The sequence below is a fragment of the Clostridium sp. 1001275B_160808_H3 genome, assembly GCF_015550425.1.
Taxonomy (GTDB): Bacteria; Bacillota; Clostridia; order Clostridiales; family Clostridiaceae; genus Clostridium.
In genome coordinates this window covers 1-115,343 of the sequence record NZ_JADNAT010000011.1, presented here as the reverse complement: position 1 = coordinate 115,343, position 115,343 = coordinate 1, and the positions used below count along the sequence as shown (strand labels likewise).

Below are 115,343 nucleotides of genomic sequence, written 5' to 3'. Positions count from 1 at the left end.
TTCCATCTTTATAAATTTCTCTATTAATGTCTACATATGCTCCAGCCTCGTCTATTATATCAATTGCCTTATCTGGTAAAAATCTATCGTTAATATACTTAGCACTTAAATCAACCGCTGCCTTTAGAGATTCATTTGTAAACTTTACTTTATGGTATTCTTCAAAATTTTCTCTAATACCTTCTAATATTTTAACAGTTTCTTTTATACTAGTTTCTTTCACTTCAATTACTTGAAATCTTCTTATAAGTGCTTTATCTTTTTCAAAGTATTTCTTGTAATCATCAAATGTAGTTGCTCCAATAAATCTTATTTTACCTTCTAATAAATAACCTTTAATTAAGCTTCCACCATCTAATGAACTTCCATTTAGTGCTCCTGCTCCAACTATATTATGAATTTCATCAATATAAACTATAGGATTTTCATAAGTTTTTATTTCATCTAATATTTGTTTTATTCTTTCTTCAAAATCTCCCCTATACTTTGTTCCTGCAAGTATAGTTCCTATATCTAAGGAAAATATTTGTGCATTCTTAAGTTTATCTGGAACATTTCCTTCCTTTATTAATTTTGCAAGTCCTAATGTTATAGCAGTTTTCCCAACTCCAGGCTCTCCTATATGAACAGGGTTATTCTTAGTTCTTCTACAAAGTATTTGTATTGTCCTATCTATTATATCTTTTCTACCTATTAGAGGATCGCCTTCTTCTTGTGAAACAGCATCTATTAAATTTGTACAATAACTGTTTATTATACTTTTATTTTGCTTTTCATGAGCTTTATCTGCTCTTATTATTCTTATTGCATCTTTAGATACATTTTCTTCTTCTGATTTATTATGTGAAAGTTCAAATAATAATTCTTGCTTATTTATCCCCTGCTTTTCTAGAAAGAATACTGCATAACTATCTTTGAGTGCATAAATTGCTGCAATTATATGCTCTAGTGCAACAACATTTTTCTCACTAAAAGCAGCCTGCTGAGTAGCAACAATTAATATATTTCTAATACCAAAGCTTTCTTCTGGCTCTCCATCTTCTATCTTGTCAACATACTCATCTATATAGCTTATCAAATCACTTTTTAGTTCTTCTACATCTCCATTTAACTTTTTTATTATCTCAACAAAATAATCTTCTTCTAGTGCACTTAATAATAGATGCTCTGGTGTTACATATTCATTTTTATTTTCTTTTGCATTACTATATGATCTAAGCAAAATATCTCTAACTACTTTACTAATATCCATTTTACTCCTCCTCTACTGTAAGCTTAAATGGAAATCCCTCTTCCTTAGCAAGGGTCATTGCCTTAGTTGCTTTTGATATAGCTATATCATATGGATATATTCCTGCTACCCCCTTACCATTTTTATGGACTTCCATCATTATTTTGTTAGCTTCTTCCATATTCTTATTAAAAATATCATTTAAAATTGCAACTACAAATTCCATAGTTGTAAAATCATCATTATGCATAATAACTATAAATTTTTTAGGCTTTTTTATCTTTAAATCTACCTTTTCTACTATATTAGCATTAGTTTCCAAATTGATTCCTCCATAAATATAGTTGTATAAAAATTAATACACTTTTTTCTTAAGATATCATATTTCAGACTATATACTATTATACAATAAATTAAGTTCTATTTTAATAGCAGTGATTATTTAAGCACTCAAACTTATTTATCATATATATTATTTATATTATTAAAGATTGAAAAATATAAATAATTATAAACTAGTAATTAATACATATTTAAACCATCATTTTGACTTTTTTTATTTTGTATGTACCTAATATATTTAAAAGCATATATTATAAAGAGGTGATAAATGTTGGAAGATCAAATTTTAAATTTAGGAAGTATAACATCTCACATAAAAGATAATACTGATTTTACATTACAAGAGACAAATGAAATGCTTAAGCAATTACCTAAAATATTAAACCAAATGAAAAATATTATCTTAAACACTAGTCACAACTTAGCCTTACTTCAAACTGAAGTTCAAGTTATGAAATCTGAGCAAGATAAATTTAAAAATGATATTACTCATGTATTAAATATAATATCTGAGAAATTTAATGTAATTGATAAACTTCAAGACGATTTATCTGTATTAGATCAAGTCCTAGGAAAGAGGATGACTGAACTTGAAGATGAACTAGTGTTAACTCAACAAATGTCTACTAAAAGTTTAAATGAAGTTCTAAAATTTAAAGAGCACTGGAAAATCTAGTAGGACTGTAACTTCATATACAGTCCTACTAGATTTTTTATAAAAAAAGCGCAATCTCAAAAATCTATTTAATATAAAATTTATCCAATTTGGAGCAAGCTTTATTGACTTAAAAAGTTAATCTCTTGTTTTTATAAAGGGGCTAACGAAACGCGAGCCCCTTTTAAAGCATTTATTTTACTTACTTTAAAGATGGTTTTAAACTTAAGTGGAAACTTTTGTCTATTATTTATATATGCGACAAAAAGGAAGTTCGAATTAGAACTTCCCTTTTTATCAGCTAATATAAAATTTATTTTGATATTGCTTCTTAATATATTTATTTAACTTCCATAGTTCCTGCTACTTTTGATTTTTCATCCATATGGAATGTATTTTTTGCTTCTTCATTTTTAAAGTAAACATTTCCATCTATTGTTGCATCTTCTAACGTTACTCCATTAGCTTCAATATATACATCTCCTTTAACTACTCCACCTTCTATTTTTGCATTTTCATCTTTAATTGTTAATTTAGGTGTAGTTAAAGTATATGATGCTTCTTTTACTTTATTTTCTCCATTTTTATATAAAGCTAATACACGTGATGATGGTACCATCTTACTTGAATCATCTTTATCAGCCTTTTTAAAACCTGTATCTAATACTACTTCTTTTGTAGTATTTACATCGTTTTCTAGTATTACAATCCAACTTTCTCCAATGGCTCTAAATAAATTTGCTTCATCAGTAACACGTGATGGAGATGTTACCATATCTGCCTTATTTTCACCAGTACCATTATTAGTATTTGTACCGTTATTATTAGTTGCACCACCATTATTTTCAGTTACAGATGGTGTATTTTCGTTAGTATTACCACTCTTATCATTTTTACTACATCCTACAGATAACAATGCTACCATAGTTAAAGGAATTATTAATGATTTAAACTTCATAGCAATGACCTCCTTAAGTTTTCTCAATAATAATTTTCCCTTATTTAAATAAATTATTTATATTATTAAATTCAATAATTATTAATTTAACCCTGTTAATAAATATAAGAATAATAAAATACTTATTATTGCGCAAATATTTGTAACTGCTTGCGATTTTCTTTTTTTAACACTTGCATCATTTCTATCTTCTTTTGCATAAGTAAATAAATGTGTAACTTTATATAAAATTTCTCTCATAATACCAACTCCTAAAATTTGTGCAAAAAGGATAGTAATAAAACTATCCCTTTTACTTTTTATTTTATATTTTTTATTTATAGGGCGCTTGATTGATCACAAGCAATTTCTGCTTGTTCCATTTCTAAGTTCTTCTTATCAGCATAAGCAACGAATGGTAAGTAAATTAATACTGAAACTGCAATGTTAATTAATGCTACAACTGCTCCTTGCCATTGTCCAGTTGCTAAGAAAGCAGATATTACTGGTGGACAAGTCCATGGAACTACTGCTGATGCTGGAGCTACGAATCCTACTTTACTTAATACATAAGCTATGATAGCTGAAGCAATCGGTGCTGCTATAAATGGTATAATATATATTGGATTTAATACTATTGGTAAGCCAAAGATAACTGGCTCATTTATGTTAAAGAATGCTGGACCTGTTGCAACGTTTCTAATTGATTTATTTATAGCACTCTTTGATTTAATTATCATAGCTATCATTAATGCTGCTGTTAATCCTGAACCTCCAAGATTTACATATGAATCTAAGAATTGGCTATTTATAATATTAATTCCTTCTGTATTACCAGCTGCTATAGCTGCCATATTTTCAGCTGTTAAAGCAAGGAATATAGAATTTATAACTGGTGCTAATATATTTGATCCATGTAATCCAAAGAACCATAAAAGTTGTTGTATTAATATTAATACTAATAATACTGGTAAAGAATTTGCAAGTCCCATTAATGGCTTTGAAATTAAGTTATATACATGTAGATAAACTTCTGCATATCCAAATGCTTCACAAATAGCAAATACTATTCCTACTAAAGTTAAAGTTATCATAGTTGGTAATAATGCTGAGAATGATCTTGATACTGCTGGTGGTACTCCATCTGGTAATTTGATAACTAATTTTTTATTTTGAGATAACTTAGCAAAGATTGTACCTGTAATTAAAGTAACAATTAATATAGTAATTAATCCTGATGGTCCAAGCCATTTTGTAAATATACCTGGTTCCCATCCAAGTGTTCCTGCATCAAATCCACCCCAAGTAACTGGAGCTTTATAAGCAAACATATTTGTAAATACTAAACTTGATGCTAGTGTAACTAATCCTGTTGCAAATCCATCAACATCATATGATTTACCTAATGCATATCCTATAGATATTGCAGCAAATAGTCCCATTAAGAACATTGATCCACCATACACATTTAGTGCAATTACATCTAGCCAATGTAGAGGTTGTCCTTCTACAAACAAATCTTTAACTGATTGAATCGGAAAATTGTGAATTAAAAGTCCGAAAGAACCAATAATCATAAGTGGCATTATTGTAGCAAAACCATCACGTATAGCTACTAAGTGTCTTTGAGCACCTATTTTAGATGCTATTGGAACCATATAACGTTCCATCCAGTTCATGAATCTTTCCATTTAAATTCCCCCTTAAAATTTTTGTTTATATTTACTGATTTTCTCTTAGAATATTCTTTATGCATAATTTCATTATAAAGAGTTAATCAGTTAATAACATTATTTAAAATCCTTTACATTGAATTTTATTTGATATTGTTTTCTTGACTATATATAAAGCAATTTGTGTGCCAAGTTTTTAAAATCCTTATTTTTCTTGAAAACCTTGATATATCTAGCTTTCAAGCTCTATTTTTTTACACACTTATTTTTCCCAGTCTGTGTAATTCCATTACACAAATTTATAAATAATTTATTTGTGTAATAATATGTTAATATTATTAATTATTTTTTTATTTTAATTTTAAATAGATATAAAAAAAATTCTGGTTTCGCCAGAATTTTTTTAATCACTAGATAATTTTACATTTACTATTTAATTTAAATGAGAATTTACTCCAAGGTTTTATATAGTCTAATAGAAATATTTCATCCTCAACTATCTTAGCAACTACATTAGTTTTTCCTGTGTTTTTCATATCTTTTAAAGCTACTTGTAACTCTCCTGCATATCTAGTGTATAAATCCGTATCAATTAAAATGTCCCCTCTTTTTATATCTACCAAATTGTATGGTGGGAAGCTTTCTCCCTTGTATTTTACTCTACTTTGAGTGCTTCTTGCCATATATTCTGAAGAATCTCCTCTATTAAAATGGAATTCTTCTAAAACTATTTTCTTATCTAAATCCCTTATCCCCTCTACTAATTCAACATTAAATTCTAGCATTTCTTTATCCAACTCACTTAATGCTTTAAGCTCATCCTCAGATGCAAAAGCATTTGCTATGATTATATCATCAATTAATCCAGTTGCAAATAAATGCTTAGCTTGTATATCTATTGGTAAACCTCTATGCATTTCCAAAGTACATAGTCCTTCTGATACCGGCCAAGGTCCATGTTCTGCTGAAGGAGAATTCACAAAGGCAGCAGTTCTTATCCCTAACTCTTTAAATTGTTTACTTGAAGTTATAAAGTTTTCATAAGATAAACCTGTATAAATATGTGGATAGAAATTGTGACAACCATAAAGATTATTTAAATTTGCTTTATAAGAAAGTATGTTGTCAACATATTTTGTTCCATTACTAATATTTAATTCTATTTTTAACCCATACTCATTAAAAGTCATAACAGATTCTTCATATCCACTAAACCCCATGTCAAGCCTTATACCTGATAGTCCCATTTCTTTAAATACTTTTAAATCAAATATAGATGCCTTTAATTTATTAAATACATTCGGATCTATATCAGCAATAACTTCCATATCATTTTCATTAGCTACACTTAATATATCTTTAAATTCATTTAAAACAACATCAATATTCTTATCACTTGCAGATATTAAACATGTAAATATTCTCTTAAAACCATATTTCGCAGCAAGTCTTATATAATCTTTTATTTCGTTAACTGAGGCATTGCTAGGGTATATTGAAATTCCTAAATTATTCATTTCTACATTCCACCTTATTTAACTTTTCATGAAGATCTATAATTTCTTCTGCTAAATCTTTTACAACTATTGATGTCATTAAGTGATCTTGTGCATGTACTAATAATAATGATACTTCACATCTATCTCCTGCTGCTTCTCCTTGAATTAAACTAGTTTGTGTTGCATGGGCATCACCTAGAGTTTCCTTTGATTTTTCTAGTAATTCTCTTGCTTCATCTATTTGTCCATTTTTCGCTAATTGCATTGCTTCCATTGCATAGCTTCTAGCTTCACCACTAAAGATTATTAGATCCATTATAATTTTTTCCATTGGTTACACCCCTTTTACGATTATTGCTACTTACTGCTCATTGATAGCGCTTGTTTTAAAACTTTTTCCCCATTCATTGTTCCATAATCTACTGTATTGATTACCTCTACTGGAACTCCTATTGGCTCGAATTTAGCTTTCATTTTGCTTAATAAAAATCTAACTTGTGGTCCTAATAATAATACATCTATTTCATTTTCATGTTTCTTTAATTCTGCCTCACCAACAGCATTTATTGTGCAATCGATTCCTTGAGCTTTAGCTGCTGCTTGCATCTTACTAACTAATAGAGATGTTGACATCCCTGCTGAACAAACAAGTAATATTCTTTTCATTTAAATTACCTCCTCATATATATAAATCCTTACACTATATCTATTAGCAATTTTAATGCCAAATTTAATCTAATAAAAATTTCACTTATTATCCATCTTGAAACCGCATATTTACTCACTTCCAAAATTACAAGCAAAATTCTTCAGTGTGTAACAATTGATTACACACATAACAATAACAATATATATTCATCTTTGTTTTTACACAGATGTCTTATTATTAACTACCATTTTAACTATATGAGCCAATTCATTTTCTCCAATATTTACACTGTAGTTCTCTTCAAGAAGTTTTAAACATTGTTTTATAAGTATAAACTCTCTATTGTTTGAATGCCTAAATTCATTTAACATTACGAAAGGTGTTTCTTTTCCGCCTTTATTTAGCTTATCTATTAAGAAACAAATATGAATTAATATACCTATCTTCACTTCATGTATTAGTTTAATATTTAAATGTTCTTCTATATTAATCAAAGTTTTCCTTATATCTCTTATAAGCTTGTATGAATCAATATTATTTATCTGTTTCTCCATACTCTCTACTATCTTATAGTACTCTTCTTCTTGTGATATAAGCTTTTCTAAATCATCTATCCCTTCTCCAGATAAAATATCTGCTGCTGATATAAATGGTATATTAGGGACAAAGGTATTCAAAACACCAACAATAGCAAGTATATTATATTTTTGACTTAGTGACTCTATATTGCTATAAAAATCATCTTTATCTAATATATTAAGAGCATGAATTTTAATATTAATTTTGCTATTTATATTATTTTCTATTATTTCTTTTAATCTTTGTGCTGAACCATCCCCAGTAAAGCATGAAGTAATTATTATACTTTCCTTTTGATCTATTTTTGATGCAGCCCCTTGAATTCCATATCTCTTAATTTCAAGGCAAGATTCATATATCTCTTTTAAACCTCTTCCATTTAATGCTTTTCTTCCTGCTTCTATAACTAGCAAGGTTGTAACCATATCAATAGTTTTTACTTTAATATCAGTTTCATCTTTTATCATATCTCCAAAGTTAGTTAAAGAGCCCATATCTACTAAAAGAAAAACTCCCTTTCCAGTGTGAATTTCTTTTACTTTTTCCATAGCAATCTTATACATATCCTCAGCCTTCATACTTAAAGGCATATCTAAAGCTTGCACGTATTCTTCACCTATTAAAGAATTTGCAACCTCTACCATAGATGAAGCAGTAGAATGTCCATGCATTATGACTAGCACAGCTACTCTTTCATCTTTTGCTTTATCTTGTTCATATGGATTAGTTGCTAAAAACATTGTTATATATCCTATTTCATCTAATGGTACTTCTATATTAAATTTTTTATCTATAATGCTAGCAACTTCCATTGATACAATAAACTCCCTAGCATATTCCCCTCTAATAAAGTTTAATTTAGGATGAAATATTTTTATACCTTGTCTTATTCTCTCTAAACTTCCTTGAATATGCAGAGCTAACCCAAAGTAAACTTTTTCATCATAGTCTCTATTTAACTTTTTAGACGCAAATAAAAGAATTTCTTCTACCAAATCTACTATCTCAACATCAACAACTTTTGATATTTCATCTTTTCTAAATTTTTCTGGTAAGTCTCTTATATATTTTCTAAAATATTTTTCTATATCTATATTTAAAATTTCATCAATTTCTTTTTCTTCTATTCCATCATTTTTTAACTCTTCTATTTTTTGTTCAATTCTGTCATAAAACATAGCTCTTTCTTTAAATTCTTCTAAGTTTTGGCTATCTTCTATTAATGCAATTTTATCTCTATATGAAAATTTAAGAACATCTCCCATATTGTTTAATATCTCATCAACTTCATCTCTATACTCTTGTAACTTCATAAGGCCCATTTTTACTCTCTGATGTAAATCTTCCTGATCAACTAATATATAGTCCTTATTTTTAGCTTTATATTTTAAAAATGCTCTTGCACAAGAAAGTTGAAGATCACTTTTTAATTGACCTATATTATTAGGACAATCATATAATAAAAATGATATTAATGCATTTTTATTAAAATAAATACTCTTTGAAACTCTTTGAGATTCATTTTCTATAAACTCTCTAAGCAAATAATATCTTTCTTTTATATTCTTCTCCTTTAATGATGGCAAGGTTATCACCATTGGTATTCTTCTGCTAAAAGTTTTAAGTAAGAATGATTGAGGATCTTCTGTGGTTGCTGCAATAATTTGTGCTTCCACATTAACAAGTTTTTCAGTATCTCCTAGCACTCTGAAATGTCCTTTATCTATATATGTAAATAACATTTCCTGACCTTGTGGAGATAACCTATGAATTTCATCTAAAAATAATATTCCACCATGAGCCTTTTTTAGCAGGCCATCTCTATCAGAATCAGCACCTGTATAAGCACCCTTCTTTACTCCAAATATTTGAGCCATAACTAGTTGTGGGTTATCTGCATAATCTGCACAATTGAATCTAACAAAAGGTGCTTCTTCTCCTATAACCTTTGACTCTATTGCAAAGTTATACATAGCTTCTGCAAACATAGATTTACCGACACCAGTTTCACCTAAAATTAAAGTGTGCAATCCTCTCGGAGGATATAATATTGCAGCTTTTGCTTGTTGAATTGGCATTTGTAAACTTAATTTAGCCCCAACTAATGTATCAAGAGTATTTCGCTTTATCTCTTTATAAGCTTTCTTAATTTCTTTTGACTTTTTATCTTCATTTTTAGTAACGCAGCTGTACTTAACTGGATGGCCTTCTATTTTGTTAAGAACTCCATCTTTATAAAGCTGATTTAAATATCTACTTACATTAGCCCTGTCTAACTTCATAAAAATACTAAGTTCACTTGCTGTTACTCCTTGATTATTTTTTACTTCTAACTCTTTTAAAGCATTATAAATCTCATCTATTTTGCTCATATTTACCTCCCATCACCTTTATGTAAACTTTTATATCTTATTAATTCTAACATATAATTATTTTTTTTACAGTAGCAAAATTTTTTGAAGATAAAAATAAAGCTTATCCTTATTTTTTATAAGAATAAGCTTATTTTTACTATTTTTAGTTTTGTTTATAATGTTTTTTTATTTTTATGATGATTGTATATGTAAAATGGAACCCCAAGTAACATAAGTATAAATCCCCACATTACTATTTCAGCTCCTGAACCATATATAGTCCACATTGTATATATAAATGCTAATAAAGGAACAAAAGATTTCTTCAAGAAAATTTTTAACGTTATATCTTTTTCACCTTTAAACATAAGCATAATTTCTGCACATGCAGTTAAAAGATATACTGGCAAAAATGCTAATGTAGCAAGTATAGTTATAAAAGTAAATGCTGAAACCATACTTTTTTGATAATTCATTATAAGTAATATATTTACAAGTACTGAGCCTATTATTAAAGCATTTGAAGGTGTTGAATATTTAGGATGTAGTTTCCCCAATCCCTTAGGAAATACGCCATCTTCTCCTGCAGCATAGGCAACTCTTGCAGTTGATAATAACCAACCAATAGTTGTACCTAAAATACATATAACTACTGATATCGCTAGAGGTTTTCCTATTGCAGAACCTAAAATCTTAGTTAATATATCAGTAAGAGGTGCAGAACTTGTAGATAGCTCTCCATTAGGCATTGCTCCCATACTAGCTACACTTATTAAAATATATATTATTGCTGAAATTATCATTCCATAAATTGTACTTTTTCTTACATTCTTTTCTGGGTTACTAATTTCACCTGCAGTTACAGTTGCACTTTCTAATCCAACAAAAGCCCACAAAGTAGAAGTGGCAGCAAGAGGAACTGATTCAAGACCTTTCCCATCCGGCATCAATGGTAAGAAATTAGCACTATCAAAATTTAAAAAGGCTACTACTACAAATAATCCAAAAAATACAATTTTAAATACTGTTACAAATGACTGTATCTTTCCAGCTTTCTTAACACCCACTATATTTATAATTGTAAATATCCATAATATTGAGCTAGTATATATTATTGAAGCTAATGGATTGTTAAGAGCCGGAATTATTGCTGCACTATAACTAGCTAATGCTACTATTATAGCTGCATTACCAATCCATGAACCATTCCAATATAACCAAGCACTTAAAAAGCCTGCAAATTCTCCAAAAGCTTCTTTTGTATATTGATAAGCTCCACCTGTAGATGGATATTTAGATCCTAAATTAGCAAAGGATATAGCTATCAATATTGATCCAATTGTCGTTATTATCCAAGCAATCATTGTTGCTAGTGGGCCAGATACATCTGCTAATGTTGCTGGTAACATAAATACACCTGAGCCTATCATATTTCCACACACAAGCATAGTAGCCATAAATAAAGTAATTTCCTTTTTCATATGCTTCTTTTCCATACTTTTCTCCTAAAAAAATAAGCCCAAAGATTTCTCTTTGGGCTCGTATTTATTGCAAACTTTAAACAAACACAAAGATAGCTCTCCACAAATTATTGTGACAGCTTTGCATATATTTTATACAAAACCAGTTTAAAATCCTTAAGCAAAATTATAAACTTCGGCAATAATTCCTTTCATATTAAATCATCGTGCTTACCTCATTAATATTACTATTAATTATTGCAACCTCTATCTACAAATATTTAATTTACATCTTAATTTTATCAAAATTTCAACATATGTCAAGGACATTCGACACAAACTAAATGTTTGCTTTAAATTTTCTAAGTCTTAATGCATTTAATAATACTGATACAGAACTTAAGCTCATGGCACCAGCTGCTATCATAGGATTTAATAATGGACCTCCGAAAATATGAAGTACTCCCATTGCTACTGGTATTCCTAACACGTTATATGCAAATGCCCAGAATAAATTTTGTTTTATATTATTTATAGTCGCTTTACTCAACTGAATTGCTTTTATAACGTCTACTAAATCACTCTTCATTAATACAATATCTGCAGATTCTATAGCTACATCTGTTCCTGATCCTATTGCTATTCCTACATCAGCTTGAACTAATGCTGGAGCATCATTTATTCCATCTCCAACCATTGCTACTTTTTTATTTTCGCTTTGTAATTTTTTAACTTCACTCGCCTTATCTTCAGGTAACACTTCTGCTAAGACAATGTCTATTCCTACTTCTTTTGCAATGGCTCTTGCTGTTTTTTCATTATCACCAGTTATCATTGCTACTTTTATCCCCATATTATGGATAGCTTCTATAGCTTTTTTACTATTTTCTTTAACTGTATCTGCAACTGCTACAATTCCTTTTATTTGATTATCTATAGCTAAAAACATAGGAGTTTTTCCTTCTTCTGCTAACTTATTAGATTTATCATGTAAGTCACCTAATTCTATTCCTCTTTCTGTCATTAGCTTCTTATTACCTAAGGCAATAATACTGCCTTCTATTTTTACTTCTATCCCATGACCTGGTATAGCTTTAAATTCTTCAATCTTCTTCAACATAATATTTTTTTCTTCTGCAGCTCTTACTATAGCTTCTCCTAATGGATGCTCTGAACCTTTTTCTGCACTGGCTGCTAATGCTAAAATATCTATTTCACTTATATCTTTGCTAATTATATTTGTTACCTTTGGCTTTCCTTCTGTTATAGTTCCAGTTTTATCAAAAACAATAGTTTCTATTTTATATGCAGTTTCTAGAGCTTCTCCACCTTTTATAAGAACTCCATTTTCAGCACCTTTCCCTGTTCCTACCATAATTGCCGTAGGTGTTGCTAATCCTAAAGCGCAAGGACATGCTATAACTAAAACTGCTATAAATATAGTTAGAGAAAATACAGCTGACTCACCAGATATATACCAAGCTAAGGCTGCTATAATAGCTAATCCTATTACTGTTGGTACAAAATAAGCTGCTATTACATCAGCAAGTTTTGCTATTGGTGCTTTTGTTCCTTGAGCATCTTCGACTAATTTAATTATTTGAGCAAGTGCTGTATCATCTCCAACTTTAGTAGCTCTATATTTTATAAATCCTGTTTTATTAATACTTGCACCAATTACCTTACTTCCTACACTCTTTTCAACTGGAATACTTTCTCCTGTAAGCATAGATTCATCTATTGATGTATTTCCTTCTATAACTTCTCCATCAACAGGCAACTTTTCACCTGGCTTTACAATTACAATATCTGAAACTTTTACCTCTTCAATAGGAATAGTAAGTTCTTTGCCATCTCTAATAATATTTGCAGTCTTAGGAGCTAATCCCATGAGTTTCTTAATAGCATCTGAAGTTTTTCCCTTTGATACAGCTTCTAAATACTTGCCTAAAGTTATTAATGCAAGTATTACTGCTGCTGATTCAAAATATAAATGCATTGCATATTCATGATCACCAATATTTATTTTATATATAGCAAATAAACCATAAATAACTGCCGCTGATGTCCCTATAGCTATTAATGAATCCATATTAGGACTTAATTTAAATAAATTCTTAAATCCTATTAAATAAAACTTATATCCTACTATCATAACTGGTAAGGTTAATACAAGTTGAATTATTGCAAAATTTAATGGATTCATCATAGGATCTATAATATTAGGTAAATGCATTCCTACCATATGACCCATGGATATTATTAATAAAGGTATCGTAAATACTATTGATAAAATAAATCTATACCAAAGCTTTTTATGCGCTGGAATTTTATTTACTTCACTTTCTTTCTTTTCTTCTACTATTAATTTATATCCTGCTTTTTCTACGATATTTTTTAAATCATTAATAGATATTTTATTTTCATCAAAAGTTATATTTAATTTTTCTGTAGCAAAATTTACTGACGAGTTTATAACTCCATCTGCCTTTTTAGTCACCCTTTCAACTCTATTTGCACAAGCTGAACAAGTCATTCCTTCAACCTTAAAACTATAATTCTTAGTATTTTTTTCAACTCCATAGCCTGCTTTTTCTATAGCTTTTTCAATGTCCGAGCTATTTACTTTCTCATTGTCATATTTAACACTCAAAGTTTCGGTAGCAAAATTTACACTTGCATTATCTACTCCTTCAAGCTTATTTATTACTCTTTCAACTCTGCTTGCACATGCAGTACATGTCATACCTGATATCTTAACTTTTTCTTCTTTCATATTAATCCCTCCTATAACCACCCCCCAGGGGTGTGGTATAATGTTATTATACTATTTTTATTTGTAATGTCAATAATAATTCTCATTAAAAATGCAAATTTATGTTATTTTGTAAATAATATAATATTGATGCGTCTTATAAAAAGAATACTAATATTTATTGTTATCACCATTTATTATTAAAATAAAAAGACATATATATACCTTTTAGTATACATATGTCTATCATTTAACTTCCAGCACTTTCATATACGCTAATACCTTTTAACCATATTTTATATGATAATGTTATAGCTACCAAACTAACAATAAACGGTAAAATAATTCCAGTTAATTCATTTCCTTTTCCAATAAAATATGCACCTGGATAATATCCTGTAAAAGCAAAGGGGATAATAAATGTTAATATAAATTTTATCGCACTTGGATAAATGCTTATAGGATATTTTGCAAAGGTACTTATTGAATATGCCATAGACATATATGATTGTGAAAATTTAACCCAAAATGCTATAGATGATGTTGCAAGTTTTATTGAAGTATATATTAAAGTTGCACACATGGTTACAAAAATAAATTCTAGTATTTTCATTGGATTATAAGAAATATTTAAATTTATTGATGCTGTTACTAGTAAAATAAACCCTATTATAACTTCTCCTAAACCATCTAGCTGAACACTTTCTGATATAACTTGAAATAATGGATTTATAGGTCTCAATAAATATTTATCGAATTCGCCTTTAACTATGGTTTTCCAACTGAATATCCATAAATAATCGGTAAATATATGATCTATTCCCCTAGGTATTTGTGCAAATCCATAAATAAATAAAATTTCATAAAAACCCCATCCATCTAATGTTGGAATAACGCTAAAAATTAATTTAATAAATACAACACCAGCTAGTTGAATCAAAATAAACCCAATCAACCCTAATACAAAATCAATCCTATATTCCATTAGGGTCTTTATATATTGCTTAAGAAATTTCGAATATAATTTTATATATTTAACCATTTTATCCTCCTAATATAGTTAATTCTTTTATTAATGCCTTCCACATCTGCCTACCAATAATCATAAGTATTATTACCCACAAAAATTGAATAGATATTGCCTTAATAATTTCAATATTAGTTAGTTTTCCTAGATATATCATACTAGGTGTATATATCATAGAGCTAAAAGGAAGAAAATTAAAAATTCCTTGCATCCAGCTTGGGAAAAATACTATTGGTATTAATGCTCCAGATAGCAATTGTGATATAGCATTCATAATTTGTGTTAATCCCCACATATTTGTTATTTTAAAAGATAATAATCCAAACATATAACTATAACAAAAATTAATAAGAAATCCTGCAAAAATACTGATTAAATATAAAATTGTATTTACCATAGAAATTTTTCCACTATAGCTAAACTGTAATATAGTAACTACTACAAAACCTATAAAAAATACTACTATAAAGTTATACATTAAATTTCCTAGTGATTCAAAAAACATTCTTTTTCTGAAGTTTATTGGTCTAATTAAATTTATAGCTATTGACCCATCCTTAACTTCTCCACTTATTAGATAAACTATATCCGCATTTACAATTATAGCTGTTATAAATGAAATAAGTACATAAACTATCATCTCATTTAAGCTAAATCCTTTTATAATCATACTGTCAGAGCTTCTATATATAGCCTTCCACAAATAAAAAGTTACAAATAATAACATTAGTTCTCCTATAAAGAATATTATAGCATTTGCTCTATATGACAGATTTTTTTGAAATGTATTCTTTGTAAAGGTTAAATATGATTTTATGTCAAAAAAAGACTTCAATATTTACACCTCTTTTCTATATATCTTCTTTATAATGTCTTCAATACTTGTCTCAAAAATTGAAAAATCTAAAACATTAAATTTAGATATTATTTTAGATATTATTTCCGCTTGGTTTGTAAAGTTTCTATTAAATCTAACAATAATTTTATTGTCTAAAGCCTTCATTTCTAAATTTTCTTTACTAATATTCATTTCATTATTAATATCAAAGTTTTCATATCCCTTTAAACTCTTAACTTGAGCCTCTATAGTTGTTATGTATCCATAGTTATCTTTAATATCTTTTAAGCTCCCATCATATATCTTTGTTCCATTATCTATTATAATGATTCTATTACATAATTCTTCTATATCATTTAAATCATGAGTTGTAAGAATGACTGTAGTCCCATATTTCTTGTTAATTTCTTTTATTGCACTTCTAACTTTTTCTTTTACAACTACATCTAATCCTATTGTTGGCTCATCTAGATATATAATTCTAGGATTATGTAATAATGCTGCTGCTAAATCAGCCCTCATCCTTTGACCAAGAGATAATGTTCTTACTGGACTAAGGATAAACTCATTTATTTCTAAAACTTCATTTAAAAATTCCATCCTTTCTTTAAAATCGTTATCATTTACATCATAAATATCTTTTAATAAAGAAAAGGTTTCAGAAAGAGGCAAATCCCACCACAATTGTGTCCTTTGTCCAAAAACAACTCCTATATCCTTAGCGTTTTTTTCTCTATTTTCATATGGAATTAACCCATTTATAGAAATAGTTCCAGATGATGGAGTTAAAATTCCTGTCATCATTTTTATAGTCGTAGACTTACCTGCACCATTTGCCCCTATATATCCAACAATTTCCCCATCTTCTATTTCAAAACTAATATTATCAACAGCTTTCTTGACTATATATTCCCTAGAAAAAAATGATTTTATAGCACCTTTAAATCCTGGATACTTTTTATTACTTTTAAATTCCTTACTTAAATTTTCAACTTTTATCATATACTCACCTACCTTTATTAATAAAGAAAATATTTCCAGATCATTCTACTATGACTATACTATTCAGTCAACAAATATATTCATTTAGTTTACATATATTTAATATTTTGTATTTTGATACAATTTATATATTATTAATTTGTGTTATAACTTAATATCTTTCATTTAAATGTTTTATAATTACATCTATATAAACTTAAATGTAATTTATATTTAACTCCCCCAAGTTTAATTGATAGTATTTTAGTAAATTTAAAACTCTATTATAATAAAAAATTTATACTATAAAACAAAAAAGCCACCCAAAATAGGTGGCTAAAAATTTTTACTTAACTGAATCTAAAACATCTTGTACAGCTTTTACATAAGTTCCAACCTTAATTGAAACTCCTGATACTGCATCTGTATTTCCATCATCATTAGTTAATTTTATTTTTGAAAGATCGAAATTATTCTCAACCATGAACTTTTCTAATAATCCCATTTGTTCATGCCAGTGTTTAGCTTCGCCTTCCTTCATTACATATTTACCTTCTTCAGAAGCTTTTTTCTTCATTGAACCGTCTTCTTGTTTAACATCTATATTAACTCCAACTGGTTTTCCATGGTTAAATACAACTTTTGTAACTACCATATCTTTTTTCTCTCCAGTTGAATCATATGGAGTTTCAGCTATTTTAGCTCCAGTGAATCCAGTTTCTAATTCCTTACCTTCTTTAACTGCATCTATAACTTCTTTAACTGCATTTACATAAGCTCCAACCTTAATTGATACTCCTGATACTGCGTCTGTATTTCCAGCATCATTAGTTAATTTTACTTTAGATACATCAACTTTGTTTTCGTTCAAGAAAGCTTCTAATAACTCCATTTGTTCTCCCCAGTTTTTAGCTTCGCCTTCTTTCATTACATAATTACCTTTTTTAGCTTCTTCTTTTTTCATTGTTCCATCTTCTTGACGAACATCTAGTGAAACCTTTACCGGTTCCCCCTCTTTAAATTCAACTTCAGTTACTATAACGTCACCTTTTGCTCCAGTTGCGTCATATAATGTTTCATATTTTTTTGTTCCTGTGAATTTCTCACTTTTTTCTGTTGAGCTTGAGCTATTATTATTTGAAGTTGAAGCCTCTTTACTTCCACATCCAACTAATAATGCAGTTGATAATAAACATACAGCAATTAATTTTTTTGATATCATAAAATTTATCCCCCTAAAATGATATTTACAAGATAATTCTATACTGACTTTGTTTTTTTTTCAACAATACTGTTAAATTATTATCCTTTATTTATATGATAAATTCATTTATTTATATAACATAAATTAACGTTTTATTACATATCGTCATATTTTTTTACATATATATTTAATATCGGTTTATTTTATTAATAAAATAGCATATTTTATTAATCAGCAACACATTATTTATAATATCTACTTATTATTGAACTTCCTTTTGAAAACGTAAACCAAATATCATTTTTCGTCATTTTTTTAACATTTTATTTTCATTATTTAATTTATCATTGTAAAAATCTGCCACATTATTCCTTAAAGCATATATAGTAGCTTGGACTCTATCTTCTACTTCAATTTTTTTAAATATGCTTGTAATATAATTTTTCACTGTCTTTTCTGATAAAAATAACTTCTCTGCAATTTCCTTATTTTTTAACCCTTTCGAAATCTCATATAGTATATTTAATTCTCTATTTGTTAGTAATTTCAAAGATTCTATTTCTTTATTTTTCCACATAACATCATTTTTAATATCTAAAAACATAGCTTTTATTAGAGACTTGTCTATATACTTTTCATCTAAATACACATTTCTTATAGCATTTACAATTTCACTTCCTGCTGATTCTTTTAATATATATGCATCTGCACCAATATCTATTGACTCCATTATAGTCTTTCTATCATTTTCTACAGTTAGCATAACTATTTTAATATTAGGATATAATATCTTTAATATTTTTAAAGTTTCTATTCCATTTTTTCCAGGCATATTTATGTCTAACAATATAACATCTGGATCATACTCTTTTATGTTATTAAGTAGCTCTTCACCATTTCTAAACTCTCCACATATTATTAAATCTTCTTCAAAACTTATTATTCTATTTAATCCTTCTCTTATCAAATCATGATCATCTACTACTATAACCCTAATTTTATCATTAATCATTTTTTATTACCTTTCTGTTTATTGGAAGTTTTATTTTATATATAGTTCCTTCACCTTTTGAAGATTTTACTTCTATTTTCCCTCTTAATTGTTCTACCCTTTCAAATATACCAATCAATCCATAACGATTTCCTTTTTGTTTAGTATTTATTAAAGTTTCTTGCACATCAAAACCTATACCATCATCTTGAAGATAAATATATATATAATCTTTAATATAATTAATTCTTAAGTAAACATATTTTGCTTTGGAATGTTTTTTAATATTATTTAATATTTCCTGTATAATCCTATATATAGCAATCTGCATTATTTTTTCTACTTCATAGTTTGACTCATCAACATTAATATCTATTTTTATGTTAGCTTCTGCTGATATAATATTTATCATATCTTTTATAGCTTCCATTAACCCAAGTTCTTCTAAGTGTAGAGGCCTTAAATCATAAATTATACCTCTTACTTCTTTTAATGCCATTCTTATATTGGATTTCAAATCATCTAATTCATTTATTCCTTTTTCAAGGTCTTTTTTAACTACTACTTTACAAAAATCCACGCGCATCAATACATTTGCAATGTATTGAGCTGGTCCATCATGTATTTCTCTTGCTATTCTTTGCCTTTCTAACTCCTGATTTTCCAATATCTTTATTCCAGTTATCATTTGAGACTTTTCATCTTGGTCTTTTATTATATCTAAAACATTACCTTCTAGATATCCTAATGCTATATTAATTTGATTAACCGCTCCTTGTGCCTCTTCTATACTTAAGCTATAATTTTTCAAGGTTCTTTCTAAAATATCTCTTTTTAAAATTAGCTCTTTTTCTTCATTTTGTTTTGTTATATATCTTACTCTAATATCTAACGCTTCTTCATATATATCTTTAAACAAATCAGAATCAACCTGAGATAATTTTTTTGATTCCTCTACTAATTTATTTCTCATTGCTTTATCAATTTTTTCTAAATAATCTACTTCATCAATAACTTTAGAAAGTCCACTCTTAACAGCCTTAAGTTCTTTCTTTTTAATTTCTAATTCATCTCTCATAGTATCTGCTATATGAAAGATTTTAGATTTCCCTATATTAATCTCTTCTATTACGCCATCAATAATTTCTTTTACATTCTCAGAAGAATATTTCTCAGTTACCATTATACCCTCACCGACTTTTCCTTAGATAAAATTATAAATATACTTTTAAAATACCATATTTTTATTAATTAGTAAAATATTTATACAAAAAACTACCCTAGATAAATTCTAGGGTAGTTTTTATATAGCCCATTTTTTATTTTTAGTAAATGATACATTCATCCACTTTTTCAAATCAAAATGGTTTGTATTTTTATCTATTATTTCTCTTACTTTATCCATATCATCTATAGACTTTATTTTCGAATCTTTAGATACTATAAAATCAATTTCTATTCTAAGTTCTCTTCCTACTTTTGCTACTCTTGCTATAGACTCTTCTAAGTTATATTCCTCTTCAATTTCTTTTACTAATAAACTTATGTCATAGTTTATTTGATCATCAGCTGTAGAGTTTGTTATTTCTCTGAAAGCTTCTATTATAGAAGTTATAGGCATTTTCAAGAATATTATTGAACTTAAAATAACCATTCCTGGATCAACATAACTTGCTAAATTTTCTAATCCAATATACTTTAAAATAATTGTAATTAAAAATCCTACCAACACTCCTATACTTAACATAGAATCCATAAGCCATTGGCTACTTTCAACTTTAACTATCTCGGAATTAAGATTCTTTGATGATTTTCTCATGTATAAATAAACTACAGTACATCCAACGGATGAAATTAATGCATATCCTAACGCAAAACCTGCCTCAACATCATTTCCACCATTTAAAACTTGCTTTATCGAAGAAAACATAGTTATTACACACATTATTAAAAGTACTAATGATTTAATAATAACTAGAATTGGCTCTAATGTTGCCTTTCCAAAAGGATAATTTTTAAAATCACTTTTATTAATAAAATTAGTAGTAATAATTGCAAATACTGCTAGTCCTAGACTTACAAATGAGTATAATCCATCAAAAGCTATCATTTCCGAGTGTATAGCTCATCCCCATGCAATACCTAAGACAGCGAAGAACAATCCACCAATTGCTGAAAACTTAAGAATTTTGTTTTCCGCCTTCATAATATCACTCCTTCAATCTGAAATCTTATAATATTATTTTATCCTTTTATATTGCATATCTAAATCCATTAAAATGTTATTTATGTTTTATTAATATGAGTATTCTAAATTTCTTACTTTCTAATAAAAAGCATAAAAGTACATAATATACATTGCATATATCCCTAAAACTTAATTTAATTTATCCTAAACTTATTGATTTCAATATTTTTTTCATTAGAATTATTATTTAACTCTTCACCGACTTCTGCAACTCCTTGAGCCATAATACTTAATTCTCTTGAAAAAGTTTTTATTTCTTCTGAAGAATGTGATATTTCATCTAATAATATCCTTGATTTCTCTATTGAATCTATAATAGTATTTTTCTCTGATGATACTTTATCCATTTTATTATTTACATCTGTCATTTTAGGAACTATTTCAATGATTTTATCTACTATATCTTTAAAAGATAATATAGAGCTATCTATTACACCATATTGCTTTTCTAACTTAAAATTCATAACATTTGAAGTTTCTTTTACCTCATTACCTTCTTTTATTACATCTGTTAGTAGCTTATCAATATCAAGAGATGAACTTTTAACCTCTTCTGCAAGTTTTCTTATTTCATTTGCTACAACTGCAAATCCCTTTCCAGCTTCACCAACCCTTGCTGCTTCAATGGATGCATTTAATGCTAATAAATTAGTTTGATCTGCTATTGAATCTATAAAAATAGCTATATTCTTTATTTTTTCTAATGAATAATATAACTTTTTTAATTCATCATTCATATATGATGAAGAATTTTGTATATCAATCTTTGAATTCTGTAGCATTATTAAATCTTCTTTATTCCCACTTAATTGATTATTTACATTAGTTAGTAAATAATTAGTTTCATTAATTAATTCTTTAACTTCTTGAATTGATATTCCAAATCCATTGAGTAAGCTGCTTATTTCTTTGGTATCTTCGTTTTGAATATAAATATTTGAATCAACTTCTTGAATTGTAGCTGTAACTTCTTCTGAAGCTGCTGCCATTTCCTTACTTGAGTTAGATAACTTTTCTATATTAATAATTTCTTTATTTGATAAAATTATTATTTGGTTTATCATTTTAGAAATTTTTTCTTTCAATATATTTATATACTCAGCTATTAACTTAATTTCATCATTACTATTGACTTCTACTACTTTAGTTAAATCTCCCTCAGAAATTGTCACAAGTCCATCTATGACTTTTTTTACATTTCTATTAATACTCCTTGATAAAGCATATGATACTATACTGTAAACAATAATTAATATTATTGCTAATATACCAAGTTGAATAAGTATTACTTTTTTTACATTTATAATTTGTGTAATATCGTCACTTACCTCTAATATAGCATCAACACTCCCACTAATCCCCTTAATTGGATAATATGATTTTATTAGAGTGTTTTTTTTCTCTTTTACTTCAATTGATATAACCTCTCCATCAAAAACTTTATGTAATTCATCATTTAATATTATTTTCTTACCAAAATTAAGCATATTATTTTCTGTATCTACCATAATTTCAGCATTTTCGTTGTTAACTTTAGTTAAAATAGCTGCATATGTAATATTTTCATTGCTTTTTGCATTGGATAAATCGTTTTTTAACTTTTTATAGTCATAACTTCCTGTTATTTTATCTTGCATTACAGCACTAATATCCCCTGTAGATATACTTCCTTTAATATTTTTCCCCCTAGCTAATATATCTTTTTCAATTGAATTCAGCAATCTACTAAACATTAGTATATTAATAGTTAACAGTATTATCATCGCTATTACTGTTACAGTTACTGTAATACTAAAAATCTTTTTACCTATAGTACTTGTCCTTTTCTTAATTTTTTTTGACTTTCCTTTCTTATAATGCTTATTACTTTTTCTTAACCTTCTCTTTTTCATTGTTTGCCCCCTAATTATTATTTTACATTAGCTATGTTATAATTTTAATCATTTAGTAACTTTTTGTAAATATATATACTTTTTATAATAATTTCAAAATTTATACTATCCCCATTTTATTTAAAATTAATTTTTATAAGCCAATAAAATACAAACTTAATTATAAAATAATAATCACTAAAGGCTCTATTAATCTTATAATTATTTATTGAAATTTATATGAAAAATTTATCATTACTATTTAATATTATTTAATATTAACTTATTAACATATAATTTACTTTCGATCATTTTAGTTAAATCTTTATTTATATTATTAAATAATATAAAATCCATAATTTTTAGTAATTTTTTCCACAAATTCTTGAAATTATTATTTCTTCGCGGTAAACTATATATATCATGAAAATGATAAAGTAACTATATAGAAAGTTGGTATTTATGAGCAATAATAATCTTAATACTGAAACACCTAAGGAAGTGGTACAAACTGATAAAAAAAGTATAGTTTCTATTTTAAAATCATGGAAATTCATACTTCTAGTATTTTTGATTCTAGTTTCCATTCTTGGTTATTGGATTATCTCAAGTACTAAATTAATAAATAACTATGCAGATAAAGTTTATCCTGGTGCTTATATACTAAATAAAGATTTAGCAGGGTTAAATAATAACGATTTACACACTACACTTATTTCTTTAGTTGAAGATATAAGTAACAAAAAAGTAAATGTTGAAGCGAAGGAACAAAGTTTTGAGATTTCTTATAAAGATCTAGAAGCAACTATTAACTATGAAGAACTTGAAAATGAAATTTTAAGTTTTGGAAAAAATGAAGGTTTCTTTGAAAAAATAAAATTATTAAGAAAACCAGAAAATAGAGAATATGAATTTGAGGTTCTTTTTAATGATGAAAAATTAACTTCATTTGTATCTAGTATATCTACAGCTGTAGATGTTAGTCCTATAAATGCTTCTATAGATATTTCTGGAGGAGCAATAAATATATCAAATGATTCAACTGGACTTAAATTAAATTCTGCTGACTTAATAGATAAAATTAAATCTCAAATAAAAGACATGAAAGCTCCAAATGTAGTAGAAGTAACTGGAAACGTTGATGTTGTTGAAGCTAATATTAAAGCTAGTGCTTTAAGTAATGTAAACAATAAAATTTCAGCTTTTTCAACAAGTTATTCAGCTGGCCCTAGTGGTACAAACCTTCAACTTGCTGCAAGGAATATTGATAATATTATAGTAATGCCTGGTGAAACTTTTTCTACAGAAAAAGCAATAGGTCCAACTACTATAGAAAATGGCTTCGTAGCTGCTAATACTTATGTTAATGGACAAGTAGTTCCTGGTATAGGCGGCGGTGTATGTCAAGTTGCTTCAACTCTTTACAATACTATGTTAAGAGCAGGAATAATACCTTCTGAAAGACTTAACCATATGATGAAAGTTTCATATGTTCCTATAGGCCTTGACGCTACATTAGCTGATAATCTAATTGATTTAAAATTTGTTAACAATTTTGAATATCCAGTAGTAGTAAATACTTATGCTGGAAATGGTAATTTAACTATTGAATTTTGGTCAAATGAATCAGTAAAGGGCGGTATAACATATGAACCAGTATCAGTACCTTTAGGACCACTAAGTGCTGACACTTATCTATATGGATATAATTCAAATGGTGAATTAGTTATTAATGAATATCTAGACAGGAGCACATATCAACCACTTCCAAACTAAAAAAAGCTGAGTTTCTCAGCTTTTTTTAATTTAAACAATACTTTATTAATGATAAAACTTCTTTAAATTTGAAGTTTTTTTAATTATCAATACTAGTTCCTGCTAAATATCCAGTTGAAAATGCCATTTGAAGATTATATCCTCCTGTTTCCGCATCTATATCTATAACTTCACCAGCAAAGAATAAATTTTTAATTTTTTTAGATTCCATAGTAGATGAATTTATTTCTTTTACACTAACGCCTCCACTAGTAACCATAGCAGCTTTTATTGTGATAGTATCCTCAACAGTTAAAGGCATTTCTTTTATATATTCTATAAGCTTTAATTCATCCTCTTTTTTCATTTCATGAATATTTACTTCATTTAAATTTAAAATATTAAGTACTTCTTTTATAAAGTTTTGAGGTAAATATACTTTTAAATTATTTAGTAAACTTTTATTTGGATTAGATCTAATTATTTTTGATAACTCATCCTTAGATATTTCAGGTAAAAAATCTAGTTTTATTTCAACTTCTTTTTCCTTTAAAATTTTATTTATGTACGATGAGAATTTTAAAACACCTGGTCCAGATATTCCAAAATGAGTGAATATCATATCTCCTTGTCGTTGTATTTTTTTCTTTTTTATAGTAGTACTTATAACTACTTCTTTCATTGATACACCTTGAAGATTTTTAACAAACCCTTCTTTTGTTACAAGTGGAATTAACGCTGGATATAATGGATTTATTGTATGTCCATACTTTTCTAATATATCATACATACTACCATCAGATCCTGTAGTTGGATGACTTTTCCCACCAGTAGTTACAATAACACTATCTGCATATATTCTTTTTCCCTCTTCTGTGATTACACCTTTAATAATTTCATCTTCAACAATAAAATCATTTACTTTAGTGTTATATAAAACTTTAACATCGCTTTTCATAAGATCTCTCTTAAATATTTCTATAACTTCATCAGCTTTATCACTTTTTGTAAATACCTTTTGATCGTATTCAACCTTATATTCTAAATTATTATTAGAAAAGTATTCTAATAAAGTAGTATTAGGAAAAGTATAAAGTGCACTATATAAAAACTTCTTATTTGTAACTATTTTATCGAAAAATTCTTCTATATCTCTATTATTTGTTATATTACATCTTCCACCACCAGTAAGCTTTAACTTCTTACCTATTTCACTATTTCTTTCAATTAGAATAACTTCATTATTTTTTGAAGCTGATAATGATGCCATTATCCCTGCAGGTCCAGCTCCAACAACTATAACTTTTGCCATAATTTATCTCCTTAAAATTTTCATTTATCTTTGAAATATATTATATACTAAAAACAAAATAAAATCACTTAGAGTTATCTAAATGATTTTATTTATATCTTTTATCCCCTTAATTTCTTTTTCGAAACATTAAATGAAACTTTCCATAGGCAAATATCCAAAAGCAAAAAAATCACTCCATAAATTAGTATTCCTATATTAAAAAGACTTGCTACATAATGTATACCTATAGCTAAAAGTATTAACATAATCGAAAGAAAAACTGCTATTAAACTTTCTCCAGTATTATTAGCTCCCTCAAACTTTGTTGAAAATGGGTACTCCTTTTTCATAATTAAAAAATTTAATATTGTGATTAAAATTAGAGCTAAAAAAGCTACTATAAGATGTTTTATTACACTAGACGAAAAAACAATTATAAATATTATAGATATAATAATATATGGAGGTATTATAAGCTTAAATAAAGCTCCCTTGATGACACCTTTATAAATAGAAGATATCTTTTTTATTGGTGCTACCTCATATATCCATGCTCCATTATATTTTTCTGAATACCTAAGCATCATTAGTATATTAGGAATTATAAAAGCAAAAGAATATATTGATAGATAAAACTTAGAATTAATTAAGCTATTTCTAATGTTGCTTATACTTTCTCCTTGGAAGCCTATTGCCATAAAAAGAAATGGAAAAATCACTCCAAGTGCAACATTAGGATAAACCTTAAGCTTAAATTCTCTTTCTGAATTAATTATTCCTATCGAAAAATTGTAAAATGCTCTTTCAACTCTATCTTTACATATTATTTTGCCAAGTCTTATTAACCCCTTACTTTTTTCATTGACTTTTTCGTTATTATTATTTAACTTTTGTAAATGTTTTTCAAATGTTGGTGTTAACTTTAAATAAATTAATATAGATATTATAGGAATTAATATTGCTAGTACACTCATAACTATCTTATATATGGTTATTCCTTCTCCACCGATTATTGATAATGGTGCAGCAAACCACATTGGTGGTAATAATAAGTGCCAAAACTGTTTATTATAAGTAATATTATTTAAATCTATAACTCCAAATAACCTTGGAACAATTTGATATATTAAGACCATAACTATACTTAATCCAATTTGAACAAAATTTATCATATCCTTTAATTTTTCACCATCAAAAAACTTAAGTACTAAAAGATACGTCAATGCAGTTACAATAATCATGAAAATATCTATTAATATTATTTCAATAAGAAAGATTAGAAAGTATCCTATTCCCTGCTTAAAAGATATTATAAGTGAAACTCCAACCAATGATAGAGTTAAATAAATTATATAAATAGTAACATGAGTAATTTTTGCAGCATTTATAGTTTTACTACTTACCCCTCTTGTTGCTAAAATATTTTTATCCCTCACATCTAAAATTACATAAGAAAAATCTGATATAAATATTGTTAATATCATAAACATTATGGCTGAAAAATACACTGTCATTTGATACATTAAATTCATTTTAAATATAAGCATTAATCCTAAGAATAATCCTATAAAAGCATATATTATTAAAGCTTTATAAAACTCATTTGACTCACCATTTTTCTTTTTTGCTTCATTATTAAATACAGTTGCTTTCCTTCTACCATCCATAGTAAGTTTAGCCTTAAGTATTATTCTAAAAATCTCATAATCTACTCCAGCTTTTTCATATAGCCCTCTAAGCCTATCTAATAATCTTATAACTTTAAACTCTTTCATACTTCTATACCTCTTTAACTACAGATATGAAGTTTTCGGCTAATTCTTTATATTGGTGGAATCCTGTTACTTCATTAAATATGCTTTCAAGTGAACTTTCCTTATAATTACTCTTTAATTCTTCAAAATTTCCATCTGCAACTATTTCACCATTATTTATCAATATTATTCTATCACTTATTTTTTCAACTACTTCCATTATATGAGATGAGTAAAAAATTGTTTTTCCTTCTTTTGCAAGATATGAAAGTATCTCTTTAATAATCATTACACTATTAGCATCTAACCCACTTAAAGGCTCGTCTAAAAATAATATTTCTGGATTATGAAGCAAGCTTGATATTAGTATTAACTTTTGCTTCATACCTTTTGAATATGATGAAATTCTCTTTTCATAAACATCTGCTATTCCTAATATGTCCATAAGCTTTCTTGCCTTATCATCAGCTTTATCATAATCCATTTCATATAATTGCGCTATAAAAGTAAGATACTCTTTTCCTGTTAAACTATCATATATTTCAGGTACTTCAGGAACATATCCTAATTTTCTTTTATAACTCTCATCTCCATTAGATATATCTTCACCAAATATTCTTATTTCTCCAGTATATCCAGTAACTAGTCCCATAATTAATTTAACTGTAGTACTTTTACCTGCTCCATTTGGTCCTATATATCCTATAATTGTCCCCTTGTTTATTTTGAGGTCTATTCCCTTTAATACTTGTTTTTCTCCAAAACTCTTTTTTAAATCTATTAATTCTAGTATTTGATTATTTTCCATAAATATCATCTCCCATAAATATTTTACAACACATCTTAATAGTTGTAAAATATTTACTTAATTTGATATTTCTACTTATTATTGATAAACAAATTATAATTCAAAACAAAATTCCTTTTCATATTTAGTAAATCTTCCATATCGTTTAAAAATTGTAAAAGCTGTGCTCTATTTTCAAACTCTTCTCTTGTCTTTGGCAATGCCATTTTTTTAAAATCATTTTTTAATATTTCTAGCTCTTCTAATAGCTCCTTACAATCATTTGTATCTTTAATTTGATCAGCAACACTTTTTGTAAACTTAGATATCATATGAGTCTGTTCAAAAGACATATAAAACTTTTCAAAATGAGATCTTAGCTTTTTTATTATATTAAACTGATTTTTTCTCATATTCATATAATCAGTATAATAAGAATCACTTTTTAGAAAGCTATTGTTTACTATTTTATAAGCCCTTTCACAGCTTTCATTTATCCTTATTTCTAAATCTTTCATTAGAAATTCCTCATCAATATCTACAGTATGAGTTACAAGTGACTTAGACATTTTAGACAAAATCAATCTATAATTTCTCTCTATATATTCCTTATCTTCATTAAATTTATACTGGAGAGATGGCATAAATAAATTTGCTATAGAGGCTACTCCAACACCAACTATCATAATTAAAGTTTCATTAACCACCCAATAAAAATTAATTGGATTTGCAATAAGTAAATGAGTTGATAATACAACAGCTGGTACCATTCCTTCAGATATATTTAATCTTGATGTTACTGGTATAAAAATCAAAAGAAATATTGCAAAAGTAATAGGATTTTGTCCTATAAAACCATATATTAAAACTGATAATAAAATTGCTATTACACAAGCAACTACTCTATTTTTACCAACTATTAATGCTTTTTTTCTTGTATCTTGAATACTTAAAATTGCTATTACAGCTGCAACAGCTGAAAATTGTAAATTTAATAAATTAGCAAGTATTAATGATACAGTTGCTGAAATGGACATTTTTACTGCTAAATTATAAACATACTTCACCTTATCACTCCAAACATCTATTATTTAAAATTTCTTTTTGCATATCCACATCTTTTACATAAATCTTCTACTGCACGTCTTCTTGAAAATCCATCATATATATTTCTTGCTCTTTCAGATGTTATTATATCTCCTAAACTTTGTTCAAAAATATTACCTAAAGGTATTTTTCCTTCGCTATCTAGACAACATGGCACAACCGTTCCATCAAGTAATATTCCAATTTGATCTCTAAGACCATGACAAAATACATCTTCACTTATTAATGATAAGTTTGCATCTGGCCAACTAAATTTTTCTGCCATATTTAAATATACTTTATCCTTTAGCTTCAATCTCTTTTTTTCTTTTAAAGCTTCTAATAAGTTAAATTCAAGGTTTAATTTATCTTCTATTAACTTTATTATTTGTGAATTTAAATTATTATTTGCTTTTAATTCATCTGTATCTATATTCCAAAGTCTAAGAGCACAAATTGTTTCACCTTTTTCAGTAGATTCATTAATAAAATCTAAAACATTATTTATATATTCATTAAATTCTATATCATTATCATTAGCTTCGAAACTATGTAATGATATATTTATTTGCCTTACTGCTTTTGAGTCTATTATTATATCTTTAACTTTATTTATTAATGTTCCATTTGTTGTTATATTTACTTTTAAATCTTCTTCTTTTGCTATTTTTAGGAATGTTTCTAAATTCTTATTTAAAAATGGTTCACCCATTAAATGTAAGTAAATATGATTAGTATATCCCTTAATCTTATTTATTATTTCATCAAAGCTTTCTACGCTCATAAACCCTAATTGTCTACTTGTTTTAGGGCAAAAATTACAACTTAAATTACAGATATTAGTTGTTTCTATATATATTTTTTTAAATCTCGTCATTTGTTATCTCCTTTTTATTTATATTTATAAAATTAATTTATCACATTATTGTCTTCTTTCCAAATATATTTAAAATTTATGACGAACTTAATTTGTAACATAATTTCATGATTAACTATATATTTATAATAAGTATATAAATATGAAGGATGTGAAACTATTTTGGATCCATATAAAATTTTAGGGGTTACTCCAGAATCTTCCAAGGAAGAAATTAAACAAGCTTATAAAAACATATTAGATGAATACGGTACTAATAACCCAGATTTTCAAACTCGTCCACTTGCTGAAGAAGTTCTTTCCGAAGCTAATATGGCTTATGATGTATTAATTAATGGTGCAGTATATAAAGAAATCAGAACACTTATTGATAATAATAATATTCCAATTGCTGAAAGTAAATTAAATCTTTTAGATTTAAAAGACTCTGCTGAATGGAATTACTTAAAAGGCTTTGTTTATTTTAAGAAAGGCTGGTTTGACATGGGAGTTCAGCATATAGTAACTGCTACAGAGCTTGATCCTGAAAATGAAGAATATGCTAAAACCCTAAACACCTTAAGAATGCGCTCTAATGAAATAATTAATTACTACAAGCAAAACAGTTCTCAAGGAACTACTCAAAATAATATGAATGCTTGTGGTGGCGGAAACATGGGCGGTGGTAGTGGCGGAATGTGCTAATTTATTGCTACCTACTATAAAACTAAATAAGGAGCAGTGCCTTACTAAGGTTACTACTCCTTATTTTTTTATTTACTTGCTTTAATTATTTCTAGTATTAAATTAGATAATTTCTCAAAATCATCTATTACCATATACTCATCTAATGTATGCAGTTTTCTTTCTCCACTTGAAAGATTAATAGCTATAATTCTATTTTCATTAAATTTTCAGTATATTCTACAAGATAAGATAATATTATTAATTAAATAATTATTTAGGAGAATACAATGAGTAAATCCAACCAAAACAAAAAGAATGACTCCAAAGATAAAAAAAACAGCAAAAAAGAGTCATCAAAAAAGAACTCAAAAAAGAAAAAATAATTCATAATAAAGCTATTCTCACATTACAAAATTATAGCTTAAAGCTAAAAAGTCACCATAATTTAAATATGGCGACTTTTTATTATTCTAATTGAGTTATTAATCTTCTCATTACATCTTTAAGTTTACCTTCACCAGTATCTTCATGTGTTGCTGCTATTATAAGCTTTATATCATTATCAGATGGATCCCATTTATAAGCTTTTATATCTATAATAGCTTCATCTGGTAAGATATCTTCCATATCTGTAGCTAACTCTTCTGATAAACTCATGTATTCATCAAAAAGCTCATCTTCATTTAACTCATCTATATTATAATCATCTTCAATAATTCCATTTAGTGTATTTATATCTATGCTTAAGTTAAAAGCCAATGTGTCTTCTCTTTTTGTCCCTTTACTCATATCTTTAATTACTTTAAACTCTGAATTATTTTCAATTTCATTTTTTACTTCCTCTGTATCAACCACTTTTCTTCCAAATGCGATGTACATAGCTTCACCTCCATAATAATAAATCTTTACATATAACAAAAAAGTTATACCTTTTTACTATTTTTCATAGATTCTTTAATAAGTTCTTTAAGCTTTCCTAATTCTTTCATATATTTTTTATGCTCTAATTGAGGAAAAGCTTGAATAAATCTTTTATGTTTCTTTAATTTTAACTCTTTCTTAATTTCCTCTAAAATATTCATATTTTTTAAAGTTATATTTAAGTTAATTACTTCTTTAACTGTTAATACACCATCGATTAATAATAACACTATACATAAAATCGATACTATTATTATAGTAATTGAACTTAAACTACTTACTATACCTAATATAAAAGGATGAAGTATCTTTATCAATACAACTGATAAAATTGCAAATAAACTTGAATTTAGTAAACAAACCCTACCTTTAATATTAAATTTTCTATCTGAATAATTCCATAACCTTGTATGAAATACAGATTCTAATAAAATATCTGCAATAAACTCTATTATAGAAGCAATCACACCGCCAAAAATAAACACTAAAATTGTAGAATCAATACTCATCCATTTCATTATATAAATAACAAAAATTGCACCAAACCCATAAACAGGGCACACTGGTCCTTTTAAAAAACCTCGATTTATAAGCTTCTTAGCTAGTATTGAACAATAAATAACTTCACAACCCCATCCAAGAAAACTATATATACTAAAATATAAAATAATGTTGAAAAACCACATAAAAATCCCCCCAGGATGTTATATTATTATAATAATTATAGTTAATTATAACTCCTAAGCTTAAGTTTTTATTAAAATATGGTTGTAATCTATTTTTTAATCTTTATAGTTTCCATAACTTCATTGAATAATTTATTATAAAAATCATCAAATCCATCATCATCAAACTCAACCTCTTCAGAATCATTTATATAAAACTTGTCCATTGTAGAAATAATCAAATCAAACTTTTTTAAATCATTTTCTTCTAATAGAACATTATATAAATATGCTAGATGATTTTGCATATATATTTGCATTTCCCTAATATCTGAATCTTCTAGTTTACCATCATCATATAACTTTTTAACTGGGCCATTCCTAAAAATGAAATAAGTTGATGCTTTTGTTATTCTAACTAAATAATCTTTTGGAATTCTATCTTTCATTTATATTCACCTCATGATTTATTGCTATATATATTTAACTATATATGCTTCTAAAATACAATCCCAATAATATATAATGTCATATAAATTGAAGAAGCTAGTTCTTTGTATTATAATATATTTAATATATTATAATAGAGGTGTTTAAATGGGATTCTTAAAAGGTACATATGGAGTAGATATACTAACTTTAGTTTTATTATTTTTAAGTTCATTACTTAATTTTTCTCATTATACAAGGATAATTGGTTATGCCGTACTTTTAATTGCTATCTTTAGAGTATTTTCTAAAGATATATATAAAAGAAGAAGAGAACTTAATTCTTTTGTTACATTTATTAATAAACCGCTATCAAAGCTTGGATTTACAATTCCAAGCAATATGCCACCACTTGATTTAAATAATCTTACTTTCCTTTTTAAAATAATAGAAAATAAGATAAATGAAAAGAAAAACTTTAAAATAACAAAATGTCCAAGTTGTGGTCAAAAATTAAGATTACCTCGAAAAAAAGGCAAAATAGTAGTAACCTGTAAAAGATGTTCTCATAAATTTGATTTTAGAACTTAATTTTTAACTTTAATATAACAGGGGTTGTCGCATATAGCCATTTAATTATGCGACAGCTCCTGTTTTAATTTGTAAATTTTATTGCTTAAGGAATATCTACTCCTCTTCCTGCTACATAAATTTCAAACCATTGATCTCTTGTAAGATTTATTTTAGTTGCTCTAACAGCTGATTTAATTCTATCTATATTACCTGACCCAACTATAGGCATAATTTTACTTGGATGCATTAGGATCCATGCATATACAACTTCATCAATATCATTTGCAGAAACTTCTTCTTTTATTTTATTTAAAACCTTTCTAACTCTAATTGCTGCTTCATCCTCACCATTAAATATTCTCCCTCCAGCAAGAGGTGACCATGCCATTGGCTTTACTCTTTTTTCAAGCATTAAATCAAGTGTTCCATTTTCAAAATGCTCTAAATTTAAAGGAGATATTTCAATTTGATTTGTTACTAATTTTTCATCTAAATATGAATTTAACATATTAAATTGTGATGGTAAAAAGTTAGATAATCCAAAATTTCTTACTTTCCCTTCACTTTTTAATTTTGAAAATGCCTCTGCTACTTCTTCTGGATTTAATAACGCATCTACTCTATGAATTAATAAAAGATCTAAATAATCTGTTTTAAAGTTTTTTAAAGATCTTTCGGCTGATTTTATTATATGTTCTTTACTTGTATCATAACAATGTGATTTATTTTCTGGTCTATTAATTGATGGGAATTTAATACCACACTTAGTTACTATTTGTAGTTTTTCTCTTAATTCTTTTTTTAAATTTAATGCATCACCAAACTTTTCCTCACAACAAAAGTTTCCATATATATCTGCATGATCTATTGTCGTTATGCCTAATTCATAAACTTCTTCTACTAATTTTAATAATTCTTTATTGCTTAAATTCCAATCCATAAGTCTCCAATGTCCATGAACTATTCTAGACATTTCTAAAGTATTGCTTAATTTAATCTTTTCCATCTTCTTCACCTTTCTACTTTAATTTATTATAGATATATTCAATTATGCTAGTTATCAAAATCAAAATATAGATCTCTCTTTAGTATTTTACAAATTAACCAATATATAATTCCATAGTAAATTATATCATATCTTTGCAAAAGTTATTAATAATTATAACATTAAAAATGGGTAAACTTCCCTTAATATATTACTCCAATATTGAACAAAATAATTTTAATTAGTAATTTAAGGAGGTTTAATCGTGGGAAATAAAAAATTAGATAGTGGTAAGTTAACCTTATCCGCACTTATATTAATGATTTTCACATCAGTTTACGGATTTAATAATATTCCTAGAGCGTTTTATTTAATGGGATATTCAGCAATACCTTGGTATCTATTTTCAGCAATTTTTTTCTTTTTACCATATGCTTTTATGATGGCTGAATATGGGGCAGCCTTCAGAAACGAAAGTGGTGGAATATATACTTGGATGGATAAATCAATTGGTCCTAAATATGCCTTTGTTGGTACATTTATGTGGTATAGTTCTTATTTAATTTGGATGGTTAATGTATCATCTTCAATTTGGGTTCCTTTATCAAATTTAATTTTTGGATCAGATAATACTTCTACTTGGTCTTTATTTGGATTAAATGCACCAAGAACACTTGCTATACTAGGATCAATTTTTGTTATATTAATAACATTTATTTCATCAAAAGGGCTTAAAGGAATTGCTAAAGTAGCTTCTGTTGGTGGAATATTTGTAACTAGTGCTAACTTAGTTTTAATAATTGGTGGATTAATAGTCCTTATTGGAAATAAGTTTAAGTTTGCGGAACCCATTGATATTAATGCATTTATAACATCACCTAATCCATCATATCAATCACCTTTAGGAATTTTAGGTTTTTTAGTTTTTGCCTTATTTGCTTATGGTGGTCTTGAGGTTGTTGGAGGATTAGCTGATTCAACTGAAAATCCTAAAGTTACGTTTCCAAGAGGAATTAAAATTTCTGCAATAGTAATTGCCATAGGATATTCTTTAGCAATATTATTTACAGGATTTTTTATAAATTGGAATAGTATTTTAAAAGGTTCTGAAGTTAATATGGCAAATGTATCTTACATAGTTATAAAAAATTTAGGTGTGGAAATTGGAAAAGTTTTAGGATTATCTCAAAATGCAATAAATATACTTGGTTCTTGGTTTGCTAGATATATTGGCCTTGCAATGTTTTTAGCACTACTTGGTGCATTTTTTACATTAGCATATTCGCCTTTAAAACAATTGATAGAAGGAACACCTGCTGGAATTTGGCCAAAATCATGGAGTGAAAAAGATGAAAATAATATGCATAAGAATGCAATGTGGATTCAATGTATTATTGTAGTAGCAATAATACTTATAACATCCTTTGGTGGTAAAAGTGCAAGTGTATTTTTAAACTATTTAGTTTTAATGGGAAATGTAGCAATGACAATTCCATATATGTTTTTATCATTTGCTTTTATATCTTTCAAAAAGAAAAAGGAAATTGAAAAACCATTTGAAATTTATAAAAAGGACTCCTTTGCAACAGTAGCCGCAATTATAGTTACTTTAACAGTTGGATTTGCTAATGTCTTCACTGTACTACAACCTGCTTTAGAAACTAAAGATTATATATCTACTATTTTTCAAATTGCAGGACCTATAATTTTTGCTATTATAGCTTTAATTTTATATTCTTCATATGAAAAGAAAATTAATAAAAATAAATAAAAAAGATTTGTTTACTGCATATTTTATATTAAAGAGTTATTATAATCAATAAATTCAACAAAATACAAGGGAGTAACGAAACGTTACTCCCTTGTATTTAATATTTTAAAAATAGATTTCACATAAAATTATCTATTCTCTAATCCAATCATTTTCAGCAACTTAAATAGCTTTTCTTTTATTTTCTTGTGCAGATTTAACTTTTTCAAGCTCTCTAACAAATATATCTGCATTTGTATTGTCTATATAAAGTACACACATTATATAATCATTTAATTCATTTATGGTTGTTGTTATTCTTGTGTAATTCATTAATTTATCTACTTCAAATTTTTTATTTAAATTCAAATATTTTTTCTTTCCATTAATTTTAATATCTTTGCAGTTATCTGTGAATTCAAGCATAACATCTTCTTTTGTTTTTATACCTAAAATCATTCCATTTTTAGTATACCTAAAGCAATATCCATCTTGTTCAAAAAGTCCCATTTCATCAATACCGTTTATAATTTCCTCGTAATTATCCCATTCTCTTTCAATATCATCTTTATCATAATAATAATAACGTATATATGAATCTATACAAAAAGCATTATATTCTCTATCTTCTATATCTAAGCATTCATTTTTATCCCTATGATAATTTTCTTTTAGCTTTTTATTTATTTTAAATATATTTTCTTTAATTGCTTCACAGTTTTCTTTTACTTTATCAATTGCTTCTATGAAGTTATCAGCATCTATAGGTTTATTTAACTGTATATCCATTAATATTATTTTAGAATTATATCTTATTAAATCTATGTTAAATTTCACTTCGTTATTTTCATTTTCTATGTAATTTAAATTTTCCATAATATCATTTTTATTTTCTATTGAATTTTTATTTTTTAACACATTTATAACTATTTCTGTAAATTCAACTCTTTTATTAAGCTTCTTTAAAACCATAGATACATTTTCTATTTTTCTTTCACCAACTAAAGTTACCATTTGTGATAAATCTGATATTATTCCATTATTGCATTTATCTAATTTTAATATTAATCCATTAACACTGTTATCAACTTTAATATTATATTCATTTCTCAAATCAATATCTATCTCTTCTTGTAACTTTCCTTCTCTATCAGTTATATATCTACTTACAGAATCTTTATCAAATAATATTTTTTTTGCTTTATTTAAATATTTTAAGCAATTATCATATCCTTCAATTAGCCTTTTCTTTGTTTGTTTATCACAAGTTTTATATAAGTTTTTATAATTTTTTATTAGTAAATTAATTGCAGATAAAGCTTCAATAATTGATGTTTCCATTTCACTTTTTACTGTGGATAATTTATATTTATGCTCGTAACACAACTCTTCATAATCTTCATTTTTACTTAAATGATTTCTTAGCAATGAATTTTCTAGTTCTAATCTTGCTAAATTTATATTATAAATATCCTTTCTCAAATAGTGATAACTTTCAAGTAAATCATCTTCTTTACTATAATCTTTTATTGCCTTAACTATATCTCTTAATATATATATAGCTTCATCTAATTTTTCTTCATAATTTGAAGATTTTTTAAATACATCTAATATACTCATAACTTACTCCTTCCTAAATAATATTGTCTTCTGCTAAATACTTCATATTTATTTATGTTTTCCTATTTAAAAATATTAATTCACTTATGAAATTTATTAATACTTTTTCCTTGACTTTAACTCACTCAAATTGTATTATGTAGTTAATTCAAATACAGATGTATTTCAATCAAGTACATTATGTTAAAAGGGGGCTTTATTATGAAAAATATATCATTAATTTTAAAAATATTTATAGCACTAGTTCTTGGTATATCTTTTGGTATAATATTTAAAAATCTTAATATTGATTTTCCAATTAGACTTTTAGCAACATTTAGTGAATTATTTGGAAGTTTTTTATCTTTTATTATTCCTTTGATTATGATTGGATTCATAGTTACTGGAATAGCATCTCTTGGCCATAAATCAGGAAAAGCCTTGTTAATTACAACTGCAGTAGCATATATTTCTACTCTATGCGCTGGTTTTTTAGCATTTTCTATAGGATCATATTTATTACCTAAATTTTTAGAATCAAATTCTTTAGTTATAGAATCAAGTAATGAAATTAATGCTTTTTTTAGTATTGATATTCCACCTATAATGACTGTTATGTCAGCACTAGTGTTTTCTTTTATAATGGGAGTAAGCTTATCAAAGATTAAAAATAGTAGCATATTAAATATATTTAATGAATTTAATTTAATAGTAACTAGGATTATTTCTAATATACTTATACCTATAGTTCCTATTTATGTTGGTGCAATATTTGCTAGACTTAGCTTTAGTGGTGAAATTTTTAGTACATTAAAAAGCTTTGCTATAGTTTATATAATTTTATTTGCTATTCAAATAATCTATATCTTAATTCAATATTCATTTGCTAGTAGTATAAAGAAAGAAAATCCATTAAAACTTATTAAAAATATGTTGCCTGCTTATTTAACAGCAGTTGGAACTCAATCCTCTTCTGCTACAATTCCTGTTACAGTAGAATGTGTAAATAACAATGATGTTAGTGAAAAAGTAACTGATTTTGTTATTCCTCTATCTGCTACTATACATTTAGCAGGAGATACAATAACTCTTGTATTAACATCTATGGCAGTAATGTACATGACTGGCAGAGTGCCTACATTTTCGTTAATGCTACCGTTTATATTTATGCTTGGTGTAACTATGGTTGCTGCACCTGGTGTTCCTGGGGGTGGAGTTATGGCAGCTTTAGGCATTTTAGAATCAATGCTTGGATTCGGAATCTTTGAAAAACCAATTATGATTGCTCTTCATGCTGCTCAAGATAGTTTTGGAACTGCAACTAATGTTACTGGTGATGGAGCAATAGCTATATTAGTTGACAAACTTTTACAAGATGTAGAATCTGCAAAGGAAGATTTAAAGGATTTGACTGTTATAGAATAAGAAAAAGAGTCTGTCACACAATTAAATAGCTTTCTGCGACAGACTCTTTTTCTTATTTTTCAGTTTTTACATTAATAGTATTTCCATCAGATGTAATTGTTATTTGACCTTGCTTATCTGTTCTATAGGCTTTTATCCCATGAAGATCTATAGTTTGTAATGTTTCTCTGTGTGGATGACCATATTTATTATCTACACCACAACTAATTACTCCGTACTCTGGTGAAACTGCTTCAACAAATTCCTTAGTTGATGATGTGCTAGAACCATGGTGTCCAAACTTTAATACATCAGCATCTAAATTACTAGGGTATTTAGCTACAACTTCTTGTTCTGCATGAGCTTCTGCATCACCTGTAAACATGTAACTAGTGTTTCCAAAAGTTAATTTCATTATAGGTGAATAATCATTAAATTCCTCATATGATTCATAAATTGGAGAATACACATCTATCTTTGCACCTTCTCCTAAATCAAAGCTTGTACCTTCTTTTATCACTTTAACTTTTAATCCCTCATTACTAACTGCACTTAACATATTTTCAAAAGTTTTTGTTGTATGTGTAACCTTTGGCATATAAAAACTTTTAACATCATATTTTTCAAAAACCTTTACCATTCCTCCAATATGATCTTCATGAGGATGAGTTGCAATAACAATTTCAAAATCATCTATATTCTTTTCTTCTAATTGCTTTATTAATTTATCTGCATCACTTCTTGGACCAGCATCTATTAATATATCAAAATCATTTACTCTAATATAAGCTGCATCTCCTTGTCCAACATCTAGATATGATATTTCTAATTTTCCAGTTGGAGATCCTATATTGGAATTTTTTAAATCTTTGCCAAAATATAATGATATTACTGCAATTATTCCAAATACAATAATAGTTATAAATTGTGCTTTTTTATTTCCCTTATGCTTTTTCATAGTTTTTTCAAAAGATTTCTTCAAGTTATTTTCTTTAGTCAAATTCTTCTTCCTCCCTACAAACATACATTCTCGCCATTAATTATTATATGTTTTTATTAGGAAAAAGTCAAAAGGCGTTACATTTTGTCCTGCAACGCCCCATAGTCATAGTCAAATTATAAATAAAACTTCTGACTATGATAATATTATTTGTATTTTCATAAATTTTATTCATTAACTATTTAAAGAATTAATTTTAGGATCAACTTTTACTTTTTTACTTAAATTATATCTTATTAAAGTCTTAGTAATTGTAGAAACTAAAATCACTCCAAGAGCTAATACTCCTGCAGAAGCTAAAGTTTTTATTCCTGTTTCTAATGATTTCATTACATTCCCTGTAATAACTTCAACCATTGTATAATACATTCCTCCACCAGGAACTAAAGGTATTAAAGCTGCTATTACAAATGTAGTTACTGGTGTCTTTAATATTCTTGCAAAGATCTCTGAATATACACTAAGCCCTACAGACGCAAGAAATAAGGCAGTTGTGTCAGAACTCCCAACCTTCAGCGAAAACTTATATATAAACCAACCTAATGCACCACATAAAGCTGAAAAAAACAAATTTTTACCTTTAATATTAAAAACTATTCCAAATGCAAATGATGCAATAAATGCTGATAGAACTTCAATAATCATTTTTATATCCCTCCAAATGCTCCAATCCAAAAACTTAAAACCACACCAGTTCCAATAGCAACTGCAATAGCTGTTAAAAATGCTTCTGCCCCTCTTGCAAGACCAGATACTAAATCACCTGCAACTGTGTCTCTTATTGCATTGGTAATTGCAAGTCCTGGAACCAAAAGCATTATAGAACCAATTATAACTTTGTCCATATCTATAGCTATTCCGATTTTTATAGATATAATTGCTAGAAATGCTAAAATTCCAGCACATATACTTGTAATAAAAAATGAATTTAATCCTATATTTTCACCTTTTATTGAAAAATACTTAACTACTATTCCTATTAAAAATGCTGCAATTGCATCTCTTAAAGATCCTCCAAATAAAAAAACAAATCCAAATGCGCCTATGGCTGAAAATAATATAGTTATTTTATTTGAATATCTCTTTTCTTCTTCTATATCTTTTAATTTATCTTTTAATTCTTTTACAGTAAATTTATTATTTAATATATTTCTTGCTAAATCATTTACTTTATGAATTCTTTGCAAATCTACTGATCTACTTGAAATTCTAACTACAAGTGATTTTATTTCCCCTTTATGTGAGGCTGATGCTATAATCACTGTTGGAGTTGCGTAACTATCTGCTACTTCAATTCCAAATGAGTTGCAAATTCTATTCATAGTTTCTTCTACTCTATAAGCCTCTGCTCCACTTTCTAACATTATTTTACCTGCATATGCTGCAACTTGAAGTATATCGTTTATTTCCATTTAAATTCCCTTCTCCTATATTTAACTTCATATATTATACAATTCTCCTAATAGCATGTCCATATAGATTTCATCCTTTTTAAAACTTTATTTTTTAATTTTAATCTTAAATAAGTATAAAAAAAATTAACTTGTAAAGTTATTGTTCTCAAAATAAAGAAAAAGGAAAAATCATAAAGATTTTCCCTTTAAAATTACATATTATTTATTATATTTGATATACTTTCAACTGAAGCATTTCTAATAGTGAAAATCATATCTTCACCTATTCTAAGCTTACATTCATTTTCATTTATTTTTACCTTATTCAAATTTAATCCAGTATTTCCAAACTCCTTATATTTAGTTGGTGCTATATCAATAGTAAACTTACTATCCTTAGCTCCTGTAATTTTTATTAAGCTTCCTTCACATTCATTATCTTGTATATTTAATGTTATTATGTTATTTCCTTTTAAAACTACTTTATTTTCTGGAATTGATACTACAGATACTTTACCAGTCATAGTCATCCATCCACCACTCAATTTTATCTTAGAAAGTAATTCTGTATTATATTCTTTTGTAATATTACTTAATAATTGCCCTAATTCATATACATTTAAATCGTATTTCATATTTTTATCCCTCACAGTTATCACTATATTTGCTTCAAATAATAATCTCATTAATTAAACTATTAGTCTATATAATAGTTTATATCTTACTTGAAAGCCTTTTTCTTCATTATAACTTATATAATATTTTTTATTATACTATAACTTAATAAAAATGACTATAAGTATCTTCTAATAATCATTATCTAATTCTATATACTCTTTATCTATATATCCTAAAAATCTACTTACTTCATTTTTTCTATTATAATCATCATGTAGATGAGTTAATAAATATAAATGTCTTTTAGCTCTAGTTAATGCAACATAAAATGTTCTTTTTTCTTCTTCTAGATTATTTGACTTTATTGACATATATGAAGGAAATGTATTTTCTTGAAGTCCTACTATAAATACGCTATCAAATTCTAAACCTTTAGATTGATGCACTGTTATTATTGGAATTCTTTTTTTATTAGTTCTATTTATAATTAGATTTTCAAGTTCCCCATTTGAAAGCCCTGTTAATTTAATTATATCTAATAAAAAATCTCTGTTACTTTTTGTATTATCATCTAAATCTCTTACAAGTGAATAAAAATCTCTAAGTCTCTCTATTTTTTCTCTTCCTTCTTTTACTGCTTCAATTCCTCTTCCTGAATATAATGTTTTTATATTAAATTTATTTATTATATCAACAATTATATCTTGAGGCCTTTTTAGTTCAGCTTCTTTAAATAAGTCATTAAGTTTATCATTAATATATGAAAATGATTTTAAATGCTTAGACATATAAGTTATTCTTTGCATTGAAGTAGGAATTAAGTTTTCATTTATTGCTCTTACTAATAACTCACTAGTAGCTAATATATCATCCATTGCATCATGACTTGGTTTATTTTTTGTTTCAAATCTATTACTAAGTGTCTCTAATTTATAATTAGGTAAGTTAGTATAAAATCTCCTATATATATCTAATGTATCATAAAACGATTTAAATCTAGGGCCATCTAGGTTATTTCTATATAATTCACTTGTTAAAATATTTATATCATATTGCACATTATGTCCTACTATAACAGCATCTTTTGAAAAATCTACAAACTCTTTTAATACTTTTTTCTTATCTTCACCATTTTCACTTAAGAATTCATCACTAAATCCATGTACATTAAATGATGATTTTACAGACTTGTTATTTTTCAAAAACTTTTCAAAGGTATCTATAACTTCACCATGTTTATTTATCTTTATAGCTGCTATTTGTATTATTTCATCTTCTGTTACATCCGTTCCTGTACTTTCAACATCAAAGACTATTATATTATCTTGTGCAAATTCATTTATTAATAATGAATACTTTTCTCCATAATTTCTTGCATTTAAATCTATAAAGTCACATAAAGAAATTCCAACTTCTTTATATTCTTTTGATTCTATAACTTCAAATGTTTTATCTCCAATTCCTGTTGGGAGTCTTTTCACTATTCTTTTTAAGCTTACATTATCATATTTATTTGCAATAAGTTTAAGAAAAGCAACAATATCTTTTATTTCTTGTCTTCTAAAAAACTTAAATTGATCTACTAAAATAAATTCAAAATCAGAAGCCTCATATCCAATTATACTTCCAAGCTCTCTGCTTAACTTAATATTATAATTATTATCTCTACTTAAAATACAAAGTTTTGATATGTCTTCACCATTTTCCTTTAATGATTTAACTTCTTCAAATATAAATCTAGCTTCATCTCTTAAATTGTCACACATCTTTAACTTTATTTTTTCGCCATTTTCTTTTGTTTCTGAAGATATCTCATTTTTATATAATGATTTATATTCAGATTCAAAAGCATTTTTTAAAAAGCTTAAAGATCCATTAGTTATAAACTTAGTTGATCTATAATTCTTAGAAAACACTATTTCGATAGGATTATATTCTTTCTTATAAAATTCTAATATTTTTTGTGGTTCTGAACCTCTCCAGCCATAAATAGTTTGAAACATATCTCCACATAATAAAATATTATTTTCTTTAAATATCTTTTCAATTATAAAATACTCTAATGTACTTGTATCTTGAACTTCATCTATATTTATATACTTATATGTCTTTCTTAAGCTTAAGACTAACTTATCGTCCTTTAATATTTCTTTTGCCTTTGAAGTTAGATCTGCAAAGTCTAATCCATGGTTATTATAAAGTAATGAATTATATAGATTAACTAAAAAATGACCCTTTTTAACTAAGAAGTCCTTCATTTCACTATTTAATATACCTTTATCACTACATATTAAATTTATCTTAGCTTCATTATACTTGAGTATATTTTCTATAGTTTTACTGTAGTCATCTAAAATATTATTACTATATAAATCCAGCCTTGCTCTTTCTATCTTAATTAACTCTATAAACTGCTGTAATTTAAAAACAGGATAATTGTAATAATTGCACTCTTTTATTATTTCTCTACAATCTTCTTCATCAAAGACAATAAAATCAGTAAATATATCGCTTCTTTTCTTCGCATCCATCTTAATTAAATCATAACAAAAGCTATGAAAAGTTCTTATAGTAATATCTTTAGCCTCTTCCCCTACAACTTTTTCAATTCTATCTCGCATTTCTGCACAAGCCTTATTCGTAAAAGTTATGCATAATATTTCTGAAGCTTTTGCTTTATTACTTTTTATAATATTAGAAATCCTACTTGATAAAGTATTAGTTTTACCAGTACCTGCTGAAGCAAGAAGTAAAATATTTTTTTCTAGTTCATTTACAACCAAAGCTTGTTCTTGATTTAACACACTTACTCCTCCTAGCTTTATTACTTTTTACATCATTGTATCATAAGTTAGAAATTGTTCCACTAGTCAACTCAATAAATTAGAGTTTGTATATTAAATCTTATTTTCTTGTTCCATCTTTATTAAACACTTTCCATAAATGGATTTCATCAAATATTATCATAATAACTGCACCTAAAAGCATCAGAATTAACTGTAAGCTTTCATTATACAATAACCCTCTAAAACTATATGATATTACTCCTATTATTAAACTAATCACTCCAAAAATAATCATAGTTAATCCACTATATCTTTGTGCTTCATCCCAAGTATCCTTATTTTTCATTGACATTGGAGTTCTATATCCAAGCATCCCATTAATACTTTCTGGTGGAAACTTAAATAATATAATTCCACAAAAAATAGATATTCCCCCTATTATTAATAAAAGCACTATAAATCAATCCCCTTTATAATTTTTCTTTTAATATATGTAATTTCTTTTCCAAATTATGACAGTAAAATAATTATATAAATATTATACTCCTAATATAATTGAGTTAAAATACCATTTTAGGAAATTATTATCTTTTTACTACCTAAGAAATAAATACTTAAACAATATCAGATATTTTACTACTCAAAACTAAAAATTTAATCTTATAAAATACTTACTATTTATAAATGTTGTTAATTTTTTATTTTTAATAATTCAATATAAATGAATTATCTCCTTAACTCTTTCAGATTCACTTTTTATTATTTCATTATTCCGTTTGGTTTAAAAATACTGTTATGTTATAATAATCTAAAATTTATTTTTGGAGTTGATTAAATTGAAGGTTAAATATATAATTATTTTTCTTATATTTTCACTTTTATATTTTTTAATAAATTATTATGTAGGTAGAAAAATACTTAATGGATTTAATTACATTTTCAAAATTTCTCCATTGGTTTTTTGGATCATTTTTTGGGCTTTGGCCTTATCATACATAGTTTCAATGTTTCTTAATAAATTTATATCTCCTAATTTAACTAACTTTCTTTATTTAATTGGCTCATATTGGATGGGATTATTAATGTACACTTTATTAACTTTTCCTATTATAGGAATTATAAATATTATTGTAAGTAAATCACCTTTATCAAATAATTTAAGTAATAAATATTACATTTATCAAACTATATTAATCACTGTAATTTTTATTATAATAACTATAATTGGAAGCTTTAATGCTAAAAACTCTTATGTAAAATCTTTTGATATAGATATAAATAAAGAATCTTTAAAAGAGCCTATAAATGTAGTTATGGTGTCTGATATACATTTAGGAAATATAATTAAAAACAAAAGACTTTCTAAAATGGTAAAAGAAATTAACACTTTAAATCCTGATATAGTAATAATTGCTGGAGATATTATAGATAGTGATATAAAACCATTTTTAGATTATAATATGGGAAGCGAATTTTCAAAAATAAAGTCTACATATGGTACTTATGCCTCACTTGGTAATCATGATATAATGACTAAAGCTGAAAACCAAATAGTAAGTGTTCTTGAAGAAAATTCTGTCAAAGTTTTAAGAGATGAATCGATTTTAATAAATGATAGCTTCTATATAATAGGTAGAGATGATATTACAATAAATAGATTTTCTGAAAATGATAGAACTTCATTATTAGATTTAACACATAATCTTGATAAATCTAAAACTATGATAGTAATAGATCATAATCCTAAATATATAAATGAAAGCTTAGATGCTAATATTGATTTACAACTTTCTGGGCATACCCATAAAGGTCAAATTACTCCTGGAAATGTAGTTACAGATAAAATATTCGAAATAGATTATGGTTATTTGAAAAAAGATAACTTAAATGTAGTAGTTTCTTCTGGGTATGGAACTTGGGGTCCTCCTATCCGAATTGGAAGTAGAAGTGAAATAATTCAAATAAACTTACATTAATATATTTGATAATAAAAACTAATTCAAACAAAATTACTATAAATTTATACCCTATAAATTTATAAAATAGAGATTTAATATTAAACTTATAATTAAGGGATATTTAAAGTGTTTTAAATATCCCTTAAAAATTAAATTTATTTTATTTCATAGCTTAAAGCAATAAATCTTTCTATGTCTTCTTCAATAAGCTTCAAAGAATTTCTCCAGAAATTAACATCATGAACATCTATATTCATTATTTTTGTTACATCTGCAACTTTTTCTTTTCCTGTCACAGCTAATAATTCTTCATATTCTTTGCAGAAGCTTTCACCTCTCTTTAGATATTCAGCATACAAACCTTTTGCAAATAAGTTTCCAAAAGCATATGGGAAGTTGTAAAAGTTAGCTGTTGCATAATAGTAATGAGGCTTCCAAGTCCACATATATTTGTGCAAGAAGTTATTATCAAGTCCATCTCCATAAGCTTCTTTTTGAGCATTTAACATAGCATTATTAATTTCTTCTACTGAAAGAGAACTTTCTTTTCTCTTTTCAAAAACTTCACTTTCAAATAAAAATCTTGAATATATATCAACTATTACTTGATTACAATCTGATATTTCTGCTTCTAAAATAGCAAAAGCTTCTTCTTTAGTTGCTGTTTTAACAGCTCCTCTTTTTACTAATATTTCACAGAAGTTAGATGCTGTTTCTGCTAATGTCATTGGATATTCTGAGTTTAATACAGTTTCATTTCTTAAGCAATGACTATGGAATCCGTGTCCAAGTTCATGTGCCATAGTTACAACATCACTAAAACTATTACCATAATTCAATAATATCCTACTTTCATTTATAGCTTTTATACTTTCACAAAAAGCACCGCCAACTTTACCTTCCTTAGGCATAACATCTATCCAGTTATTATTAAATGCATTCACAACAAAATCAGCTAGATTATCACTAAAGCTTCTAAAATTCTTTTCAACAAATGCTTTTCCTTCTTCATAAGAAAATTTCATTTCTTTATTTATAACAGGTGCATATAAATCATAAAATGGTAATCCACTTTTATGACCTAGAATTTCTGCTTTTCTTCTTAAATATTTTCTAAAAGTAGGTAAGCTTTCCTTTATAGCAGTAAGCATTGCATTTAAAATATCCTCATCCATTCTAGATTCTTCTAATGTCATATGAAGAGGTGATTTATATCCCTTAAGCTCAGAAGTAGTTAAAACTTCTCCTTTAATTCCATTTAAAGCTGCTGCAACTCCTTCTTCTACTTTTGAATATGATTTGATTTCTGCTTCATATGCTTTCTTTCTTAATTCTGCATCTGGACTATAAGCCATATTTAGTACAACTGTTAATGGTAATGATTTATCTTCATTATCAATATTAATATCAACCTTATGTGTTGATATTAAATAATCCTTATAATTTGACCATGCATCTGAACCGGTATTTCTCATTTTAGCAATTATGGCTTCTTCTTTTTCACTTAGCATATATTTGTTTTTTTCTTTAATTTCATTTATAAAAAATTTATGTTTACTTAATAAATTTGATGAATTTACTAAAGTATCTATATCTTTTATATTTGCTATCCATTTATAAATTTTTGTTAGCGGCTCTGCTAAAAGACTATATTTAGAATTTATAACATCTAAATACTTTCTTCCTTCTGCATTTTTTGAATCTGTACTTAAAGTTAAATTTGCATAAGCACCTATTCTATTTATAAGTAAATTTATGCTCTCTAACTTATTTATTAATTCCTCTAATTTTACTACATCATTTGATTTTTCATCAGTAGATTTAGCAAAGCTTTTAAGATCTTCTATTCCCTCATCAACTTTCTTTAAATCTGTAATAAACTCTTTAGAATTAAATGATGGATATATTTCTTTTAAACTCCATTCTAACGACATTTTTATGCCCCCTTTTTAATATTATTTTTAAATGCTTATTTTAAATTATATTATTAAACTAAATTGAATTCAATTAATTGTAATTATATTGAATAATTTTTATTTCTAAATTCTGATGGTGACATACCTACAATTTTTTTAAAGGTATTAGTGAAATGACTTTGATCATGAAATCCTAATAATATACTTATTTCTAATATGCTCTTTTCAGTACTTAAAAGTAAAGTTTTAGCTCTTTCAACTTTTATTTCTCTTAAATATTTCATTATAGATATTCCTTTATGCTTTTTAAAACATGTTGATGCATATCCTACTGATATATTTAAGTTATTACATATTGTTTCTAATGAAGTATGATTTTCTATATTTAAATGAAGAGCTTGCAAAAGCTTATTAACAGTAAAGCTATCAGTAACTTCTGTATCATTTATTAGTAAATCTATATATTCATTTATCATATTTATCTCAATAACTTGCAATGAACTTATATTACTTGCTTCCTTAATTTGCCTATAAAATTTATTATAAATAGGATGTAGATATTTCTTAGAAATTCCACTCTTTATAATTTCCCTAGTATATACAGCATTCCAAATTATTAAATCATCCCTTTTATGCTCTTTGTCAACATCATCACTAACTTCTGATTTATGCTTTTCTTTAACTATCCTTATAATTTCTTCTTTATTTCTAGATTCTATTAAAAAAGATATCTTGTTACTAAAAATATTAAAATCTGATTCAAAGCTTTCATATCCATCATTCATAATTTCTCTCCCAATTACATTTCATAATAATTATATACATATTATATTATAAATATACAAATATAATCAATATCCTTTGATATAATTTCATTAAAGTACACAATAAGAAGGAGTAATATATATGAATAAGTTTGCTGTTTATCATATAACAGATGTACCATATGCTTATGCTAAAAATACCAATACCTTAACTATAAGAATCCGTACTGCTAAAAATGATTTAAATAGTTGTTATATTTATTATAAAGATAGATTTGGAAATTATCCTTTTATTAAAAAAGAAATGTCTTTAATATCTGAAGGAGAATTTTATTCATACTATGAAGCTGATTTATCAGTTAGTAAAAATAGATATAAATATATTTTTGAGCTTATAGACAAAGATAATAATATTTATATCTTAGATGAAAGAGGTTTTAGAAAATCAATTTATGAATGTGTTGATGCAAATTCATTTCAATTTCCTTATATCTCACCTGATGATGTATATGATGAAGTTAAAACTCTACAAGAATCTATTGTATATCAAATTTTCCCTGATAGGTTTTGTAAAGGATTTAATATAGATAATCCTAATACTACAACTTCATGGGGAGATGAAAATATAAATTCTAAATCTGTATTAGGCGGAAATTTACAAGGGATAATAGATAAATTAGATTATATTGAACATTTAGGAATAAATCTCCTATACCTTACTCCAGTATTTAAATCTAGCTCTAATCATAAATATAATACTTGCAATTACTATGAAATCGACGAAGCATTTGGTGATACTGTAATAGCCAAATCTTTAATAGATAAATGCCATGAAAAGGGTATTAAAGTTATTTTTGATGCTGTATTTAATCATTCAGGAGATGACTTTTTTGCTTTTCAAGATGTTATAAAAAATGGTGAAAATTCAAAATATAAGGATTGGTATATTATAAATAGCTTTCCTATTGATCAAAAAAAAATTAATTACTATACTTTTGCAAATAATATACGAGAAATGCCAAAATTAAATACTTCAAATGAAGAGGTTCAAGATTATTTTATTAATGTTGGTAAGTACTGGATAAATTAAATTGGAATAGATGGTTGGAGATTTGATGTAAGTGATGAAGTTAGTCATAATTTTTGGAAAAACTTTAGAAAAGGAATTAAATCACTAAACAAAGATTTAATAATAATCGGTGAAATATTCCATAATGGATTTAATTTTTTAAGAGGTGATGAATTTGATTGTATTATGAATTACACTTTTAAAAATGCATGTGTAGATTTTTTTGCTAAAGGAATAATAGATCCAGAAGATTTTTTGAATATCTTATCTGAAAATAGAATGTTATATATGAATAGTATATCACGTCAAATGTGGAACTTATTAGGTAGTCATGACACTAAGAGATTCATTAATGAATGTCAATTTGATATTTCATCTATGAAACTTGCCTTAGTTTTTCAATTTTCCTATATAGGTGTACCTTATATTTACTATGGTGATGAAATTGGATTAACTGGAGAAGATGATCCACTTAATAGAAAATGTATGATTTGGGACACTTCTAAACAAAATAATGATTTACTAGACTTATATAAATTATTAATAAATCTTAGAAAAAAATATAAATCTTTAATTTATGGTACATTTACTCCTATTTATTATAAAGATAATCTTTTAATTTTTAAAAGAGAGTTACCTAATGAATCAATTTTAATATGTTTAAATAAAAATACTAAAGATATAGATGCTAAATTAAATTTTGATATAAATGGTTTTGATTTAATAAATAAATCTTTAATTAATATAAACAAACATAATTCTATAAACTTTAAGTCCATGGAATATAAGATAATTAAACTTCAATAAAAAAAATAGGTAGATTTTACTTGTTAAAATCTACCTATTGTCTATTTATAAATTTTAAGGGATAATTTTTATTTTACTGCTGATTCTAAAGCTTTATTAACAGCTTCTATTACACCTTTTGATGAATTAGTTGCTCCTGATATAGCTTCAACACCTTCAGTACTTTGCTTTTCAATTATTTCTGGAACTAAATTATCTTTAACACCATCAACTAAAGTCTTAGTTTCGTTATGTTCAACTAAATTTACTTCAGATATCTTTCCTTTTTCAACTTTAACTTCTACCTTTATTGCTCCAGAAGCGCCTTGACCTTCACCTGTATATGTTCCATCAGTGTATTTTCCACCACCACAGCCAACTAACAAAGTTGCTGATAATGCTATTGTGCTTAATATTGCAGTTATTTTCTTCATTTTTATTCCTCCTACAATTAAATCCTATTTAATAAATGCTGCTGCATTTTTTCCTGCTGTTCTACCAAAAGTAACTATATCAGCTAATGCATTTCCACCTAATCTATTTCCACCATGAACTCCACCAGTTACTTCTCCTGCTGCAAATAAACCAGGAATTACATTTCCATCTTTATTTAAAACTTCAGCATTTGTATTTATCTTTAATCCACCCATTGTATGGTGCACAGCTGGAGTTACAGGTATAGCATATACTTTTCCTTCATTTAATTGTCTTGGAAGGTCTTCCCTATTAAATTCTGAATCTTTTTTAGCTGCAACCGCTTCATTGTACTTATTAATTGTTTCAGCCATTGTATTCTTATCTATTGATAATTTTTCTGCTAGTTCTTCTACTGAATCCGCTTCTGTAACTAATCCCATATTGAAGTATTCCTCAGTTGCTTTTAAGCTCTTTCTTAATCCTTCATCAAAGAAAAGATAAGCTACTCCATCTTTTTGATCTAATATAGCCTTTGAAACTACATCTCTTGTAAATAATTCATTTGTAAATCTTTTACCATCCTTATTAATAAGAATTGCTCCATTACCTCTTACAGCTTCTGTTACCATTACAGCCTTTTCTGGAACAACTGTTGGATGAGTTTGAATTTCCTTCATATCTACTAAATCAGCACCAACATTTTCTCCAAGAACTATACCATCACCAGTAGCTCCGTTATGGTTAGTTGTTGCAAATCCTTTTAAATCTTCTTTATAACTAACTACCATTTCTTGATTAGCTGAGAATCCACCTGCTGCAATAACTACAGCTTTTGTATTTATAGTATATTCTTTTCCTTCTTTATCAGTAACCTTTACTCCTGAAACATTACCATCTTTATCTAAAACTATTTCTTTTGCTTCATTCCATAATCTTAAATCAACTTTTTCTTTTTCAGCTGATGCCTTTAATGTATCAACTAAATGAGCTCCTACAGCTGCTCCCCCTGTTGGTCTATGAGTTCTATAATTTGTAGCTCCTGCCATTCTACCAACATCTGATAAATCAGCACCTAAATCAGTTAACCATGCAACTGACTCTTTAGCTTCATTTGATAACTTTTCAACTAATTCAGGATTGTTTTTTTCATATCCACCTTTCATAGTATCATCATACATAGTTTGTATTGAATCTTCTATGCCTTTTGCTTTTTGTTGTTCAGTTTCAGCTGCATTTAATCCACCTGTAGCTCTATTTGTATTTCCACCTACCATTGGCATCTTTTCTAAAACAACAACATTTTGTACTCCATCTTGTTTAGCTTGTACAGCAGCAGATAATCCTGCACCACCAGCTCCTATTACAACTATATCAGCAGTTTCTTTTTTTCCACCACAACCAACTAAAGCTGTTGGAACTAAAATTAAAGCTGACATTACTAATGCTAAAACCTTCTTTTTCATTTAACATTCTCCCCTTAATCTTTGAGTTATTTTCATCATTAGTATATTTGTTAATTAATAAACAATCAATATTGTGGTCATATTGTTTATTTTGGTCTTTTTGGTCTTATTTTTTAAGTATATAATAATTTGTTGGTCTACCTATTTTTCCATACTCCTGATTTATTTCAACTTTACCTTCTTCAACCATCTTTTCTAAATATCTTCTTGCCGTTACTCTAGCTAGTCCACTTCCTTTTGCAATTTCTTCTGCAGTCAAATCTTGTCCATTCTTTTGGATCATATAATTGATTATTTTATTGTATGTTTTTAAACTCAAACCTTTGCACAATTCTTTTTCTTGTATTTCTTCATCTAGAAAATTAGCATTAATATTTAATATATATTGGTCTATATAATCTTGATTTATATTATCTATATTATTTAATTCAACAAATCTATTCCTATAATTAGATAAAGCTTCCTTAAATCTCTCAAATTTAAATGGTTTTATTAAATAATCAATCGCACCATACTTAAATGCCTCATCTACTGAAGATTTACATTTATCAGCGGTAATTAAAATAGTATCTATATTTATTTCTTTGCTTCTTATCCATTTTAATAAATCTATACCTTTTCCATCTGGCAAAAAAATATCTAATAAAACTAAATCAGCCTTTTCTTTAGTAATTTTAATTTTTGCTTCTTCTATGCTACTTGCATCTCCTACAACTATAAAACCTTCAAGCTTTTCTAGAAACCTTGTATTTATTTCCTTTACCATTGGGTCATCTTCAACAATAAAAACTTTAATTTTATTCATTGCTATATTTCTACCTCCCATGTTGTAATCTTATCTGAAGTTAATTTTAAACTGCCATTTAATGATTCTATAATATTCTTTATATTATATAGGCCAAGGCCTCTAAAATTTCCTTTTGTACTAAATCCCCTTTTAAATATTTCTTCTTTTGTATCATCAGCGATTTTATTTCCATTATTTTTAACTATTATTTTTATTTTTTCTTCTTGAAAGATTCCAATATATATATATCCATTTTCTCTTGATTTAAGTTCTTCAATTGAGTTTTCTAAGAGATTTCCTATAATAGTCAATATCTCTTGTACTTTTATATTATTAGGAATAAACTTTAAGTATGATTTTTCATCAACTTCAAATTTTATTTTCATTTCATCCGCCTTATTATATTTAGAAAATAACAATCCTTGTATTGATGGCTCTTTTATTTTACTTAAATTATCTGTTATTATTCCTCTAGTTTCTGTTGTATGGAAAATGTACTCCAAAGCCTTATCAGTTTCATCTAATTGTATTAGTCCTGCTATTGTATGTAATTTATTCATAAATTCATGATTTTGAGCTCTTAAATTCCAAGTTAGCTCCTTTACTCCTGTTAACTCTTCTGCCATATTATGAACCTTTGTAAAATCTTGAAAGCTCGCAATTGCTCCTACAACCTTGCCATACTCACCAATAATGCTGTAGAAATTTCCCATTATTATTATATTATTTTCTAATCGTATTTCCTTATTGAATATTCTACTTCTTCTATACATAACTTCAAATAATAAATTTATTATTTTACTATCTATTTCATCATTTGAATTTATATTAAGTATTTCTGAAGCTTTATTATTTATTACTGTAATACATCCAGAATTATTTATTGCTATTAATCCTTCTTCTATATTATTGATAATAGATTCTTTTTCTCTTAATTGAATAGCTATTTCTTCTGGCTCTAATCCATAAATATCTTCTTTTATGTTAATAGCTAACTTCTTTGCTAAAAAAATTATAACAACAAAAACTCCTATAAATACAGGTATTAATCCTTTTATATATTCCTTCACCTCCCCTCGTAAATCTCTTTTTAGCATTCCTACAGCTACAGCCCCAACTTGTACACCATCTTTATGTACTGGTACAAAGCCTCTTATAGATCTGCCTAAATGCCCCTCTCCTTCAGATACATAGGTTTCTCCTTCTCTTAAAACTAACTTTTCATCTCCACCTAAAAATCTTCTTCCAATATTATCGGGAATTGGATGCGAATATCTAATTCCTTCATTATTCATAACTGTTATAAATAATAATCCTGTTTTAAGTCTTACTCTTTCAGCAAAGTTTTGGACTTTTAAATGTGTTGGATCTCCATTATCAGCTAATTCTTTTTGAATCATAGGATTGGCTGCCACCACAAAAGCAGTATCAATAAGACTCTTTCCTATTGCTTCAGTTACTTTATTATTTATAACTACTAAAGAAAAAATACTTATAATTAATATTACTGCAATAAAAATACTAATTGTAAGTCTTGTAATTTTCTTTTCTAAAGTCATTTTTATACTCCTATACTATAATCATTATTTTTTTCACACAATAATTATACATTAATATATATAATGTAACAAATAAAAAGGATGAGATAACTCTCACCCTTTACATTGGTTTTATTATATCTAAAACATAATTTTTAAATTCTTCAAAACTTCCACTTATTATTGAAGCTCCTTTATTTATTTTTCCACTATTAAAATTATATTCTGCTGAACCATAATTAAAGCTTGCACTAGAAACTATTATACTTGCTTCTGTAACTCTATAATTTACTTTTGCTAACATTACGTCCTTGCAGAATTCCACAAAATTATTAGCCTTTTCTATATTTCCATTACATACTACAGTTAAAACAAACTTAAATAATTCATATCCTCCAATAAGTGGTATCATAGAACCATTTGCCATGTAAAATACTTTACCCATGTTATAGAAATACTTCATATTACCATAACTCATTGTTCTAAATTCATAATTTATTTCTAAATCTTTATTATTTAATGCTTGAAATTTTTCTACTATATCATTCCATGCTCTTGCTTCAGCAGTTTTATTATTATTTATAACACTTTTAAATTGTGAAAAAGCATTTTCTAAATCTTTATCCCTATTTACTACTGATCCATTAACAGCAACGCTATACTCATTATTTTCATATATTAATTCCACTCTATTATTCATCTTAAACTCCCCTTACTAATAAATATAAATTTATTATCTAATAATAATTATTATATCATAATAGTTTATAATTTCAAGGACTATATTGTTTTATTTAACAATCTCGTATGGCCAATCTTTTATGCCACCAAAATCATATACGTTAGTGTATCCCTTTTCTAATAATATATTCGATGCTTTTTTACTTCTATTTCCACTTCTGCAATACACAAGAATCTTTTTATTCTTATCATTTAATATATTTTCTGCTTCTTCTTCTAATTTATCTATAGGTATTAAAATGCTATTTTCTATATGTCCACTATTATATTCTTCTTCAGATCGCACATCTAAAATAATAACTTCATTTTTTCCCATTTCGTTTTTTGCTTCTTCTGCATCTATTTGGGTTACTTTAATATCTTCAGTTACACTTTCAGAAGCTTCATTTTCTTCTCTGATATCTTTTTTATTTGTACAGCCTGTAAAGAATGTGAAATTAAAAATAAATATTAATGATATTATCGATATAGCTTTTTTCAATTAAATCACCTCATACAAATTATAAAATAAAATAATAAATAAGTTTGTGATAAAGTCACAAACTTATTTATTATATATACTTATACCAGGAAATATTACTTTAAAATAATCATCTTTAATTGAATTTATTAATTTAACCTTACCAACGCCATAGAAGGCTTTTTTCATTCTTAAGAATCCTCTTCCGTTATTTAAAAATCTTTTATTATTATCTAAAGTTATTAATTTTTCATAAAGCCACATATTTCTTTTGCTGTGACTTATTCCTTTATCTAAGTTGTTTTTTTCTATTAAAGCCCCTGGACTATTTATAGATATAGATTTATATCCAATATTTATTTCAATAACTCTATTTACTGATGAATATTTTCTATATAGTACTGCATTTTTTATTCCTTCTATTATTGCAGATGATGGGTACTCCTTTGGCATTAAATCATAAATTATCTTTTCTGCCTTATCAACCATTTCTAATATATTACCTTGAATTATTATAACTTCATCTTTATTTTTATTTATTCTATTTATAATTTTTATCATATTTTGGGGTATCCATAAGCTATTATAATTTGAAAATATTAATAATCCTCCTAGAGTACAACTCATATTTTCACTTTCTTTTTCCTTATATGCTATTCTAGAGCTTTCTAAAAGAAACTCCTTATTTTCTTCATTTAGCTCTATTCCTTTATTTTTAAAATACTGTTTAAGTAAATCTTCATCCAAAAATGAAATATCACTTCTCATAACTATAGATGTTTCCATAAAGAAATCTAAATTCTCTTCAAAAGCTTCTATTAACTCTTGCTTTCTCATTGTATCTGTAGTTGAACCCCTTCTTATATAGAAAGCTCCATTTTCTCTTACTTGATATGGCTTTTGCTCTCCTGAATATATAGTTATTACACATACTTTTTTTCCCTGAATATTACATGTATCAACTGATATTGGGATAGGTGGCTCACATCTTGATGATACTATTTGCTGTACTTGCTCTTCTTTTACAATTTCTGATTCATTTATACCTATAATTTCTTTACTTTTATCTTCTACACCTATTATTATATATCCTCTTCCCCCTCTAGAATTAGCAATAGCACAAACATCCTTTGCAAGCTCTTTTTTATTTCCTTCTGATTGTAATGATAGCTTTAATTTAAAATCTAGCTTTACTCCTTCTTCCTTTTTTATTAAAGAAAGTAACCTCCTGCTATCCACCCAAATATCCCCCTAAATAAAAGTCATTATATTTTATATTACTATAAAAATATAAGATCAGACACATAATCTTTTGCCTGACCTTATATTTTATAAAAGTTTACTCTATAAGCTTCTTAATATAGTTATTTAATATTTTTTGATCAATTAATCCCTTATTATCTTTAACTATATTCCCATTTCTATCTATAAATATAGTTCTTGGTATTGCTTGAACAGCATAAGCATTTGCCGCACTAAATTTTGTATCAAAAACTATTTTCATATCTAAATTGTTTTCTTTTAAATAATTTAATGCCTTTTCTTTAGTTTCTCTTTTCCCATCTGTAAGATTTACCATAAGTATTTCAACATCATCACCATACTTTTTCATTGCTTCTTCAAAATATGGCATTTCTGCTTTACATGGGCCACACCAACTTGCCCATATGTTTACTATAACTGGTTTTTTCCCTTTAAAATCAGATAACTTTATTGAATTTCCAGCTTCATCATAAACTTCAAAATCTTTAGCTGCCTTATAATCTGTTGAGCTATTTTCATTTGTTGTATCTATAGGCATATATTCACCAGCTAAATATCCATATCCAAACTTTACTATTACAATTAATAAAATTAAAGATATAATTATTGTTATTAATTTTTTCTTATCATTCAAGCTTTTTACCTCCCTAATTAAATGTAAGTATTGATAATAATAAATTTAAGTATCCTGTCATCATTAAAAAACCTATTATAATTAACAATATCCCTGAAATAGTATTAATAACCTTGTAATTTTTCTTAATGAACGTAAAAGCACCCTTTAATGTATCAATTAATAATGCTGATATTATAAATGGAATTCCAAGGCCTAAACTATAAGTAAGTAACATGAATATCCCTTGCATTGAATCTTTACTATTTGCTGCTAGCATTAAAGCAGATCCTAGAAAAGTTCCAACGCACGGTGTCCAACCTATTGCAAAAATAACTCCAAATAATATTGAAGAAATTAAATTAAGATTATTTAAATCACTTTTATTTTTTAATTTAAAACTTCTATCTAAAATTGATATTTTTAAAACTCCAATGTAATTTAATCCAAATAGAATTAATAATGCTCCTGCTACAACATTAAAAGTTTTCATATACCTTTGTATAAATACTCCAAAGGTTCCAGCAGCTCCACCTAGAATTGTAAAAACAATTGAAAATCCAATTACAAATCCAATAGAGTTTATCAAAGCCTTATTACCCTTTCTATCATCACTACCTCCCATAAAATATGAGACATATATAGGAAGCATAGGTAATATACATGGTGAAACAAACGTAATTATTCCCTCCAAAAATAGAATAAGATAATTCACAACATCACTCCTCTCCTTTTTTTGATAGTATATCATAATATCTGGAATAATTGAATAAGTTACTTTTATGACACCATAGAAAGTAACATTTTATTATCTAGTTTTTAAAACTACATGTTGACCATATTTAATTTTATGATATATTATTGATATAACAATAAATGAAGGGAATGTTTTTATGAATAAGATTGCATTGATAACTGATAGTACATGTGGTTTACCTAAAGAATTTATTGATGAATATGATGTTAAAGTTGTTTCTTTAAAAATTTTATATAAAGATAAAGAATTTATTGATGGAATAAGCATTACTCCTGAAGAAGTTTATTCTAAATTACCACAAGAACTTCCTACGACTTCTATGCCTGCTGTAGATGATGTAATATCTTTATATGCTGAATTATTAAAAAAAGGATATACTCATGCAATAGTTTTACCTATATCATCTGGTTTATCAGGTACAATAAACAGTTTTAGGTTAGCTAGTGAGCAATTTGAAGATAAAATAAGTACATTTATATTTGATACTAAAATACTCTCTATGGCAGTTGGATTATTAGTTATTGAAGTTGGTAAGATGATTAATAAAAAAATGAATTTTGAAGATATATGCAATTCAATACCTAAACTTAGAGAAAATTTATGGATGTACTTTACTGTAGATACTCTAGAATATCTAATAAAAGGAGGTAGAATCGGTAAAGTTACTGGTGGAATAGGAGAAATGCTAAATTTAAAACCTATAATAACTATGAACGATGATGGCGCGTACACAAATTATGCAAAAGTTCGAGGGTCTAAACAAGCATTTAAAAAGCTTCAAGATTTAGCTACAAATATTTTAAATAAAGGTAAAGGTAAAGTTATAATAATGACTGGTACTATGCATAATGAAGCCGATAAACTTAAAGAAATCTTATCTTCTCATGAAAATACTACATTTATATATAAAGGTACCATAACTCCAGCTGTTGGAATTCACTCTGGTCCTAGACTACTAGCTGTTGCTGTTATGTCTGAAATATGAAAATAGATATTGTAAACTAATTAGTTTACAATATCTATTTTTCTAAAAACTCTAATGTTGTATTTATCATTTCCTTTTGTTGCTCTTCCCAAGATATTATAGACTCATTATCCCCCTTTTGATTTCCATATACCCCAAACTGTGCATGATTTCCACCATTGATTTCTTTAAAAACTGCTTCTGCTGGCAAGTTTTCTTTACTATCTTCTATATCATCTATAGTAGTTAATCCATCATTTTCAGCATATATACTAAGAACTTCTATATCATTATCTGATAAATCACTACTACTTGATGGATATGATCCTAACAATATTACTCCCTTAACTATACCTTGATTATTTTCTGCAAACATAGCGGCACTTACTCCCCCCATAGAGTGTCCACCAACATACCAATCATCTATATCTGCATTTCTTTTTATAAATTCACTTGCTTTATTATTGTCTAAAATTGATAAATTATAATTGACATCTGCAATTGACACTAAATATCCTGCCTTTGATAACTCATTAGCATAATAAGAATAACTTAAAGGTTCTACTAAAGCACCAGGATATATAACTATTCCTACATTTTTATTATTTTGTTTTGGATAAAATACATAAAAGCTCTCTTCTTTAGAGTACTCGTCTACACTTATGGTATTAAATAATTCATTTAATGGTTTATATGTATTGCTTGTCCAAATTATAAACCCTAAAAATATTAATATAGTAATACTTAAAATAATACTTGCTAAACATTTGACTTTTTTATTTAATTTCATTTAACACCTATTTATATTAAGATAAGACTAAAAGCCTTATCTTAATTATTTTTCTAAATTTAATTTTACTGCTTCTAAATCTTCTTCATTTATTTCAAGTAACTTTATAATTGTTTCTTCATCTAATCCTAGATTTTTAAGATTTAAAAATCTAGTAGTTATTGTTTGTAATTCAACTTCTCTCTTAACCCCCATTTAAAATCACCTCTTTTATCTAAGAATAAATATAAAGTAAATTATTCTGCATCATGTTCAAAATCTTTTCCTGTTTTCATTGCTATTCTTTCAGCAACTAAATTTTTTAATAACACATTAATAGTCCATTCTTTAGATGTTTCTGTAACTGTTGCCTTTAAAACATTATTAACTCTAAATTTCTTTAAGTTTTCAATGAAAATTCCCATTTTAGCACCTGGAATATTATTAAATATTATTGCTTTATTCTTTATTCCATCTTCTGCATCACTTAATATATTACCCTCTATTACATCTTTCACGATTGAATTTCCATTTTTATAGCTTAAAACTATTCTATCTCTAATTCCAATCATTCCAGCAAGATTGCTTACTGTTTTTATTTCCTTTTGATTAAAGTTGCATAAAATTACACAACTTCTTCCTTCTTTAACTTCTGTATCTTTTGTATCTAATTTTTCAAATGACATAATCTTCTCCTTCTTAAATTATAAATTTATATATCTATATCATATAAAAATACTAAGAATTAAGCAACCTTGAATTTTTTACAAATATACTTACTATTAATTTTGAATAACAGGACTTCTATAAAGCATTTTTATTGTCATTATTAAATCAATAATTATTATAAAAATAACAATGCCATTTGTCATTCTAAATACCTTTTCTAAACTTAAATATATATTATTTACTATAGGTTGAAGTAAATTAATTCCTATATAACACAATATCATCCAATATATAGAAAATCTTAATGTTATCAAACCTTTATAATTATATTTTAATTTAGAGTAATCCCAATATTGCTTATTAAATATTTCTTTTAATAAATATCCACTTATAAATTCCACAGTTGTTGGAACTATTAGAAAAATTATAAAGCTTATAATATTATTAAAATTAAAATACTTATCACATAAAACTAAAATAGTAAAAGCAATACCATACATTGGTTTATATGGTCCTTTCATGAAACCTTCCTTTTTAAAATTTCCTGTTATTATGTAGCTATATACTCCTTCAATTACCCATCCTACTAGCGAATATAGTATAAAGTTAAATAAAATAAAATTTATTATAGTCATAAAAAATATCGACCTCCATTTAATTTTACTTTTAGTTTAACCAAAACTTATTCATAAATACCTTAATCCTTTAATTTGATTACTCTATTCCCCATCCCCTTAAAATCTTTATTTATTTACACTAAATTCTCATTTTTGCATTTTTTATTTCATTGTAACTTTTATATTTTGTAAGAATAAAATGAAATTGTAGATTATTTGTAAAGGAGAGGACTAAAATAGAATCTAATTATAAAAAAGTTAAGATAATATTATTAATAATATTAATAGCTAATATAGTTGTCGCTGTATCAAAGATATTAGTTGGATTAATTATTAATAGTTCTAGTGTAATGGCTGATGGATTTCATTCCATTTCAGATGGTGCATCGAATATTGTAGGCATGATTGGTATTGTTATGGCTTCAAAACCTAAAGATACCGATCATCCATATGGACATAAAAAATTCGAAACAATTGCAAGTATGTTTATAGGAACAATGCTTCTATTTATATCTTTTAATGTTATTAAATCTTCTATTAGTAAATTATTTAATCCTTCAACATTGGAAGTTAGTCTAGAAAGTTTAATTATTATGTTAATAACTTTATTTATTAATATATTTGTTGCCTTTTATGAAAATAAACAAGGCCAAAAGCTTAATAGTCAATTATTAATAGCTGATTCCCTTCATACTAAAAGTGATATCTTTGTTTCCATAGGAGTACTTATAGCTCTATGTTCTGTAAAACTCGGACTTCCTCCAGTAATAGATACAATTGCGTCTTTCGTTGTTGCTTTATTTATTCTTCATGCAGCTTACGAAATATTTAGAGATAATCTTTCTTCTTTAACGGATAAGGTAATGTTAGATGAGGAAGTTGTTGTTGATATTTTAGATGAATTTGATGATATAAAAAATGTTCACAATATTAGATCTAGAGGATATAAAGATTATGTATTCTTAGATATGCACATAAAAGTAGACTCAAATTTAAGCGTTGATGAAGCACATAGCCTTGTTCATAAGGTTGAGGATACTTTATCTGATAGACTAGGAAAAAAAATTGATGTTATTATTCATGTTGAACCTGATTGATTATAAATAAAATGACTAGCTATATATTATATAACTAGTCATTTCATTGTTAAAAATATTGGTTATCTGGTGGTTTCACCTTCATATATTCTTCTATATTAAAGTAGTAGTTTCCATCATACTCTATTTTACCTAATGCCTTAATCCATTGACCTTCTTTTAAAGTATCTTTACAAATTGAATTTAATCCTATTATTACTGAATCTGCTACACAACAGTTCATTTCTTCTCTAGCCAAAATAAATTTTTCTTCACCATTATGCTTGTGGACAAATCCAGTGAAAATTATATATTTACCTAAATAATCTTGTCCATTTTCACTTATTTCCTCAATTATATGGTGATTTTCATAAGATACTTCTATTGCTTCATTAGCAGAACTATTTTTAAATTTATAGTCATTTATGCTAAATTGTTCTTGAGAAATAAAATCATTTAATAATATAAAAACTCCAATTACTAAAGTAAATATTATAGGTATATAACTAATTGAATTATCTTTTCTAGTATTAAAACTTATAACTTTAAATATTTGAACTATAATTAAAATAGGCAATATAGCTAAAGCTATATATAAATTTTTAGCAGTTTTTGGACTTAAAAATTTATATATATATCCTGATAACATTAAATAACCAATAAATGTTGTTAAAAGAACTAGTATTAATAACCATATAAATTCATCTACATTAAATTTTTTCATGCTACCTCCTATATGATTATTGTTAAACTTACCGAAAATGCTAGTACAACTAAAATAATTAAAGTAATAAGCTTAATTGTAAATCCCTTTTTAAAATATGAGCCCAATATTATAGCATTTTTTAAATCTATCATTGGTCCAAGTATTAAAAATCCTGAAATAGCTGGTAGTCCAAAATGTTCTAAAAATCCCTTTGCTATAAATGCATCTGCTTCAGAACATAAGGAAAGTAGGAATGAAAGTAGCATCATTATAATTATGGCTAAATATTTTCCACTTGCCATATTGTTAAGCATTGTATCATTAACTATAGTTATAAATATACTTGATAAAAATGATCCAAATATGTAGTACTTTAATATATTTGAAAACTCCTTATTAGCATGTTCTAAACATAATCTTATTTTTGATTTATTATAAAAATAATCTGTTACTACACAACCACAATCACATAAATTTTCATAATCATTAGTACTTTTTATAATTTCTTTTCTTTTATTTGTTAATAAATCTATTAAAATTCCTATTATTATTGCGCATAATATTCCACCAAATACTCTTATTAAAATAACTTTAATATCATTAAATGCATAAAATGTTGATGCAATAACTACAGGATTTACAATAGGTACACAAAGCATGAATACTATGGAAACACCTATTGGTACTCCTTTTTTTATTAAGCTCTTTGCAATAGGCACTATAGCACATTCACATATTGGAAGGAAAACTCCAGCAAATGCAGCAAATATTATTGAAATAAATTTATTTTTAGGAAGTATTTTTTTTACTAATTCTTCTGAAATGTACATTTGTATTACTGCTGAAATAATTGAACCAATTAATATAAAAGGTAATGCTTCTAAAATCATACTTATAAATGTATTAGCCCATTTTTCTAATCCCATACTCAATCTTTATTTTCCCTCCTTATTAAAAAGAGTTCTAATTCCCCTAGTCAATATACCTTCCCTAAAATAACTACTTTTGTTTAAATCTTCTTTTAAATTATTTATGCTTAAAGAACAAATAATCGGTGCAGTAAGATTAATACCCTCAATTATATTCATTAATCTTTCTCTTTTTTCTTTATTTATAGAATTTAAATTATTTAAAACAATTATTTTGCTTGATTGAATAAATGGTATTATTAGTTCTCCCATATTTTTTAAATAAACTTCTAAATTACTACTATCTCCTATAAAGTAATTTCCATAAAAAGTTACTTGTTCTTTAACTTTTCTATTTTTTAAAAGTTTAGCAATTATACTTAAATCATAAGTTCCATTAAATTCAATTATTATTCTATTGTATTTTTTATGTTTAATTTCATCTATCAATAAATCTTCCATATTATCACAGTTATTTAAATAAACTATTTTTACATTTTTAAATTTTTTTTCTATATTAGTAGTTCCCCTTTCTAGAAGAACCACTAATGTTTCATCATTATTACACATTTCTGTAGTTAAATAAGAATTTATAAAAGATGTTTTACCTGAACCTAAAAATCCACTTACAATTTCTAGCTTACATTTCATATTTTATCCTCATTTAAAAAGTTGCTTTAACTCTTCTTTATTTAATTTAATACCAATAAAAGAAATAACACTATTTGTATTGTCTTTTATTTCTCTAATCTCAAATTCATCTTTTACAAAATCAAATTGTCCATTACTTCCATCTAAAAGCTTAACAATTCCTTTAGCCCTTAGTACATCCCCATAACTTTTTGATGAAGATATGAACTTAAACTTTGATATTAATTCTGATTTAGATATCTTAGAATTAGGATATATTGCAAAAGTTTCAAAAACTTCATCAGCTTTTTTATGTTCTTCTAACTTTTTAGTTAATTTAGCCTTATATGAGTTGTTTCCTTTTAAATTTAAGTTTTCAGAATTATTTTGATTTAATATATCTTTTCCTTTTATCTTGTTCCAATCTTCCCTAATAATAACTGCTCGTCTATTTAGTTTTTTTATTTTAGAAACTACATCTTGAACTTCTTCATAATTTAACTTTTGAACTCTACTTAAAACTATTTTTTTAGTATTTAGTATTTGATCTTCATAAAAATCTTTAAAATTATTAATATACATATCAAATTTTTCAGGATCAATAACAGTAATTATATTGTCAACTTCTGATTTTTCTTTTAATTTTCCTTCCTTAAAAACTTTTATTATATCTGTTAATTTTGCAACCCCTGAAGGTTCAATAATTATTCTATCTGGATGATATTTTTCTATTACTTCTAATATCGCTTCCTTAAAATCACCAGTAACTTGACAGCAAATACAACCTGAATTTATTTCCTTTACTTCTATATTAGATTGTCTAAGTATAGCTGCATCAATACTTACCTCTCCAAACTCATTTTCTATAATTGCTATATTTTTTTCATATGCACCTTCAGTAATAAGCTTTTTCATAAGAAAAGTTTTTCCTGCTCCTAAAAATCCTGAATATATATCTATTTTTATCTTCATTTAACACCTCTATTAAAACTTGCTCTTATAACGTTCTAAACATTTTATGCCTTAAATTTAAGTTATATTACTTTTTTAGTAAGGAAATACTTATTAAATATAAAACTTTTTATTTTCTGATATAAATAAAAAGAGGCTATAAATTAATTTTTAATTTATAGCCTCTTTTATACTATTGATTTTGTGTGCTTTTTAAAGTAATATTTTCAAATGAATTTGTTAATATAAATTTTCCATCTCCAACTTTTATAAATTTAACTACTATCTTATCACCAACAGAGCTTAATGCTACTTCTCTTGATGTTTCTGTTGAAACTGAAAATATATTATCACTTCCTTTAATTTTTATATCATAAATACTAGTTCCATCCTTAACAACTAATCCAATTCTTTCGATTTCACCTTCTAAGCTTTCCTCACTATTACTACCCTCAAGCGAAATATTAGTGTTAGTTAATCCCTCTAAATATTTATTAAGAGTTGATTGTAATGAATCTCCAACGCCTACTATATTATAATTTTTAACATTCACCATAGCATACTGTTTAACTAATCCATTTGAATCTTTTAAAGTCATAAAATAAGTTGGTTCATTTTGTATATTTATTAAATATGGTAAGGTGGCTGTATATCCATATTGTTGAACTTTACCTTGTGCAGATTTCATACTTGCAGTTTCTGTTGCTCCTGATGTTTTATATAAGCTTGTTTCACCTGTTCTTGTATTAGTTAAAGTAAAGCCTACTAATCCTTCATCATTTCCTACCGATGTTACTCCCGTAAAATAATAACATTCATCATTATTAAATATTAAGTTCATTCCATCTGTAGACTTTAACTTATCTTTATCGCTAAAGTTAAATACTCCATGAACAAGTTCTCCCCATTTATCTATATAATTTTTTATATATCTATCTGGTTGAATTCTATCTATCCATTTTGGTGCATCTTCTATTCCATAAACATTAGATTCTCCCGTCTCAGCATTTAATACAAGAACACCTATCGCTTTTGCCTCTGCTATCCCAATAGCATTATCATACCTAGTAACAACCCAATATGGATTTCCTTCATCATCTAATTCAAAAGTAAAATCAGTATGACCAGCCTTCATATCTCTAAGATAAGCTGCTCTGTGTAAATCACTAAAAAGATAAGCTGATTCTAAATATTTAATTTTAATATCTTTTCCATTTACCTCTGTTACTAATTGTACATCACTTTCGTTTGTTGCACTTACCTTTATATAACCTGTAGTTCCTTCTCTATTAGTAAACCATTTAAATAATGAGGAATGTTCTAATGGGGCAACATAATAAAGTTGTCCATTCACACTTTGCAATGTTAAATCTCCAATAGTTACTTGGCTACCTAAGCTAGGTATTTCCCCTAATTTCTTATCAGCTAATTTATATGCAACTTCTTTATCTATAGTTGGTAACTGTTTTAAATCTATGTGTTCAATTTCACTACTAAATTCAACACCTTCCACATCACCAAGTAATCCTCTATGGGCCTTATAGCTCACTATAGGGCTAAATACTACTAATGATATAATATAAATTGCAGCAACTATTACTGCAGCTAGTCCATATTTCTTATTTAATGTAAAAAAAGCATAAGTTGCTGTTACTACAACAAATACTCCTGCAATATAAAATGAACTCAATGTAAAATCTAGTATTAAACTACTATTAAAAGCTAAAAATATTCCAACTATAATATAAGCTGTTAATAGCCATCCTAAATATTTAAAAAATGATCCTTTTTTTGGTGTAATGTTTCTTATATTCTCCATTTTCCATCCTCCAGTATTTATTCTACCGTATTATATAGTATATATTACATTATAATATAATAGTTGTAAATATATTTCTAAAGAAAATTTCTATCTTATTTAAAACTATAAAATTATTTCATATATTATTTTTCATGTTTTATTTGCAAAGATATTAATTATTTAATACTAAAACATTATTTATTATTGTATAGTTAGTTCAATAATCCATATAATTTTTTTTTAAAACTTATTATTTTTTCACAGGAATTATTCTATATAATTTAAAATATAATATAATAACAAAACAAGTTTTAGAGGTGTGCTATGAATAGAGCTGAATTAAAATCTAAAGCAAAGGAACAATTAAAAGGCCGCTGGGGATTAGCAATAATCACTGCACTTGTTGCAAGTTTAATTGTTGACACTACTAGCATGACAAAAGGTCTGGACTATGTAATTGAAGTTTCAGACAATTTAACTTTAACATTAAACTTAATTTCGTTTATTTTTGGTGGCGTTATTTCTGTCGGATTGAGTAAATTTCTTTTAAACCTTACAACTAATAAAGAAAATCCTAAATTTGCAGATTTATTTTCACAATTTAGAATATTTTTCAAGGCACTTGGACTATATATTTTAATGGGATTTGCCATATTTCTAGCTACATTATTTCTTATTATTCCTGGTATTATAGTAGCTATAATGTATTCACAAGCCTTTTTTATTTTAGCTGAAGATCCTGATAAGGGAATTGTAGAATGTTTAAGAGAAAGTTCAAAGCTTATGTACGGTTATAAATGGAATTTCTTTGTATTAGAGCTTTCATTTATTGGCTGGTGGTTATTAGCAGTATTGACTTTAGGTATAGGTGCTTTATGGGTTAATCCTTATCAAAAAGTTACAGAAACAAACTTCTATTTAAAACTAAAATATAATATGCAAAAATAAAGTATAAAAATAGGAGTTAATTAATTAACTCCTATTTTTATACTTTATTTACTTATTATTTACCCCATTGATTATTTGTAGCTGTCTTTTTTGCTCCATGACATCCACATTCATCAGTATGTTTCTTTTCTTCTACTTTTTTGTTTTTACAACCACATCCATTAGCCATATTAAACACCTCCTATAACTTACATCCTTATTATTTGTTTTTAGGATTAATTTAATGTTATAAAAAATGTTGAATATATGGATTAATAATTGATATAAGGTAACCTTTATTTAGATTACCTTATAATAACATATTTATAATTAGTAATTTGAATTAGATTTAGTTCCTTCACAAATTGCTATTGAAGCTGAAGCTCCTATTCTTGTAGCTCCATTTTCTATCATAGCCATTGCATCTTCTAAACTTCTAACACCACCTGAAGCCTTAACTCCAAGTTCTGGTCCTACTGTTTCTCTCATAAGCTTTATGTCACTTGCTGTAGCTCCTCCAGTACTAAATCCTGTAGATGTCTTAACAAAATCAGCTCCTGCTTCCTTTGATAATTTGCAAGCTGTTACTTTTTCTTCATCAGTTAAAAGACAAGTTTCTATAATAACTTTTGTTAAAGCTTTTCCCTTTGCAGCATTAACTACAGCTTCTATATCTTTCTTAACATATTCTAAGTTTCCTTCTTTAAGCTTTCCTATATTTATAACCATATCAACTTCTGTTGCACCTTTTTTAATAACGTCTTCTGTCTCAAAAGCTTTTACTTCTGTTGTAGTAGCTCCTAAAGGAAATCCAATAACTGTGCAAACCTTCACATCACTACCCTTTAACATATTTGCAGCCTTTTCTACCATTGCTGGATTAATACAAACTGATGCAAAATTATACTCTAATGCTTCAGTGCAAAGTTTTTCAACTTCCATTTCTGTAGCATCTGCCTTTAAGATAGTGTGATCTATCATTCTTGCTAAATCTTTTTTATTCATAAGATCTCCTCCTGTATGTTAAATTATTTTTTCTCTCAAAAATTCATTATAAATGAAAATCTCTAGTAATTAAAGAGAGTTTTTAACAAATCTTATTTTTTATAAAATTTAATTAAAATAAACGTAGTTGTTCCACCTTATTCTCTTTAAATGATGAAACCGTAACTCCTATTAATCTAACTCCTTCATTTATTTCTTCATTATCTAGTATTTCCTGACAAGTCTTAAATATATCCGCAAAATTATTAGTATAATAATTTAATGTTTTGCTTCTTGTATGATTTTGAAAGTCACTTGTTTTATATTTTACTGTGATAGTTTTTCCTTCTAAATTACCTCTTATAAGATATCTACTTATTTCATTAGAAAAATCTTTTAAATAAAGAATTAATTCTTCTTTATCATGAGTATCACTCTTTAATGTTCTTTCTTTTCCATAAGATTTCCTATCTCTTTCAACTTCCACTTCTCTATTATCAATTCCACGTATTCTATCATAGATTTCTAAACCATACTTGCCTAGATATTCTATATAAAAACTTTTTGGCATTTCATATAAATCTTTAATAGTAAATATTCCTATATTATTTAATTTTTCAACTGATTTTTTCCCAACTCCATGTATCTTAGATACTGGAAATGGTAATAAAATATCTGGAACCATTTCTTTTGTAATTATTTTTATTCCATTAGGCTTGTTCCAATCCGAAGCCAATTTTGCTAAAAATTTATTATATGATATACCTACGGAAATAGTTAATCCAATTTCTTTAAGAACTCTATTTTTTATATATCTTGCTGCTTCCATCCCATTTTTAAAACTGCTATGAGTTATGTCTAAATAGGCCTCATCTATTGAAATAGGCTGTATAATTGAAGTAACATCTCTTAAAATATCAAAAACTTGATTTGAAACTTCTTTATATCTAAAAATCCTAGTTCTTAAATATACTCCATGTGGACATAATTTTTGTGCCATAAAAATTGGCATTGCAGAATGTATTCCATATTTTCTGGCTTCATATGAACATGTTGATACTACTCCTCTTTCACTAATGCCTCCAACTATAACTGGCTTTCCCCTTAAACTCTTATTATCTAGTTGTTCAACTGATGCAAAAAAAGCATCCATATCGACATGCAAAATTAACCTTTCCATAATTTCTCCTTTTAAGCTAAGGCTTCTGCAAACATTCCTTTATTTTTTGATTTTATAAAACAATATACTCCTTGAGCTAATAACTCATCTATATAATTTCTTTTTTCATAGATAGTTGTAAATGAAAGTATTGATATTGCAATAATAGTTCTAAATCCTTTATCCATATAATATTCGTATTCACTTTCTTCCTCACAAAGCATATCTACTACATCTTCGATTAAATCAATACTTTTTCTCATATCATTATTAGATAATACACCTAGCAAAGGTAAAAATTGCTGTGCCAGTTTTATGTCTCTCTTTTCTAATTGCAACATAAACTCTATTGTTTTATACATATGACCTGAAGATCCATTTAACATAATTGCATTTGTTAATCCTTGAATGCTATTCTTGGATTTAATGTTTAAATCCGTCATATGAGTATAAATAGTTTCAATGAACTCATCAATAGTATTAACATCAATATCATTTAACGCCCATAGAGCACAAACTAAATAATCATCTTCGCCTGTAATATTATAATATTTTTCTTTTAAAAGCAGATATACAGCTTTCATTTTATTTGCTATCTTATGCTTATCTTTATTATATCCATATTTAGCTATAACAAATGAAGTTAACACTAAATAATCACATTCATTAAATCCTTGAAATTTTAAAACATCCATTACTTCATATATATCATCAATTAAATTATTTTCATGTCCTTCTTCTAACGCAATTAATAAAGATAAAATATAAAGCATGTCACCTCTAAAAGGTGAAACCCTTGATGATGTTGCTTTTATATATTTTCTTATTTCCTTTACTCTCTCAAATGGAATTTCTTTTTCATAATGGGCAAAAACTAATGATGCAAAGTGATTAATTAAATCTCCATCATTTCTAAGATCTTCCTTTGCATTTCTATAGTTCTCAATTGTCAGATTTATTCTGTCTTTGAGAAGTTTCTCCATATCTAATACTCCCTCACTTTACTTTAAGCATATTAAATTCCCCAATACTATTATACTATAAAAACTGTGTCAGTTTCATAACAAAATTATAACAATTTATAAAACATACATTAAAGAAGCCAAGGTAAGAATTCATCTTATCTTGGCTCTTAGCATTTGTCATTTGTTTATTTTATAATTAACAACAACAGAATAGTAATGCAAGAGCTGTTAATCCAAACCAGCAGTCACATCCGCAACCACCAAATCCAAATCCTCCGCATCCAAATCCGCCACCACAGCCAAATCCTCCACAGCCTCCACAACAATTGTTGAAGCATTGATTTTGAATTACACTACCCTTTCTATCAAATATGATAGTTAGTTTTATAGTATTTTCACAATCCTTTAAAAACATTTGTGGAAATTTACAGAAGAATTTTGATAGCCATGGGCTAAAAGATCTTACTATAATTACAAATTCTTGAGGTTCAAAAGATTCTCTAAAACAACAATTTATATTAACCTTTTCTAATCCTAAATTAAAATCGTTGTTAGATAATCTACTATTACAGTCTGTACTACTTATATCATTAATACTAAAATCATGAATATTAAAATCGTTGAAATTAAAATCATTGATACTTGAATCCTCGCCTTCTAAACCTTCTAAATTAAAATTATTACTAAAACCATTTAGTTCATTTCTAAAACTGTTAATAGAATTATTATTACAGCACGGATTTCTTCTTATTACTCTAATCGGAGTAGAAATTGCTAGTAAGTCATTACATGGAAGAGCTGGAGCTGATAAAATTCTACCACAATTAACAATGATTATATTTATCTTTACTCCATCACCACAGATGTTTCTTGGTAAATTTCTCCTAAGCTCTCTTCCTATGCATTCATCTGCACAAATTATTAGATTATACTCATTGCCTATACAGTCATTATTTTTTACTCTTGTTAAACATATTTTCATTTGTATTTTCCCCTTTTATCTTAAAGTTAGATAATACATAATATGTTTAACTTATACTATTGTTTACCCAATATAAATTTATTATTTTACTAATTTAGTTATATATTAAATAAACTTATTAATATAATTATATATAGCAATAATTTTGAAAGGAATAAATATGGCTGGTAAGAAATTTTCAATACTAAAATCATCAAATAACGACGTTATTGAGGAAACTACTATTACAGAAAAAAAGGATAACTATCCAATAATAGATACTGAAGTAATAGAATTTATCTCAAAAGAATTTCCTAATACATCTAAAGAAATAAGCAACTCTCTTACAAATTTAAAAAATACATTAGAAAAAACAATAGATTATATAGAAGATATATCTAGCTCAATAATAAAAAATGAACGTAACTTTAGCTTAAGTGGAAAATATAGAGACACATCCATAAGACTTCATGATATAAGTATTAGTATAGAAAAATATATACAGTGGATGAAGGGCTTAAATAACAAGGCAACGCTTGACTCTACACCTGATAATAAAGATGAAAATGAGGATTCTCTCCCCTTAGATGATGACATTAACGATAATTTTCTAGAAATTTGTAATGATTTTACTGATAAAAATCCTTTATATTTTAAACTAGATAGCTCTAAAGTAAAAGTAGATGACTGGAACGACCTTGTTATAAAAACTGCAGACATACTTATAAAAAATTATAAGAATTCAAAGGATCTATTATATTCAAACATAACTTTTCCAAATCTTAACACAAAAAAATCACCTCAAAATGATTTTAGAGACACAATAATTGAAATGCTATTAGAATATAAAATAGATTTATCTAGATATTTTATTTCAATAAACTAAATAATTTGTATAATAATTATCTTTTTGGCAACACTAATAATGGATGCATTAATTAGTGTCCTCTTAGTATTATGAAAAAAGATGAATGAATTTTTTTAATTCATTCATCTTTCTTTTTATAAGTAAGCTCTATTTTATGCTTATCAATTACTTTTTATAAAATAATATCTAATCTTAGTTTAATATTATATAAAAACTTATAAACTTCTCACATAAAACCCTTTATTATAAATTTCTTTATCATATTTTATTTCAATATCATTACATAACCTTTCATCTCTTTTAGCTATAGTAAATTTCACTTCATTTATAATTACTTCGAAATCTTCGTCTGACATAAAATCTGCATACAAATCATAAGCTGGCTTTCCACATCCAACTGCTACTACCTTTACTCTTATATGATTATAGCTGCTTTTTTCTATTTCACTTAATAATGCTTCCTTTGTACTTTCATTAAATATTATATTCATGTTTATCCTCCTTCATATTGTTCGTTAAAATAATACTATTATTTTTATTATATATATGTTTCAATTAATAATCTACATAAGAAACTTTACTATCTATGCTCTTTTGATATCACCATACAACTTCTTTTCGTATACTATAATAAAAAATAATTTAAAGGAGCTATTATGAAAAATGACTTTAGAGACTTACATGAAAATTGCTCATTAGGATTACCTTATCCTAAAATAGAGATTTCTGAGAAAAATTCCAATTATGCTAACTTAATAAAAAGAAGCTATGCTGGAAATATCTCTGAATTAACTGCAGTAACTCAATATACTTATCAAGGACTAATTGCTAATAATATAATAGGAAATATATTAAAAAAGATAGCAGAAGTTGAAATGCATCATTTAGAAATTTTAGGAGAACTCATTGTGGCTCTAGGTGAAAATCCAGACTTTTCTATAAATAAAAAAGATAAAAAATTAAACTGGAATTCTAAATTTATATGTACTTCTGATTCAATAAAAGATATGCTTTTAGAGGATATAAAAAATGAAGAAGAAGCTATAAAGCTATATAGAAAAACTGCTAACTCAATTAATGATGAAAACATAATTGCAATCCTTAATAGAATAATACTAGATGAAGAGCTCCATATAAAAATTTTAACTAATTTATATGAAATAGAAATGAGTAAATAATTAATTTAATTTTTTATTTAATTAATAATAGAATTATGTTATAATGACCTTGTTATTATAATTATTTGATTATGACAATATTTCTTAATATAAAGGAGTTTTAATTATGGGTTTCAAAGATAAAATGAGTAAATACTTTACAGATGCATATATGGAAAAATACGGTGATAGAATGACTAGTACTGCTGGTACCGTTTTATCTGTAAAAATTGAAGAAAAAAACATACTAGGTATAATAAGAAAGTTAACAGCTCATATTTTAATAAAACCAGATATGGGCAAAGGTGTAGTTAAAACTCAATATAAGGCTAGAAAATGGTTTAAAAAGCCAACTTTTATTGATGTTAAACAAGGTCATAAAGTAATCGTTATGGGAATTGAAGGTGAAAAAGGTAAGGCTGATTCAGAAGTTATTACTATTTCAAATATAGCTAATTTGACTACTAAAAAAGACTTACATCCATTTGATCACAATCAAATTAAAAAAGCAAGACAACAAGCAACAAGAATGAGAGCAAGATAATAAAAACAGCCTAAAAATTTTAGGCTGTTTTTATTTTTTTTATTTTTCTTCTATTAGTCTTAAAAATTCCCTAGTTCTATCTTTTTTAGGTTTTGTAAATATGTCTTCTGGAGCTCCCTCTTCTACTACAACCCCATTTTCCATAAATACTATTCTATCTCCAACATCCTTTGCAAATCTCATTTCATGAGTTACTATTATCATAGTCATATTTTCTTTTGCCAGATCTTTAATTACTCCTAAAACCTCTGAAACTAGTTCTGGATCTAAAGCGGAAGTTGGTTCATCAAATAATATTACCTCTGGATTTATAGCTATTGCTCTTGCTATACTTACTCTTTGTTTTTGTCCTCCAGATAAAGTTTTTGGATAAACATCTTTTTTTTCTAATAATCCAACTTTTTTTAATGCTTTAGCTGCTATATTATTTGCCTCTTCTTTATCCATTCTTTTAACTACAATTAATGCTTCTGTTACATTTTCAATAACAGTTTTATTATTAAATAAATTATAATTTTGAAAAACCATCGCTGATTTAGATCTTAAATTATGAATATCCCTTTTAGAAACTTTATCAGTTTCTACCTTTAAATCTGCAATTTGAATTTCTCCTGAAGTAGGTATTTCTAAATAGTTTAAACATCTTAAAAAGGTTGATTTTCCAGACCCTGATGGTCCAATTATTACTACTACTTCACCTTTTTTGAGTTCTAAATTTATTCCTTTTAGAATTTCATCATTTCCAAATTTCTTTTTTAAATTACTTATCTTAATCATCTTTGTCACCTCTTAGTAAACAGATAGCTTCTTTTCTATCGATTTTTGTATAACATTATAAACACTAATTGTTACCCAATAAACTATTGCAACAGCTATATAACTTTCAAAAAATCTATAGCTTGCTGCTGCACTCATTTGTGCCCTAGCTAGAGCTTCTGTTACTCCTAATGTAAATGCTAAAGAAGATCCTTTGATATTATCTACAAATACATTTCCAAGGGAAGGTACTGCAACTCTAAACATTTGCGGCATAACTATACGCTTCATTCCTTGCATCTTAGTCATCCCTACTGATAAAGCCGCTTCCATTTGTCCATTATCTATAGCATCAAATGCACCTCTTAAAGATTCTGCAATATAAGCTGATGCATTTAAAGCCAATCCTATTACAGCTGCTGTATAAGCCGTAATACCTTTTAATGATGGTATTATTTGAGGCAATCCAAAGTAAAGTAAAAATAATTGAACTAGAAGTGGAGTTCCTCTTAAAAATGATATATAAACTTCTACTAATTGCTTTAATATCTTTATATTATTAATTCTAATTAGAGCTACTATAACTCCAATTACTAAAGCAATTATCATAGATATTATTGACAAACTTAACGTAGTTTTTAAACCACTTAATATACTTATTAATAATGATTTAATATAGTTAACATTTGAACCAGTTACATCTGTTTTTAGCCATTTATTAGATATTTCAGTAAAGGTTCCATCTTCTTTCATATCATTTAAAGCTTTATTTACTTCTGCTACTAGTGTTTCATTTTCTGAATTCTTTATAAATGGGAATGCATTTTCAACAGGTTCTATTGGCTCACCTGCTAACTCTAAATCTAAATTTTTTTCATTTATTGTTACTATTGCAGAAATCTTATCTATAACTACTCCATCAATTCTACCAAGTAATAAATCTGTAAAGGCAGCATCTGTATTTTGATATGTTACAACAGAAACTTCATTGTTTACATCTTTATCTCTTATTATTTGCTCGTAGTTACTACCAAGATCAACTCCTACTTTTTTTCCTTTTAAATCTTCAAAACTATTAATTGATTTTGGATTTCCTTCTTGTACAATTATTTGCGCTCCACTATAAACATATGGATCACTAAATAAATATTTCTCTTGTCTCTCTTCTGTAACAGTAATTTGATTTGAAATAGTATTAGCCTTATTAGTATCTAATAGTCCAAACAGACCACTAAAAGATGCCGTTGTAAAATCTATATTATACCCTAATCTGTTACCTATTTCTCTCCATACATCAACATCAAATCCTTCTATCTTATCACCATTTAAAAATGTAAAAGGATAATAAGTTCCAGACATTGCAACAACTAATTTTTTCTCACTATTTAATGTTTCTTTATTATTAGTGCATCCTACCATAACTAATATTGATAGTAATACACTTATAACTAAAGATACTTTTCTCTTCACCCTTATCTTCACTTCCTTATCTTCTGTTCAAAAAGCTATATTAGTTAAATACTACAAGTTCTGTCTCTTCAATAGCTTTATTTACTAATTCGTCAATATTTAAAACTTCTTCTGATTTTCTTATTAAATCTACTCTTGGTTTTGTTTTAGGATGCTTTGGAACAAATATAGTACAACAATCTTCATATGGTAATATTGATGTTTCATATGTTCCAATTTCTCTTGCTATATCCATTATATCTGTTTTATCCATAGCTATTAATGGTCTAAATACTGGTCTATCAGCGCAATCATTACTTACCATTAATCCTTCCATAGTTTGGCTTGCTACTTGCCCAATACTTTCCCCTGATGATACTGATTGAATACCGTATTTCTCTGATAAACTACATGCAACTCTCATCATAAATCTTCTCATTATTATTGTTAATTCATCTTCTCTACAACCATTTATTATTGCCATTTGTATTTCTGTAAATGGTACTATATGCAGGTTTACTCTTTCTGTATATGTAGCTAATATTTTAGCTAAATCTTTTACCTTATCTTTAGCTCTTTCTGATGTATATGGATGGCTATGATAATATACACAATGTAATTCTACACCTCTTTTAGCCATTAAATATCCAGCAACTGGAGAATCTATACCACCTGATAACATAAGCATAGTACTACCATTAATACCATATGGTAAGCCACCTACACCTTTTATTTTATCTTTAGTTGTATATATATATGCATTTTCTCTGATTTCTACATTTACTAGACACTCTGGATTTTTAACTTTAACTTCTAATCCATTCATATGATAAACTACATAAGCCCCAACTTCTTTAGATGTTTCTAATGAATTTTTTGGGAATGCCTTATTTGCTCTATTAGTTTCAATTTTAAAGTTTTTAGGATTAGCTTCTTTAACCTTTCTTAATGCCTCTTCTTTAATAGCTTCCATATCTCTTGGAACTTCTGTTACTATACAAACCTCAGCAACACCAAAAACTTTTCTTACTCTTTCAGTAGCTTCTTCTATATTATCCGCCTTAATAAAATATCTACCTTGATCAGATATTAATGTATATTCAATTCCTTTTAACTTTTTCTTTATATTATCCCTTAATTTTTTTTCAAATTTATTTCTATTTAAGCCCTTTAAAAAAATCTCTGATGCATATTTTACTAATATTAATTTATTCATTTTCTTACTCTCCTTAAAAATGTTAATGAACTTTTTAAAACTTCTATAACTTTGTCTACTTCATCTTTAGTATTAAACCTTGAAAATGAAAATCTTATGGCACTTTCTATTTCTTTATTATTTAATCCTAAAGCCTTTATTACATAGCTTCCAGATGCTGCGCTAGTTTTTGATGTACAAGCAGATCCAGTTGCTACAAAAATATCTTTATCTTCCATTAAATGAAGTAACACTTCAGCTCTTACTCCAATAAAAGAAACATTTAATATATATGGTGTAAAACCTTCACTTAAAGGACTATTTATTCGTATATTATCTATTTCTTCTAGCCTTTTTATCATATATTCCTTTAATTCACTTACATATTTAAAGTTTTCTTTTGTATTACTAAAAGTGATTTCTGCTGCCTTATGTAAACCAACTATAGCTGGTACATTTTGAGTGCCTCCTCTAAAGCCACCTTCTTGACTTCCACCATTTATTAATGAATTTAATACTATTCCTTTTTTAATGTAACAAAATCCAATTCCCTTTGGACCATGGATTTTATGAGCAGCCACTGATAGCATGTCTATATTCATTTTCTTTACATCTATGTCTAACTTTCCATAAGATTGAACTGCATCAACGTGAAACCTTGCCCTAGAACTTCTTTCTTTAATAATCTCTCCTATGCTCTTTATATCTTGTATTGCTCCCATTTCATTATTAACATGCATTATAGAAACTAATACTGTGTCCTTGCATATGGCATTCTTTAAATCTTCTAGAGATATCTTTCCATCTTTATCTACATCTAAATATGTAACTTTAACTCCATTCTTTTCAAGTTCTTTATATGTCATTAAAACTGAATGATGCTCAAAAATAGTTGTAATAACATGATGCCCAGGCTTTACTAACCCTTTTATTATTAGATTATTTGCTTCACTTCCACCTGATGTAAAATAAATTTCATCTTTTGATGCGTTTATACTCTTCCCTAAAAATTCTCTTGCTTCAACAAGCTTCTTTTCAGATTTCATACCTATCTTATGGAGAGATGATGGGTTTCCGAAATATTCCTCCATTGCATTTACTACTTCATCTATAACCTCTTTATATGGTTTTGTTGTTGAACTGTTGTCAAAATAAATTTCCAAACTTTATCCCTCCTTATAATAATATTATTATCTTTTATTATTTCTTAAATTCACAATATGAAACTTAAGCATCCCCTTATTTTTTACGCAAAGAAATATAAACTTTATTATAAATACATTATAAACTAAAGTTTCCTATCTTTTCTTCATGTTTAAAATTACTATATCAAATTTCCCAAAATAAATAAAGGTTTAATTTTTATCACTAACTTATAAAAACAAGTAAAAAGACTATCTCGTAAAATATTACTATATCTTAGAGATAATCTTTTATTTTACTTATTATTACTTTTCATCTTTTTATACTCTATAATAAGTATTACTGTTGTTGTTAAAAGTACCATGGAAATTGATAAAAATATTTCTAACAAGACTTATGCTCCTAATAAACTACTATATAATACATTGTATATATAATATTTATAAATATTACATATTGAACTCATAAATTTAAATCATTAAAAAAAGGCTTTGTAATTGTATAAAATAAACACATTACAACAGCCCTTTGCAAGATATCAAAACTTCAATAAAGAAGCTTTAAACTTAATTAAAATTATTCCATAGCTACAAACTCTACCTTTTCAACATCATTTAATTTTGACAAATCTTCAAGTAAAGTTTTTAAGTCCCCACTAAGTGATGATATATCAATTGTTAAACTCAAGTTTGCACTTTTATTCATAGGTATTCCTTGATTTATTGTTATTATATTTCCTCCTTCTTCAGAAATATAATTTAAAATACCAGAAAGTACACCTTTATTATCTTTTATCATCATGTTGATTGTTACCTTTTGTCCCTGCTCAGTTTCGGCAAGTTCAAAAACAGCCTCTTTATATTTATAATAAACACTTCTACTAATATTAATCGTTTTAGCTGCCTCAGTAACATCTTTAACTTTTCCTTCTTTTAACAATCTCTTTGCATCCACTACCTTTTCATAAACCTCTGGCAAAACTCTTTTATCTACTACTAGAAAATTCCCCTTCATTAGTATCACCTTCAAATATAGTAGCCCCATTATTATCTATATAAAGCTCCTTAATATCCCAATTAATATTCTCATTTTTCAAGAAATCTTTTATATCTGAAAACATCTTAGTATCATTACTTTTTATTATAGACATAATTGTTGGCCCTGCACCACTTAAAAAGCATCCCAATGCACCTAGTGATATACATTTATTATAAACTAAATTATAATCTTTTATCAATGGAATTCTATATTTTTCATGAATTGCATCTTTGCAACAATATTTTAATAATTCATATTTTCCACTTACAAAACTAGAAATCATTAATGATACTCTGCTAATATTATATATAGCATCACTAATTTTAACTTCTACAGGTAAAACCTTTCTAGCCATTGCAGTTGATAATTCAAATTTCGGAATTAATGCTATAAAACTAATTCCTTCCTTTATATCTATTTTATTGTAAATAACATCTTTTTCTTCCATAACAGATACAACCATACCACCAAAAAATGCTGGAGCTATGTTATCAGGATGTCCCTCAATATCAACTCCTATTTTAAAAAGTTCTTCTATACTTAATTTATTTTTCATAATATAATTAGCGCCTAATAATCCTGCAACAATACAGCTAGAGCTTGACCCTAGTCCCCTTGAAATAGGTATATCCTCTTTAATTAATTTTATATTTAATCCTTTAGGTTTAAAATCATATTTCTCGAAACATGTATTCATAGCCTTATATACTATATTTTCTTCATTGCAAAACTCATTTTTGAATCCATCAAAATTAATTCCTTCTTCACATTCAGAAAACTCATACTCATTATATAAGTTAAAAGCTATTCCCAAAGAATCAAATCCTGGTCCTATATTTGCAGATGTTGCTGGTACTCTAACCCTTATCATATATTTTCTCCTACAAATTCCTCAAGAACTTGTCTCATATTTTCAGTGCTACAAATATTATTATGAAGAACCTCTTTCTTATCCAAATCTCTTAAATTAGTAGGAAGATTTATTCCACAATATTCATTTAGCCTTTTTATTACTTCAAAATCGTTATCCTTATTAGTATCTATTTCTAAAGCATTTGTTATGCTTCTTGGAAATTTATATGGACTTGCTGTTGAAGCAATCAAATATGGTGTTGTATCTCCCGTAGATTTAATATACTTATTTAAAACTACATAAGCTACAGCTGTATGAGTATCAATTAAATAGCCCTCTTTTTCATATAAATTCTTTATTGCTTTATATACTTCTTTTATACTCGCATGATTTCCATAAAAGTCTTTTAAAAACGCCTTACTTTCCTTACTAATACTATATACACCCTTATTCTTTAATTCTTCCATTAACGTTTTTATTTCATTCGCGTCTCGTCCACTAGCTTCGAATAAGAGTCTTTCTAAGTTTGATGAAACTAATATATCCATAGATGGAGATTCTGTTAATATAAGCTCTCTTCTTCTATCATATATTCCTTCATTAAAGAAATCAGCTAAGATTTTATTTTCATTAGATGCACATATGAACTTTGCAATAGGAAGCCCCATTTCCTTTGCATAATATGCAGCTAATATATTCCCGAAATTTCCCGTTGGAACTGCAACATTTATCTTATCCCCTAATTTTATTTTTTGCTTATTTACTAATTGAAAGTATCCATAATAGTAATACACTATTTGTGGAATTAACCTTCCAATATTAATTGAGTTTGCAGAAGAAATCCTAATACCCTCGCTTAACATCTTTTCTTTAAATTCTTCATCCCCAAATATTTCCTTTACGCCTCTTTGAGCTTCATCAAAATTCCCTTTAATTCCAACAACTTTTACATTTCTACCTTTTTGAGTTAGCATTTGCATTTTTTGTACTGAACTTACCCCATCTTTCGGATAATACACAAGTACTTTAAAACCTTCTACATCACTAAATCCTTCTAATGCTGCTTTTCCCGTATCACCTGAAGTAGCTGCCAAAATAATAATTTCATCATTTATATTTTCTTTTTCTTTTGCTAATTTCATTATTTGAGGAAGAAACAACAACGCTGCATCCTTAAATGCAGATGTTGGTCCGTGATATAATTCTAAAAATCCATTTTCCTCTACTACTTTAAATCGATCTTCATATGATTTATTTACTGCAAATTTAATTTCTTCATAAGTAAAGTCTGTAAAAAATTCTTTAATGACTTCAAAAGAAATTTCTTCATATTTAAGATTTTTTTTATTTTTTATTTTTTCATATAAATTAGGAAATTCTTCTGGAACATATAATCCACCATCACTAGAAATTCCATTTATAATTGCCTTTGAAGAAGATATATTAACTTCTCCTCCTCTAGTACTAATAAACCTCATAAAATCACCCCAAGCTTCGGTTTACCATCCTTTACCAATATATTACCATGTTCTTTATTGGAATACAAGTGTTTCTAATTTGTAAACATATATTTTTTTGCAATAAAATATAGGAGTTATAAATTACCCCTATATTTTAATTCATATTTATATATGCTTTAATCAATATACTATATAATCAATACAGTATATTACTAAATAGCCAATTTAATTATTTTATCAAAATAACAAATTGAAATCATATATATTTACTATTTTTTTGATCTTATAAATAAATACACACTATTTATTAAGAAAATTATTCCTGAGTAGAATAAAACTATAGCCCATTGTCCAAGCTTTAATGGAACGGTATTAAATATACTTGCTAAAAATGGTACATATAGTATTGCACATACCATAAGCATTGAGACAGTTACAGCTCCAACTAAATACGGATTACTAAATACCTTAATTTCAAAAATAGAATGTCTTTCTGATCTACATTCAAAAACATGTAGCAATTGTGACATAACAAGTGTTATTAATGCAAGTGTTCTACATGTAGCTAAGTCCATTCCATACAATCTTCCTGTCATAAATGAAAGTAAAGTACAAATACCAATTAGACATCCTCTCACAACAATTTTTGACCATAAGCCTCTTGCAAAAATACCTTCATTCTTTTCTCTAGGCTGTTGCATCATTATATCTTTATCAGCAGGATCCACACCAAGAGCGATTGCTGGTAAACCATCTGTTGCTAAATTAACAAATAAAATTTGTATTGGAGTAAGTGGATTCGGTAAATAAAATATTGATGCTAAGAACATGGTTAATACTTCACCTAGATTACAAGATAATAAATATCTTATAAACTTTCTTATATTATCATATATTATTCTTCCTTCTTCCACAGCAGATACTATAGTTGCAAAATTATCATCCATTAATACCATTGAAGCAGCTTCTTTAGTTACATCAGTTCCAGATATCCCCATAGCAATACCTATATCTGCTTCCTTTATTGCTGGAGCATCATTAACACCATCCCCAGTCATTGCAACTATATTGTTTTGCTTTTTAAAGGCTTTTACTATTCTAAGCTTATGATGTGGAGATACCCTTGCAAATACTCTTACATTTTTAACTTTTTTCATAAGTTCTTCATCACTAGTCTTTTCTATTTCTTCACCAGTCATAGCTTGATCATCTGTGTTGCAAATATTTATTGACTTTGCTATTGCAAGTGCAGTATTTTTGTGATCTCCTGTTATCATTACAGGTTGTATACCTGCAAGTTTACATTTAAGAACTGCATCCCTAACTTCAACTCTTGGTGGATCAATGCTTCCTGCAACGCCTAAGAATATCAAATCTTTTTCTAAACCTTCATTTTTTACTAATCCAGTTTCTTTATATGCAGCAGCTATACATCTTAAAGCTCTATTTGACATAGCTTCTATATATGATGCAACTTGCTTTTTCTTTTGAGCTGTTAAAGGCTTAATAGTTCCATTTTCTAATATGTGGGTACACCTTTCAATAACTCTTTCTGGAGCTCCCTTCATATAACAAACTTCCTTTGTTCCTTCCCTAACTATAACGCTCATCATCTTTCTTGAAGAATCAAATGGAATATCGTAAATTCTTTTTGCATTAGAAACAAAAGCTTTAAGCAAATTCACATCTTTAAAGAAAGCTTTTATTAATGCCGTTTCAGTTGGGTCCCCATGTAAAGCCTTTTCTATGTTTTTAACATTAAAATCATAATTACAATCATTACAGTAAACTAAGGCTTTCATCATAGTCGAATGGTTAGTTAACTCTTCTTTATCTAAATCATGAATTTTACCATTCATATATATCTCTTTTACTGTCATCTTATTTTGAGTTAATGTTCCAGTTTTATCTGAGCATATAACAGAAGTACAACCTAGTGTTTCTACTGCTGGCAATTTTCTTACCAAAGCATTTTTCTTTAACATTCTAGATACGCCTAATGCTAGTGCAACTGTTACAATAGCTGCTAGTCCTTCTGGAATTGCCGCAACAGCTAATGAAACTCCAAGTAAGAACATTTCTGTTATTTCATTACCTCTAAGTATTCCAAGTACTGTTACAACTGCACAAATAGTTAAGCATAGTACTACTAATATTTTACCTAGTGAATCTAATCTCTCTCTTAATGGAGATTTTTCTTCTTCAATATTATCTAAAAGATTTGCTATTTTCCCCATTTCTGTATTCATTCCAATACCATCAACAAGTAAAATTCCTCTTCCTTTTAATACTGTTGTTCCCATAAATCCTTGGTTTTTTCCTCTTTTTGAATCTTTAGATACTCCAACTGATTCTCCAGTTAAAAGAGATTCATCAATCATCATCCCCGATGCTTCAATAAATGTACCATCAGCTGGAATTCTATCTCCAGCTTCTAAGATTACTAAATCTCCTATAGTAACTTCTATTGAATTTAATACTTTCAATACCCCATCTCTAATAACTTTACAAGTTGGTGCTGCTAATTCCTTTAATGCTTCTAAGGACTTTTCTGTTCTATATTCTTGAACAAATCCCATTATTGCATTTACAACAACTATAATAAGTATCGTTATAGCATCTGCAGTATCTCCCATTAATCCAGATATTACAGTAGCAGCTATTAATACCCAAACAATAAAATCATTAAATTGAGATAAAAATATTACTACAGGTGATGTTTTTTTCTTGTGTGACAATTCATTTAACCCATAAGTGCTTTGTCTTTTCTCAGCTTCCTTTGTAGATAGACCCCTAGACATTTCTCGTTCTTGTATCACCGGTTGTCCTCCTTATAATAGTTTCTATATATTATATTTAGTAAAATCAAAGATATGATTTTTTTTAATTATTACTATGTTAATCTAATAATTTTTCATTTTTATAATTATTAATTATCGAGTTTAATTGTACAAATTTCTACACATACTTTAAATAGATAGCTTTACAAATTTAAAATATAAATATAGAATAGGTATATATGTAATTAACTAAGGAGGGTAAAAATTTGAAAGATGTAATTTATGTAACTGGACATAAGAATCCAGATTCAGATTCAATATGTGCAGCTTTTTCATATGCTGAATATAAAAATAAGACAGGCAATCTGCCTGCAATACCAGTAAGATTAGGAAATGTTAGTCAAGAAACTCAATATATTCTTGATTATTTCGGAGTTGAAGCTCCTCAATTATTAAAAACTGTAAAATTAAAAATAGAAGATTTAGAGTTTGATAGAATAACTCCAGTATCTCCTGAAATTTCATTAAAAACTGCATGGAAGATAATGAAGGATAAAAATATAAAAACTCTTCCAGTCGCTGACGAAAATGATCATTTACTTGGAGTTCTAGCTGTATCTAACTTAACTTCATGTTATATGGATATATGGGATAATAAAATTTTAGCTAAGAGTAATACTACTTTTGAAAATATTGTTGATACATTATCTGCAAAAGAAGTATTTGTAAATTATGAAAGAAAAACTTTCCCTGGAAAGATTGTTGTTTCAGCAATGAAACCAGAAAGTATGAAAGATCATATAGAAGCTGGAGATATAGCAATAGTTGGAGATAGAGAAGAAGTTCAAGATGCTTTACTTGATCTTGATATATCTTTACTAATAATAACAGGCTCTCATGCACCAACTGATGCAATAGTAGAAAAAGCTAAACAACATAACGTAAGTATTATAAGTACACCTCATGATTCATTTACAGCTTCAAGACTTATAGTTCAAAGTATTCCTGTTGGATATGTTATGATTAAAGAAAAATTAGTAACATTCTCAACTGATGACTTAGTAGAAGACGTAAAAAAAGTTATGATAGATACAAGATACAGAAGTTATCCTGTTATTTCAGAAAATGGTAAAGTACTTGGTACTGTATCAAGATATCATTTAATTTCTAACTTTAAAAAGAAAATCATTCAAGTTGACCATAATGAAAGAAGTCAATCTGTTGATGGACTTGAAGATGCAGAAATTTTAGAAATAATAGATCACCACAGAGTAGCTGATATTCAAACAAGCGGTCCACTATACTTTAGAAGTGAACCAATTGGAAGTACTTCTACTATAGTTGGTAAATGCTTCTTTGAAAATGGAATAAGACCTTCCAAGCAAGCTGCTGGACTTTTATGTGGCGCAATAATTTCAGATACACTATTATTTAGAAGTCCAACTTGTACTCCACAAGACAAGAGCATTTGCTTAAAATTAGCAGAAATAGCTGGAATAAATGTAGAAGAATTTGCTAAAGAAATGTTCAAGGCTGGAACTTCATTAAAAGGAAAAACAGTAGAACAAATCTTTAACCAAGATTTCAAGCCTTTTGGAATTGAAGATACAAGAGTTGGTATAGCTCAAGTAAATACAATGGATATTGAAGGATTTATGCCACTTAAGGATGAAATGTTAGCTTATATGAACACTAAAGCAAAAGAAGCTAACCTAGATATGGTAATGTTATTACTTACAGACATACTAAACGAAGGATCTCAAATACTAGTTGCTGGAGATAGACCAGAAATAGTAGAAAAAGCATTCAACGTTACACTAAAAGACAATACTGCATTCTTAGATGGAGTACTTTCAAGAAAGAAACAAGTAGTTCCACCAATAACTGCTGCAGTATCATCACTATAATTTAGCTAGCTAAATTACTAATGAAAGAATGAAAAAAGAAAAAGTTATGGATGAAATTCCACTGGAACTTCTAAATAGAATTAAAAAGGCTGAGAAAATCTCAGCCTTTATTTTATTCAATAATTCAGCTTATCTGAATTATAACCATAATTATTTCACTCTTTAATTATTTCACTCTTTAATTATTTCATTCTTTAATTATTCCCTTAATTCTTTCACTATTTCACTCTTTAATTCTTCCCATTTCTACCTAGCTCTCATGTTATTAATCATTCCCCACATTTCGTCTGCAGTTTTTACTCCTCTTGAGCTAAGTTCGAAGGCTCTTTGTGTTACTATCATCTCTGAAAATTCAGTTGCAATATCAACATTTGATCCTTCTAATGAACCTTGATATATATCAAAATTTGTTGTTCTTTGGACTTCTACTCCTGGTGATGGAGTAAATAAATTATCTCCTATTGATAAGAAAGCTCTATCTCCTACAGCTGTATATACTGGAATTTCAGCAACTTGTATAAAGTTTCCTTTATCTTTTATATACACTTGGCCTTTTTTATCTACTAAAAAGTTATCTTTATTAAACACAACATTATCTTCTGAGTATCCATCTAAGTAATTTAACTCTAATTTATTTCCTCTATTATCTACAAGCCTACCTCTAGAATCAATAGCTAAAGCTCCATCTCTTGTATATGATTCTTGACCATTATCAGAAATAATTTTAAAATATCCTAATCCATCTATTGATAAATCAGTACTTCTTAAAGTTTCTTGAAGCATCCCCTGTGAGTTGTCTCTAAACCATTCTGAAGTTCTTGTACCAGTCCCAATTACAGACTCCTTATCATTAAGTGGAATTCCTTTTCTATCTAAGGACTCTGTAAGTAAATCCTTAAAACCAACATCTATTTTCTTATAGCCCATAGTAGTTGAATTTGCTATATTATTTGAAATTGCATCTAACTTATCCTGATTTGCATTCATTCCTGTTCTACCAGTCCATAATGTTCTTAACATACATTCTCCCCCTACTATTTAACTGCTCCTATTTCATTTGCAGCCTTTCCTAAAGTTTCATCAATAGTTTGTACTATTTTTTGATTAGTTTCAAAATTTCTCATTGTAGTTATCATATTAACCATTTCATTAGAAATATTTACATTAGATCCTTCTAATGCACCTTGTGTAACCCATACTTGTGCATTATATATAGGATTTTCTCCTCTAAAATAGTTGTCCCCTACCTTTAGTAAATCTCCATAATCACTAAAGTCTGCAGTTGCTAAATTATGAGTTGATCTATTTCCTACATAAATATTATTATTTTGATCTAAAACAAATTTATCTCCACCAACAAATATAGGCTCAAGTTCACCTGTATTTTTATTAGTTCCAAGAACTCTATCACCATTAGTATTTATTAGATATCCATCATTTCCAACTTTAAAATTACCATCTCTTGTATATAATATTTCGTTACCATTATTGGTTTGTCTTTCTATAGTAAAGAACCCCCTACCTTCTATAGCAAAATCTGTTTGTTTATCAGTGCTTTTTATAAGTCCTTGAGTAAATGCAGTATCAACACTATCTATTTCTGATCCTAGACTTATAGTTCCTAATTTTTGTGTTACATTTTTACCATTAATTACTTTATCCCTATTTTGCATCATAACTTCATCAAAGCTTTTGATTGATAAATTATCTCCCTTAAAGCCTGTTGTATTAGCATTAGTCATATTGCTAGTAATATTGTTTTGCCTATTTTCTAGTGATATTAATCCTGACACAGCTGTATATAGACTTCTAATCATTGCTCTCATCCCCTTTAAATAGTACTTTACATTCATCATCATAGTGCATTCCAAGATCTCTAGCCTTTTCTTCTATCTTATCACTAGAAATCTCTTTATTATAGCTATATCCAAACATAAAAATCGAAGTTAATACCATTCCTATTCCTATTCCCATAAGTACTTTTCTATCTGTTAAGAAATCAAATATTACAGTTAATTTTTTAATAAACTTTTTATTAATAATACTTCCCCCTTACCTATGGATAGCTCTTCGCATATTTTTTCATCAGTTAATCCAGCTTCTAGAAGTAATTTTACTTTCTCTAACTTATCATTTTTTAAATTGTTATACGAAATATTTGACTTATTTGAAAAATTTATTTCAGATATTACATTCTCATTAAATTCGCTATTAATATGCTCTTTTTTTAAATCATTATCTAATTCTTCTACTTCAAAACTTGTTATATTTATTTTATTATCGTCTGTTATCTTAGAACTCTTAATATCAGTGATTGAAATTTTTAATTCCTCAATTTCTTTCTGCAAGTCTAAAACAGTTTCTGCTAAGTCTTTTCTTATAGCTATTATCTCTAAACCATAGTCTTTATCATTATTTGATTCTTCTCTCTCTAATATTTTATCAAATGATTTATTCTCTTTTTTTATTGCCTTAATATTTAAAATTATAAGCATAATTCCTATTAAAATTGTTAATATAGGAAGCATAATCTTTTCCCCTCTATTATGTTCAAAATAAATTACTTTCTATATATAATTTATTTTTTGCATTACTACTCTTAAATTTCTTATTGCTCTGCTATGTAACTGACAAACTCTAGATTCTGAAACTTCTAAGATTTGTCCAATTTCTTTTAGTGTCAACTTCTCATAATAATATAAATTTAAAATAAGCTTGTCTTTATCTTTTAACCTTTCAATTGCTTCTGCGAGAATCTCTAATTTTTCTTTATACTCTAAAGATTCCTCAGGAGAAATAGAATTTTTGTCTTCTAAGGTTTCCATTATAGTTACATCATCATCGTCTGAATAAATTATAGATTCTAAAGACATTATAGACATGTAGTTAATATAATTTTCAACTTGAGAAACTTCTTCCACCGATATATTTAATTCTAGAGCAATTTCTTGTAAACTTGGATCTCTCATATATCTATTTTGAAGCTTTTCAACACATTCATTATATTTTGCTAATTTATCCATAGCTCCTTTTGAAATAGGTCTGCATTTTCTTATTTCATCAATCATAGCTCCTTTGATCCTTAAAGTTGCATAAGATGAAAACTTCATCCCTTTCGTTGAATCATATCTATTAATTGCATCTAAAAGCCCAACAATTCCGTAGCTCACTAAATCCTCATATTCTATATACTTAGTTTTACCGAGCATAACTCTAGAAGCCAAATATTTAACTAATGGTATATACTTTTCGACTATTTGTTCTTTATGAATTACAGGGCTTTGACATTCCATATTAATGACCTCCTCTAAATAAGTTCTCTTTGCTTTCTCATTATTGTAAATACAGTTTTAATAATTTTTTCTCTAGTTCCACTATCTATATCATCAAAATTTATACCACATATATATTTTTTATCTTGTGCTTTATCGACCCTTATAACTTTTCCTCTCACAGATATTTTTTCGTTATCGTATGTTAAATTTGCAATTATAATATCTGAAACTTTAATTTCTTCTTTTATCTTAATTCGCATACCTCCACCACTTAAATCAAGAAGCAATGCATGCTCATACTTTTCTTCCCCACTAATATTTGCTTTTAACTCTTCTTCCTTTATATAATTGATAATTTGTACAACATTGACTCTTACGTAGTCTCTTCTTTGAATTCTTGTTACATCATAAGGTTTACTTACTCTATAAAATGGTATATCTTTTTCTATAACTCGACCTAAAACCTTGTTCTTATATCCAAATACATTTCCTTTATCATCATAAAAAATCTGCTCTATTTCATTTCCATCTTTTAATGTTAAATAAATACCATCACTTACCGGAATAGTTATTAGTATTTCATCATCCTTTATATCTTGAATCGAAGATTTATACATACCTTCTTCCCATAAAACATCAATTTTGCAATTTATACCAAGTTCTAATTTTGCCATGACTGACCCCCTAAGAAAAAATATTAAATAATTTTTTAAACAACCCTTGAGCTCCTGCTCCCATAGTTTCTTTTTTTTCACCTATAATTTTTTCGGCTATAGTTTTTATACATTTAGCTGCATCGCAATTTGGATATCCTATTACAAATGGAAGCTGTTCTCTTACAGACATTATAAGTTTTCTGTCCTCATATACAACTCCTAAAAAGCCTACATCTATCTTTAAAAATCTATTAACTGCCATTTTGAATTTCGAAAAAGTTTGATCTCCTTCTTTTTTTTCTAATATCTTATTAACTACTATACTTGCCCTATCCTTTATTTTGAAATGATCTACTGCTTTTAATAAACTATATCCATCTGTTAATGATGTTGGTTCTGGAGTCGTTACTAATATTACTTCATCAGAACATGCAATAAAAGCCAAAACGCTTCTACTTATTCCTGCACCTGTATCTATAAAGATATAATCAAATCCCTCTAACATTTCTATCTTTTTTAAAAACAAATCTCTTTGATTTTGCTCTAAATCCTCTATATTATTGAGACCACTTCCACCTGGTAATAACTTAACTCCTTCTGGACCATTAACTATAATATCTTCCATTGTTAATTTACCATTTATTAAATCTAAAACACTATTTCTAGGATATATTCCCATTAATACATCATCATTTCCCATTCCTATATCAGCATCAAATATTAATACTCTTTTTCCCTTCTGTACTAATGTAATTGCTAAATTAACTACAAAATTGCTCTTACCGACTCCTCCCTTACCTGATGTTACTGTAATAATTCTAGGCTTTCCTTTTTGCTCCTCTAGGGCTTCACCTCTTGCTAGTCTCCTTAAGCTTTCAGCTTGATCTAACATATAGTTTCCTCCCCTAGAATAAGTCTTGAAATTTCACTTTTTAAAGGGATTCTAATATCATCTGGAACATTTTGACCAGTAGTAATATATGCTATAGGCTTTTGTGCTTTCTTTATAATATTGTACATACATCCATATGAGCTAGTTTCATCAAGTTTAGTTATTATCATTTTTTCATAGCCAATTTCACTATATCCATTGATTATTGTTTGTATATCTCTATTTTTCGTTGTTCCACTTATAACCAATGCTATATGATCAGCATTTACTTTTTGAATAAAAGCTCTAAGTTCTGAAATCTGCATAGTATTTTTGCTACTTCTACCAGTCGTATCAATTAATATTACATCACAATCTTCTAGCTGATTAACTGCAAATTCCATTTCCTTTAAAGTTATAACTACTTTAAAAGGGATATTCATAATTTCCGCATAAGTTTTTAATTGCTCTACAGCACCAATTCTATATGTATCTATTGTAATTAAACCAACCTTCTTTTTTTCAATTAATGCTAATCTTCCTGCAAGCTTAGCTATAGTTGTGGTTTTTCCTACTCCTGTTGGCCCTACTAAAACTACTTTACCATTTAAGCTTGCAGTACAAACTTCAATTTCATTCTCTAGCAAACTTTTAAAGTATATTTTAAATTCATCTAAATTATCATACTTATTCATTAATATTTCTTTTATTAGTTCATCATCAATATCAATATCTTTTAAATATTCTAATACTAAGTCTTTTTCCTCTTCTTTGTTAGTATTTCTAATAACTTTATTTAACAAATCTTTGATTTCTTTTACTTCTTCTTTTATATTATCTGCATTTGTTAAAGCTGCTTCTTTATTAATCTGTTGACCTTTATCAAACTTTGTATCTTTACTATCATTTATTATCTTGTTAATACTGTCTAGTGAATCTTTAAAATCTATATCATTTTCATTTCCCATATTTAATTTACTCTTTTTATCTATCTTGTTATTTTCCAAAGCTGCTGTTACTTCAATAAGCTTAGGTCTAAAATATCCCTTAACACCTGATTCTCTTACCTTTCGTTGACTAATTATAATAGCGTTTTTACCTAGCTCATACCTTATTCTAGTTAGAGCTTCATTCATATTTTTAACTAAGTATTTTTTAATTACCATTACAATGATACAACTCCTTCAGTTCTTATTTCTACGTCATTTGGTATCTCATTTAATGATATGACCATCACATGTGGAAATACCATTTCTATAAGCTTTCTAAATACAGGTCTTATATTAGGTGATACCAATATAACTGGTTGATTATTGTAAAAATATACTCTATCAAGAGTATCTCTTACACTCTCAAGTATTCTAGTAGTTGTATCTGGATCAACTGCTGGGAATGATCCTTGCATAGATTTTTGAGTATTAGCAGATATTATTTCTTCTATTTGTGGAGATAAAGTAACAACTGTTATACTTCTATCTTCATCTATTACTTGATTACAAATTGTTCTTGCTAATGCAAATCTAACATACTCAGTTAAAAGTTCTAGATCCTTTGTAAGTCTTGAATTATCTGCTAAAGATTCCATTATTGTAACCATATCTTTTATTGGAACTTTTTCTCTTAATAAATTTTGTAATACTTTTTGAAGCTCTCCTATTGTCATTAAGTCTGGTATAAGTTCCTCTACAACTGTACTATATTTTTCTCTAGTATTATCTACTATTAATTGAACCTCTTGTCTTCCAAGTAATTCATAAGAATGAGATTTTATAGTTTCAGTTAAATGGGTTACCATTACTGTAGTTGGATCTACAACCGTTAAACCTTTTATTTCTGCTTCTTCTCTTTGATCTTTATTTATCCATACTGCTGGCAAATTAAATGTAGGTTCAATAGTTCTTATTCCAGATATTTGAGAATTCTCTCCAGATGGATCCATACAAAGTAACATATTTGCCATAAGCTCTGCTGAGGCAATAACAGTTCCTCTTATCTTTATTACATACTCATTTGTTTTTAATTGAAGATTATCTCTTATTCTTATAGGTTGTACAACAACTCCCATTTCAATTGCACATTGTCTTCTAACTGAAGCAATTCTTTGAAGTAAATCTCCACCTGTTGATTCATCAGCTAAAGGAATTAATCCATAACCTATTTCTACTTCCATAGGTTCTACAGAAATTAAACTCATTACATTTTCAGGCTCTTTTCTTTCCATTTCTGTATACTCTTCTTCTACCTTTGCAAGCTCAGCTTCTTGATTTTTCTGATCTTCCTTTATTAAAAGATATGTAGCAACACTTCCTGTAACAGCTGCTAATAAAAATGGAATCTTTGGCATACCTGGTATTAAAGATAAAAAGAACATTACTGCAGAAACTATTCCAAGTGCAACAGGGAATGCAGTAAGTTGTTTGCTAAATGTTTTACCAAAGTTATCAGAAGAACCTGATCTAGTTACTAATATACCTGATGCTGTGGATATTAATAATGCTGGTATTTGGCTAACTAACCCATCTCCAATAGTGAGTCTTGTGTATAATTCTCCAGCTTGTGTAAAGCTCATACCGCTCATTACTCCAATAACAATTCCTGCTACTATATTAATTAAAGTTATTATTATCCCTGCTATAGCATCTCCTTTTACGAACTTAGACGCCCCATCCATAGATCCATAAAAATCTGCTTCTGATTGTAAGTCTTGTCTTCTTTTTCTTGCCGTTACTTCATCAATTATTCCAGCATTTAAATCAGCATCTATACTCATTTGTTTACCTGGCATAGCATCTAAAGTAAATCTTGCCGATACTTCTGAAACTCTTCCTGCACCGTTAGTTATTACTACGAATTGTATAATTACTATAATTAAGAAAATTATTATTCCAACGATATAGTTTCCGCCTATAACAAATTCTCCAAAGGCTTCGATTATACTTCCTGCACTACCTTCACTTAATATAAGCCTTGTAGATGATATGTTAAGGCCTAATCTAAAAAGTGTTGTTACAAGTAGTAGTGTTGGAAAGACTGATAATTGTAATACATTTGTCGTAAACATAGTGATCATTATTACTACAGCTGAAAGTGTAATATTAAATGCTAATAAAATATCTAATATTATCGGTGGAAGAGGTATTATTATCATAAGTACAATACCCAATACACCAAAGGCTACTAATATATCTGTGTTTTTCTTCAAATTAATTTTATTATTTACAAGCAACCTTATCCCATCCTTTATTATCTAGTACGTCTTTTTTTCTTATCTAATTTAAATACCATAGCTAAAACTTCTGCTACAGCTTGATACATATCTTGTGGAATTTCTTTATCAATTTCTACAGATTCAAATATCATTCTTGCTAAAGGCTTGTTTTCTATTATTGGTACTTTAGACTCAATAGCTTTTTCTTTTATCTTTATAGCTATCGCATCTGCTCCCTTAGCTACAACCTTAGGTGCTTCCATCTTACCTTCCTCATATTTTATTGCAACAGCTAAATGAGTAGGATTTGTAATTACAACAGTAGCATCACCAACTGATTGCATCATTCTTCTTTGAGACATTTCTCTTTGCCTTTGTTTTATTTTAGATTTAATTTGAGGATCTCCCTCCATTTGTTTGTATTCTTCTTTAATTTCTTGTTTAGTCATTCTAATATCCTTCTTGAAAAGCATATATTGAACAACATAATCTATAATTGCAATTACAACTAATAATATACATATTTTCACAAATATACCTACTATTAAAGATTTAACTTCTCCCCCCAAAGTAGGTAAATATAAATTTCCAATTTGCATTATCTTATCAAAGTTATCTCTTACATATGAATAGGAAATGTATATCACTATTGAAATAAGAATTAAGTTTTTTATTAGTTCAACTAAAGCTTTTTTAGAAAACATATTCTTAAATCCATTAATCGGATTTAGCTTTCCAAATGAAGGCTTTATAGCATCCTTAACTACTAAAAATCCAGATTGAATTAAGCTTGCAGCAACTCCAGCAATCATTATAGGTAAAATAACAGGCATTATTACCATTGCTGCTTTGCTTATAATAAGAGTATTAATACCTTTTATGCTATTTTCAGTAACTTCCATTGACCCCATATCTCCTAGAAAATAAACTACATTATCCTTCAAGGAAGATACTATAAATCCACTTAATGTAACAATAACTAATATAGTAGCTATCATTGTGATTGCAAGACCAATATCTTTACTTCTAGCTATTTGCCCTTTTTTTCTAGAATCACTTTTCTTCTTTGGCGTAGCTTCTTCTGTTTTTTCATCTGCACCAATTAAAAAAATTAATGGAACAGTTGTCATTATTTTTCTGAATATATCTGGTAAATAACTTATACTACTAACAAATAACTTTATTATAATTGGCAGTGATACCGATATTGCAATTATCCCAACCAGCATTTTAACTGGCATACCAAGTATCATCACATTTATTTGTGGGACAGCTCTTGAAATAAGTCCCATACAAAGATCTGTTAATATAATTATCAATACTATTGGTATTGCAATTTTCAATCCTATTACAAAATACTTTGCTATAACTTCTATAAGTACCATCATTGTATCTGGATACATTAAACTTTTACCCATCGGTAGTATTATAAAACTCTCTATAAGCAATTTAATAAGCATATGATGTCCATCTACTACAAAGAAAATCATTAATGCTACATAATGAAGCAAATTACCACTTATAGTCGTACTCGTTTTACTATTTGGATCTATTGTATTAACCATACTCAACCCTATATGTACATCTATTAAACTCCCTGCCATAAGTACTACTTCAAAAGCAATATTAGAGATTAATCCAAGAACTAATCCTGTTGTGACTTCTGAAATCATATAAATAACTAAATAATAATTGCTAGTTATTGAATTTATATTTGAATAATCTATTCCTCCAAGTAATGCAAAGGAAAATATGAAAGAAAACATAGCTTTTAATGTTTTCGGTGTTCCATTTGGAAAAAATATATTAGTTATAGCAAAAAATGCCGTCACTCTTAAAAATATTAAAAACAGGGCTAAAAAGTAGGCTGTATCTATCATACTTTACCTACCCCCTAAGTAGATATCTTAATAATAAGCTCAAATATTCTTTCTGTAAAAGATACTAGTGTATGTAACATAAAGCTTGATAACATTAGTCCTACAGCTGCAATTCCTATAAGTTTTGGAACAAAGGTTAATGTTTGTTCTTGTATTTGAGTGGTTGCTTGAAATATGCTTATTATTAATCCAATTAAAATTGATACTATTAAAATAGGTCCTGCTACCTTTAATGATGTATATAATGCATCTCTAACAATTCCTATTATTAAATTTTCACTCATACATATCACCTACCCTCCAAAGCTCATTATCAATGACTTAACCATTAAATACCAACCATCTACCATTACAAATAATAATAATTTAAACGGTAGTGCTACCATAACAGGTGGTACCATAAACATTCCCATTGACATAAGTACACTTGCTACAACCATATCTATTATTAAGAAAGGTATAAAAAGTAAAAATCCTATTTGGAAAGCTGTTTTTAGTTCACTTATTGCAAAAGCTGGTATAACAACAGTTAATGGAATATTATCTCTTGTTATTTCTTCTTTATCTAATTTTGATGCTTCAACAAATAACTCTAAATCTTTTTGTCTTGTTTGCTTTAACATAAATTCCCTTAAAGGCTTGCTTCCAGCCTCCATAGCTTCATTTTGTGTTATAGTATTTTCCATAAAAGGCTTAAATGCATTGTTATTAATCTCACTATACACTGGTTGCATTATAAATATAGTTAAAAATAATGCTAATCCTATAAGTATTTGATTTGGTATAGATTGTTGCGCTCCTAATGCATTTTTTAAAAATGAAAATACAACTATTATTCTTGTAAAAGATGTCATCATTATTATTATTGAAGGTAATAATGTTAAAATAGTTAGTATTATTAACAATTTTATATTGTCAACATAATTTTGAGGAGAAGTAGATTCACCACCTACCGAAATATTAACGTTTGGTACATTTATAGGCTCAGCACTTACGCATTTATCAAAGGTGAATATTAACGTCAATGCTATTAGCATCATAAATAAATATTTTTTCTTTTTACTCATACTTATCTTCCTTTTAGTTATATTTATTCTTAAGTTTATTTACTTTAGATTTTAAACCTTTAATAGCTACTTCATATTGCTGATTAATCTTTTCTTTTTCTCTTCTTTTCTCCTCTTCTAAAAGCAATATATCTTCCTCAGATATTTCATCTATCTTTTCAGTATTATTATTAGACGAACTCATTATATAACCTTTTTTACCAATCCTTACCACTACTATTGATGTATCTTTAGATATTTGAACTCTTTCTAATATTTTTACATATTTTCCTTCATTAAACCTGTTAAGTCTATTTCCACTTATTTTAAATACTAAATACATAAGTCCCAGTACTACAATAAGTGCAGATATTAGTCTAACTATCATAAACACTAAATCCATCTTTTAACTCTACTTCCTTCTATTGTACTATAATATCGCTTATATATACATCTTTTAATATACCTGACTTTAATTTTTGATTCATTCTAGCTACAATATCACCTTTAATAACTGCTTCATTTGCTGGCTCAAAGTCTTTTGCCTTACAGGATTTTATATAGAAATTAGCTACATCTCTAAGTACTACTTTTTTATCTTCTATTTCTTTAGTTAAATCTTTATTATTTTTGTCATAACTTATTGAAAGGTTAAGCTTAATATATCTATTTGATCCTCCATCACTTAAATTAACAAATATTTCTCCAACTTCAAAAAAAGCTTCTTCCATAACAACTGGCTGTGAGGCATTATTTTTATTCATAAAGTAATATACTCCCCCAAATGTCCCCCCACCCAAAATTGCTAGAATAGCAATTATTATAATTAATTTGCTACCCTTTTTTTTCTCTTGCTTGCTTTCAGCCATTTTATTCTTCCTCCTTTTCAGTTGTCACAATTAAAATATCAACTCTTCTATTTTTAGCCATATTTTCATAAGTATCATTAGCTGCTACTGGATGGTACTCACCATATCCTGCCGCACTAAATCTTGAAGGATCTTGTCCCATTACTTCTATAAAATATTTAACTACATTAACTGCTCTATCAGCAGATAATTCCCAGTTCGATGGAAACCTACTTGTATTTATAGGTCTATTGTCTGTATGACCTTCAACTAATATTAAATTATCTATAGATGCTAGAAGAGAATTGATTTTATTAAGTACTTCTTTACTTTCTTCTCTTAAATCAGAACTTGAAGTTTCAAATAATACGTTATCTCTTAGCTGTATTATTACTCCTCTTTTATTATCGATTATATCTACTACAGATTCTAATCTATTTTCATTAACAAATTCTTTAACATTCTTATACATTTTTTCTTGTTCTGTTAAGGACTCTCCACCCTCTATATTATCATCCGTTTCTCCGCCAATTAAAGGTACTTCACCATTATACATGTTATATTCCATTATACTGTCACCACTTTGCCCACTCATCATTGATACAAAGGCATTAGAAATACTTTTTGTTTTTTCAGCATCAACAGTAGCCATTGAATATAACAAAACGAAAAAAGTAAGCAATAAAGTTACAGTATCAGCATAAGTTGCCATCCATTCATCGCCTCTTAAGCCATCACCTTTATTCTTTTTCTTTCTAGCCATTAAATAACAACTCCTTCACCATTTTCAATGCTGTTATTTAAATATTCTAATTTTTCTTTAGGAGGTAAGTATGTTATTAGCTTTTCTTCCACAATTCTTGGATTTACACCTGATTGTATTGCAAGTATTCCTTCTAAAATCATTTCTCTTTCTCCAGCTTCCTTTGCACTCTTTTGTCTTAAGTTAGAAGCAATAGGATTGCAGAAAATATTAGCCAAAAGTGAACCATAGAATGTAGTTATTAAGGCTTTTCCCATACCAGATGCAATATTAGCGACATCTGTTAAATTTGCAAGCATTTGAATTAATCCAATTAAAGTCCCTAGCATACCAAATGCAGGTGCATAAGCTCCCCAAGCAGCGTAAATACCTGCTCCTCTTTCATGTCTATTTTCCATTTCACCAATTTCTAACTCTAATATTTCTCTTATTGTTTCTGGCTCAATACCATCTACAACCATTTGTAATCCTTTTTTCATAAAAGGGTCTTCCATTTCTGAAATATCATCCTCTAATGATAACAAGCCTTCTCTTCTAGCCTTTTTAGAAAGATTACCAAATCTTACAATTATATCTTTTCCTGATGATTTATTTTCCTTAAAAGCTTGTATGAAAAGCTTTCCCATATTTTTCACTTCTTCTAATGAATATGTTATTAAAAGAGCTGATAAAGATCCTCCTACAGTTATTATTACAGATGCTAAGTCCCAGAAAATTTTAAGACTACTTCCAATAAGCATTCCATAAATCATTAATACTATGCTTAATATTAAACCCACTGAGGTTAATATGTCTGACTTTTTCATATAATATTGCCTCCCATTATAATCTATAAGTAACAATCTTATTTTTGTATCTAATTACTTTTTCTACTATCTCTTCTACACTTTCAAGCACAATATACTTTTTACCATTAGTTAATGTAATTAAAGTTTCAGGAACCTCTTCTATTTTCTCTATATGATCTGCATTTAAAATAAAATCTTTATTATTCATAGCTGTTACATTAATCATTTAATTCCCCTCTTCACTATAGTAAATTCACTTTAGTAGATGTAAAATACTTTTTCGTAATTTACTTATATAGTTAGACTGCTTTGCTCAGTTTATTGGATCAACTGAGCATGAGCAATCTATTTTGTTTTATTATCTCTTTAAGTTAATTATATCTTGAAGAATTTCATCTCCAGTAGTTATCATTTTTCCTGATGCTTGGAAAGCTCTACTTGAAACTATCATATCTGTAAATTGTTCTGATAAATCTACATTTGACATTTCAAGCATTCCTTGAAGATTATCTCCATACCCTTTTGAGTTATCATCATTTAAAGTTCCAACACCACTCTTTATAACAGCATCTCCTGAGTTAACTGATGAACTATAAAGATTTCCTCCAAGCTTAGTTAAACCTTCTGGGTTCTTAAAACTTGCCATGGCTATTTGTCCAAGTGCCGCTACTCTACCATCTTCAAGTACTCCATTAATTACACCATTTTTATCTATGGTATAAGTTTTAACTCTAAGTTCTGTATCTGTACCTGGTACTTTTACCTTGTCTGGAATCTTAAGAGTTTTTAATTCTCCATCATATGATTTAAGATTTTTTGTTGCATCTATAAAGTTAATACTTCCATCAGTATTCATACTTTCTATTGGAGTTCCTCCATTTGTTTCTTCTGAAACAACGCCTCCAATTTCCATTGGTTTTCCTGTTGAAGTTATTCCTTGAGCTATTCCTTTTCCTTCTAAAGCTCTAGTTAAAGCATCTTGTATATTTTTAGCTGTAATAGCATTTGTAGTTACAAAATCACCATTTATAGTAATTGTCTTTCCTTTTTCATCAATTGTAGCTGATGTCTTAGTACCAGGTGTTATTTGTCCAACTTGGAATTTGTATCCATTCAACGCTGCTCCAGCATCAAATGTTAATTCAACACCACCAACAGTAATTTTGCCTGGTGCCTTATCAACCTCTCCACCTTCAATATTATCTGAAGTTAATCCAGTGTAAGGTTTTGATGTTCCAGATACCTTTACTTTCTCACTTGTACCTAACTCTGCATTTAACTCTGCATTTATCTTATCCTCTAAATCTCTTGCTGCAACTTTTTTAGTAAAATCACCTTTAATAACTAATTTATGATTATTTCCACCTGAAGCTGCTACATATTCTACTGATAATCCTGGTTCATTAATATCTGTAATTTGAAACTCTAAATTATTTAATAGTGTTCCTGCTGGAAGTTCTACATTTAACCCAGCAATATTTAACGCTTTTGGAGATGACGCTGTTACACCATCTTGGAACTTAATTTTATTTGTTACATTTGCTGAATTAACAACTCCTGAAACTGTTAATTGAGTCTTAACTCCATTAGCTTTTAATGAACTATTTAGCTTAGATTGTAATTCTGTATCAGTAAATTTAGGTGGTGTAGTATTAAAATCACCATTAATAATTATGTTTCCATTTTCAACTACTACTGTAAGTGGGGTACCTACTGAACTTTCTCCTATAGAAATAGTATAATCATTAAGTTCACCATCAGTTACTCCAGTAAAAGTAAATCCACCAACAGCTTTAGCTGCACTTCCATCTTTTGCATCTACTATTTCAGCTGGAGAATTTACTTTACCTGAATCATCTGTCCCACCACTTATATTACCCAAAGTTGCAGGAGTTCCTGTAACTTTTGCTTCTTGTGTGATTCCTGCACCTTTAAACTTACTATTTAACTCATCTTGCAAATCTGCAGAATTAAATGATTTATTTAAAAAATCTGCATTAATAACAATTTTCTTTCTTCCTTTTTCTATATTAACTTCTAGTGGATCTTTTGATATTTCTCCAATTTCAAAACTATATCCATTTAAATCACTACCTTCGTTAAGTTGGATAGTAAACCCAGATATAGTAATAGCTTTAGGTGCTAATGCATCTGTACCACCTACGACTGCTGATGATCCTAAACCTTCAAAGCTAATAGGCTTTCCACTAACAAACATTTGTTGGGATATTCCAGCAGAAGAAAGTCCTTTATTTACTGCTGATTCTACTTGAGCTGGTGTTAATGCTCCTGCTCTAGAAAAATCTCCATTTACTACTATTAGTTTTTCAGCCTTATTAACATCTGCAGATGTAACTGTTCCTGGTCCAACAGATCCTAGAACTATTTTATATCCATTTAATTGTGATCCAGGTCCAAATCTAAAGTCTAATCCCGCTGTGCTTACTCCATTAGGAGCTTGTCCTGTTGCATCTTGTGAGCTATCATCATTTGTTAATGAATAACCCATAACTCTAAATCCATCACCAGTTAATAAATTCCCTTGCTCATCTAGGATAAATGATCCATCTCTACTATACATTATTTCGCTTCCAGAATTGCTTAATGACTGAGCAGTTATATTATGCGCCCCAGCCCTATGATTTACTTCTAAAGTTCCATCATAAATTGATGGTCCTTTACTTACCATAAAGAATCCATCACCATCTATTGCAACATCTAATTGTCTTCCTGTAGGTTGCATCATACCTTGTGTCATAACAGAATCTATACTTGCAAGTTGAACTCCAAGCCCAACTTGGCTAGCATTTACTCCACCTTGATTGTTAGATGGTGCCATAGCATCTGAGACATTTTGACTTAGCATATCACTAAATCTTGCTCTTGATGATTTAAATGATGTAGTTCCAACATTTGATATATTATTTCCTATAACATCTAACTTAGTTTGATTAACTTTCATACCGCTTATACCAGAATACATTGATCTTAACATAAATTGACCTCCAACCCTTTATTTTTTCTTGCATCTGTCATTCAGCAAGAATCAAGCCTCCTAAAATAGGTCCAGCTTATAAAATTACAACACTATCAACATTTGTAAATACATTTTCCTTAGCTCTTTCTTTTTCAATTGCTGTTATTACAGTTTTATTTTCTATACTAGCTATTAAAGCTACATCTTTGTATATCATTACAGAATTTTTAGAGCCTTTATCTTGTGCCATTTTGAATCCTTTTGCAATTTGCTCCATATCTTTATCCGTAAAATTAATTTCTTTTAATCTGTCTGCTGCATGTTTTGATAGTGTATATTCTTCACTACCTTTATTTATAGCTTCATTTAAAATGTCATTAAACTTACTTTTATAGTGATTATTTTTTCCATTTACACTTTCGTTTGGTAACTGAAAATTACCTACAGGATAAGCTTTTCCATTTATAACTCTAAAGCTCAAAAAATCACCTACTTTAATAATTTAATTATTTACTTCTTACTCTTCCTCTAGCTTTATTTCTTCTCTACTATTTGAAGCTTTAATTATCTTGTCATAAGTAAATTCTTTTATTTCATCCGAATCATGTAACTTAATTCTTACCTTAACTACACCTTGGTCCTTTAGTACACCTAAAACTTCTCCAGTAATATTATTTTCTTTTGAATCCTTCTCACTTAATTCAACATGTTTTCCTATAAATGAAGAAGCAACTAAAAATGACATATTACCATTAATATTATTAATTGATGGTAACGAATAATCAGGAACATCTAAAACAGTAAGCACATCTGTTATATCAAAGTCCTTATAAGAATTAGTTCCATTTTCATTAACTTCCACAGAAATCGTTGTTTTACCTGATGTAGAAGTTACAGATTTCACAATTCCAGTATAAGGATTCCCTGCATTATCAACACTCTTTAAAGTTACCCCTTTACCAACCATTGAATTATTTGCATAACTAGACATTGTGCTATTTAAATTTGTCATTTGCTCCATTGAAGCAAATTGTGCCATTTGAGTAACATATTGAGTAGAATCGTTATTTCCCATTGGATCCATATTAGACAACTCTGCAGATAATATTGTTAAAAATGCATTTTTATCCATATCTTGTCCAGGTTTAACTATTTGTGTTCCTCTATCAGTTGCTCTAGTACCTGTATAGCTATTAATAACATTAGACACTTAGTTTTCCCCCTATGCTAATAAATTTACATTACTTTCATTAAGTAATTCTTCTTTAATTTCTTCGTCATCAATAAATATAGGATTATTATTATTATCATCTCTGCTTTGCTGATTTCTAAAATTATCTGATGAATTTTCTTTTCCATTAAAGAAAGTAGTATCTTCATTATATATTCCTATATTTACTTCTTGAATTTTAATATTTTGATCTACTAAACTTTTCTTTATCTCATGTAAATTAGAATTTAATAAATTATAAGTTTCCTTAGAAGTTGCTTTTATCTCGGCTCTCATTATTCCTTCTTCTGAAAGGATTTTAATAGTCATTTCTCCTAGCTCTTTAGGATAAATTTTAACTTTTAATTCTTGAACAGCATTTTTCATCATAAACTTAACATTTTTTATTACATCTAAATCTAATGTTTGCTTATTTACAACTATTGGTTCTTTTATTACTTCTACATTATTTTTATTAAATTTATCATAATAGCTTAATACTTTTGAAAATGATCCTTTACTATCATTATCTATTATCTTAGAAAGTATTTTATCTTCATCATTATTTTCATCTAAGGCATTTTGTTTTAATGAATTATTATAATTTAGATTTTTATCTTTATTTGAATTCTTATCCAATGAGTTAGCCTTATTATCTACAACATTATCATTTACAATTACTCTTGTATTACTAGTACTTTCTTCTATAATATTATCTTCATTATTTACTTTTTGTAATATCAAAGCACTTAATATTTTAAGCTTGTCTTTCTCTTTAATACTAGAAGATATTTTTTCTATAGATTCTTTTGGTAATAATTCTAATAAAGAAATAATTTTATTTGATAACTCACCCTTATAATCCTCTATAGTATTACTCTCAAAAGTATTTAAGTTTATGTCTTCTAAAATACTATTAGTTGACCCTTTTAAATCTCTTAGTAAATCCTTAATATCAATATTATCTGAATTATTATTGCTTTTGCTTAGTAATTCTAGAGCTTGTAAAGGATCTGCTATTTTTGTATCCTCTTTTGAATTAAATAATGTTAAGAATAAATTTTCTATATTATCTAAGCTAGAATTATTTAAACTATTAACCTCACTATCGGTAGTAATTAAATTTTCATTACTTAAATTTTTATTTAAAAGTCTAGATAATAATATTAATATTTCACTTAAAGCATCTATATCAGATTCGCTTTTTATAAAATCCTTACTTTCTATAAAATTCCCACTATCTATTAATTCTTCTATTTTATTAGCTACCTCTGATAATATATTTTCCACATTATCTTCATTCTCAGAAATCTCATTTTTACCAATATAAGTTTTATTATTTTCTTGTACTGATGTATTATTTGCTAAACTCTTTGAATTATCATTTTCAACTTCTTTATTAAGATAATCTTTAAAATCTGAATTTACCTTTTCTTCTTTTTTAGATTCTTCTTTCTTTGAGATAGTTTTTATATCCTTTAACTTATTATCTAAATCAATCAGAATTTTTGTATTTATCACTCTTTACTCACCTCCTTTCAATGCTTTCTCATGTATGCATATAAAGCAAGTTCGTCATTAAATATTTGATCTTTTCTTTCTTCTTCTTTATAAAATTCTAAGGATTTTCTTTCTTTTAATATATCAACAGTTTTTCTTTCTATCTGCTTTTTCAATAAATCTTCTCTTCTTATATCAAGTTCTTTTAATTTTATAGTTAAATCTTTTTCTGTTTCTGTAATTCCTTTATCTAAAGCAAATAAATAGTTTCTTTTAATTTTTTGATATACAAGGCTTTCGCCTTTATTTATTCCACTGTATTTATCATAATTAAATTTAAGATTATTTAACTTTTCTTCTGTTTTTTGTTTTTCTCTTTCAGTCTTAGTAAATAATCTTTTGCTTTCTTCTTCCTTTTCTGTTCTTATTTCAAGAAGTTTTTCTAATCTAAATTTAAAATTTCCCGACATTTTGAGCCTTCCTTTTAATTTCTAAACATAGAAATAAGTTTTTCTAAAGAAGTGTTAAAATCAGATTTTTCTTCAATTCCTTGTTTTAAATAGCCATTTAATCTATCATTATATTGAATTGATAAGTCTATCTTTTTATTACTTCCCTTTACGTAAGCACCTAAATTTATTAAATCCTCAGCATCTTTATATGTTGCAAGTAAATCTCTTCCCATTGATGCAGCTTCCTTATGAATATCAGTAGCAATACTAGGCATAAGTCTACTAATACTATTCAAAATATCTATAGCAGGATAATGATTCTTATGTGCTAAAGCTCTTGATAAAACTATATGTCCATCTAATATACCTCTTACAGCATCTGCAATTGGCTCATTAAAATCATCACCATCAACTAAAACTGTATAAAAAGCTGTTATAGATCCTTTATCAGATGTACCTGGTCTTTCCATAAGTTTAGGCAATTTAGCAAATACAGATGGTGTATATCCTTTTTGTGCCGGTGGTTCTCCTATGGCCAAACCAACTTCTCTTTGTGCCATGGCAAATCTAGTTACCGAATCCATCATCAATATAACTTTTTTCCCTTTATCTCTAAAATATTCTGCTATAGCTGTTGCTGTTAATGCACCTTTAATTCTTATTAAAGCTGGTTTATCTGATGTTGCACATACAACAATAGATTTTTTCATACCTTCCGGACCTAAATCCTTTTCTATAAACTCTAAAACTTCTCTTCCTCTTTCTCCAATTAAAGAAATTACATTAATATCGGCTTCAGCCTCCCTTGCTATCATTCCAAGTGTAGTACTTTTTCCTACGCCAGAACCAGCAAATATACCAATTCTCTGTCCTTCACCTACAGTTAAAAATCCATCTATAGCTCTTACTCCAGTTGGGAGAATTTCTGTTATTCGCCTTCTTGTTAATGGATCTGGAGGTTGATTTTCAAGAGGATATCCTTCCCCTTGAAAAATCTCATCCCCTTGAAGTGGATTACCTAATCCATCAAGTATTTTGCCTAGTAAATCATCTGAACACCTTACCTCTAAAGGTCTTCTTTCTGGAACTACTCTACATCCCGGAGATATTCCTATAAGTTCTCCTAGAGGCATTAAAAGTACTGCATCTTCTCTAAACCCAACTACTTCACATTTAATTGGTTGATTTTCTAGATTATATATAGTACAAAGTTCTCCAACAAAAGCTTTAACCCCTTGAACTTCGATTGTTAATCCTATTACTTGTTTAACTGTTCCTTCTAAATAGCAAGTATTTACTTCTTTAATTTTTCTATTTAATAAATCAAAATCTACATTTATCATATTTTCACCTACTTACTATTTAAATAAAGCTTCTTCAAGTTTTTCTAATCCAATATCTAACCCAATAATAGCTTTCCCTGTATTTTTCTCGACTATGGCATTTCCATTTTCCATTAAAGGATCTTCAATAATAAATATTTCACCTTTTATTGCATATACTTTTTTAAAGTAATCAACTTTATCTTCAATTGCTTTTACATGAACTGTATTACATTTTATTATTATATTTTCTTCACCCTTAGCTTCATTTAAAACTTCTTCTAATAAAGGCAATATACTTTCAGGTTGTTGGAACTCTTTTCTAACTATTATAGATGCCATTTCAAAAGCTATATTTATAATATCTTTTTCTTTCAGTTTTAAATATTCTCTATATTCATTATTTGCAGATTCTAATATTTTTTCTGACTTTTTTATATTTTCTCTTACCTTTTCTTCAGTTTCTAACTTAGCTTTTTGTAATCCTTCTTTATATCCATCTTCAAAACCATTTTCTTTGCCTTGTGCATACCCTTCTTCATAAGAAGTTTTTTCAATTTCAACAGCAGTTTTTCTACTTTTCATAAGTAGTGCTTCTGCTTCTCTTTTAGCCTTTTTTATAATACTGGCTCCTAAGCTCTCATAGCTTTTTCTAATTTCTGCTTCAATAGATTTCATATCTTTTTCTTTATTCTCTTCTACAACTTCTACTTTACTTACATAATTAGTTTCTATCTTTTTTTTAGAAACTTCTAAAGCAGAGTCACTTTTTATAAGATTATAGGATAATTGCATCTTCTCCACCTCTTGAAATTATTATTTCTTGAGCATCATCTAATCTTCTTATTATTGAAACAATTTTTTGTTGTGCTTTTTCAACATCCATAAGTCTAACTGGACCTAAGAATTCCATATCCTCCTTAAGTGAAGCTGCTGCTCTCTTAGATTGATTTCTATAAACACAATTTGCAACCTCATCTGAACATCCTTTAAGCGCAAGTGCAAGTTCTTTTCCATCAACTTCTCTAAGAATCCTTTGAATAGATACATCATCAAGAGTAATAATATCTTCAAATACAAACATTGAGCTTTTAACAATATCTGCAAGTTCTGCATCTTCTCTTTCTAAGCTTTCAGTAATATTCTTTTCTGTAGTTCTATCAACTTGATTTAAAATATCTACCAAAGTTTCAACTCCACCAAGTGAAGTCATTTCACTTCTAACAACAGTACTTAATTTACTTTCAAGTACTTTTTCAATTTCTTTAATTACCATTGGAGAAGTATTGCTCATAGTTGCTATTCTATAAGCTACTTCACTTTGAGTATCTTCAGGTAATTCAGCTAAAACTTGTGCAGCCTTATCTGGTTGAAGATAACATAATATCAAAGCTATTGTTTGTGGATGTTCATAGCTAATTACATTCAATAGTTGATGAGCATCTGCCTTTCTTGCAATTGAAAATGGCCTATATTGCTGAGTTGCTTCTGTAACCTTACCTAAAATTTCATTTGCTCTTTGAGTTCCCAAAGCCTTTGATAATAAAGTTCTTGCATACTCTATTCCACCTTCTATAATATAATCTCTGGCCTTATTCATTTCTAAAAATTCATCTAGAATAATCTGTCTTTGTTCAGCCGTAACAGACGATATATTAGCAATTTCATACGTTATCTTTTGTATTTCCGGTTCTGGAAGCTTCTTCAAAATTGCTGATGAGGCTTCAGGCCCAAGTGTTATAAACAATATAGCTGCCTTTTGTACTCCGTTTAATTTTGCTAAATCTCTTGCCATATTATCACCTCTCATTCTCAGCTAACCAGGATTTTACTATATCTGCTACTTGATCTGGTTTTTCAGTTGCATATTGCTTTATTTCATTTTCTATATGTGCCTTTGGATTTATAGTTTCAAAATTAATTGAAGACATAGTTTCAGTATTCTCATTAGTTAATCTGTCATCTATAACAACATCTAATAAGTTTTCTTTATCTTCTTTATTATTTTTAGATTTCCTTCTTACTAAAATTAAAATTACTATTATAATAATAAGTCCCAATAATCCTAAAACTGAATAAATTATCATTTTATTTCTATTTTCTTTTGCTAATAATTCATTTATATCATCAAATTCCTTTTGTGCTTCTTCCTTTGTCACTGGATCGAAAGTCATACCAACTACTGATACACTATCTCCTCTTTCCGTATTAAGTCCAATTGCATTAGCAACAGATTTTTCTATAGCTGTTTGTACATTTCCTGCTATATTCCCATCAATGAAAACAGAAGCAGTTAATCTTTTAACTTCTCCTGGAGCACTTATAGTTTTAGTTTCTGTTTTTCCACTTTCATAGTTAGTGCTTACCTCTTCTCTTGAAGAATTATTTCCTGTGCTACCATCATCTATAGTATTTCCCATGTTATTATCTACAGGACCACCGCTATTTTCTCCTGTGCCTGTTCCATTATTTTCTTTTATAGTTTGCTGGCTAACAATAACCTTATTAGGATCTATAGTTGTTTCTGTTTTTTGCTTAGAATCAAAATCTAAATCGACATTTACAGAACTTTTAACTTTATTTTTCCCTACTACAGGTTCTAAAAGATCAATAATTGATTTTTGTATGTCTTCTTCATATTTTTTTTCTAAATCAAATTGTTTTTCTATAGTTTCAGAGCTTACTTCTGTTCCATCTGAATTATTTAAACCTTTAGTTAAAAGATTCATATTATCATCTATTACTTCAATATTCTCCTTAGGGACATTTTCAGTACTTCCTGAAACTAACGCAACAATCGATTCCACTTGTTCTTTACCTAACTTATTACCCGGAACAAGTTTTAAATAAACAGCTGCCTTTCCTGGTTCCTTATCTTCTACAAAAACAGAATCCTTTGAAGGTGTTATATGTACTCTTACTGTATCAATTTGAGGAAAACTTTTTATAGTTTTTTCTAATTCTCCTTGTTGCATTCTTAATTTTTTTAATTTAAATTCTTCATCAGTCATTCCAAATGAGTTTCCAGTATCCATTAATTCATAACCTTTACTTCCATCTGAAAGTTCAGGAGCTAATTCAAGCCTTAGCTCATCTACTGATTCCTTTGGAACCATTATTGTTTCACCTTCAATTTTCATATCAACTTTTTTCTCTTTTAATTTATTTGTTACAAGTTGTGCATCACTTGCATCTAAATTAGAAAACAAAACCTTATATTTATTAGCCGAATTGTAAAAAAATAAAGACCCTATAGCAATAATAAATGTAACCAGCGCTGCTATTATTGCAATTCTTATTCCTTTACTAAATGACTTAAACTTCCCCCACAGCTTACTGAAGCTTTCCTTAAGCTTATCCATTAATAGCACTCCTTACCATAATTACAATTGCATTCTTGTTAATTCTTGTACTGCTTCAACAACTTTATTTCTTACTTGAATTGCTAATTGAAGTGACATTTTAGCTTCCTCCATGCTTAGCATCATTTCATGAACTTCAACATCTTTTCCTGAAATAAAATCATTTGTCATATTATCTGCATTAATTTGTTTCTCATTTAAATTATCCAAACTATCCTTTAAAGCACTTTGAAAATTCTTTTCTGAAGGGCTTGTCTTAATATTATTGGTATTAATATTGCTTTCAAAAATCTTTTCACTTGGAATAAAGTTATTAACTATCATAATTTATTTCTACCTTCCCAACTCTAATGTTTTAGTAAACATGCTTTTTGAAGCATTCAAAGTGTCTATATTCGCCTCATAAGATCTAGAAGCTGATATTATATCAGCCATTTCATTAAGTAAATTAACATTTGGCATAGTAACATACCCATCTTCATTTGCATCTGGATGAGTAGGATCATAAACACTTTTTAGAGGCGACTCATCATCAACTATTCCAACAGCTTTTACTCCATTAAGTTTTTTTGCCTCATCTAAATTTTCTTGAAACACCGCAATTTTTCTTACGTAAGGTTTACCATCTTCTCCTCTAGTTGTAGTTGCATTAGTTATATTAGATGTTATCGTATCCATCCTCAACCTCTCCGCCGAAAGACCACTTGCACTTATTCTCATAGTATTAAATATTCCCATCCCTATCTACTTCCTCCTGATATAACACTCTTAGTCATATTTAATTTTGAATTTGCTTGAGTTATTAATGCATTATACATTAATGTGTTTGCTGCTTGATTTACTTTTTCTAAATCCATATCAACATTATTTCCATCAGTTCTCATACTAGTACTTTTATCTTGTTTAACACTAATTAAAGAATTGTTTAATTCTCCATTTAAATGCCCTTTTTTAGTTTTCTTTAAAGAAAACTCTTCAGTTGCTTTTGTTAGATTATCTTCAAAAGAAACATATGATTTCTTAAAATCCTTAGTATTTATATTTGCCATATTATTTGCAATTACTTTTTCTCTTAATGCAGATGCATCCAATCCTAATTTTATAAATTGCATTGAACTATCATTATTTATATTCATAATCCCTCTCCCTACAACAACATTCTTCAATTCTCAAGTTTAATTTACAAACAGCTACTTTTATTTCTTTTTCTTAATTAGGTTATTTATGAAAAATTCACCATATTTCTATTATAGTTTAATATGAATTATTTTTCTATAATAATTTCATTAAAAATACCCATTATATTTTTATGAATTTTTTAATTTCAGCAATTCAAATCTTATTTTTCGATTATTTTCTACATAATATCTTAATATTTTTCTTATCATTTAAAAATTCATTATATTTAACTATAGAAAGCTAAAAAAAATAGAAAATTATTTTAATATTTATGTCGATATTATTTTAAAATATTTGTTGAATTATATTTAATAAGAAATTAAAATTATTTTATTTTTTCACCTCTTTCTTATATTTGAGAAAACATTGTGCAAATTTAAGTTTAATTCTGCTGTTTTGTAAAATATTTAATATACAAATTCTAATTAATAATTAATCATAAATTAGGAAACCTTTTTATGAATATTTACATAAAAAACCTTTTAGATAAATAAAAATAACAACTTTAAAGGGGCTCGCGTTTTAAACTGATACCTATAGACTAGACACTTAAATAAAAGGGTTTATGGCTATAGGTATTTTTTATATAATTAAATAAAT

At 27.3% G+C, this 115,343-nt stretch carries 111 protein-coding genes, 2 pseudogenes and 1 riboswitch (1 of these 114 running past the window's edge); of the genes and pseudogenes, 15 read left to right on the top strand and 98 right to left on the bottom strand.

What is annotated here, in order from left to right:
* On the bottom strand, nt 1-1,252 hold the 5' portion of the coding sequence (gene clpA / locus I2A75_RS10105) for an ATP-dependent Clp protease ATP-binding subunit ClpA (RefSeq protein ID WP_195264347.1). It extends 986 nt beyond the left edge of the window; only the first 1,252 of its 2,238 coding nucleotides appear in the window; its start codon is at nt 1,250-1,252; its stop codon lies off the left edge, out of view.
* Between the two features lies 1 nt (nt 1,253).
* Nucleotides 1,254-1,553 (bottom strand): ATP-dependent Clp protease adaptor ClpS, encoded by a 300-nt coding sequence (locus I2A75_RS10100; RefSeq protein ID WP_195264346.1) that lies wholly within the window; start codon nt 1,551-1,553, stop codon nt 1,254-1,256.
* Between the two features lie 288 nt (nt 1,554-1,841).
* On the opposite strand from I2A75_RS10100, the gene I2A75_RS10095 reads away from it, so the two are divergent.
* Nucleotides 1,842-2,249: a hypothetical protein gene (locus tag I2A75_RS10095; protein WP_195264345.1), complete on the top strand. Its 408-nt coding sequence runs from the start codon at nt 1,842-1,844 to the stop codon at nt 2,247-2,249.
* A gap of 319 nt (nt 2,250-2,568) precedes the next feature.
* Here I2A75_RS10095 and I2A75_RS10090 read toward each other — a convergent pair whose 3' ends face one another.
* The 17 genes from I2A75_RS10090 to I2A75_RS10010 all read right to left on the bottom strand — a co-directional run bounded on the left by I2A75_RS10090 (nt 2,569) and on the right by I2A75_RS10010 (nt 23,315).
* On the bottom strand, nt 2,569-3,186 hold the full coding sequence (locus I2A75_RS10090; protein WP_195264344.1) for a lipofamily protein: 618 nt from the start codon (nt 3,184-3,186) through the stop codon (nt 2,569-2,571).
* Between the two features lie 81 nt (nt 3,187-3,267).
* Nucleotides 3,268-3,426, bottom strand: a complete 159-nt coding sequence (locus tag I2A75_RS10085; RefSeq protein WP_195264343.1) for a hypothetical protein — start codon at nt 3,424-3,426, stop codon at nt 3,268-3,270.
* A gap of 77 nt (nt 3,427-3,503) precedes the next feature.
* A complete protein-coding gene (locus I2A75_RS10080; RefSeq protein ID WP_195264342.1) occupies nt 3,504-4,856 on the bottom strand; it encodes a PTS transporter subunit EIIC in 1,353 nt (450 codons plus the stop codon).
* Nucleotides 4,857-5,248: 392 nt separating this feature from the next.
* Nucleotides 5,249-6,355 carry a MupG family TIM beta-alpha barrel fold protein gene (locus I2A75_RS10075; RefSeq protein WP_195264341.1) on the bottom strand — a complete coding sequence of 369 codons (1,107 nt, stop codon included), beginning with the start codon at nt 6,353-6,355 and terminating at the stop codon, nt 5,249-5,251.
* The gene (locus I2A75_RS10070; RefSeq protein WP_195264340.1) at nt 6,348-6,668 is read right to left on the bottom strand and encodes a PTS lactose/cellobiose transporter subunit IIA; all 321 of its coding nucleotides are present in this window, start codon (nt 6,666-6,668) and stop codon (nt 6,348-6,350) included. Before I2A75_RS10070 ends, I2A75_RS10075 begins: the two co-directional genes overlap by 8 nt.
* A 26-nt stretch (nt 6,669-6,694) precedes the next feature.
* The gene (locus tag I2A75_RS10065) at nt 6,695-7,003 is read right to left on the bottom strand and encodes a PTS sugar transporter subunit IIB (RefSeq protein WP_008678226.1); all 309 of its coding nucleotides are present in this window, start codon (nt 7,001-7,003) and stop codon (nt 6,695-6,697) included.
* A gap of 201 nt (nt 7,004-7,204) precedes the next feature.
* Complete coding sequence (locus I2A75_RS10060) at nt 7,205-9,937, bottom strand: sigma-54-dependent transcriptional regulator (RefSeq protein WP_195264339.1); 2,733 nt, start codon at nt 9,935-9,937, stop codon at nt 7,205-7,207.
* Nucleotides 9,938-10,092: 155 nt separating this feature from the next.
* Nucleotides 10,093-11,415 (bottom strand): amino acid permease, encoded by a 1,323-nt coding sequence (locus I2A75_RS10055; RefSeq protein ID WP_195264338.1) that lies wholly within the window; start codon nt 11,413-11,415, stop codon nt 10,093-10,095.
* A 70-nt stretch (nt 11,416-11,485) separates the two neighbouring features.
* Nucleotides 11,486-11,657, bottom strand: a riboswitch (Lysine riboswitch).
* A gap of 62 nt (nt 11,658-11,719) precedes the next feature.
* Entirely contained in the window at nt 11,720-14,155 is a 2,436-nt protein-coding gene (locus tag I2A75_RS10050; RefSeq protein WP_195264337.1) for a copper-translocating P-type ATPase, read from the bottom strand.
* Nucleotides 14,156-14,384: 229 nt separating this feature from the next.
* Nucleotides 14,385-15,176 carry an ABC-2 family transporter protein gene (locus tag I2A75_RS10045; RefSeq protein WP_195264336.1) on the bottom strand — a complete coding sequence of 264 codons (792 nt, stop codon included), beginning with the start codon at nt 15,174-15,176 and terminating at the stop codon, nt 14,385-14,387.
* Between the two features lies 1 nt (nt 15,177).
* A complete protein-coding gene (locus I2A75_RS10040) occupies nt 15,178-15,996 on the bottom strand; it encodes an ABC-2 family transporter protein (RefSeq protein ID WP_195264335.1) in 819 nt (272 codons plus the stop codon).
* Nucleotides 15,997-15,999: 3 nt separating this feature from the next.
* Nucleotides 16,000-17,001, bottom strand: coding sequence for an ATP-binding cassette domain-containing protein (locus I2A75_RS10035; protein ID WP_195264334.1), 1,002 nt, complete (start codon nt 16,999-17,001; stop codon nt 16,000-16,002).
* A 325-nt stretch (nt 17,002-17,326) separates the two neighbouring features.
* A complete protein-coding gene (locus I2A75_RS10030; RefSeq protein ID WP_195264333.1) occupies nt 17,327-18,202 on the bottom strand; it encodes a hypothetical protein in 876 nt (291 codons plus the stop codon).
* Nucleotides 18,203-18,491: 289 nt separating this feature from the next.
* Nucleotides 18,492-19,196: a response regulator transcription factor gene (locus tag I2A75_RS10025; protein ID WP_195264332.1), complete on the bottom strand. Its 705-nt coding sequence runs from the start codon at nt 19,194-19,196 to the stop codon at nt 18,492-18,494.
* On the bottom strand, nt 19,189-20,358 hold the full coding sequence (locus tag I2A75_RS10020) for a sensor histidine kinase (protein WP_195264331.1): 1,170 nt from the start codon (nt 20,356-20,358) through the stop codon (nt 19,189-19,191). The genes I2A75_RS10025 and I2A75_RS10020 overlap by 8 nt, the downstream gene beginning before the upstream one ends.
* Before the next feature lie 120 nt (nt 20,359-20,478).
* Nucleotides 20,479-21,285 (bottom strand): cation transporter, encoded by an 807-nt coding sequence (locus tag I2A75_RS10015; RefSeq protein WP_195264330.1) that lies wholly within the window; start codon nt 21,283-21,285, stop codon nt 20,479-20,481.
* 272 nt (nt 21,286-21,557) lie between these two features.
* A complete protein-coding gene (locus tag I2A75_RS10010; protein ID WP_195264329.1) occupies nt 21,558-23,315 on the bottom strand; it encodes a methyl-accepting chemotaxis protein in 1,758 nt (585 codons plus the stop codon).
* A gap of 441 nt (nt 23,316-23,756) precedes the next feature.
* Here I2A75_RS10010 and I2A75_RS10005 point away from each other — a divergent pair, with 441 nt between their 5' ends.
* Entirely contained in the window at nt 23,757-25,070 is a 1,314-nt protein-coding gene (locus I2A75_RS10005) for a VanW family protein (RefSeq protein WP_195264328.1), read from the top strand.
* A 79-nt stretch (nt 25,071-25,149) separates the two neighbouring features.
* Here I2A75_RS10005 and I2A75_RS10000 read toward each other — a convergent pair whose 3' ends face one another.
* The 5 genes from I2A75_RS10000 to I2A75_RS09980 all read right to left on the bottom strand — a co-directional run bounded on the left by I2A75_RS10000 (nt 25,150) and on the right by I2A75_RS09980 (nt 30,847).
* Nucleotides 25,150-26,361 carry an NAD(P)/FAD-dependent oxidoreductase gene (locus I2A75_RS10000; RefSeq protein ID WP_195264327.1) on the bottom strand — a complete coding sequence of 404 codons (1,212 nt, stop codon included), beginning with the start codon at nt 26,359-26,361 and terminating at the stop codon, nt 25,150-25,152.
* Between the two features lie 101 nt (nt 26,362-26,462).
* A complete protein-coding gene (locus I2A75_RS09995) occupies nt 26,463-28,118 on the bottom strand; it encodes a hypothetical protein (protein WP_195264326.1) in 1,656 nt (551 codons plus the stop codon).
* Between the two features lie 4 nt (nt 28,119-28,122).
* Nucleotides 28,123-28,905: an ABC transporter ATP-binding protein gene (locus tag I2A75_RS09990; RefSeq protein ID WP_195264325.1), complete on the bottom strand. Its 783-nt coding sequence runs from the start codon at nt 28,903-28,905 to the stop codon at nt 28,123-28,125.
* Nucleotides 28,906-28,976: 71 nt separating this feature from the next.
* Nucleotides 28,977-29,951: an aromatic acid exporter family protein gene (locus I2A75_RS09985; protein WP_195264324.1), complete on the bottom strand. Its 975-nt coding sequence runs from the start codon at nt 29,949-29,951 to the stop codon at nt 28,977-28,979.
* A 20-nt stretch (nt 29,952-29,971) separates the two neighbouring features.
* Complete coding sequence (locus I2A75_RS09980; RefSeq protein WP_195264323.1) at nt 29,972-30,847, bottom strand: radical SAM protein; 876 nt, start codon at nt 30,845-30,847, stop codon at nt 29,972-29,974.
* A 162-nt stretch (nt 30,848-31,009) separates the two neighbouring features.
* On the opposite strand from I2A75_RS09980, the gene I2A75_RS09975 reads away from it, so the two are divergent.
* Nucleotides 31,010-31,531 (top strand): J domain-containing protein, encoded by a 522-nt coding sequence (locus I2A75_RS09975; protein ID WP_195264322.1) that lies wholly within the window; start codon nt 31,010-31,012, stop codon nt 31,529-31,531.
* 447 nt (nt 31,532-31,978) lie between these two features.
* Here the strand turns inward: I2A75_RS09975 and I2A75_RS09970 are convergent, their stop codons facing one another.
* From I2A75_RS09970 to I2A75_RS09960, 3 genes are all read right to left on the bottom strand, one after another.
* Entirely contained in the window at nt 31,979-32,392 is a 414-nt protein-coding gene (locus I2A75_RS09970; protein ID WP_195264321.1) for a hypothetical protein, read from the bottom strand.
* Nucleotides 32,393-32,436: 44 nt separating this feature from the next.
* Nucleotides 32,437-33,120, bottom strand: a complete 684-nt coding sequence (locus I2A75_RS09965; RefSeq protein WP_195264320.1) for a putative ABC transporter permease — start codon at nt 33,118-33,120, stop codon at nt 32,437-32,439.
* Nucleotides 33,121-33,209: 89 nt separating this feature from the next.
* Nucleotides 33,210-33,548, bottom strand: coding sequence for a hypothetical protein (locus tag I2A75_RS09960; RefSeq protein ID WP_195264319.1), 339 nt, complete (start codon nt 33,546-33,548; stop codon nt 33,210-33,212).
* Nucleotides 33,549-33,696: 148 nt separating this feature from the next.
* Here I2A75_RS09960 and I2A75_RS09955 point away from each other — a divergent pair, with 148 nt between their 5' ends.
* Nucleotides 33,697-34,119, top strand: a complete 423-nt coding sequence (locus tag I2A75_RS09955; RefSeq protein WP_195264318.1) for a hypothetical protein — start codon at nt 33,697-33,699, stop codon at nt 34,117-34,119.
* A gap of 85 nt (nt 34,120-34,204) precedes the next feature.
* On the opposite strand, the gene I2A75_RS09950 is transcribed toward I2A75_RS09955, so the two are convergent.
* Nucleotides 34,205-35,107: an aldo/keto reductase family oxidoreductase gene (locus tag I2A75_RS09950; RefSeq protein WP_195264317.1), complete on the bottom strand. Its 903-nt coding sequence runs from the start codon at nt 35,105-35,107 to the stop codon at nt 34,205-34,207.
* Between the two features lie 244 nt (nt 35,108-35,351).
* On the opposite strand from I2A75_RS09950, the gene yjeM reads away from it, so the two are divergent.
* Nucleotides 35,352-36,857 (top strand): glutamate/gamma-aminobutyrate family transporter YjeM, encoded by a 1,506-nt coding sequence (gene yjeM, locus I2A75_RS09945; protein WP_195264316.1) that lies wholly within the window; start codon nt 35,352-35,354, stop codon nt 36,855-36,857.
* Between the two features lie 162 nt (nt 36,858-37,019).
* Here yjeM and I2A75_RS09940 read toward each other — a convergent pair whose 3' ends face one another.
* Nucleotides 37,020-38,456 carry a hypothetical protein gene (locus tag I2A75_RS09940; protein WP_195264315.1) on the bottom strand — a complete coding sequence of 479 codons (1,437 nt, stop codon included), beginning with the start codon at nt 38,454-38,456 and terminating at the stop codon, nt 37,020-37,022.
* A gap of 201 nt (nt 38,457-38,657) precedes the next feature.
* On the opposite strand from I2A75_RS09940, the gene I2A75_RS09935 reads away from it, so the two are divergent.
* Nucleotides 38,658-39,860: a dicarboxylate/amino acid:cation symporter gene (locus I2A75_RS09935; protein WP_195264314.1), complete on the top strand. Its 1,203-nt coding sequence runs from the start codon at nt 38,658-38,660 to the stop codon at nt 39,858-39,860.
* 52 nt (nt 39,861-39,912) lie between these two features.
* Here I2A75_RS09935 and I2A75_RS09930 read toward each other — a convergent pair whose 3' ends face one another.
* The 6 genes from I2A75_RS09930 to I2A75_RS09905 form a co-directional block, all read right to left on the bottom strand.
* Complete coding sequence (locus tag I2A75_RS09930; protein ID WP_195264367.1) at nt 39,913-40,797, bottom strand: ComEC/Rec2 family competence protein; 885 nt, start codon at nt 40,795-40,797, stop codon at nt 39,913-39,915.
* 216 nt (nt 40,798-41,013) lie between these two features.
* Nucleotides 41,014-41,484: a threonine/serine exporter family protein gene (locus tag I2A75_RS09925; RefSeq protein ID WP_195264313.1), complete on the bottom strand. Its 471-nt coding sequence runs from the start codon at nt 41,482-41,484 to the stop codon at nt 41,014-41,016.
* A gap of 2 nt (nt 41,485-41,486) precedes the next feature.
* Entirely contained in the window at nt 41,487-42,251 is a 765-nt protein-coding gene (locus I2A75_RS09920; protein WP_195264312.1) for a threonine/serine exporter family protein, read from the bottom strand.
* 194 nt (nt 42,252-42,445) lie between these two features.
* Entirely contained in the window at nt 42,446-42,868 is a 423-nt protein-coding gene (locus I2A75_RS09915) for a UDP-N-acetylglucosamine pyrophosphorylase (RefSeq protein WP_195264311.1), read from the bottom strand.
* Between the two features lie 171 nt (nt 42,869-43,039).
* On the bottom strand, nt 43,040-45,655 hold the full coding sequence (locus tag I2A75_RS09910) for a 3'-5' exonuclease (protein ID WP_347707765.1): 2,616 nt from the start codon (nt 45,653-45,655) through the stop codon (nt 43,040-43,042).
* 100 nt (nt 45,656-45,755) lie between these two features.
* Nucleotides 45,756-46,091, bottom strand: a complete 336-nt coding sequence (locus I2A75_RS09905) for an SdpI family protein (protein WP_195264310.1) — start codon at nt 46,089-46,091, stop codon at nt 45,756-45,758.
* A 628-nt stretch (nt 46,092-46,719) separates the two neighbouring features.
* Here I2A75_RS09905 and I2A75_RS09900 point away from each other — a divergent pair.
* Entirely contained in the window at nt 46,720-47,613 is an 894-nt protein-coding gene (locus I2A75_RS09900; RefSeq protein WP_243242134.1) for a metallophosphoesterase, read from the top strand.
* Between the two features lie 137 nt (nt 47,614-47,750).
* On the opposite strand, the gene I2A75_RS09895 is transcribed toward I2A75_RS09900, so the two are convergent.
* Both I2A75_RS09895 and I2A75_RS09890 read right to left on the bottom strand, forming a co-directional pair.
* Nucleotides 47,751-49,529: a M3 family oligoendopeptidase gene (locus tag I2A75_RS09895; RefSeq protein WP_195264308.1), complete on the bottom strand. Its 1,779-nt coding sequence runs from the start codon at nt 49,527-49,529 to the stop codon at nt 47,751-47,753.
* An 83-nt stretch (nt 49,530-49,612) separates the two neighbouring features.
* Nucleotides 49,613-50,296: an AraC family transcriptional regulator gene (locus I2A75_RS09890; protein ID WP_195264307.1), complete on the bottom strand. Its 684-nt coding sequence runs from the start codon at nt 50,294-50,296 to the stop codon at nt 49,613-49,615.
* 121 nt (nt 50,297-50,417) lie between these two features.
* Between I2A75_RS09890 and I2A75_RS09885 the strand changes: the two are divergent.
* A pseudogene (locus I2A75_RS09885) lies at nt 50,418-52,151 on the top strand (glycoside hydrolase family 13 protein).
* A 68-nt stretch (nt 52,152-52,219) separates the two neighbouring features.
* Here I2A75_RS09885 and I2A75_RS09880 read toward each other — a convergent pair.
* The 9 genes from I2A75_RS09880 to I2A75_RS09840 form a co-directional block, all read right to left on the bottom strand.
* Complete coding sequence (locus tag I2A75_RS09880) at nt 52,220-52,564, bottom strand: FMN-binding protein (RefSeq protein ID WP_035285121.1); 345 nt, start codon at nt 52,562-52,564, stop codon at nt 52,220-52,222.
* A gap of 24 nt (nt 52,565-52,588) precedes the next feature.
* A complete protein-coding gene (locus I2A75_RS09875; RefSeq protein WP_243242132.1) occupies nt 52,589-54,010 on the bottom strand; it encodes a flavocytochrome c in 1,422 nt (473 codons plus the stop codon).
* 106 nt (nt 54,011-54,116) lie between these two features.
* Nucleotides 54,117-54,815 carry a response regulator gene (locus I2A75_RS09870; RefSeq protein ID WP_099346620.1) on the bottom strand — a complete coding sequence of 233 codons (699 nt, stop codon included), beginning with the start codon at nt 54,813-54,815 and terminating at the stop codon, nt 54,117-54,119.
* A 2-nt stretch (nt 54,816-54,817) separates the two neighbouring features.
* On the bottom strand, nt 54,818-56,356 hold the full coding sequence (locus I2A75_RS09865; RefSeq protein WP_195264306.1) for a sensor histidine kinase: 1,539 nt from the start codon (nt 56,354-56,356) through the stop codon (nt 54,818-54,820).
* 100 nt (nt 56,357-56,456) lie between these two features.
* Entirely contained in the window at nt 56,457-57,035 is a 579-nt protein-coding gene (locus tag I2A75_RS09860) for a hypothetical protein (protein WP_195264305.1), read from the bottom strand.
* A gap of 90 nt (nt 57,036-57,125) precedes the next feature.
* The gene (locus tag I2A75_RS09855) at nt 57,126-57,557 is read right to left on the bottom strand and encodes a rhodanese-like domain-containing protein (RefSeq protein WP_207733797.1); all 432 of its coding nucleotides are present in this window, start codon (nt 57,555-57,557) and stop codon (nt 57,126-57,128) included.
* 63 nt (nt 57,558-57,620) lie between these two features.
* Nucleotides 57,621-58,775, bottom strand: coding sequence for an RNA-binding domain-containing protein (locus I2A75_RS09850; protein WP_195264304.1), 1,155 nt, complete (start codon nt 58,773-58,775; stop codon nt 57,621-57,623).
* A 100-nt stretch (nt 58,776-58,875) separates the two neighbouring features.
* A complete protein-coding gene (locus tag I2A75_RS09845; protein ID WP_195264303.1) occupies nt 58,876-59,433 on the bottom strand; it encodes a TlpA disulfide reductase family protein in 558 nt (185 codons plus the stop codon).
* 13 nt (nt 59,434-59,446) lie between these two features.
* On the bottom strand, nt 59,447-60,127 hold the full coding sequence (locus I2A75_RS09840) for a cytochrome c biogenesis CcdA family protein (RefSeq protein ID WP_195264302.1): 681 nt from the start codon (nt 60,125-60,127) through the stop codon (nt 59,447-59,449).
* Between the two features lie 178 nt (nt 60,128-60,305).
* On the opposite strand from I2A75_RS09840, the gene I2A75_RS09835 reads away from it, so the two are divergent.
* Complete coding sequence (locus I2A75_RS09835; protein ID WP_195264301.1) at nt 60,306-61,154, top strand: DegV family protein; 849 nt, start codon at nt 60,306-60,308, stop codon at nt 61,152-61,154.
* Between the two features lie 34 nt (nt 61,155-61,188).
* Here the strand turns inward: I2A75_RS09835 and I2A75_RS09830 are convergent, their stop codons facing one another.
* The 4 genes from I2A75_RS09830 to I2A75_RS09815 form a co-directional block, all read right to left on the bottom strand.
* Nucleotides 61,189-61,923, bottom strand: coding sequence for an alpha/beta fold hydrolase (locus tag I2A75_RS09830; protein WP_195264300.1), 735 nt, complete (start codon nt 61,921-61,923; stop codon nt 61,189-61,191).
* A gap of 45 nt (nt 61,924-61,968) precedes the next feature.
* Nucleotides 61,969-62,118 (bottom strand): hypothetical protein, encoded by a 150-nt coding sequence (locus I2A75_RS09825; RefSeq protein WP_195264299.1) that lies wholly within the window; start codon nt 62,116-62,118, stop codon nt 61,969-61,971.
* Nucleotides 62,119-62,159: 41 nt separating this feature from the next.
* Nucleotides 62,160-62,588, bottom strand: coding sequence for a DUF3783 domain-containing protein (locus tag I2A75_RS09820; protein WP_195264298.1), 429 nt, complete (start codon nt 62,586-62,588; stop codon nt 62,160-62,162).
* Between the two features lie 96 nt (nt 62,589-62,684).
* Nucleotides 62,685-63,206 (bottom strand): putative ABC transporter permease, encoded by a 522-nt coding sequence (locus I2A75_RS09815; protein WP_195264297.1) that lies wholly within the window; start codon nt 63,204-63,206, stop codon nt 62,685-62,687.
* Nucleotides 63,207-63,424: 218 nt separating this feature from the next.
* Here I2A75_RS09815 and I2A75_RS09810 point away from each other — a divergent pair, with 218 nt between their 5' ends.
* Nucleotides 63,425-64,285 carry a cation diffusion facilitator family transporter gene (locus tag I2A75_RS09810; protein ID WP_195264363.1) on the top strand — a complete coding sequence of 287 codons (861 nt, stop codon included), beginning with the start codon at nt 63,425-63,427 and terminating at the stop codon, nt 64,283-64,285.
* A gap of 49 nt (nt 64,286-64,334) precedes the next feature.
* Here the strand turns inward: I2A75_RS09810 and I2A75_RS09805 are convergent, their stop codons facing one another.
* The 5 genes from I2A75_RS09805 to I2A75_RS09785 form a co-directional block, all read right to left on the bottom strand.
* Nucleotides 64,335-64,988 (bottom strand): membrane-spanning protein, encoded by a 654-nt coding sequence (locus I2A75_RS09805; RefSeq protein WP_195264296.1) that lies wholly within the window; start codon nt 64,986-64,988, stop codon nt 64,335-64,337.
* An 8-nt stretch (nt 64,989-64,996) separates the two neighbouring features.
* The gene (locus tag I2A75_RS09800) at nt 64,997-65,896 is read right to left on the bottom strand and encodes a permease (protein ID WP_195264295.1); all 900 of its coding nucleotides are present in this window, start codon (nt 65,894-65,896) and stop codon (nt 64,997-64,999) included.
* Between the two features lie 9 nt (nt 65,897-65,905).
* Nucleotides 65,906-66,529, bottom strand: a complete 624-nt coding sequence (locus tag I2A75_RS09795; protein WP_195264294.1) for a GTP-binding protein — start codon at nt 66,527-66,529, stop codon at nt 65,906-65,908.
* Between the two features lie 9 nt (nt 66,530-66,538).
* The gene (locus I2A75_RS09790; protein ID WP_195264293.1) at nt 66,539-67,480 is read right to left on the bottom strand and encodes a GTP-binding protein; all 942 of its coding nucleotides are present in this window, start codon (nt 67,478-67,480) and stop codon (nt 66,539-66,541) included.
* A 172-nt stretch (nt 67,481-67,652) separates the two neighbouring features.
* Complete coding sequence (locus I2A75_RS09785; protein WP_195264292.1) at nt 67,653-69,278, bottom strand: cell shape-determining protein; 1,626 nt, start codon at nt 69,276-69,278, stop codon at nt 67,653-67,655.
* Nucleotides 69,279-69,584: 306 nt separating this feature from the next.
* Between I2A75_RS09785 and I2A75_RS09780 the strand changes: the two genes are divergently transcribed.
* A complete protein-coding gene (locus I2A75_RS09780) occupies nt 69,585-70,208 on the top strand; it encodes a DUF975 family protein (protein ID WP_195264291.1) in 624 nt (207 codons plus the stop codon).
* Nucleotides 70,209-70,517: 309 nt separating this feature from the next.
* Here I2A75_RS09780 and deoC read toward each other — a convergent pair whose 3' ends face one another.
* The 4 genes from deoC to I2A75_RS09760 form a co-directional block, all read right to left on the bottom strand.
* On the bottom strand, nt 70,518-71,192 hold the full coding sequence (gene deoC / locus I2A75_RS09775) for a deoxyribose-phosphate aldolase (RefSeq protein ID WP_195264290.1): 675 nt from the start codon (nt 71,190-71,192) through the stop codon (nt 70,518-70,520).
* Between the two features lie 112 nt (nt 71,193-71,304).
* On the bottom strand, nt 71,305-72,351 hold the full coding sequence (locus tag I2A75_RS09770) for a DNA polymerase IV (RefSeq protein ID WP_195264289.1): 1,047 nt from the start codon (nt 72,349-72,351) through the stop codon (nt 71,305-71,307).
* Between the two features lie 11 nt (nt 72,352-72,362).
* Nucleotides 72,363-73,313 carry a DUF4003 family protein gene (locus I2A75_RS09765; protein WP_195264288.1) on the bottom strand — a complete coding sequence of 317 codons (951 nt, stop codon included), beginning with the start codon at nt 73,311-73,313 and terminating at the stop codon, nt 72,363-72,365.
* 178 nt (nt 73,314-73,491) lie between these two features.
* The gene (locus I2A75_RS09760) at nt 73,492-74,277 is read right to left on the bottom strand and encodes a hypothetical protein (RefSeq protein ID WP_195264287.1); all 786 of its coding nucleotides are present in this window, start codon (nt 74,275-74,277) and stop codon (nt 73,492-73,494) included.
* A gap of 160 nt (nt 74,278-74,437) precedes the next feature.
* Between I2A75_RS09760 and I2A75_RS09755 the strand changes: the two genes are divergently transcribed.
* A complete protein-coding gene (locus I2A75_RS09755) occupies nt 74,438-75,142 on the top strand; it encodes a hypothetical protein (protein WP_195264286.1) in 705 nt (234 codons plus the stop codon).
* A 197-nt stretch (nt 75,143-75,339) separates the two neighbouring features.
* Here I2A75_RS09755 and I2A75_RS09750 read toward each other — a convergent pair whose 3' ends face one another.
* On the bottom strand, nt 75,340-75,615 hold the full coding sequence (locus I2A75_RS09750) for a hypothetical protein (RefSeq protein ID WP_195264285.1): 276 nt from the start codon (nt 75,613-75,615) through the stop codon (nt 75,340-75,342).
* A 165-nt stretch (nt 75,616-75,780) separates the two neighbouring features.
* Here I2A75_RS09750 and I2A75_RS09745 point away from each other — a divergent pair, with 165 nt between their 5' ends.
* Nucleotides 75,781-76,302 (top strand): ferritin family protein, encoded by a 522-nt coding sequence (locus I2A75_RS09745; protein WP_195264284.1) that lies wholly within the window; start codon nt 75,781-75,783, stop codon nt 76,300-76,302.
* Between the two features lie 106 nt (nt 76,303-76,408).
* Entirely contained in the window at nt 76,409-76,825 is a 417-nt protein-coding gene (locus I2A75_RS09740) for a hypothetical protein (protein ID WP_008678112.1), read from the top strand.
* A gap of 39 nt (nt 76,826-76,864) precedes the next feature.
* On the opposite strand, the gene I2A75_RS09735 is transcribed toward I2A75_RS09740, so the two are convergent.
* The 8 genes from I2A75_RS09735 to I2A75_RS09700 form a co-directional block, all read right to left on the bottom strand.
* Complete coding sequence (locus tag I2A75_RS09735; protein ID WP_195264283.1) at nt 76,865-77,602, bottom strand: amino acid ABC transporter ATP-binding protein; 738 nt, start codon at nt 77,600-77,602, stop codon at nt 76,865-76,867.
* Nucleotides 77,603-77,614: 12 nt separating this feature from the next.
* Entirely contained in the window at nt 77,615-79,063 is a 1,449-nt protein-coding gene (locus I2A75_RS09730) for an ABC transporter permease subunit (protein ID WP_257443060.1), read from the bottom strand.
* A gap of 28 nt (nt 79,064-79,091) precedes the next feature.
* Nucleotides 79,092-80,246: a tRNA uracil 4-sulfurtransferase ThiI gene (gene thiI, locus I2A75_RS09725; RefSeq protein WP_195264282.1), complete on the bottom strand. Its 1,155-nt coding sequence runs from the start codon at nt 80,244-80,246 to the stop codon at nt 79,092-79,094.
* Nucleotides 80,243-81,388, bottom strand: coding sequence for a cysteine desulfurase family protein (locus I2A75_RS09720; RefSeq protein ID WP_195264281.1), 1,146 nt, complete (start codon nt 81,386-81,388; stop codon nt 80,243-80,245). Before I2A75_RS09720 ends, thiI begins: the two co-directional genes overlap by 4 nt.
* 556 nt (nt 81,389-81,944) lie before the next feature.
* On the bottom strand, nt 81,945-82,382 hold the full coding sequence (locus tag I2A75_RS09715; protein ID WP_195264280.1) for an ACT domain-containing protein: 438 nt from the start codon (nt 82,380-82,382) through the stop codon (nt 81,945-81,947).
* Nucleotides 82,354-83,277 (bottom strand): homoserine kinase, encoded by a 924-nt coding sequence (thrB, locus tag I2A75_RS09710; protein WP_195264279.1) that lies wholly within the window; start codon nt 83,275-83,277, stop codon nt 82,354-82,356. The genes I2A75_RS09715 and thrB overlap by 29 nt, the downstream gene beginning before the upstream one ends.
* Nucleotides 83,274-84,737, bottom strand: coding sequence for a threonine synthase (gene thrC / locus I2A75_RS09705; RefSeq protein ID WP_195264278.1), 1,464 nt, complete (start codon nt 84,735-84,737; stop codon nt 83,274-83,276). Before thrC ends, thrB begins: the two co-directional genes overlap by 4 nt.
* 251 nt (nt 84,738-84,988) lie before the next feature.
* Nucleotides 84,989-87,538: a calcium-translocating P-type ATPase, SERCA-type gene (locus tag I2A75_RS09700; protein WP_195264277.1), complete on the bottom strand. Its 2,550-nt coding sequence runs from the start codon at nt 87,536-87,538 to the stop codon at nt 84,989-84,991.
* Nucleotides 87,539-87,765: 227 nt separating this feature from the next.
* Here I2A75_RS09700 and I2A75_RS09695 point away from each other — a divergent pair, with 227 nt between their 5' ends.
* Entirely contained in the window at nt 87,766-89,406 is a 1,641-nt protein-coding gene (locus tag I2A75_RS09695; RefSeq protein ID WP_195264276.1) for a putative manganese-dependent inorganic diphosphatase, read from the top strand.
* Nucleotides 89,407-89,652: 246 nt separating this feature from the next.
* Here I2A75_RS09695 and I2A75_RS09690 read toward each other — a convergent pair whose 3' ends face one another.
* The 30 genes and pseudogenes from I2A75_RS09690 to flgB all read right to left on the bottom strand — a co-directional run bounded on the left by I2A75_RS09690 (nt 89,653) and on the right by flgB (nt 114,700).
* A complete protein-coding gene (locus I2A75_RS09690; protein ID WP_195264275.1) occupies nt 89,653-90,426 on the bottom strand; it encodes a flagellar hook-basal body complex protein in 774 nt (257 codons plus the stop codon).
* 14 nt (nt 90,427-90,440) lie between these two features.
* Nucleotides 90,441-91,223 carry a flagellar hook-basal body complex protein gene (locus tag I2A75_RS09685; protein WP_195264274.1) on the bottom strand — a complete coding sequence of 261 codons (783 nt, stop codon included), beginning with the start codon at nt 91,221-91,223 and terminating at the stop codon, nt 90,441-90,443.
* Nucleotides 91,216-91,380 (bottom strand): hypothetical protein, encoded by a 165-nt coding sequence (locus I2A75_RS09680; RefSeq protein ID WP_195264273.1) that lies wholly within the window; start codon nt 91,378-91,380, stop codon nt 91,216-91,218. Before I2A75_RS09680 ends, I2A75_RS09685 begins: the two co-directional genes overlap by 8 nt.
* 38 nt (nt 91,381-91,418) lie before the next feature.
* Complete coding sequence (locus tag I2A75_RS09675) at nt 91,419-91,934, bottom strand: hypothetical protein (RefSeq protein WP_195264272.1); 516 nt, start codon at nt 91,932-91,934, stop codon at nt 91,419-91,421.
* Nucleotides 91,935-91,973: 39 nt separating this feature from the next.
* The gene (locus I2A75_RS09670) at nt 91,974-92,699 is read right to left on the bottom strand and encodes a FliA/WhiG family RNA polymerase sigma factor (RefSeq protein ID WP_195264271.1); all 726 of its coding nucleotides are present in this window, start codon (nt 92,697-92,699) and stop codon (nt 91,974-91,976) included.
* Nucleotides 92,700-92,713: 14 nt separating this feature from the next.
* Entirely contained in the window at nt 92,714-93,355 is a 642-nt protein-coding gene (locus tag I2A75_RS09665) for a flagellar brake domain-containing protein (protein WP_195264270.1), read from the bottom strand.
* A gap of 10 nt (nt 93,356-93,365) precedes the next feature.
* On the bottom strand, nt 93,366-94,229 hold the full coding sequence (locus I2A75_RS09660) for a MinD/ParA family protein (protein WP_195264269.1): 864 nt from the start codon (nt 94,227-94,229) through the stop codon (nt 93,366-93,368).
* Complete coding sequence (gene flhF / locus I2A75_RS09655) at nt 94,223-95,374, bottom strand: flagellar biosynthesis protein FlhF (RefSeq protein ID WP_195264268.1); 1,152 nt, start codon at nt 95,372-95,374, stop codon at nt 94,223-94,225. The genes I2A75_RS09660 and flhF overlap by 7 nt, the downstream gene beginning before the upstream one ends.
* Nucleotides 95,374-97,434, bottom strand: coding sequence for a flagellar biosynthesis protein FlhA (flhA, locus tag I2A75_RS09650; RefSeq protein ID WP_195264267.1), 2,061 nt, complete (start codon nt 97,432-97,434; stop codon nt 95,374-95,376). The genes flhF and flhA overlap by 1 nt, the downstream gene beginning before the upstream one ends.
* 17 nt (nt 97,435-97,451) lie before the next feature.
* Nucleotides 97,452-99,296: a fused FliR family export protein/FlhB family type III secretion system protein gene (locus I2A75_RS09645; protein WP_195264266.1), complete on the bottom strand. Its 1,845-nt coding sequence runs from the start codon at nt 99,294-99,296 to the stop codon at nt 97,452-97,454.
* Nucleotides 99,297-99,310: 14 nt separating this feature from the next.
* Nucleotides 99,311-99,580: a flagellar biosynthesis protein FliQ gene (gene fliQ, locus I2A75_RS09640; RefSeq protein WP_035285706.1), complete on the bottom strand. Its 270-nt coding sequence runs from the start codon at nt 99,578-99,580 to the stop codon at nt 99,311-99,313.
* A gap of 9 nt (nt 99,581-99,589) precedes the next feature.
* A complete protein-coding gene (gene fliP / locus I2A75_RS09635) occupies nt 99,590-100,363 on the bottom strand; it encodes a flagellar type III secretion system pore protein FliP (protein WP_195264265.1) in 774 nt (257 codons plus the stop codon).
* Nucleotides 100,364-100,376: 13 nt separating this feature from the next.
* Nucleotides 100,377-100,730, bottom strand: coding sequence for a flagellar biosynthetic protein FliO (locus I2A75_RS09630; RefSeq protein WP_195264264.1), 354 nt, complete (start codon nt 100,728-100,730; stop codon nt 100,377-100,379).
* Between the two features lie 34 nt (nt 100,731-100,764).
* Nucleotides 100,765-101,211 (bottom strand): flagellar basal body-associated FliL family protein, encoded by a 447-nt coding sequence (locus tag I2A75_RS09625; RefSeq protein WP_195264263.1) that lies wholly within the window; start codon nt 101,209-101,211, stop codon nt 100,765-100,767.
* A 1-nt stretch (nt 101,212) separates the two neighbouring features.
* Nucleotides 101,213-101,953, bottom strand: a complete 741-nt coding sequence (locus tag I2A75_RS09620) for an OmpA family protein (protein WP_195264262.1) — start codon at nt 101,951-101,953, stop codon at nt 101,213-101,215.
* Nucleotides 101,953-102,759: a motility protein A gene (locus tag I2A75_RS09615; protein ID WP_195264261.1), complete on the bottom strand. Its 807-nt coding sequence runs from the start codon at nt 102,757-102,759 to the stop codon at nt 101,953-101,955. Before I2A75_RS09615 ends, I2A75_RS09620 begins: the two co-directional genes overlap by 1 nt.
* A 16-nt stretch (nt 102,760-102,775) precedes the next feature.
* The gene (locus I2A75_RS09610; protein ID WP_195264260.1) at nt 102,776-102,967 is read right to left on the bottom strand and encodes a flagellar FlbD family protein; all 192 of its coding nucleotides are present in this window, start codon (nt 102,965-102,967) and stop codon (nt 102,776-102,778) included.
* Nucleotides 102,968-103,099: 132 nt separating this feature from the next.
* On the bottom strand, nt 103,100-104,959 hold the full coding sequence (locus tag I2A75_RS09605; protein WP_243242138.1) for a flagellar hook-basal body complex protein: 1,860 nt from the start codon (nt 104,957-104,959) through the stop codon (nt 103,100-103,102).
* A 252-nt stretch (nt 104,960-105,211) separates the two neighbouring features.
* Nucleotides 105,212-105,724: pseudogene (locus I2A75_RS17990) on the bottom strand (flagellar hook-basal body complex protein); the annotation flags it as partial.
* Between the two features lie 88 nt (nt 105,725-105,812).
* Nucleotides 105,813-106,199: a TIGR02530 family flagellar biosynthesis protein gene (locus I2A75_RS09600; protein WP_195264258.1), complete on the bottom strand. Its 387-nt coding sequence runs from the start codon at nt 106,197-106,199 to the stop codon at nt 105,813-105,815.
* Nucleotides 106,200-106,235: 36 nt separating this feature from the next.
* On the bottom strand, nt 106,236-106,928 hold the full coding sequence (locus I2A75_RS09595) for a flagellar hook capping FlgD N-terminal domain-containing protein (protein ID WP_195264257.1): 693 nt from the start codon (nt 106,926-106,928) through the stop codon (nt 106,236-106,238).
* A 12-nt stretch (nt 106,929-106,940) separates the two neighbouring features.
* Nucleotides 106,941-108,449, bottom strand: coding sequence for a flagellar hook-length control protein FliK (locus I2A75_RS09590; protein ID WP_195264256.1), 1,509 nt, complete (start codon nt 108,447-108,449; stop codon nt 106,941-106,943).
* Between the two features lie 17 nt (nt 108,450-108,466).
* A complete protein-coding gene (gene fliJ, locus I2A75_RS09585; protein WP_195264255.1) occupies nt 108,467-108,898 on the bottom strand; it encodes a flagellar export protein FliJ in 432 nt (143 codons plus the stop codon).
* Between the two features lie 14 nt (nt 108,899-108,912).
* On the bottom strand, nt 108,913-110,223 hold the full coding sequence (gene fliI / locus I2A75_RS09580) for a flagellar protein export ATPase FliI (protein WP_195264254.1): 1,311 nt from the start codon (nt 110,221-110,223) through the stop codon (nt 108,913-108,915).
* A 15-nt stretch (nt 110,224-110,238) separates the two neighbouring features.
* Nucleotides 110,239-110,997 (bottom strand): FliH/SctL family protein, encoded by a 759-nt coding sequence (locus I2A75_RS09575; RefSeq protein ID WP_195264253.1) that lies wholly within the window; start codon nt 110,995-110,997, stop codon nt 110,239-110,241.
* Complete coding sequence (gene fliG, locus I2A75_RS09570) at nt 110,981-111,997, bottom strand: flagellar motor switch protein FliG (RefSeq protein WP_195264361.1); 1,017 nt, start codon at nt 111,995-111,997, stop codon at nt 110,981-110,983. The genes I2A75_RS09575 and fliG overlap by 17 nt, the downstream gene beginning before the upstream one ends.
* A 4-nt stretch (nt 111,998-112,001) precedes the next feature.
* Complete coding sequence (fliF, locus tag I2A75_RS09565) at nt 112,002-113,564, bottom strand: flagellar basal-body MS-ring/collar protein FliF (protein WP_195264252.1); 1,563 nt, start codon at nt 113,562-113,564, stop codon at nt 112,002-112,004.
* Nucleotides 113,565-113,585: 21 nt separating this feature from the next.
* The gene (gene fliE / locus I2A75_RS09560) at nt 113,586-113,888 is read right to left on the bottom strand and encodes a flagellar hook-basal body complex protein FliE (protein ID WP_195264251.1); all 303 of its coding nucleotides are present in this window, start codon (nt 113,886-113,888) and stop codon (nt 113,586-113,588) included.
* A gap of 9 nt (nt 113,889-113,897) precedes the next feature.
* Nucleotides 113,898-114,302, bottom strand: coding sequence for a flagellar basal body rod protein FlgC (flgC, locus tag I2A75_RS09555; protein WP_195264250.1), 405 nt, complete (start codon nt 114,300-114,302; stop codon nt 113,898-113,900).
* A gap of 2 nt (nt 114,303-114,304) precedes the next feature.
* Nucleotides 114,305-114,700, bottom strand: a complete 396-nt coding sequence (gene flgB, locus I2A75_RS09550) for a flagellar basal body rod protein FlgB (RefSeq protein WP_195264249.1) — start codon at nt 114,698-114,700, stop codon at nt 114,305-114,307.
* Nucleotides 114,701-115,343 lie beyond the last annotated feature (643 nt).

Excerpts from the sequence above, each read along its gene's own strand:
- fliE (WP_195264251.1), bottom strand. The coding sequence starts at position 113,888 with ATGATAGTTAATAACTTTATTCCAAGTGAAAAGATTTTTGAAAGCAAT.
- I2A75_RS10035 (WP_195264334.1), bottom strand. The coding sequence starts at position 17,001 with ATGATAAAAGTTGAAAATTTAAGTAAGGAATTTAAAAGTAATAAAAAG.
- I2A75_RS09835 (WP_195264301.1), top strand. The coding sequence starts at position 60,306 with ATGAATAAGATTGCATTGATAACTGATAGTACATGTGGTTTACCTAAA.
- flgB (WP_195264249.1), bottom strand. The coding sequence starts at position 114,700 with ATGAATATAAATAATGATAGTTCAATGCAATTTATAAAATTAGGATTG.
- I2A75_RS09920 (WP_195264312.1), bottom strand. The coding sequence starts at position 42,251 with ATGGAAATAAACGATATACTTCAAGTTGCAGCATATGCAGGTAAAATA.
- I2A75_RS10050 (WP_195264337.1), bottom strand. The coding sequence starts at position 14,155 with ATGAAAGAAGAAAAAGTTAAGATATCAGGTATGACATGTACTGCATGT.
- I2A75_RS10060 (WP_195264339.1), bottom strand. The coding sequence starts at position 9,937 with ATGAGCAAAATAGATGAGATTTATAATGCTTTAAAAGAGTTAGAAGTA.
- I2A75_RS09665 (WP_195264270.1), bottom strand. The coding sequence starts at position 93,355 with ATGGCAAAATTAGAACTTGGTATAAATTGCAAAATTGATGTTTTATGG.
- fliF (WP_195264252.1), bottom strand. The coding sequence starts at position 113,564 with ATGGATAAGCTTAAGGAAAGCTTCAGTAAGCTGTGGGGGAAGTTTAAG.
- I2A75_RS09820 (WP_195264298.1), bottom strand. The coding sequence starts at position 62,588 with ATGTCATTTGAAAAATTAGATACAAAAGATACAGAAGTTAAAGAAGGA.
- I2A75_RS09625 (WP_195264263.1), bottom strand. The coding sequence starts at position 101,211 with ATGGCTGAAAGCAAGCAAGAGAAAAAAAAGGGTAGCAAATTAATTATA.
- I2A75_RS09575 (WP_195264253.1), bottom strand. The coding sequence starts at position 110,997 with ATGCAATTATCCTATAATCTTATAAAAAGTGACTCTGCTTTAGAAGTT.
- I2A75_RS09735 (WP_195264283.1), bottom strand. The coding sequence starts at position 77,602 with ATGATTAAGATAAGTAATTTAAAAAAGAAATTTGGAAATGATGAAATT.
- I2A75_RS10065 (WP_008678226.1), bottom strand. The coding sequence starts at position 7,003 with ATGAAAAGAATATTACTTGTTTGTTCAGCAGGGATGTCAACATCTCTA.
- I2A75_RS09890 (WP_195264307.1), bottom strand. The coding sequence starts at position 50,296 with ATGAATGATGGATATGAAAGCTTTGAATCAGATTTTAATATTTTTAGT.
- I2A75_RS09900 (WP_243242134.1), top strand. The coding sequence starts at position 46,720 with ATGTACACTTTATTAACTTTTCCTATTATAGGAATTATAAATATTATT.
- I2A75_RS10075 (WP_195264341.1), bottom strand. The coding sequence starts at position 6,355 with ATGAATAATTTAGGAATTTCAATATACCCTAGCAATGCCTCAGTTAAC.
- I2A75_RS09610 (WP_195264260.1), bottom strand. The coding sequence starts at position 102,967 with ATGATTAATGTAACAGCTATGAATAATAAAGATTTTATTTTAAATGCA.
- I2A75_RS09605 (WP_243242138.1), bottom strand. The coding sequence starts at position 104,959 with ATGTTTGTTAGTGGAAAGCCTATTAGCTTTGAAGGTTTAGGATCATCA.
- I2A75_RS10055 (WP_195264338.1), bottom strand. The coding sequence starts at position 11,415 with ATGGAAAAGAAGCATATGAAAAAGGAAATTACTTTATTTATGGCTACT.
- I2A75_RS09940 (WP_195264315.1), bottom strand. The coding sequence starts at position 38,456 with ATGAGTATATTAGATGTATTTAAAAAATCTTCAAATTATGAAGAAAAA.
- I2A75_RS09790 (WP_195264293.1), bottom strand. The coding sequence starts at position 67,480 with ATGAAGATAAAAATAGATATATATTCAGGATTTTTAGGAGCAGGAAAA.
- I2A75_RS09980 (WP_195264323.1), bottom strand. The coding sequence starts at position 30,847 with ATGACGAGATTTAAAAAAATATATATAGAAACAACTAATATCTGTAAT.
- I2A75_RS09740 (WP_008678112.1), top strand. The coding sequence starts at position 76,409 with ATGGGTTTCAAAGATAAAATGAGTAAATACTTTACAGATGCATATATG.
- I2A75_RS09875 (WP_243242132.1), bottom strand. The coding sequence starts at position 54,010 with ATGAAAAAGAAGGTTTTAGCATTAGTAATGTCAGCTTTAATTTTAGTT.
- I2A75_RS10005 (WP_195264328.1), top strand. The coding sequence starts at position 23,757 with ATGAGCAATAATAATCTTAATACTGAAACACCTAAGGAAGTGGTACAA.
- I2A75_RS09750 (WP_195264285.1), bottom strand. The coding sequence starts at position 75,615 with ATGAATATAATATTTAATGAAAGTACAAAGGAAGCATTATTAAGTGAA.
- I2A75_RS09805 (WP_195264296.1), bottom strand. The coding sequence starts at position 64,988 with ATGAAAAAATTTAATGTAGATGAATTTATATGGTTATTAATACTAGTT.
- flgC (WP_195264250.1), bottom strand. The coding sequence starts at position 114,302 with ATGGGAATATTTAATACTATGAGAATAAGTGCAAGTGGTCTTTCGGCG.
- I2A75_RS09935 (WP_195264314.1), top strand. The coding sequence starts at position 38,658 with ATGAAAAATATATCATTAATTTTAAAAATATTTATAGCACTAGTTCTT.
- I2A75_RS09860 (WP_195264305.1), bottom strand. The coding sequence starts at position 57,035 with ATGAATAATAGAGTGGAATTAATATATGAAAATAATGAGTATAGCGTT.
- I2A75_RS09955 (WP_195264318.1), top strand. The coding sequence starts at position 33,697 with ATGGGATTCTTAAAAGGTACATATGGAGTAGATATACTAACTTTAGTT.
- I2A75_RS09795 (WP_195264294.1), bottom strand. The coding sequence starts at position 66,529 with ATGAAATGTAAGCTAGAAATTGTAAGTGGATTTTTAGGTTCAGGTAAA.
- I2A75_RS09965 (WP_195264320.1), bottom strand. The coding sequence starts at position 33,120 with ATGTGGTTTTTCAACATTATTTTATATTTTAGTATATATAGTTTTCTT.
- I2A75_RS10000 (WP_195264327.1), bottom strand. The coding sequence starts at position 26,361 with ATGGCAAAAGTTATAGTTGTTGGAGCTGGACCTGCAGGGATAATGGCA.
- I2A75_RS10020 (WP_195264331.1), bottom strand. The coding sequence starts at position 20,358 with ATGGTAACTGAGAAATATTCTTCTGAGAATGTAAAAGAAATTATTGAT.
- I2A75_RS09930 (WP_195264367.1), bottom strand. The coding sequence starts at position 40,797 with ATGAAAAAGCATAAGGGAAATAAAAAAGCACAATTTATAACTATTATT.
- I2A75_RS09970 (WP_195264321.1), bottom strand. The coding sequence starts at position 32,392 with ATGTACATCGCATTTGGAAGAAAAGTGGTTGATACAGAGGAAGTAAAA.
- I2A75_RS09770 (WP_195264289.1), bottom strand. The coding sequence starts at position 72,351 with ATGGAAAGGTTAATTTTGCATGTCGATATGGATGCTTTTTTTGCATCA.
- I2A75_RS09800 (WP_195264295.1), bottom strand. The coding sequence starts at position 65,896 with ATGGGATTAGAAAAATGGGCTAATACATTTATAAGTATGATTTTAGAA.
- I2A75_RS09825 (WP_195264299.1), bottom strand. The coding sequence starts at position 62,118 with ATGGGGGTTAAGAGAGAAGTTGAATTACAAACAATAACTACTAGATTT.
- I2A75_RS10090 (WP_195264344.1), bottom strand. The coding sequence starts at position 3,186 with ATGAAGTTTAAATCATTAATAATTCCTTTAACTATGGTAGCATTGTTA.
- I2A75_RS10070 (WP_195264340.1), bottom strand. The coding sequence starts at position 6,668 with ATGGAAAAAATTATAATGGATCTAATAATCTTTAGTGGTGAAGCTAGA.
- I2A75_RS09615 (WP_195264261.1), bottom strand. The coding sequence starts at position 102,759 with ATGAAAAAGTCAGACATATTAACCTCAGTGGGTTTAATATTAAGCATA.
- I2A75_RS09925 (WP_195264313.1), bottom strand. The coding sequence starts at position 41,484 with ATGATTATTGAAGTTCTATCAGCATTTATTGCATCATTTGCATTTGGA.
- thrB (WP_195264279.1), bottom strand. The coding sequence starts at position 83,277 with ATGATAAGGGTTAGAGTACCAGCAACATCTGCAAATATAGGACCAGGA.
- I2A75_RS09620 (WP_195264262.1), bottom strand. The coding sequence starts at position 101,953 with ATGGCTAGAAAGAAAAAGAATAAAGGTGATGGCTTAAGAGGCGATGAA.
- I2A75_RS09745 (WP_195264284.1), top strand. The coding sequence starts at position 75,781 with ATGAAAAATGACTTTAGAGACTTACATGAAAATTGCTCATTAGGATTA.
- I2A75_RS09950 (WP_195264317.1), bottom strand. The coding sequence starts at position 35,107 with ATGGAAAAGATTAAATTAAGCAATACTTTAGAAATGTCTAGAATAGTT.
- I2A75_RS10045 (WP_195264336.1), bottom strand. The coding sequence starts at position 15,176 with ATGGTTAAATATATAAAATTATATTCGAAATTTCTTAAGCAATATATA.
- I2A75_RS09865 (WP_195264306.1), bottom strand. The coding sequence starts at position 56,356 with ATGACTTTAGAAAAGAAAATTACAAGACTTACAATTAGTATTTTTATT.
- I2A75_RS09995 (WP_195264326.1), bottom strand. The coding sequence starts at position 28,118 with ATGAAAGAGTTTAAAGTTATAAGATTATTAGATAGGCTTAGAGGGCTA.
- I2A75_RS09675 (WP_195264272.1), bottom strand. The coding sequence starts at position 91,934 with ATGCTTCCTATATTAACAATTTTAATAGGAATTATGCTTATAATTTTA.
- I2A75_RS10025 (WP_195264332.1), bottom strand. The coding sequence starts at position 19,196 with ATGATTAATGATAAAATTAGGGTTATAGTAGTAGATGATCATGATTTG.
- I2A75_RS09990 (WP_195264325.1), bottom strand. The coding sequence starts at position 28,905 with ATGGAAAATAATCAAATACTAGAATTAATAGATTTAAAAAAGAGTTTT.
- I2A75_RS09895 (WP_195264308.1), bottom strand. The coding sequence starts at position 49,529 with ATGTCGTTAGAATGGAGTTTAAAAGAAATATATCCATCATTTAATTCT.
- I2A75_RS10080 (WP_195264342.1), bottom strand. The coding sequence starts at position 4,856 with ATGGAAAGATTCATGAACTGGATGGAACGTTATATGGTTCCAATAGCA.
- fliI (WP_195264254.1), bottom strand. The coding sequence starts at position 110,223 with ATGATAAATGTAGATTTTGATTTATTAAATAGAAAAATTAAAGAAGTA.
- I2A75_RS09670 (WP_195264271.1), bottom strand. The coding sequence starts at position 92,699 with ATGGAATGTCAAAGCCCTGTAATTCATAAAGAACAAATAGTCGAAAAG.
- I2A75_RS09960 (WP_195264319.1), bottom strand. The coding sequence starts at position 33,548 with ATGAAAGATAGAATTCCAAAAGATTATTTAGTTAGAATAACAAAAGCA.
- thiI (WP_195264282.1), bottom strand. The coding sequence starts at position 80,246 with ATGAATAAATTAATATTAGTAAAATATGCATCAGAGATTTTTTTAAAG.
- I2A75_RS09815 (WP_195264297.1), bottom strand. The coding sequence starts at position 63,206 with ATGACTATAATAAATTTTATTTTATTTAACTTTATACTATATTCGCTA.
- I2A75_RS10095 (WP_195264345.1), top strand. The coding sequence starts at position 1,842 with ATGTTGGAAGATCAAATTTTAAATTTAGGAAGTATAACATCTCACATA.
- I2A75_RS09780 (WP_195264291.1), top strand. The coding sequence starts at position 69,585 with ATGAATAGAGCTGAATTAAAATCTAAAGCAAAGGAACAATTAAAAGGC.
- I2A75_RS10010 (WP_195264329.1), bottom strand. The coding sequence starts at position 23,315 with ATGAAAAAGAGAAGGTTAAGAAAAAGTAATAAGCATTATAAGAAAGGA.
- I2A75_RS09680 (WP_195264273.1), bottom strand. The coding sequence starts at position 91,380 with ATGGGAATAGGAATAGGAATGGTATTAACTTCGATTTTTATGTTTGGA.
- I2A75_RS09645 (WP_195264266.1), bottom strand. The coding sequence starts at position 99,296 with ATGATAGATACAGCCTACTTTTTAGCCCTGTTTTTAATATTTTTAAGA.
- fliP (WP_195264265.1), bottom strand. The coding sequence starts at position 100,363 with ATGAGTAAAAAGAAAAAATATTTATTTATGATGCTAATAGCATTGACG.
- I2A75_RS10015 (WP_195264330.1), bottom strand. The coding sequence starts at position 21,285 with ATGATAGCTTTTGATGGATTATACTCATTTGTAAGTCTAGGACTAGCA.
- I2A75_RS09915 (WP_195264311.1), bottom strand. The coding sequence starts at position 42,868 with ATGAAATACGATTTAAATGTATATGAATTAGGGCAATTATTAAGTAAT.
- I2A75_RS09765 (WP_195264288.1), bottom strand. The coding sequence starts at position 73,313 with ATGGAGAAACTTCTCAAAGACAGAATAAATCTGACAATTGAGAACTAT.
- I2A75_RS10030 (WP_195264333.1), bottom strand. The coding sequence starts at position 18,202 with ATGATATCAAAAAAATTAATTGCTGTATGTTTATTATCAACTGCATTA.
- fliQ (WP_035285706.1), bottom strand. The coding sequence starts at position 99,580 with ATGAGTGAAAATTTAATAATAGGAATTGTTAGAGATGCATTATATACA.
- flhF (WP_195264268.1), bottom strand. The coding sequence starts at position 95,374 with ATGGTAATTAAAAAATACTTAGTTAAAAATATGAATGAAGCTCTAACT.
- I2A75_RS09755 (WP_195264286.1), top strand. The coding sequence starts at position 74,438 with ATGGCTGGTAAGAAATTTTCAATACTAAAATCATCAAATAACGACGTT.
- I2A75_RS09830 (WP_195264300.1), bottom strand. The coding sequence starts at position 61,923 with ATGAAATTAAATAAAAAAGTCAAATGTTTAGCAAGTATTATTTTAAGT.
- I2A75_RS09880 (WP_035285121.1), bottom strand. The coding sequence starts at position 52,564 with ATGAAGAAAATAACTGCAATATTAAGCACAATAGCATTATCAGCAACT.
- I2A75_RS09630 (WP_195264264.1), bottom strand. The coding sequence starts at position 100,730 with ATGATAGTTAGACTAATATCTGCACTTATTGTAGTACTGGGACTTATG.
- I2A75_RS09690 (WP_195264275.1), bottom strand. The coding sequence starts at position 90,426 with ATGTTAAGAACATTATGGACTGGTAGAACAGGAATGAATGCAAATCAG.
- I2A75_RS09660 (WP_195264269.1), bottom strand. The coding sequence starts at position 94,229 with ATGTTAGATCAAGCTGAAAGCTTAAGGAGACTAGCAAGAGGTGAAGCC.
- I2A75_RS09715 (WP_195264280.1), bottom strand. The coding sequence starts at position 82,382 with ATGAAGGGGAATTTTCTAGTAGTAGATAAAAGAGTTTTGCCAGAGGTT.
- I2A75_RS09685 (WP_195264274.1), bottom strand. The coding sequence starts at position 91,223 with ATGATTAGAAGTCTATATACAGCTGTGTCAGGATTAATATCACTAGAA.
- I2A75_RS09760 (WP_195264287.1), bottom strand. The coding sequence starts at position 74,277 with ATGAAAATATGTTTAACAAGAGTAAAAAATAATGACTGTATAGGCAAT.
- fliJ (WP_195264255.1), bottom strand. The coding sequence starts at position 108,898 with ATGTCGGGAAATTTTAAATTTAGATTAGAAAAACTTCTTGAAATAAGA.
- deoC (WP_195264290.1), bottom strand. The coding sequence starts at position 71,192 with ATGAATAAAAAAGATTTAGCAAGAATGATAGATCACACTATCTTAAAG.
- I2A75_RS10085 (WP_195264343.1), bottom strand. The coding sequence starts at position 3,426 with ATGAGAGAAATTTTATATAAAGTTACACATTTATTTACTTATGCAAAA.
- thrC (WP_195264278.1), bottom strand. The coding sequence starts at position 84,737 with ATGAGGTTTATTAGTACTAGAGGAGGAGAAGTTAATATATCTTCTTCA.
- I2A75_RS09870 (WP_099346620.1), bottom strand. The coding sequence starts at position 54,815 with ATGAATAAAATTAAAGTTTTTATTGTTGAAGATGACCCAATGGTAAAG.
- I2A75_RS09785 (WP_195264292.1), bottom strand. The coding sequence starts at position 69,278 with ATGGAGAATATAAGAAACATTACACCAAAAAAAGGATCATTTTTTAAA.
- fliG (WP_195264361.1), bottom strand. The coding sequence starts at position 111,997 with ATGGCAAGAGATTTAGCAAAATTAAACGGAGTACAAAAGGCAGCTATA.